Here is a 110,717-nt window from a genome sequence, read left to right on the forward strand (position 1 = left end):
ATCAGTGGCGGCGAGTTGCGCATCGGCGAGCGCGTGGTCAACGACGTGGCGCCCAAGGACCGCGACATCGCCATGGTGTTCCAGAGCTATGCGCTGTACCCGCACATGACCGTGGCCGAGAACCTGGCGTTCGGGCTCAAGCTGCGCGGCGAGAGCAAGGAGGTCATCCGCCAGCGGGTGGCCGCCGCCGCCGACACCCTGGGCCTGACCCCGATGCTGGACAAGCTGCCGCGCGCCATGTCCGGCGGCCAGCGCCAGCGCGTGGCGCTGGGCCGCGCGCTGGTGCGCGAGCCGGCGGTGTTCCTGCTCGACGAGCCGCTGTCCAACCTGGACGCCAAGCTGCGCCACTCGGTGCGCACCGAGATCGCGCAGCTGCACCGCAAGCTCGGCACCACCATGATCTACGTCACCCACGACCAGGTCGAGGCGATGACCCTGGGCCAGCGCATCGTCGTGCTCAAGGACGGGCTGATCCAGCAGATCGACACGCCGATGGCGCTGTACGACCGCCCGGCCAACCTGTTCGTGGCCGGTTTCCTCGGCAGCCCGGCGATGAACGTGCTGCGCGGGCGGCTGGTGGAGGAGGGTGGCCTGCACCTGCACCTGCAGTTGCAGGACGGCGGGCGGGTGCCGCTGCCGGGTGCGCAGATCGCGCCGCAGTGGCTGGGCCGGGAGCTGGCGATCGGCGTGCGGCCGGAGCACCTGCAGCCGAGCGAGGAGGCGCAGGGCGGCTTCGAGGCCACCATCGAGGTGATCGAGCCGGTCGGCAACGAGATCTTCGTCAATCTCAGCCACGGCGCGCAGCCGCTGGTGATGCGGGTGGCGCCGCGTGCGCTGCCGGGCCTGGGCGAGCGCCTGCGGGTGGTGGTGCGCGGCGACGCGCTGCACTTCTTCGACGCCGAGAGCGGCGTGCGCCTGGAGAGCCGGGATTCGGGAATCGGGAATCGGGAATCGCAGTAGCAACAGCGCGAAGCGCCGGCGCGCTCAGCGCGCCAGGCCGTCGACCAGTGGCTGCCAGTGCGCCGGATGGCCGTCGACCTCCAGCCCGGTTGGTGGCGCGTCCTCCAGCGGTAGTACCGCCAGCGCCAGGGCGCCGGCGACGCTGACCACGCTGCCGAACGGCTGGCCGTCGCGCAGCACCGGCGCGTCGATCGCAACCGTTGCATCCAGCTCCAGCAGCTGCGCGGCGCGCTTGGCCTTGCCCAGGAAGTGGGTGCGGGCGACGATTTCCTGGCCGGGGTAGCAGCCCTTCTTGACGCTGAAGGCGTGCAGCCGGTCTAGGCCCAGTTGCTGCGGCGTCCACTGTTCGCGCTGGCTCGGTGCCAGCCGGACCAGGCCCAGGCGCAGGTCGGCCGCGCGCCAGGCCTCCGCCAGCGGCGGGTCGGCCGACTGCGCCTCCGCCACCGGCGTCGGCACCAGGCGCAGCGTGCGCGGCAGGCCGTCGCCGCCCATGTCCAGCTCGATCACGCCGGCCTTATCGCGCGCCGACGTCGCGCCCCGGGCCTGGTCCGGTAGGCTCAGGCGACCAATACCATGCAACGTGCCCTCGACGGTAATGCGCAGCTTGCGCCGGAACACGAAGCGGCCCAGCGCCGCCGCCAGGTCCTCGGCGCCGCCGTCGGGCAGCAGCATCAGCAAGGCGTCGTCGGCCTGGCGCAGCAGCGCGAACACCGCGATCACCCGGCCCTTGGCGGTGAGCCAGGCGTTCCACTGCCACTGGCCCGCCGTCAGCGCCTGCACGTCGTTGGCGAACTGGGCATGGGCGAAGGCCACCGCATCCGGACCGCGTAATGCGACGTATTGCAGGTGTGGCAGGGCGGAAAAACCGCCGGAATCGAGATTCAGGTTGTCAGGCACGAGAGGGGAGGACTAAAATTGACGAGTTGTGAGACCCGCATGATAGGCCAACCAACCCCCACACCCGAGTCCGATCCCGAAACGCAGCGGCCCGCCGAGGACACCCCTCCGCAGACTCCGCCTGCGCCGCGGGAGATCGGCGGACGCGGCGGCCTCGAGCCGACGCGCTACGGCGACTGGGAGAAAAACGGACGCTGCATCGATTTTTGAGCAGCTTTGAGCCAACGCGGCCTTAAGCACGCCGCCCAGCCGAGACAACGAGCCAAGCGCATGGCGACCCGCGAACGTCCTCTTTCCCCCCATCTGCAGGTCTATCGCTGGCAGATCCAGATGGTCACGTCGATCCTGCACCGTGCCACCGGCATCGTGCTGTCGCTCGGCGCGCTGATCATCGCCGCCGCACTGCTGGTGCTGATGCTCGGCCCGGCGTCTTGGAACTGCTTCCGCGGCATGGCCGGCGCCTGGTACGGGCAGGTGTTCCTGTTCGCCTGGAGCTGGGCCTTCGCCTACCACCTGTGCAACGGCCTGCGCCACATCGTGCAGGACTTCGGCCACGGCTTCAGCATCCCCGCGTTCGTGCGCAGCAGCTGGATGTCGGTGATCGCCAGCCTGGTGATCGTGGCGCTGATCTGGGCCTATGTCCTCAACGGAGCCGCCGCATGAGCCGCTACCGCACCCCTCTGAAGAACGTCCGCGGCCTGGGCGCGGCCAAGTCCGGCACCGAACATTTCGTGCTGCAGCGGCTCACCGCCACCGCGCTGGTCGGCCTGGCCGTGTGGTTCCTGGTGTTCGTGCTGAGCCTGCTCGGCGCCGACTACGTCACCGCCACCGAGGCCGTGGCCAAGCCGTGGAACGCGGTGCTCCTGGTCGGCTTCCTGATCGCGATGTTCTGGCACGCGCAGATCGGCCTGCAGGTCATCCTCGAAGATTACGTGCACAACTCGCTGCTGGCCCTGGCGCTGCAGACCACGGTGAAGTTCGTCGCCGTGCTCGGCGCGATCGTCGGTGTATTCGCGGTCGCCCGCATCGCCCTGGGCAGCGCCTGATCGGCGCCCGGAACAGGAATTCAAAGTAGATGTCCGCTTACAAGATCACCGAACACAAGTACGACATGGTCGTGGTCGGCGCCGGCGGCGCCGGCCTGCGCGCGACCTTCGGCCTGGCCGCCAAGGGCCTGCAGACGGTCTGCCTGACCAAGGTCTTCCCGACCCGTTCGCACACCGTGGCCGCGCAGGGCGGCATCTCCGCCGCGCTCGGCAACATGGGCGAGGACGACTGGCGCTACCACTTCTACGACACCATCAAGGGCTCGGACTGGCTGGGCGACCAGGACGCCATCGAGTACATGTGCCGCGAGGCGATTCCGGCGATCATCGAGCTGGAGCACTACGGCGTGCCGTTCAGCCGCACCGAGGACGGCAAGATCTACCAGCGTCCGTTCGGCGGCATGACCACCAAGTACGGCGAAGGCCCGTCCGCGCAGCGCACCTGCGCCGCCGCCGACCGTACCGGTCACGCCATGCTGCACACGCTGTACCAGCAGTCGCTGGCGCACAACGCGCGCTTCATGATCGAGTACTTCGCGCTCGACCTGATCTTCGACGAAGAGGGCGTGTGCCGCGGCGTGCTCGCTCTGGACATGGCCGAAGGCTCGCTGCACCTGTTCCGCGCCCACGGCGTGGTGCTGGCCACCGGCGGCTACGGCCGCGCCTACTTCAGCGCCACCTCGGCGCATACCTGCACCGGCGACGGCGGCGGCCTGGTGATGCGCGCCGGCCTGCCGATGCAGGACATGGAGTTCGTGCAGTTCCACCCGACCGGCATCTACGGCGCTGGCTGCCTGATCACCGAAGGCGTGCGCGGCGAAGGCGGCATCCTGCGCAACAGCGGCGGCGAGCGCTTCATGGAGCGCTACGCGCCGCACTACAAGGACCTGGCCTCGCGCGACGTGGTGTCGCGTTCGATGACCATCGAGATCCGCGAAGGCCGCGGCGTCGGTGAGCACAAGGACCACATCCTGCTCGACCTGACCCACCTCGGCCCGGGCGTGATCGACGAGAAGCTGCCCGGCATCGCCGAGAGCGCGCGCATCTTCGCCGGCGTCGACGTGCACAAGCAGCCGATCCCGGTGATCCCGACCGTGCACTACAACATGGGCGGCATCCCCACCAACTACCACGGCGAAGTGGTGCGCAAGGATGGCGACAACCCGGATTCGGTGGTGCCAGGCCTGTACGCCATCGGCGAGGCCGCCTGCGTGTCGGTGCACGGCGCCAACCGCCTGGGCTCCAACTCGCTGCTCGACCTGGTGGTGTTCGGCCGCGCGGTGGCCAACCGCTGTGCCGAGACGATCAAGACCGGCGCGCCGCACAAGGGCCTGCCGGGCGATGCCTGCGACAAGGCGCTGGGCCTGCTGGACAAGCTGCGCAACGCCAACGGCGGCACCCCGACCTCGGTGATCCGCGACAAGATGCAGCGCACCATGCAGTCCGACGCGGCGGTGTTCCGCACCAGCAAGACGCTGAAGGAAGGCGTGGACAAGATGGCCGACATCTTCGCCAGCTTCGAGGACGTGAAGGTCTCCGACCGCTCGCTGGTGTGGAATTCCGACCTGATCGAGACCTACGAGCTGAACAACCTGCTGCTCAACGCGGTGGCGACGATCAACTCGGCCGAACAGCGCAAGGAAAGCCGCGGCGCGCACGCCCACGAGGATTTCCCCGACCGCGACGACGTCAACTGGCAGAAGCACACGCTGGTCACCGTCGACGACAAGGGCCAGTGCAGCTTCGACTATCGCCCGGTGCACATGTACACGCTCAGCAGCGACGTGGACGTGGTGCCGCCGAAGCCGCGCGTTTACTGACCAAAGCCGGGATTGGGGAGTGGTGATTCGGGATTCGAAACATGCTTCGTTTCCTGCTCTCGCCCGAATCTCCAATCCCTAATCCCCAATCCCGGATTTAAAAGCCATGGCAGAGTTCACCCTCCCCAAGAATTCCAAGATCGGCAAGGGCAAGCACTTTCCCGCCAAGGGCGCGAAGAATGTGCGGACCTTCAAGGTCTACCGGTGGAATCCGGACGACGACAGCAACCCGCGGACCGACACCTACGAGGTGGATCTGGACGCGTGCGGCCCGATGGTTCTGGACGCGCTGATCAAGATCAAGAACGAGATCGACCCGACCCTGACCTTCCGCCGCTCGTGCCGCGAAGGCATCTGCGGGTCGTGCGCGATGAACATCGACGGCACCAACACGCTGGCCTGCACCAAGGCGATCGCCGACTGCGGCAAGAAGGAAGTGCCGATCTACCCGCTGCCGCACATGAGCGTGGTCAAGGATCTGGTGCCGGACCTGACCCACTTCTACGCGCAGTACGCCTCGATCAAGCCCTGGATCCGCACCCAGACCCCGCCGCCGCCGGATCGCGAGCGGCTGCAGTCGCCGGAGGACCGCAAGAAGCTCGACGGCCTGTACGAGTGCATCCTGTGCGCCTGCTGCTCGACCAGCTGCCCGAGCTACTGGTGGAACGGCGAGCGTTACCTCGGCCCGGCGATCCTGCTGCAGGCCTACCGCTGGATCATCGATTCGCGCGACGAGGACACCGGTGCGCGCCTGGACGATCTGGAAGATCCGTTCAAGCTGTACCGCTGCCACACCATCATGAACTGCGCGCGGACCTGCCCGAAGGGGCTGAACCCGGCGTTGGCGATCGCCGAGATCAAGAAGCTGATGATGGCGCGCCGCGCCTGATCGCAGCGGCGGACGTTCCAAGCGGCGGGCCTGCCCGCCGACCGCGCGGCACCGGCTTTCGGGTTCGGTGCCGCGTTCGTTTTCGGCGGCTGCCGTGCGGCGCCGCCCCCAGGCAAGGGCGCATGCGATGGACGAGACCACCGAACTGAAGAAGCTGCGCTGGCGCTGCCGGCGCGGCATGCGCGAATTGGACCAGCTGTTCGGCCGCTACCTGGACCGGCGCTGGGGGGAGGCGTCCGAGGACGAGCGCGGGGTTTTCCTATACCTGCTCGATTGCGAGGACGATAAGTTGTGGCGCTGGTTCATGGGCTACGAGGCCTGTCCCGATGCACGCGCCGCCGACCTCATCGCTTCCATCCGCGCCATGCCGGCTTGACTGGCGCCCCTCGCGCTGGCTGCTGGCCGCGCTGAGCCTGCTCGGCGCGCTGGCGCCGCTGTCGCTGCTCTGCTCGGACCTGCCGCCGCGCCTGGCCTGGCCGGCGGCCGCGCTGGCGTTGCTGTACGCAGCTTGGCTGCTGCGCCGCGAGGCCCGGCGCGCGCCGCGTACGCTGCTGCTGCCCACCGGCGCCGGTGCGCCCAGCGTCGACGGCGTGGCGGTGACCGAGCTGCAGGTCGCCTGGCGCGGACCGCTGGCATTCGTGCGCTGGCGTGACGCGCAGGGGCGCACGCAGCGCCTGGCGTGGTGGCCGGACACGCTGCCGGCGGCGGCACGACGTGAACTGCGTCTGGCCGCTTCGGCCCTTGCCGCTTCGTCTGCGCCGCCGCAAATGGCACCATAGCGCTCCCTGGATGGTGGCTGCGCATGTTCAAACCCTTACCCGTGGCCATCGGCCTGCGCTATCTGCGCGCCAAGCGCCGCAACAACTTCATCTCCTTCATCTCCATGGCCTCGATCCTCGGCATCGCCCTGGGCGTGACCGTGCTGATCACCACCCTGGCGGTGATGAGCGGCTTCCAGAAGGAGATCCGCGATCGCCTGCTGCAGATGGCCGCGCACGCCACGGTCAGCGCGCAGGGCGCGCCGATGGAGGACTGGCAGCACGCGGTGGACGTGGCCATGCGCGACAAGCGCGTCGCCGGCGCCGCGCCCTACGTCGAGGAAGAGGCATTGCTCACCGGCCAGCGCAACCAGCCGGCGATCGTCCGCGGCATCCTGCCCAAGGAAGAGGCCAAGGTCTCGGTGCTGGCGCAGAAGATGAAGCAGGGCTCGGTCGACAGCCTGACCCCCGGTTCCTACAACATCCTGCTCGGCCAGGAGCTGGCGCTGTGGCTGGGCGTGGGCGTCGGCGACAAGGTCGTGGTGATGCTCGGCGAGCCGCAGGCCAGCCCGATGGGCATGGTGCCGCGCTACAAGCGCTTCACCGTCAGCGGCATCTTCGAGGCCGGCTACAACGAAATCGACCGCGGCCTGGCGGTGACCAGCATGCCCGACCTGCAGCGCGTGCTGCGCATGGGCGACGGCGTCACCGGCGTGCGCCTGCGGCTGTACGACATGGACCAGGCCTGGAACGTGGCGCGCGACCTGGCGCTGAACCTGCACGGCCCGTACATGGTCAGCGACTGGACCCGCGAGAACGCCAACCTGTACCAGTCGCTGAAGATGGAAAAGACGGTGATGGGCATCCTGCTGTCGCTGATCATCGCGATGGGCGCGTTCAACCTGGTGTCCTCGCAGGTGATGCTGGTGACCGACAAGCAGGCCGACATCGCCATCCTGCGCACGCTGGGGCTGAGCCCGGGCGGGGTGATGCAGGTGTTCATGGTGCAGGGCACGCTGATCGGCGTGATCGGCACCGTCGCCGGCGTGATCGGCGGCATCGTGCTGACGCTCAACCTGGAGCGGATCCTGGCCGGCATCGAGGCGGTGTTCAACATCAAGCTGCTGCCGGAGGACGTCTATTACATCACCGGCCTGCCGACCGACATGCAGCCGCACGACGTCATGGTGATCACCATCGTGGCCTTGCTGATGAGCTTCCTGGCCACGCTGTACCCGGCCTGGCGCGCGGCGCGCACGCAGCCGGCGGAGGCGCTGCGCTATGAATGAGGGCCGGGAATCGGGAATGGGAAATCGGGAATCGGGAATGCAGAAGCCACAAGCGGACGCGGCGATCCGTGCCGAAGGCCTGGCCAAGACCTACGCCGAAGGCAAGATGCGCACGCCGGTGTTCGACGGCCTGGAGTTGAGCGTGGCGGCGGGCGAGACCGTGGCCATCGTCGGCGCTTCCGGTGCCGGCAAGAGCACCTTGCTGCACCTGCTTGGCGGTCTGGACGTGCCGACCTCGGGTGAGGTCTATGTGGCGGGCCAGCGTATGTCGGCGCTGACCGATGCGGCGCGCGGGCAGTTGCGCAACCGCTCGCTGGGCTTCGTCTACCAGTTCCATCACCTGCTGCCGGAGTTCACCGCGCTGGAGAACGTGATGATGCCGGTGCTGCTGGGCGGCGCGCCAATACAGGACGCCGATGCGCGCGCACGCGCGCTGCTGGAATCGGTGGGCCTGGGCCACCGCCTGGAGCACAAGCCGGGCGAACTGTCCGGCGGCGAGCGTCAGCGCGCCGCGGTGGCGCGCGCGCTGGTCAATCGCCCGGCCTGCGTGCTCGGCGACGAGCCGACCGGCAACCTGGACGACAAGACCGCGGCCAACGTGTTCGCGCTGATGCTCGAACTCAACCGCGCGCAAGGTACCAGCCTGGTCCTGGTCACCCACGACCGCAGCCTGGCACGCAAGCTGGACCGCGTGCTGGAGCTGCACCAGGGCAAGCTGCGCGAACTGGCGCCTGCGGACGTTTGAGGGCGCGGTGGCGGCCGCATGTGCCGCCGCGTCGAGCATTGTCGGGCCACGATCGCGGCCTGAGGGTCGTGAGCCGCTGAAGCCCGTTGCATGCGGGGCCAGGCGTGACAGCCTGGTTTGCTGTGCGCCAGCGGTCACGACAAGAGCAGTGTCCCGCTACCCGATGCAGTGCGCGTCGGGACTGAAGTCCCTCCCACAGTGCATATCGCCGCTTCGCCGAGCAGTGGAGCGACGTCAGGCGCGACGAACGAGGCAGCAAGTCGCAGCGGCTTCAGTGCATCTGCCGACGCCGAAGATCCTCGGGCAGGCGAAGCACTTCTAGCGCAAGCGGCCCTCAGGAGCGGCTTCAGCCGCGAAGGAGCATCACCGGTAGAGCCCGTCGCGGCTGAAAGCCGCTCCTATACGTGGTCCCATGTAGGAGCGGCTTCAGCCGCGACGAACGAAGCCGGGTAGGTAGCCGGCCTTGGTTGCTGTCGGCGCCGAAAAACTTCGCACAGCATGCCCAGCAAACGCGTCGCCACGGCAATGCGGCGCATGTCCATACAACGCCATACAACGGCGATCGTCCTGGAGCACATCGCGTGCCCCATAACCGGCAACCTTTGGATTGCCGTTTCCCGCTGCTTCGGCGCTCCTGATCAGACTGCGCCCCTCAGGGAATCACCCGCTGCGCACGCAGGCGCGTGAACAGTTCCAGGAACGAGGCGCGGCTGTCGTAGTAGCCGAAGAAGCCCAGGTCGCGGCTCTTGGTCATGTCGTTGACGCACTCGATTTCGCGGCCAAGATCGGCATCGGTGTGCCACCACGACGCGAGCTGGTTCACGTCCGTCTGGACCAACCCATGTTGTTCGGCGATCTCGCGCCACAGTGCCGGTGCGGTGTCCTGCAGGCGCGGCTGCAGCGGCATCGGCGTGTTGGGATACGGAGCAGGTTCCAGGCCGAAGAACGCGGCGATTTCGCCCCACATCCAGCGCCAGCGGAACACGTCGCCGTTGACCGTGTTGAAGGCCTGGTTGCGTGCGGCCGGGCTGGTCGCGGCCCAGGCCAGCTGGCGGCCGAGCAGGCCGGCGTCGGTGAGGTCGGTGAGGCTGTCCCACTGCGCGCGCGAGCCGGGGAACACGAACGGCTGGCCAGTGTGCTTGCACAGCGTCGCATACACCGCCAGGGTCACGCCCATGTTCATCGCATTGCTGCCGTTGGCCTGGCCGATCATGGTGTGCGAGCGATGCACGCTCCAGCCGAAGCCATGGCGCGCGGCGGCGTCGAACAGCAGGTCTTCCAGCGTGTAATAGAAATTCTCGCCCGGCTGCCGCGGTTCGCTCTCGCGGAACGGCGTCTCCGCCTTGCCGCTGCCGTAGTGCTCGAACGAGCCCAGGTAGTGCTTGGTGCCGGTGACCAGCGCCATGTGCTGCAGTGTGGCGCCGTCCAGGCCCTCGCACAGATGCCGCAGCATCGCGCCGTTGGCGGCGACGTTCTCCTTCTCGGTGTCGCGCCGCGTCCAGGTGCAGAAGAACACGTGGGTGATCGGCAACCCGCGCAGCGCGGCGATGGTGGCCTCGCGATCGAGCAGGTCGGCCGCCACCGGGATCACGCCTTCCTGCGGCACCGGGCGGCGTGCCAGCCCATAGACGGTCCAGCCATCGGCAACCAGCACGTTGGCGAGGTTGTAGCCGGAGATGCCAGTGACTCCGACGATCAGTGCGATGCCCTTGCGCATGCGCGAACTCCTTACGACGTGGGGTATCGCACCATAGGCGCGGGGCGATGAAGCTGCGGCGAACTGCGCCAGGACTGTGACGCGGCGCGCGCCTGCGTGTTAGGCAAATTCTGACGAGGTGTCCCGGGGTAGACCGATGGTCCGCGGCGAGAGGCGATGCGACGCTGGCGTTGCGATCGCGATGGTGTCGCGCGATGCGCATCTCGTGCGGCGGCATGTCGCTGCTTTCGATCCGTCGAGGCCAAGGAGGGCAAGCACATGCAAGCGTCTGCAGACAGCGTGCTGCGCCAGGACGCCGCTGTTCCCGACTCGCGCTGGCCGGTAATGGCGCCGTTCGGTCCTGCGGTCGCCGCCAGCCTTGCCGCAGGCGTGCTGGCCGCGCTGTGGCTGCCGCGCCTGCTTCCCTGGCCGCTGGCCTTGGCGATCTTGCTCGCCGGGGCGTCGCTGTACGTCGCGGCGCCGCGCTGGCGCTGGCTGGGAGCGTTCGCGATCGGCGCCGGCTGGTTGGCGCTGGTCGCCGGCATGGTGCTGGCGCGGCAGTTGCCAGCCGACTGGGAAAAGCGCGTAGTCGACGTCCGCGGCCAAGTGGTGGAACTGCCGCAGGCCGAAACCCGCCGTACCCGCTTCCTGTTCCGCGTCGACGCCGATGCGGCGCAGCCGGCGCCGTTGCGTGGGCGCCTGTTGCAACTGGCGTGGTACGACGACTTCGGCACGCATCAGGCCGGACCGCGCAGCGCCTTGCGCGCCGGCGCGCGCTGGCAGTTGCAGGTGCGCCTGCGTGCACCGCGCGGCTTGAGCAATCCCGGCGGTTTCGACGCAGAAGCCTATGCGCTGGCGCAGCGGATCAGCGCCAGCGGCTACGTGGTGGCGCCGCACGCGGCAGCGCCACTGGCGCCGGGGCAGGGCATCGATGCCTGGCGTGCGGACATGTCCGCACGCATCGCCGCCGCCGTGCCGCAGGCCTCGGCGCGCTACGTGCAGGCGCTGGCGCTGGGCGACACGCGGCGGCTGGACGATCGCGACTGGCGCATCCTGCGCGCCGCCGGGCTGACCCATCTCATCGCCATTTCCGGCTTCCATGTCGGCCTGGTCGCCGGCGCCTTCGCCTTGCTCGGCGGCGGCGTGTGGCGTCTGTGGCCGCGACTGGGCCGCTATTGGCCGCGACGCCAGGCCGCGGCCGCGCTGGCGCTGCTCGGTGCCGGTGGTTACACACTGGTGTCTGGCATGGCCCTGCCGACCGTGCGCACTGCGTTGATGATCGCGGTGGTGGTGGCGGCACGGCTGTGGCGGCGGCCAGTGCGGGTCGCCGACGCGCTGGCGCTGGCGGCGATCGCCATGCTGCTCTGCGACCCGCTGGCGGTGCTCTCGGCCGGCTTCTGGCTGAGCTTCCTCGGCGTCGCCTGGCTGGCCTGGTGCATGCCCGACGCCGGGCGCGGCTGGCGCGAGACGCTGCGCAGCTTCCTCACCGCGCAGGGTGTGGCCACGGTCGGCCTGCTGCCGGTGAGCACGATGCTGTTCGGGCAGGCCTCGCTGGTCGGGCCACTGGCGAATTTACTGGCGATTCCGTGGTGGAGCCTGGTGGTGGTGCCGCTGGCGCTGCTCGGGACCGCGCTGGAGGCGCTGCATGCCGGCGCTGGGGCCTGGCTGTGGCGCCTGGCCGCGGCCTGCTTCGACCTGACCTGGCCGCTGTTCGTGGCCCTGGGCGAGAGCCGCTTCGCACTGCGCTGGCTGCCGGAGGCGCGCGACTGGGCGCTGCCGCTGGCCCTGCTGGGCGCGTTCTGGCTGCTGTTGCCGCGCGGGGTGCCGGGCAAGCCGCTGGCGGCGCTGCTGTGGTTGCCCTTGCTGTATCCGCCGCTGGAGCGGCCGCGGCCGGGCGAGGTCGATCTGGTGATGTTCGACGTGGGGCAGGGGCTGTCGTTGCTGGTGCGCACGGCGAACCACCAATTGCTGTACGACACCGGGCCGGCGGTGGAGGACGGCTACGACGCCGGCGAGCGCGTGGTGGTGCCGGCGCTGCATGCGCTCGGCGTGGCGCGGCTGGAGCGTGCGGTGATCAGCCATGCCGACAACGATCATGCCGGCGGTCTGGCGGCGGTGCGTGCGGCGCTGCCGATCGGCCTGGTCCAGGCACCGGCCGGCGCGCCGTTGCCGGTGGACCGGGCCTGCGTGGCCGGGAGCGCCTGGGAATGGGATGGGGTGCGTTTCCGGTTCCTGCATCCGGCGCCGCACTTTCCCTATCTGCGCAACGAGGCCAGCTGCGTACTGCGCGTGGAAACCGCGCACGGTGCGCTGTTGCTGGCCGGCGACATCGGCGACGTGATCGAGCGCAAGCTGCTGCGCGAGGCGCCGCAGGCATTGCGCGCCGACGTGGTGGTGGCGCCGCATCATGGCAGCGCGCATTCCTCGCAGCCGGCCTTCGTCGCCGCCACCGGTGCGCGGCTGGTGCTGGTCTCGGCGGCCTACGGCAACCGCTTCGGCCATCCGCATCCCGGCGTGGTGGCGCGCTGGCAGGCGGCCGGCGCCGAGGTCGCCGGCACGCCGCAGAGTGGTGCGCTGCGCGTGTGGCTGGGGCGTGCCGGCCTGCAACTGCGCGAACGGCGGCCCTGGCGGGCGCGGTTGTGGGATGCGGCGGAGCGGGTGCGGGCGGCTGCTATCCTATCGGCCAGTGAACGAACGGCCGAGCGTGCCGGAGGGTTGCGACGTGTGGGAACTGGTCAAGGCCGGTGGCTGGCCGATGGTGCCATTGCTGCTGTTGGGCGTGGTCGCGCTGGCGATCGTCCTGGAGCGGTTCTGGAGCCTGCGCCGTAGCGAGGTGCTGCCACCGGGACTCGGCCAGGAAGTGCGCAACTGGGCCACGCGCAGCAAGCTCGACCCCACCCACATCGAATCGTTGCGGCGCAATTCGCCGCTGGGCGCGCTGCTCGCCGCCGGCCTGGACGTGCGCAACCGCCCGCGCGAGATCGTGCGCGAGCGCATCGAGGACACCGGCCGGCACGTCGTGCACCGCATGGAGCGTTACCTGAACGCGTTGGGCACGGTCGCATCGGCCGGGCCGCTGCTGGGCCTGCTCGGCACCGTGGTCGGCATGATCCAGATGTTCCTGGGCATCCTCGACCACGGCCTGGGCGACGTGAACCAGCTCGCCGGCGGCATCGGCAAGGCGCTGGTGTGCACCGCCACCGGCATGATCATCGCGGTGCCGGCGCTGATCTTCCATCGCCATTTCAAGAGCCGCATCGCCGGCTACGTGATCGAGATGGAGCAGGAAGCCACCGCGCTGACCGATGCGCTGGACGGCCACGGCCGTGCCGCTGCGCCGGCCGCACCGGCACGCGGCGCCGCGTCGAACGCCGCGGCGGCCAAGGGCTGAGCCGGTGCGGATCCGCGACGACCGTGGCCAGGACGAGCCGCAGATCGACCTGGTGCCGTTGATCGACGTCATCCTGGTGCTGATCATCTTCTTCGTGGTGACCACCACCTTCGATGCGCGTTCCACGCTGCAACTGCAACTGCCCAATGCCAGCGACCGCAACGCGCCGCCCCCGGCGCGCGCGCTGAGCGTGCTGATCAACGCCGACGGGCATTACTTCATCAACGACCAGGAAGTGCTGCGCACCGACGTGGAGTCGGTCAAACGCAGCATCGCCCAGGTCGCCGGCGACGACCGCGAGCAGCCGGTGCTGCTGCGCGCCGACGCGCGCACGCCCTACCAGGCGGTCGTCACCGCACAGGATGCGCTGGGCCAGCTCGGGTTCCGCCGCATCGCCATCGCCACTGCTCCCGAAGTCAACAGGGACGGAAGCTCCAAGTGAATCTACCCTCCGACGTGCCCGTCCAGGATTCCCCCTGGCGGACCTATCGCCGCCTGTTGTCCTATGCCGGCGGCTACCGTGGACTGCTGCTGATCGCCGCGGTCGGCGCGCTGCTGGAGGCGCTGGCCGGCTCCGGCTTCCTGGCGCTGATGAAGCCGATCACCGACGAGACCTTCATCGCGCGCAACCGCGACGTGGCGATGTGGCTGCCGCTGCAGATCGTCGGCCTGTTCGTGCTGCGCGGCATTGCCGGCTATGTCACCGACATGTCGATGGGGCGTGCGGCGCGGAGCATCTCCCGCGATTTCCGGGTCAACGTGCTGGACAAGTACCTGCGCCTGCCGGGCAGCCGTTTCGACGCCGAGCCGGTGGCCTCGATGCTGGTGCGGCTGGGCTCGGACAGCGAGCAGGTCGCGCAGGCCGCGGTCGACGCGATGAAGGTGATGGTGCAGCAGACCCTGCAGATCGTCGGCGCGCTGGCGGTGATGCTGTGGTACAGCTGGACCGTGACCGTGACCATCCTGCTGGTGGCGCCGCCACTGGCGTGGGTGATGGACCGCGTGGCCAAGCGCTACCGGCGGGTGAGCCACCGCATCCAGGAAAGCAACGCTGAACTGATGCAGGCCGCCGAGCAGGCGCTGTCCGGCAACCAGGAGGTCAAGGTCTACGGTGCGCGTCCCAGCGAGATGGAGCGCTACCAGCAACTGGCCAACACCAACCTGCATCTGGCGATGAAGGTCGAATCCACCCGCGGCATTTCCTCGGCCGCGGTGCAACTGCTGGGCGCGATCGGTCTGGCCGCGCTGTTGCTGATCGCCGGCCACGAAGCGCTGGCCGGGCGCCTGACCGCCGGCGAGTTCGTCTCGCTGATGACCGCGATGATGGCGATCATCCCGGCGCTGAAAAACCTCACCAACGTGCAGAACATGCTGCAGCGGGGCGTCGCCTCGGCGCAGCGATTGTTCGTGGTGCTGGACGCGCCCGAGGAACAGGACAGCGGCACCCGCCACATCGAGCGCGCGCAGGGACGGATCGAATTCCGTGAGGTCACCGCCGCCTATCCGGGGCAGGCGCGGCCGGCGCTGGCCGAGGTCAGCTTCGTCGCCGAACCCGGCACCGTCACCGCCATCGTCGGCCGCTCCGGCAGCGGCAAGTCGAGCCTGGTCAAGCTGATCCCGCGTTTCTACGACCCGCAGTCCGGGCAGATCCTGCTAGACGGCCATCCGCTGCAGGACTATCGGCTGGAGGACCTGCGCCGGCAGATCGCCCTGGTCGGCCAGCAGGTGATGCTGTTCGACGGCAGCATCGCCGACAACGTCGCCTACGGCGAGATGCGCGAGGCAGGCCCGGCGCAGCTGCGCCAGGCGGTCGCCGACGCCAATGCCATGGAGTTCGTCGACCACCTGCCGGAAGGCCTGCAGGCGCAGGTCGGGGCCAAGGGCGGGCGTCTGTCCGGCGGCCAGCGGCAGCGCCTGGCGATCGCGCGGGCGATGCTCAAGGATGCGCCGATCCTGATCCTCGACGAGGCCACCGCGGCACTGGACAACGAATCCGAGCGGCTGGTGCAGGACGCCTTGCACCGGCTGATGCCCGACCGCACCACGCTGGTCATCGCGCACCGGCTGTCGACCATCGAGCACGCCGACCAGGTGCTGGTGATGGACCATGGCCGCATCGTCGAGCGCGGTACCCACCATGAGTTGCTGGCGCTGGGCGGGGTCTACGCGCACCTGCACAGCATGCAGTTCCGCGAAAGGCAGTACGGATGAGCGAGCGCGGGCCACACACACCGGCCTACTGGTACGGCAAGGGCGCGCCGCCGCTGCACGCGCGGTTGCTGACCCCGCTGTACGCGGCGGCGATCGCGCTGCGCCGCGCGCTGTACCGGCGCGGCTGGCGCAAGCGCCACAGCATCGCCGCACCGGTGGTGGTGGTCGGCAATCTCACCGCCGGCGGCACCGGCAAGACGCCGCTGACCATCGCCCTGGTGCAGCGCCTGCGCGACGCCGGCTGGAGCCCGGGCGTGGCCAGCCGCGGCTACGGCCGCAGCCAGCCGCAGGAGCCGCGCTGGATCGAGCCGGGTACCTCGGCCGAGCAGGGCGGCGACGAGCCGGTGCTGATCGCACGCAAGACCGGGGTGCCGGTGCGGGTGGACCGCGACCGCGTCGCCGCGGCGCGGGCGTTGCTGCAGGCCGGCTGCGACATCGTGGTCTGCGACGACGGCCTGCAGCACTACCGGCTGCAGCGCGACATCGAGATCGAGGTGGTGGATGGCCAGCGCCGCTACGGCAACGGCCGCCTGCTGCCGGCCGGGCCGCTGCGCGAGCCGGTCGCGCGCGGCAACGAATGCGATTTCCGCGTCATCAACCTGGGCCAGGCCAGCGACAGCGGCGAGTTCGAAGCGGGCTTCGGCGAATGGGCGATGCGCCTGCGCATCGACAGCGCGCAGCCGCTGCGCGGCGGCCGTGCGCGGCCGCTGCGCAGCTTCGCCGGCCAGCGCGTGCACGCCGTCGCCGGCATCGCCCATCCGCAGCGCTTCTTCGACATGCTGCGCGCGCAGGGCATCGGCGTGGTCCCGCATGCCTTTCCCGATCACCACCAGTACCGCGCCACGGACCTGGCCTTCGGCAGCGAACTGCCGGTGCTGATGACCGAGAAGGACGCGGTCAAATGCGCCGCCTTCGTCAACGATTGGTGCTTCAGCGTGCCGCTGGCCGCCGAACTGCCGGCGGCGTTCTGGATCGGCCTGCTCGACCGGCTGGACAAGCTGCGTGGCCGCGCGGGCGGGACAGGCGACTAGGGCGTCTGCCCATCCCCGCGCGCGGCGCTGTGGTCTGCGGGTACGCCACCGACGTGCGTGGCGCAGCGCGGCCTTGGCCGTGTCCAACCGCGAGAGGCGTCCGCGGCGCATGCGCCAGCCAGCCAAAGGGCGCAGCGTTGTGCGCGCGCGGAGTCTCGCTAGGCATGGCGCCCACGTCCTCGCGCTTCTTTGCCACGGGCACGCGCCAACACGGTGCGTGTGCGGGATGCGCGCGAAGTGAGTGCACGACCCACCATGCCGAGGCGTTTCGCACCACGTGGCAGGCACCCGCGCGGTCGCTGGCCGTCGCCACGACCCGCTCACCGGCGATGCCGGCCCGGTCGATACAATGGCCCTTCGGGCCGTTGCTGCGCGCGGCCACCACCGGGCCGCTGTCCGGCGCCCACCCGGCCGTTTCCGGCCAGCCATGCGGAGAGCTTTCGATGACCGTCTTCTCGCGATATCCCCGGCGCCCGCGCGCCGCTGCCGGCGCCGCCCGCGCATGAGCGCCGCCGCGCCGCCGTTCGTCGTCGCCATTCCGGCCCGCTATGCCGCATCGCGGCTGCCGGGCAAGCCCTTGCGCGCGCTCGGCGGCGAGCCGTTGATCCGCCACGTGGCGCGGCGTGCGCTCGCCGCCGGTGCCACGCAGGTGTGGGTGGCCGCCGACGATGCGCGCATTGCCGCCGCGGTGGCCGACCTGGACGGCGTGCACGTGGCTAATACGTCGGCCGACCACGCCTCCGGCACCGACCGCCTCGCCGAGTGCGCCGACATCGCCGGCTGGGACGATGCGACTTTGGTGGTCAACCTGCAGGGCGACGAACCGTTCGCGCCGGTCGCCGGCATCGTCGCGGTGGCCCGGACCCTGGCCGGCAGCGGCGCCGAGATGGCAACGCTGGGCACGCCGGTGGACGCGGCCGAGCAACTGTTCGATCCCAACGTGGTCAAGCTGGTGCGCAGCGCGACTGGCGATGCGCTGTACTTCAGCCGCGCGCCGATCCCGTGGCACCGCGACGCCTTTGCCGCCTCGCAGGCGCAGTTGCCGCTGCCCGGCCCGTGGCTGCGGCATATCGGCATCTACGCCTATCGCGCCGGCTTCCTGCGCCGGTTCGCGGCGATGCCGCCGGGCACGCTGGAGCGGATCGAGTCGCTGGAGCAACTGCGGGTGTTGGAAGCCGGCTTCCGCATCGCGGTGGCGCTGTCGCCGGCACCATTCCCGCCCGGTGTGGACACGCCCGAGGATCTGGCGCGCGCCGAGGCCTACCTGCAGGGGCAGGCATGAAGCTGCTGCTGGTGTGCCTGGGCAATATCTGCCGTTCGCCGATGGCCGAGGGCGCGCTGCGCCACCACCTGCAGCGCTCGCCGCTCGCCGGGCTAGTGGAGGTCGACTCGGCCGGCACCGGCGACTGGCACCGCGGCGAGCCGCCGGACCGGCGCGCGGTCGCCTGCGCGGCCGCGCATGACGTGGACATCGCCGGCCTGCGCGCGCGGCAACTGCGCGATCGCGACTTTGCCGACTTCGACTGGATCCTGTGCGCCGATGCGGCCAATCTGCGCGACGTGCTTCAGCGCGCCCCGGCGGCGGCGCGCGAGCGCGTGGCGCTGTGGCTGCCGTGGGCCGGGGTGCACAGCCGCAGCGAGATCCCGGATCCGTACACCGGTGGCAGCGCGCAGTTCGAGCAGGTCTGGAAACTGGTAGACGAAGCCGCCGCCGGCAGCGTGGCACGACTGTCCGTCGACCTCGGCTCCGGCATAATCGGCCGATGAATTCCATCGCCGCCCTGGAACTTCCCGCGTCCGGCGCCTGGCTCAACGCGGCGCCGCTCCGCCTGCGCGACCTGCAGGGGCGGGCGCTGGTGCTGGCCTTCGTCAACGCCGCCTCGGTGTGGTGCGCGCAGCGCCTGGCCGAACTCGGCCAGTGGCAGGCGCGCAATCCCGGGAGGCTGCAGCTGATCGTGGTACAGGTGCCGCGCTTCGACAGCGAGCGCGAGCCGCAACGGGCATTGAAGCTGTTGCGCAGCCAGGGCGTGTCCGCGCCGATCCTGCTCGATGCCGATTGGGCCGCCTGGCAGCGCTTCGACATCCAGGCCTGGCCGACCCTGGTCCTGATCGATGCCGGCGGGGTCGAGCGCGAGCGCCTGGTCGGCATCGGCGGCGCCGAACTGGACAAGGCGCTGCACGCGTTGTGCGCCGGGCAGCCGCTGCCGCTGGACGAGGACCTGCGCGACGCGCGCGAGACCCAGCCGGAACCGCGCCTGCCGCTGCGCTTCCCGACTGGGCTGGCCGTGGCCGAGGACCGCCTGTACATCGCCGACAGCGGCCATCACCGCATCCTCGAATGCAGCACCAGCGGCCGGGTATTGCGCCAGTTCGGTATCGGCACCGCCGACTTCATCGACGGCGCGATCGGCGAGGCGGCGTTCCACCGCCCACGCGGGCTGGCCCTGGAGCGCGGCGTGCTGTACGTGGCCGACACCGGCAACCACGCGCTGCGCCGGATCAACCTGCTCACCGGCCAGGTCGACACGCTGTGCGGCAACGGCCGCGCCGGCGAGCCGGTGGAAGGCCCGGTGGAGCAACCGCTGCTGGCACCACTGAATCATCCGCAGGGTCTGGTGATCGCCGACAACCAGGTGCACCTGGCGATGGCCGGCGACAACCGCATCTGGAGCTACGACCTGGGCAGCCGCAGCCTGCGCTGGCGGGCTGGCGCGGGCGCGCTGGAACTGCGCGACGGCAGCGGGCATCTGGCCGCATTCGCGCAGCCGTGCAGCCTGGCCGCGGTGCAGCAGGTGCTGTACGTATGCGATGCGCTGGGTTCGGCGGTGCGCTCGATGCAGTTGCGCGGCGATCTGGTGCAGACCTTGCTCGGCGGCCAGGGGCCGTGGGATTTCGGCAACGAGGACGGACCACGCAGCCGCGCCCGCCTGCAGTTCCCGCAGGCGATCGCGCTGAGCCCGGACGCGCCGTTGCTGTGGATCGCCGACAGCGGCAACGGCAGCCTGCGCAGTCTGCGCCTGGGCGGCGGCGAACTGTCCACCGCGGCCTTGCCGCGGCGCCTGCACGGCCCGGGCGGGCTGGCGGTGAGCGCCGGCACGGTGTGGATCGCCGAGTCCGACGCGCATGCGGTGCTGCGCTACGACATCGCCAGCGGCGAACTGCACGACGTCGCGATCGGCGAATGAGCACCCCCGCATTGCCCCCGTTCGACGGCAAGGCCTTTGCCGCCAACCTCAGTACCGCGCCCGGCGTCTACCGCATGTATGCCGCGGACGATACCTTGCTCTACGTCGGCAAGGCCGGCGCGCTGCGCAAGCGCGTGTCCAGCTATTTCAGCGGCTCGCCGAAGAACGCGCGGACCATGGCCATGCTGGCGCAGGTGGCGCGCATGGATGTCACCGTCACCCGCAGCGAGGGCGAGGCGCTGCTGCTGGAAAACCAGCTGATCAAGTCGCTGTCGCCGCGCTACAACGTGTCGCTGCGCGACGACAAGAGCTATCCCTATGTGCTGCTGACCCGCGAGGAGTGGCCGCGGATCACCCTGCATCGCGGCCCGCGCGCAGTGCCAGGTCGCTATTTCGGTCCGTATCCCGGCGTCACCGCGGTGCGCGAGACGCTGAACCTGATGCACAAGCTGTTCAAGCTGCGCAGCTGCGAGGACAGCGTGTTCCGCAACCGTTCGCGGCCGTGCCTGCAGTACCAGATCGGCCGCTGCAGCGCGCCGTGCGTGGCGCTGGTGGCGGCCGACGAGTACGCCGAGGCGGTGCGTCGCTCCACGCTGTTCCTGGAAGGGCGCAGCGACCAGCTCGGCGAGGAGCTGGTGCAAGCCATGCAAGACGCCAGCGAGCGCCTGGAGTTCGAGCGCGCCGCGCGCCTGCGCGACCTGCTCGGCTCGCTGCGCAGCATGCAGAGCCGGCAGTACGTGGACGGCCGCGCCGCCGATCTGGACGTGCTGGCCTGCGCCACCCAGGGCGCCAACGCCTGCGTGCTGCTGCTGGCGTTCCGCGACGGCCGCAACCTCGGCACCCGTGCGTTCTTCCCCAAGACCAACGGCGAGGACAGCGCCGCCGAGGTGCTGGGCGCGTTCGTGTCGCAGTACTACGTCGAGCACGCGCCGCCGCGCGAGGTGCTGCTGGACCGCGAGATTCCCGACGCCGAGCTGATCGAGGCGGCGCTGAGTTCGGCCGCCGAGCGCAAGGTGCAGTTGAAGTGGAACGTGCGTGGCGAGCGCGCCGGCTACCTGGAACTGGCCAGCCGCAACGCCCAGGCCACCCTGGTCACCGAACTGACCAGCCGCAACGCCCAGCACGCGCGCAGCGAGGCGCTGCGCGAGATGCTCGGCCTGGCCGAGCCGGTCAAGCGGGTGGAGTGCTTCGACATCAGCCACACCATGGGCGAGGCCACGGTGGCCTCGTGCGTGGTGTTCGACGCCAGCGGCCCGGTGCGCAGCCAGTACCGGCGCTACAACATCAGCGGCATCGAGCCGGGCGACGACTACGCAGCGATGCGCCAGGCGATCGAGCGCCGCTTCCGCCGTGCCGCCGAAGGCGAGGGCAAGGGCGATGCGATCCTGCCGGACGTGCTGCTGATCGACGGCGGTGCCGGCCAGTTGGCGCAGGCCAATGGCGCGCTGGCCGACCTGGGCGTGGACGGGGTGCTGCTGATCGGCGTGGCCAAGGGCGCCGAGCGCCGCGCCGGCCACGAGACCCTGGTGATGCCGGACGGGCGCGAACTGCGACCGGGTGCGGCGTCGCCGGCGCTGCAGTTCATCCAGCAGGTGCGCGACGAGGCGCACCGCTTCGCCATCACCGGCCACCGCGGGCGCCGCCAGAAGGCGCGCATGACCAGCAAGCTGGAGGACATCCCCGGCATCGGCCCGCGGCGCCGCGCCAGCCTGCTCAAGCATTTCGGCGGGCTGGCCGGGCTCAAGGCCGCCGGCGAGGCCGAGATCGCGCGAGTGGAGGGCATCAATGACGCACTGGCCGCACGAATCTACGCTAACCTGCACGGACTGCCGGTGCCCGATCCGGCAGGCGAGTAGAGCAGCGCAATGAAGTTGACCATCCCCACCTGGCTCACGCTGCTGCGGATCCTGATGATCCCCGTGCTGGTGCTGGTGTTCTATCTGCCGTACACCTGGACCAACTTCGCCTCGGCGGCGATCTTCGGCCTGGCCGCGTTCACCGACTGGCTGGACGGCTGGGTGGCGCGGCGCTACCACCAGTACTCCGCGTTCGGCGCGTTCCTGGACCCGGTGGCCGACAAGCTGATGGTGGCGGTGGCGCTGTTCCTGATCGTGCAGGGCCATCCGACGCCGTGGATGGCGTTCTGGGCGGCGGTGATCGTCGGCCGCGAGATCGCGGTGTCGGCGCTGCGCGAATGGATGGCCGAGATCGGCCAGCGCGCCAAGGTGCGGGTGGCGATGATCGGCAAGATCAAGACCACTGCGCAGATGGTGGCGCTGCTGTGCCTGCTGTACTCGGTGATGCCCGACGGCTCCCCGCCGGAGAGCGTGTGGATGGGCTTGTTCATCTTCCACGTCGGCGACTGGACCCTAGCCATCGCGTCGATCCTGACCCTGTTGTCGGGCATCCAGTATCTGCATGCGGCCTGGCCGAGCCTGCGCGACGACGAGCGCGCGGCGATGGCGGAAAAGAACGCGAAAAAAATCGAAGGCAATGGTTGACAGCCTGCGCGTACCCGGTAGAATTCGCGGCCTCAAGCGGGAATAGCTCAGTTGGTAGAGCGCAACCTTGCCAAGGTTGAGGTCGCGAGTTCGAGTCTCGTTTCCCGCTCCAGATCATGAAAACAGGACCTTCGGGTCCTGTTTTCGTTTGGGCGGCTGCACTGCGTGGCAGACGCGCCACACCCCGCTAAGCCATCGCGCAATTCCGCCTCGCTTCATGCGGCCGCCAGCAGCGCAATGGCCAACACGCACGGCGCCAGTTTGGCCGCCGCCATCGCATTGCGCAGCCATCCGGGCTGGGTTGATCCACGCCGCGAGCGCTGCATCGGAACGCGGGCAGCGCGATCGCGCACCGACCATGTCGCGCGCCAGCAGCGATCGCGTCGTCCAGACGCGATCGCGATGCGGCAGATGACGCCTCTCCGTTTCGCGCAGGCTCAGGGCGCGGGGGTGGCCGCACGGAAGCCGGCATGCCCGCAGGCGGCGTCGTAGGCGTAGTCGCCGGCGGCGAGCAAGTGGCGGCCGCTGTTGATGTGCGCTGGCGGCGCTTTCAGCGGCCCGCGCCACTGCACGCTGTCCGGCGTCGCCGCCTTGCCGTCGCCGACCGCAAAGCCGTAGCCGAACACCGGTTGTCCCTTCGCGTCGACGACGTCGAGCCGCAACTGGGTGGCGTCCGGCACCACCCGCGTGGGATGCCCGGCCATCTCCACGGTCTGTTGCAGGCTGTCGGGCGTGGCGGGCGACACCACCGGGTTGAGCATCATGTAGGACACGCCGGTATCGGGCAGCAGCTTGCCGCAGACGCGGTAGTCGCTGCCGCTGCCGGGGAAGCTGGCGCAGGCGGTGGGCGCTTGCCAGTCGCTCGGCGCATCGGCGGTGGCGGCGCCGCGCTGCAGCGGGACCAGGGCGAACCCCTGCAGCGCCGCCTTGCTGACGCCCAGGGTGATGCCCTTGGCGCTGACGATGTAGCCGGGGCTCATGCGCTGCGCGCGCATCTGCGCCAGGTTGAGGAACGGGTTGCGCGCGGCGTCGACGCCGCGGTCGTAGCCCACGCCCATCATGCCGAACTTGGGGGAGATGGTGCTGCAGTTGCGCAACACCTGCGTGCTGCTGCTCAACGCCGGGCTGCCGTCGTAGCCGGCGCAGGTGGCCGGCACCTGCGCCAGCGGCTTGGGCTGCTGGGCCACGCTGGCCACATCGCAGGTGCACTGCGCGGCCAGCACGGTGATGCGGTCCACGCGCGCCGCAGCGCGCTTGCCGTCGGCGGAGACGCCGAGCTGCATCGGCACGTCCACGTACTTGCCGGGGTGATATTTGCTGTCGCTCGAATAGAAGATGTGGCCGGGCGTGTTGGAGGCGTCCCAGGCGCTGCGCAACGCGTCGCTCAACGGCACCACCACGCCGGTGGAGCCGGTATCCACTTCCAGCACCTGGCTGCCGCTGCTGCGACCATCCGCGTCGCTGCCCAGCTGCACCCGCACTTGGTAGGCGAACGTCGGCGTGGCCTTGGAGGCCAGCGGCAGATTCACGGTCTGCGACTGCAGCGCGCAGGTCTGCGCGGCGGCGGTGGCGCTCGCGGCCAGGCACAGCGCGGTCCCGCTCCAGCGTGTCCATCGGTTCATGGCGATCTCTCGTTCGGGTGTGGCGCCATGCTAGAGCGCGGCGGCGTGCCGATCGTGCGCCGATCCGTGCGAGGCCGCGCTTGTCTACTGCCACCGGCGTGGCGCTGTGGTCGGCATTCCAGTCGGGCGGCGATGCCGCGCGCGAGTTGCAGTGCCCGCAGCACGTCTCCGCAAATCCCGCGCACGCGCGGCGCAGGGTTGCCAAGCCGGGGAGCTTGGTACACAATGCAGTCCGTTGTGCGCCGGGTTGATTCAAAAACATCTTTTGAATCAATACGTTGGAAGAGAGCCGCGAGGCATCGTCCAGTTCCCGCCGCAAGGGCCCCGGCAGCGGGGCTTTGTTTTTGTCGGACGTCACAGGCGTTGCGGCAAGACGTCAGTCCACCGGCCTGGTGGCAGAGTGGTTATGCAGCGGACTGCAAATCCGCGTACGCCGGTTCAATTCCGACCCAGGCCTCCATTTCGTTTCAACGCATTGGGCCGCTTTCTGCGGCCCTTTTGCGTTGCGTAATCTCAAGCTATTTCCCATGCGCTGCTCCATACCGACGAAGCGCCAAACGAGGGTGTGTCGATCGTCAGGCTCTTGGTCGATCGGCTTTACTTGCGCGGTACATCATCGCGAAGCTTGGCCGCCTGTAGCGGTTTCTCTGCAATGCCGGCAGACGCCAATTTGCGATGATGCCGGCCTCGACATTCGATCCTGACGTCATGACTTCATCGCGACCTGTCCTGCAGTGCACACGCGTGTTCAGTGCGGCCCTAGCCGTGGCGCTCGGTCTGTGCGCTGGTGTGCAGGCTGCGCCGCCCACGGACACCGTCACGCGCTGCGGCTGGTTCGACAATCCCTCGCCAGGCAACGCCACGCTCGTGGACAAGGACGGCGAATGGACGGTCGGCCAACAGGGCGGGCACCAGGCCGAGGGCAACTGGCCGACGTTTCCCCGCGCGCGCTGGGTGGCGACCGGGACGGGCAGTGCCGGCTATGGCTGCGCCTGCCTGAAGGTGCGCGCGCGTGCCAACACCCAGGAGGTGACCACCATCGTGGCGGCCACGGTGCAGCCCTTGAAGATCTGCCGGCAGGACAAGGCGCTGCAGGGCAAGGAGCCGGAGAATCCGCTGAAGTAGCGCCTTCGCTCCGCAGCGCGTTGCCGCAGCGGTGCCATCGGAGGAAGCGCTGCTGCCGAGGATGTGGATCGAAGTAGGTTGGCCGGCGGTTTCACTGCAGCCTGGATCGGCTTGCTGTCGGCGAGGGGAAAGCGCCGCTCCACCTCCTGGCGGCGGCGTTGCGATTCGCCGAGGCGGCGTCGCTCGGCCGAACGAGTCCATCGGACGATGGCGCCGCTTTGATGCCCGGTGCCGACACCGCCTGGCCATCGTTCTGCGCGTTCAGGATTGGAACGGCCGAGGTGGCGTGCAGCGTGGTCTGCCGGCCGCCCGATCCGGCGCGAACGGGATCGCGGTCCATGCGAATCCGACGCCCGTAGCACCGCGAACGGGAAAGTGCCGAATCGCACCATGACACCACGCCGCCCGGCGGCGGACATGTTTTTGCAACGAAGGGCTAGCGCGCCTCCTGTGAGGCGTGTAGAATGCACGGCTCCCAAGCGGGAATAGCTCAGTTGGTAGAGCGCAACCTTGCCAAGGTTGAGGTCGCGAGTTCGAGTCTCGTTTCCCGCTCCAAATTGCGTCACTTGCCATTTGTTGCGCGAGTGAACCCCTGAAAAAGGAGCTTCGGCTCCTTTTTTCGTTTCCGCGATTCGTTCTTGTCCCGGAGGCGCCAGCCACGGCCTCGGCGCCGATGCGGGGCACTACGATTTCGTCGGCATCACGGACATGCCCAACGTTCGCTTACGGAAGTGGGCCGGTGAGTAGCGCCTGCCTGGTCGCATCGTCGGCAGGATAGAAGCATTCCAGCGTCAGCTCCGCCAGGGTCACGTCGGTCGCGGTGCCGAAGACGGTCGTGGTGGAGAGAAACGACAGGATGCCGCCGCTGGTTCCGCTGCGGATCGAGAGCGGCACCGCGATGCGCTCGGTAGCCCCGGGCGGGCGATCGCTGGCCGGGCAGGGCAAGCCCTTGAGTTCGGCATGCAGCGCTTCGAGTTCGGGATCGGCCGACTGGTCGATCTCGAGGCGAAGCCGGGCCAGCAGATGATGCCGCCACTCGACCAGGTTGACGATGCGTGGCGCCAGGCCATTGGGATGGAGGGTCGCGCGCAGCACATTGACGGGCGCCGCCAGAAGCGCCGGATCGATACCGACCAGCAGTGCGGCCGCTGCATCGTTGGCGCGCACCAAGTTCCAATGACGGTCGACCGCGAGTGCAGGAAACGGGGCGTGCGCGCGCAGGACCATGTCGACGGCCGACAGCGCCGCCGCCATGTCCGGCGTGTCCAGTGCACGCTCGCCATGCACGGGCGCATAGCCCGCCGCGCGCAGTAGCCGGTTCTGCTCCCTGAGCGGCATCGCCAGCGGTTCGGCCAGGCGCAGCAGCAGGTCGCGGCTGGGAGCCGCTCGCCCGCTCTCGACGAAGCTCAGATGGCGCGTCGACACCTCCGCCGCGCCGGCGAGATCGAGCTGGCTCAGCCGGCGCCTGGCCCGCCAGTCGCGCAGTACGTCGCCAACGGTGATCGGTCGTGTCGCCATGCCTTCATCCTACCGGCCCGCTGCGGCGATGCCATTACCTGCGAGGTAATCGCATTGCCCGATTGCCATCGGCATGCTCGGCCCATCGACGACGAGGAGATGGCGATGAACGACCCGAACACGCTGGCACGTGCCTATCTGGCGCTCTGGAACGATGCCGATGCCGCATCGCGCGCGCGTCGCCTGGCGGACGGCTGGACCCCTGATGCCCGCTACGCCGATCCGATGATGGCGGGCGAAGGTCGTGACGGCATCGCCGCGATGATCGCGGCCGCACGCGCTCAGGTCCCCGGCCACCTCTTTGCGCTGCGCGGCACGCCCGATGCGCATGGTCCCTTCGTGCGCTTCTCCTGGACGTTGGCGCCCGAACACGGCGCGCCGATTGCCGGCGGAACCGATATCGCCCGGATCGCCCCGGACGGGCGCATCGCCGAGATCATCGGCTTCCTCGACAAGGACATCGCATGACGCCGGCATTCATCCCGCGTGGCCCCGGTCATGCGCTGTTCGTTCGCGATTGGGGCGAGGGACCGCCTGTGGTCCTGCTGGCGGGCTGGGCGATGGATGGCCGGATCTGGGGCGACACCATGCTCCATCTCAATGCCGCCGGCCTGCGCGCCATCGCGTGCGATCGCAATGGCCACGGACGATCGACCGACCGAGCCGACTATGGCTACGACGCGCTCGCCGACGACCTGGCCGCCGTGCTGGAAACGCTCGACCTGGAGGGCGTCACCCTGGTGGCGCATTCGGGCGCTGGCGGCGAGGCGATCCGTTACCTCGCGCGGCACGGTCGGCGGCGGATCGCACGACTGATGCTCGTGGGTGCGACAGGCCCGCGGGTCATCGGCGACACCGGCGTGACCCCTGCGATGCTGGATGCGCTGTGCGCGCAGCTTGCCTGCGATCTGCCGGGGTGGATCGACGCCAACATCGCTCCTTTTGCGCCCGGTGCGTCGGGCCGCGTCAACGCGTGGATGGCCACCATGGTGCTCGACTGCTCGCGCCGCGCCGTGGTCGCATTCCAGCGCACGATCGCGCTGAGCGATCTTTCGGCGGAAGCCGCCGCGCTCCAGCTGCCGGTCACGATCATTCATGGCGACCGCGACGCGTCCGCGCCACTCGATGTCAGTGGGCGTGTCTATGCCGCGACCATCCCCGGCGCCGAACTGCTCGTCTATGAAGGTGCGGCCCACGGCGTGATGGTGACGCATGCCGCGCGGCTTGCCGGCGACATCGTCAGCCGAGCGGCGTCATGAGCTGGCTGGCCATTGCACAGGCAGGCAGCGCAGACCGGCCGCCGGGCGCAGTTGTCGCGCGCTCGCTGGGAATGGTCGTCGATCCGGTGGTGGCGCCCGCATGAGCTCGACGACACGCCCGGAGACCTACGTCATCACCTTCCACGTCAAAGCGGATCAGGTGGAACGCTTTCGCGCGCTGCTCGACCCGGTGCTCGATGCGATGCGTCACGAGCGGACCTTCGTGCGTGCGGCGTTGCACGTCGATCCCGAGCGACCGACGGTCTTCCAGCTTCACGAGACCTGGACCGATCGCGACGATGTCCTCAACGTTCAACTGCATCGGCGCTATCGTCACGAGTGGAATGCCGCGCTGGACGACATCCTGGTTGCGCCGAGGCATATCGCGATCTGGACAGTGATGCGAACCGATTGAGGTCGGACCGCAAGGATGCCAGCCTCCATCGCTGGCACCGCCGTTGGTTTGCTAGCGCACCGCCGACCGGATCGCAGGAGGCGCGGGGCAGGTGGTATGCGCCTCTGTCATAAGCTTCAACAACGCCGCCCGCGCAACGGCGCGCGCGGCCTTGTGGTCGAGCCGGGAAAGCTCGGTGATCTGCAGGCCCGTTGCCTGCGCAAGGCGCAAGCCGAGGTAGTAGCCAAAGCGATCCGGCAGCCCATCCGGCGGATGGCCCCCCATCTGCAAGGCGCTGGCGGTCGCCGCGCCGTCGCCATCGTCGAAATGGGCTGCCACGAAGCACAGGGCAGCCGACCAGCGCCGATCGGTCGGTGCGCGAATGGGAGCGGGGATGTCGAGCAGCAGTTGATGATCCGATGCATGCGGCACCATCGTGGCGGTCGCCTGGACCGCCAGTCCCTCCTGCCACAGCGTGCACCACAGCGGGTCGCAATCGGCGAAATGGTGGGCATGTTGCAGATGGAAGATCTCGTGGATCAGGAACGGTTCGAGCGAATCGTCGGCATGGTACTTCGCGATCATGTCGGCACCGAAGAGCATGACGTGCCGGTTGCCCGGTTGCAGGTAATCCGAACCGCCATCGCGCTGCCCGAGCGAGTGATAGAGATAGATCGGCAGCGGGGACGAAAAGCCAGGGAAGACGGCCTGGAATCGCGCGATCGCATTGTTCAGCGCGATCGGAAAATCGGCGACCACCCGATCGTAGTCGTCATGGCCAACGGAAAACCGATGCAGGGCGTCGCCGATCCGTTTGTCTGTGCCGGCACCTTCTGGATACAGGCCAGGCAGCATCGCATCGATCCGGGAACGGATCGTCGCAATGCGGGTATCTTCCGGCTGGCCCGCGGTCTCGATCGCGGCCTTTTCGAACGGCGTGGCGAGATCGACATAGCGCGCCGCCGGCGCCGTGCTCGCCGAAAGATCGCTGGTCGAAAGGCCAATCGCTAGGCAAACGGCGAGCAGCACTCGCCCATTCCTGACCTGCCTCATGTTTGCTCCTGTCCAAATTCGGCCAAGCCGCATACCGAGCCGTGGCAACAGCGCCACTTCGATGGTGTTCGAAACGCGATGGATGTCGCGCCCTCCACGTCGCGCGTTGCTCCAACTCCTGCGCTTCGGTCTTGCGGCGCGCATGCTGCAGAGCGTAAGCCGGGAGGCATCCGATGTTGTGAAAGAGCCCCGTACCTGCCTGCGCCGATTCACGCCGCCAGCCACCACCACGCCAGCAGCGCCACCAGCAAGATAGCGCCCCCGCCCAGCAAGCGCGGCCGTCGCCACCAGCGCCGCGGTTGGCGGTCGATGGCATTGGCGCCGGCCCGACGCAGCAGGCCGCGCGCGAACGCATGCTGATCCATGCTGCGGTCGCAGGCATCGACGCAGGCACCGCAGGCGGTGCAGGCGTAGTGCGCGCCGTTGCGCGGATTGATGCCGGCGGGGCAGGCCTGCACACAGGCATCGCAGGCCATGCAGTCGCCGAGCTGCTCGGCGCTGAACTTGGGTAGGGTGCCGGCATACGCGGCCAGCGCCTCGCCGCGGCTGCCGCCTTGGCCGGCGAGTTGCGCGATGCTGGCGCGCAAGGCGTAGTCGCGTGCGGTGACGGGATCCAGCAAGCGCCGCCCGCGCTGCGCGACGCTGCCTTGGCCGCATGCGCGGGCGCCGCGCGGTTCGCCGCGCATCGCGTCGTAGCCGATCAGCGGCGTGTCGCGGTCGCACAGCAGCGGTTGCAGGCGCGCGTACGGACACAGGTAGCGGCAGGCCTGGCTGCGCAGGAAGCCCGCATTGCCCCAGGTGGCCAGTGCGTAGAACAGCACCCAGAACGTCTCCCAGCCGCTCCAGGCGAATGGATGCAGGCGCACGACCAGATCGGCGATCGGCACGAAGTAACCGACGAAGCTGACCCCGGTCCACAGCGCCACGGTCGCCCACAGCAGGTGCCGCGCCGCGGCCGGCCAGTCGGCGAAGCGGCGTTCGATCCAGGCGAAGGCGTGGCTCCACACCGTCTGCGGACAGGCGAAGCCGCACCATAGGCGCCCGGTCAGCGTAGTGAGCACTGCCAGCGACGCCGCGGCGGCGCCCAGCGCCAGCAGCAGCCAGCCGACGTCGTGCGGCCACAGGGTCCAGCCGAACAGATCGAAGCGCCGCGCTGGCAGGTCCAGCAGCAGGGCCTGCCGGCCCTGCCAGCGCAGCCACGGCAGCAGGTAGAACCCCGCCAACAGCAGCCACAGCACCACGCGCCGCAGTTGCGTGTACCGATGTGGCGGCGCGGGCCCCGCCGCGGCGGCGGGCGACGTGACGACATGCAAGGGAATCGTGCGCGCCATCGGCAGCCCGCTCACGACAGCGGCGCGGCGGCGTCGCCGTGCGGCGCCGGACGCAACAGGAAACCGGTGAGCAGGCTCGAGGCCAGCGTCGCCAGCCAGAACATGAAGAAACCCACCGTATAGCCGAGTTCCCGGCTGATCTGGCGGCCGGGGAAGGTGATGTCGCGCAGCGCCAACGGATCGACCAGGGCGAAGAACAGCACGCTCATGGCGCCTGCGACCAGGAAGCTCGGCCACAGGATCACCCCCAGCCGCTGCACCAGCGGGCGCGGCGCGCCGGGATCGAGCGGATCGAGCAGCGGATCGTCGGGAGAGACCATGACGGTGGATTCCATCGCGAAAGAAGGATGCGGCATGCGCCAAGGCAGCGGCGCCACACGTCGCCGCGCCTGCCAGCCGCCTGGCCGCCGATCCCCCGTCGACACCGGCGTCGGCGCATGCCGCAGCTGCAGACTAGGCAGCGCGGGCCGGCCCGACATTGATCCTGATCAAGGCCGCTGCCGCCGCGACGTGGAGACTGATGAGATCGCACGCTGTGGAGCCGACCATGCAGGACGAGATCGAAGGCATGCCCTTGCCGGGGCCGGACCTGTGCAGCGAGACGGACGTGCAAGCGCTGGTGGGAGCGTTCTACCGCCGTGTGCGCGCCGACGCCGACCTGTCGACGGTGTTCGCCGCGCACATCGAGGACTGGGAGGCGCATGAGCAGCAGCTGTGCGATTTCTGGTCGGCGATGCTGCGCGGCACCCGCCGCTTCCGCGGTGCGCCGATGCCCCGGCACATGGCCATGCGCGAACTCAGCGAACTGCTGTTCCAGCGCTGGCTGGGCCTGTTCCGCGCCAGCACCGCCGAGCTGCACAACGCGCCGATGCGGTTGTTGGCCGACGACGTTGCCCAGCGCATCGCCGAGACCTTCTGGCGCCGGCACCAGATGAGCTGGCGTCCATTCGAGCCGGTGTCGCCGCTGCCGCCGGCCGCGTGCGCGGATTGATCCAGGTCAAGGCGGCCGCGCCCGGTGCCGCGCATGCTCGGTCCATGGACATCCTCACCGCGCCCGATCCTTCCGCCGCCTGGACCTTCGACGCCGACCTGCTGCGCCGCTACGACCGTCCCGGCCCGCGCTACACCTCGTACCCGACCGCGCCGCATTTCCAGACCGGCTTCGGCCCGGCGCAGTTGTTCGCCGCGGTCCAGGCCAGCGATCCGCGCCGGCCGCTGTCGCTGTACGTGCACGTGCCGTTCTGCCGCAGCCCGTGCTTCTACTGCGGTTGCCATCGGGTCATCACCCGCGACCCGGAGCGCGGCCGCGCGTATGTGCAGCGGTTGCTGCGCGAGGCGGCGATGATGGCCGCGTGTTTAGAGGGCGAGCGCGAGGTGGTGCAGCTGCACCTGGGCGGCGGCACCCCGAACTTCCTCGCGCCGGAGCTGCTCGGCGAACTGGTGCAGGGCCTGCGCGGCCTGTTCCGCTTCAGCCAGGCGCCGGACCGCGAGATGTCCATCGAACTGGATCCGCGCACGGTGACGCCGCAGGACATCGCCGCGCTGGCCGAGCTGGGCTTCAACCGCGCCAGCCTGGGCATCCAGGATTTCGACCCGCTGGTGCAGCAGGCGATCAATCGCCGCCAGGGCGTGCACGAAACCCTGGACATCCTGCGCGCCTGCCGCGTGCACGGCATGCGCTCGGTCAACGTGGACCTGATCTACGGCCTGCCGCGGCAGACCCTGGCCGGGTTCGAGCAGACCCTGGAGACGGTGATCGCGGCGCGTCCGGACCGCCTGGCGGTCTACGGCTACGCGCACCTGCCGCAACTGTTCAAGGCGCAGCGGCGCATCGCCGATGCCGACCTGCCCGACGCCGAACAGAAGCTGGCGCTGCTCGGCCTGGCGGTAAGTCGGCTCTCGGCGGCCGGCTACCAATACATCGGCATGGACCACTTCGCGCTGCCGCAGGAAGACCTGGCGCGCGCGCAGCGGCAGGGCAGCCTGCACCGCAACTTCATGGGCTACACCACCCATGCCGACACCGACCTGCTGGGCCTGGGCGTCAGCGCGATCAGCCGCATCGGCGCCAGCTACAGCCAGAACCAGCGCGACCTGCCTGCCTGGGAAGCGGCGGTGGACGCCGGCGACAGCCCGGTGCTGCGCGGCCTGCAGCTCAGCGCCGACGACGCCCTGCGCGCCGAGCTGATCCAGCAGTTGATGTGCCAGGGGCGGGTGGACGCCGCGGCGGTGGCACAGCGTCACGGCATCGACTTCGCCAGCTATTTCCGCGAGGAACTGCGCGCGCTGGCGCCGCTGTGCGCGGACGGCCTGGCCGATTACCGCGACGGCGTGGTCCAGGCCACCGCCCGCGGACGCCCGCTGCTGCGCCTGATCGCCATGTGCTTCGACCGCTACCTGCGCCAGCCCGATCAACCGGCGCGCTATTCGCGCGCCATCTGAGCGCGCCGCGCTTCTCGCTTGCCGTTGGCATCCCCGGTGCCGCCGTGGCGGCGGCGCCGGGGCTTTTCGGTGGTGGTACTCAAGCCTGCCGATGCCGGTATGTGGTGTCTCTGTTCGGCGCGTTTGGCGGATCGGCAGCGCCCTGTGGTTCACAAGCGCCGCGCGATCAGGCACGCTACGCGCCACCAGGCCCGGATGGCGAAACTGGTAGACGCATCGGACTTAAAATCCGCCGGGGGCGACCCCATGCCGGTTCGATTCCGGCTCCGGGCACCATGGGTGCGTAAGCGTCTCAGCGCTCAGGCGGCTCCGATCGACTTCGCCGCTGTGCAGTTCTTGTGCAGCCAGCTAATTCGCTAGCGCCTCGTGAGGTGCTGTGGTGTCAAGTGGCGCGGGCTTGTCGGGCGACGTCATCTGCACCGTGACCGAACCGGTATATGACACCGCCACGGGCCGGCACCTGCTCATCCCGCAGGGCTCGCGCATCTTTGACCGGTACAACAGCCAGGTCAGCTACGGGCAGAGCCGCCTTCAGGTGGTCTGGCATTGGATCATCCTGCGCGACACGTCCTCGCTCACGCTCGACAACCTCGTGGGCACCGATCCGGCCGGCTACGCAGGCCTGGAGGATGTTGTGGACCGGCACTGGAACCGCCTGCTGGTCGGCGCGGCGCTCACCACGCTCTTTCGGCGTGGGAGCCGAACTGGCCGCGCCGGAGAACCACCAGGACGGCAACCGCATCGTCATCGCTGGCCGGAATGGGCTGCGGGACTCTGTGAGCTATGAGTCGGTCGCGACAACGAGGGAAAAGAAAGTCACCCGTGTGGGCGGCTTTCTCGTTCCACGCTCTAACGCCAAGAGGCTACAAAGCAGAGGGATCAAGTTAAGGGCGCTATATCGCCAATCCTAGTGCCAAGATGGCCCCTACCGCAGGAGGGATTGGGCAACCCATTTCGCTTGCACATGCTCCGGTCCCCGCAAATATGTGAGCAAAAAGCGCGATCTACGAACGTGCCGAACTGAGATGCCATTGTCAGGTCATTGCCAGATGCGCCCGGCCCCGCGGCCCCGTCGTTCTTCTTAACACTTCGCAGTAGGGATGTGGCTAGAGTCGGCGGCGCTCGCTTGCCGCTCGTGCGGCAGTGACCGACGCCGGAAGGATGCCGCGTTGCCGCATTCGACCGCCCGCAGGACAAACGGGATACGACAGGATGAGTCGATTTGCATGGATGTGGGGGATGCTCTGCTGCGTGGCGCTCGTACCGGCCAGGGCTGAGGTGCCATCGGAGTGCGCGGCGTTGTATCAGGATGCCGGCGCGGTTCCAGGCACACAGAATTGCCGTAGCGACGCAGGCAATGCCGACTTCGGTCTCGGCACGTACTACTGCAACAATCCCGACATCATCGCCGAGTATTGCGGCGGCGCGGCGACAAAGCCCTGGGATGTAGGGAAGAACAACCAATGCAGCGTGACCACCGGGTCCATCCAGGTGGGCAATCCGATCAACGCGGCGCTCGGTATCAAGCTCCAGACCGAAATCGATGTGCGCGATGCTTCTGGTCATCTGTCGCTGCAGCGCCACTACAGCAGCGTAGCCATCGATGCCAATCCGGGAAGCGTCTTGGGGCCGCGCTGGAGGCACAGCTTCCAGATTGCGCTGACGTCCGCTGACGAGGGCAGCACGCCGGTGCGCCGTCTCAACCTGCCCAGCGGCGACAGCTATCGCTTCGTCAGCCAGGGGCAGGACGTGTGGCTGCCGGATGCGGACGTGCAGGAACGCCTGCTGCCGGTGATGCAAGGCGGGGCGCAGACCGGCTGGGACGTCGTGGGTGCCGACGAAACCCGCTACCGCTTCGATATGAATGGAAAGCTGGTGCGCATCGCTTACCTCGATGGCGACATCCTGACGCTTCGCTACACCAGCAGCGGCGTGCTGCAGGACGTCACCGATGTGCGTGGCCGCCGGCTGCAGTTCACCTATTCCAGTGGAAGGTTGGCCTCGGTCAAGCGGCCGGATGGACGGCTGGTGAAGTACGCCTATGTCCAGCAGAACCTGAGCAAAGTCCAGTACCAGACCACGGATGCCACCACGCCGGCTTTCTCCACCCTGAGCTACGTCTATGGCGACAGCAACGATCCGCTTCTGCTGACCGGCATCGTGGATGAATCCGGCCAGGCCTATGCAAACTGGGAGTACGACAGCCAGGGGCGCGCCGTGGCAAGTCGCCACGGCGGTGCGGACAGCGACATCGACCATGTGGCGATCAGCTTCGGTTCCCAGCAATCGCAGGTCACCGACGCGCTGGGCAATGTCGTCACCTATTCGTACGAGTTCGCCCTGGGCCGTGCCAAGCAGACGGCGGTGGACCAACTGTGCAGCCAATGCGGAGCTTCGCAGGTCAGCCAGCGCAGCTACGACGCCAACGGATACCCGGATCTGCTCACTGATTTCAAGGGTGTCACGACCGATGATGACTACGACAGCCGCGGCCTGCTGACCCAGAGGATCAGCGCGGCCAATGATACGGATGGGCAAAAACGCACGGAGCAGACCGACTGGCATACCGACTTCAGGATGCCGTCCGAGCGCCGCATCTACGATGCCTCGAATGCATTGGTGTCGCGGTGGAACTGGACTTACAACACGCGCGGTCAGGCGCTCACGGCTTCGCGTACTGACCCCACCACTGGTACGACCCGTACCTCTACGACGACGTACTGCGAGCAGGCCGACGTCGATGCAGGCCGCTGCCCATTGGTGGGCCTGGTGACTTCGGTGGATGGTCCGCGAAGTGATGTTACCGACAAGGTGACGTACGCCTACTACGCCACCGACGACAGCACTTGTGCCACGTCCCCGACCACCTGCCCGCACCGCAAGGGCGACCTGTGGAAGGTGACCAATGCGGTCGGCCAGGTCACCGAGTACCTGGCCTACGACGGAGCCGGCCGCGTGCTGTCGGCGAAGGACGCCAACGGCGTGGTCACCGATTTCACCTACCACCCGCGCGGCTGGCTGACCGCCAGCAAGGTGCGCGGGTCCGACGACAGCAGCGAGAGCGACGATCGCATCACCACGATCGACTACTGGCCGACCGGCCTGGTCAAGCAGGTGACCCAGCCCGACGGTGCGTTCACCCGCTTCACTTACGACGCTGCACATCGGCTGACCGATGTCGCTGACAACGCCGGCAACACCATTCACTACACCCTGGACAATGCCGGTAATCGTTCCAAGGAAGACACCAAGGATGCTTCCGGCACGCTCAAGCGGACGCTCTCTCGGGTCTACAACCAACTCGGTCAGCTGGCCACCCAGGCCACCGCGCAGGGCGACCCGACCGACTTCGGCTACGACGCCAACGGCAACACCAAGACCGTCACCGACGCGCTCGGTCACGTGACCCAGAACGATTACGACCCGCTCAACCGCCTGGCGAGCATGCTGGAAGATGTGGGGGGCATCGCCGCCGAGACCAAATTCGGCTACGACGCCCTGGACAACGTGACCAAAGTGACCGATCCCAAGGGCCTGAACACGACCTACGCCTACAACGGCCTGGGCGACCTGACCAAGCTCACCAGCCCGGACACCGGCAGCACGACCTACACCTACGACAGTGCCGGCAACCGCGCTACGCAAACCGATGCCCGCAACGTCAAGGCCACCTATACCTATGACGCGCAGAACCGGCTGACCAAGGTGGTGTATCCGACCAGCAGCCTCAACGTCAGCTACACCTACGACGTCAGCCAGAGCACCTGCGCCAGCGGCGAGACCTATGGTGTTGGTCGCCTGACCCGGATGCAGGACGGCAGCGGCAGCACCGACTATTGCTATGACCGCTTCGGCGATCTGGTGCGCAAGGTACAGACCACCAACGGCAAGGTGTTCGTGGTCCGCTACGCGTACACCAAGACCGGGCAGCTGAGCCGCCTGACCTACCCGGATGGGGCGGTGGTGGACTACGTGCGCAACGCCCAGGGGCAGACCACCGAAGTCGGGGTAACCCCGGTCGGCGGCACCCGCCAGGTGCTGCTGAACCAGGCCACCTACTATCCGTTCGGCCCGGTCGCCGGCTGGACCTATGGCAACGGCCGTCCAATGCAGCGCGTGCTGGATCAGGACTATCGCCCGCTGGCGGTCAATGACACGCGCAGCGATGGGTTGGCGGTGGGCTTCGCGTTTGATCCGGTCGGCAATCTCAGTGCACTGACCGCACCGGGCAACACCGCGCCGGTAATCAAACTGGACTACGATCCGCTCGGCAGGCTGACTGCGTTCCGGGATGGGCCGACCGATACGGTGATCGACGGCTATACCTACGATGCCACAGGCAACCGCCTGAGCGCCAAGGTCAACACCGCCACGCAGACCTACACCTATCCGACCACCAGCCACCGCCTGAGCAGCGTGGCCGGTACCGCACGCAGCTATGACGCGGCCGGCAACACCACCGCGATCGGCGGCACGGCTGTTCAATACGTGTACGGAGCCCATGGCCGAATGGCGCAGGTCAAGCGCAGCGGCACGGTGGTGGCGAACTATGCCTACAACGGCCGTGGCGAGCAGGTGCGGCGCGTGGGCAGTACAAATACCTATACGCTGTACGACGAGATCGGCCAATGGCTGGGCGATTACGACGCCAATGGCGCGGTGGTGCAGCAGGCGATCTGGCTGGACGACTTGCCGGTGGGTGTGCTGGACAAGACCACGCTGCGCTACGTGCAGCCGGATCACCTGGGCACGCCGCGCGCCGTGATCGACCCGATCCGCGACGTGGCGATCTGGCGCTGGGACCTGAAGGGCGAAGCCTTCGGTACCACCGCACCTGACCAGGATCCGGACAAGGACGGTACCGCTTTCGTGTTCGATATGCGCTTTCCGGGGCAGCGGTACGATGCGCTGAGCGGGCTCAATCAGAATTACTTCCGCGATTACGAGCCGAGTAAGGGAAGGTATGTGCAGAGTGATCCGATTGGGTTGAGCGGCGGCATTGCTTCTTACGTGTATGTGTCGAGTAGTCCGCTTTCCACTCCTGATCCGAGTGGTCTCGCTCCTATGGTTCTGCCGCGTCTCAATCCGGTATTGCCCAGGCTGATTCCGAGAACTGCGCCACTTCCTGTTGATCCGGTAATGCCGGTTCCCTCGGAGTCTTTGCCCTACAGTGAGAGCAGGGGGCTGCCCCGCACGGATAAATGCAATGCGGCGGAAATGGATATCTGCAGAGCGCGCTGTCCTACGCGAGTGGAGGGCTGCTATGTTTCCATCGATTGGAAGATAAAGGGAATTAGAGGTGGAAATCCGATAAAATCATCGCAGCGAAAGGTCAACTGCAATTGCGCGGATGAAGAATTCTTCGCTTGCCAATAGGTGGATCAATGAAGGAAGTTGATGAAATTTATTATAGGGTCACGTATCTTGATCCGAAGATGCGCTTCCCAGAGATAACCGCTTACGTCTTCCTCGGGGTGAATCTTTCTGACGAAGATGTGGATGGTGATACCTGGTATTTTCAGGACGTCTATAGCTATTACGAAACTGGCTCAGCATTGACAGCAACGGAACCGGGTACTCCTGTGGAGTGCCTCACTACGGAGCAGTTGAAAGGCGATATGTTTGATGTCGATCAACTCCGTACATCTCTGATTGATGTCAAGGCTAGGTACGGATAAATCTACTTCTATTCCGATATTGCTGGGACGGCAGGGCACTGCAGGCCAGCCAGGTGCAGAACCTCGTGCAGGCGATGGCGTCGTTATCACCGCCGGCCGCGGGGCAGACGCAGTTGCCGGCGGACTACCAGAGCAAGCCGGAGAAGACCCTCGCCGCCGACTGGAAGTGAGTGAAATGCGCGGCGTCTTCGATTCTTCAGGTCGGGGCGCCGTGCTCACTATGTCTGGCCCGAAACCAGTAAGCGCCGCGCTTTGTCCATTCTTGTAGAGGCAGCCGCAAAGCTCGTGATTGCCCTACAATCCGGATGCTGACAAAGAGATTAATTTGGGCCCTAACTATCCTACCCTACGGTATTGAAATGAATGCGATTGTTAGGTGTGATTTTAGAATTTCGTTGGATTTTTTAAGAAATTCTTTTTTTGCAATACATGCCATTGCTATTCATACTGGCGAGGTCATTAAAGTCTATGAGGTCTCGAGTCTCAATGATTTTAGTGCTGCGGACGCCGTTCATGCGATTGCGGGTTTTGGATTGAATGTCCAAGATGTAGAGGTGTCTGAGAATTTATTCTTCTTGTTCGTTAAGCAGTTGGAGCAATATAAAAATAATGTTTATGGCATCAATTTGAATTCCGCAAATTTCTCAAAAAGCAGTGATTTCTTGATATTCTTTGAATGGTACGTTCGAAAATTTTCTTTTGAATTTATTTGCTTTTTTTCAAGAATTACATCTCAACAACGCGATCACTTGGTTGAGAGTTTTTCCCAGAGCATCGCTATCATTGATGAAAATTATTCCGAATCGCTTGAGCTAAAGCAATTCTTTGATGTTTGGACGGAATTTCAAGATATTTCCTAAAATGTCTATATTATTTATTGAGCGGTGGATGTCCGTCAGTTTCAAAGTTGCAGCTGTGTTCATCCGGATTTTTCGATCAGTTTCGCGTGATACGAGGCTACGCGCGCGGAACTGCGCAGCTTCGGCTTCGAGGAAATGGTGCGCACCGGCATGGTACTGACCGGCGGGGCCATCGAAGATGGAAAGCGTGGTCGAACTGGCCGAGAAAATGGTGAACATGCCACTCCCACCGGCCGCCGGGTCGGGGGGCGCTAACAGACGCATGCGTCGCGGGCCAGCCTGGTACCTTGCCGCATGCAAGGCTGTTGCTACAACGTTTTTCTGGAAAAGGTGTAAGGAGCGTCTTCTGCAAGACGTGGACGGCATCGCCGCCGAAACCAAGTGCGGCTACGATGCGCTGTGCAACCTGACCAAGGTCACCGATCCCAAGGGCCTGGACACCGTGCAGCAAGCGATCTGGCTGGACGGCCTATCGGTCGGCGTGCTGGCAAAGAGCGCACTGCGGTACGTACAGCCCGACCACCTGGGCACCCGCGCGCGGTGATCGACCCGGTCCGCGACGTGGCGATCTGGCGCTGGGACCTGAAGGGCGAAGCCTTCGGCACCACCGCACCGGACCAGGACCCGGACAAGGACGGCACCGCCTTCGTATTCGATATGCGGTTCCCGGGCCAGCGCTACGACGCGCTGAGTGGGCTCAACCAGAACTACTTCCGCGACTACGAGTCGGGCGTGGGGCGATATGTGCAGAGTGATCCAGTCGGGTTACTGGCAGGAGTGAACACCTCCTATAGCTACGTTGGCGCCGAGCCTCTGAATTGGTCTGACTCCATCGGACTGGCGAAGGATAGGGTCGTAGAGCGTTGGCCTTCTTGTACAGCGAGTGATATGAAAGCTTGCGAAGGCCAATGCTCGCCTCGGCCAGTTGAAAGTTGCCGGCGACGCTGCATCGTTGGTACCTCTATTGTCGGAGGCGTACCTGTTCAGGGCTGGATTCCTAAAGACTTGAGTTGTAGTTGCCAAGAGAAATTTTTCCAAAAAAACCCAAACGCTTGTACCGCGGGAAAAGTAGTGGGGGCGACTATATTGGTATGCGGGGTTGTTGTGTATACGATAGGCGGTGCCCTGGGGCTGAATCCAGTCGCCGACTAAATCAAAGGAGCTGAATGTGGTCAGTCTTGAGAAAGGCTCTTTTTATTACATGGTAAATTTTTTTGATTTTGATCTGAAAATTCCGCTGGTTCAGACGTTGAGATATATCGGCGAAGAGATCGACAGGCGTGGCGTGGCTGTAATATATTTTGATGAAATTCATCCCATGGGTGATGAAAAAAAGATCTTTGTCGAAAAGATTGGGGCGGATGCTGTGATTCATGATATTCAAGGGCTTGTCCATATCTTGGATCTCGCATCCACGGGCCGTCTTGCTAAGGACGGCTGGGTTAGAAAATCAGGGAATTGAAAATTCAAAGTAGGCCGCCAGCGAATCGTTGGCGGTCTATTGGCTTTTGAAATGGAGAAGCATTGAAATGAAGCGTCTAGTCATATTTATATTGGCGATTTCCATGCCTTTTTCGGCATTGGCTATCTCTCCCGGGGGAGACTTCAGATGCTTGGCTAAGGAGGCTGATAATGTCGTTGTCGTTCGCGATGGGAAGACCGAAAAATTCATCATGCGTGATTACTTCGGGCCTCTGTTTCTGACTCGGCTGGAAATTAAAAAGCAGTTCAAAGGCGTCATGGTTGTTGCTAGAGAACACGTCAGAAATTTCGATATCATCGTGCGAAGGGATGACATCCACTCAGCGGGATTTCGTTTGGCGCAGGGGACGCGCAGCCTGGTCTTCATTAGAAACACAGACCAGGGTCCGGCGCTTCTCGGCGGATCTTCTGGCGTGCTTCCTTACAACGACGGTATCAGCCTCTATGGTGTCGAGCTGGACGATGCTGCAATCAGGACGTTCTTCGGCGAGGAAAATTTGGCTAAGGTGAAATGCGCGTATCTGGGTGATGCCGGAAGCGTGGTTCCTTGAGCTAACTCCGTCTTCGGAGCTTGACACACTGGCTCTCTTTCGGCGAGTGAGCGAGATGTTGTTCCCTCGCATTCAACCTGAAACTCGCTGCCTTAGAAAGCTATTCGGCGCGCTTGGCTGGGCGTCCTATGCCCCATTAAATACATGGAGCAATTGAAATGAGCAAGAAACTGGATGTCAATGTATTTATTTATATAAATGGAAGTATTGAGCCTTTTCTTCTTCAAATATCGGAGCCGACTCCTTCAGGAGAAGATGATTTCTACTGTGTCGTGCATATGCCGGGAGTGCTGAAGAAGGAGGCGAGAATTATCGGGATAGACGAGGCTCAAGCGAGCGAGTTGGCGGTTGATTTTGCCAAGTCCATGTTGGGCGACGAGAAGATTTTTGATGCGAACGGAATCGCCATCAAGTGGTGATGATTGACGATTTTCTTGTTAATATAGATTAGTATGGCTATATCGTTGGTTGTGGCGCTAGCGAGTGGCCGAGGGCGTGCGTGATCTATGTCTCGCGGATAAATCCTAATTGGGAGCGAGCCTTCCCGGTGAAGACTTAGACGAAAATGCCTAGTGCTTTCAAGGCGCCTTTACTCTGAATCTGGTTTAGCTCTGAAAACTGGTGACAACCTGAGCGGATCGCCGCAACTGTGCCCACGAAGATTCTTTGCATGCCAATGAGGTGGCTGCATGAAATTTGATGAAGTCTATTACAGGCTTACCTACTTGGACCCGGCGATGCGCTTGCCCGTCATAAGGGCTTACGTTTGCCTGGGGGTAAATCTTTCCGATGAAGACGTGGATGGAAAAACTTGGTACTTTCAAGACGTCTTTAGTTACTATGAATATGGTTCAGCTCTGACCGCAACAGAGCCCGACATTCCTGTGGTATGCCTGACAGAGCATGAGTTGAAGGGCGACATGCTGGATGCAGATCGGCTCCATGACTTGTTGAAAGAGATAAAAGTAAAGCGCTATTGAGGTGATGGTTGCATCTACAGCCTTACGAAGTCGCCAATAACTCCTAGGCGGCTTCTTATTTTCGGTGGGTGCTTTCGCGATAGACAGGCTCTGGCAATGAGTGGGCATGTGTGGCTCAAAAGTAGAGACGTCAGCGGCTGGCAGGGGCTGACCGAAGCACTGCCCGCCGGATTTCAACCAAGCGCATCTCAATGCCCCGTTACCGCCACGTTGGATGCCCGAGGACCTGCAGGAAACCCCCGCGTGCGGGCCGACCAGGCCACAAGCCAACCGACCAGCAGCAACGCCAGGACAGCCCAGGGCAGAGAGGCAACCCCCTGGGTTTCCAGCAGGACGCCACCCAACAGGCCGCCGCCGGCAATCGCGCCGTTCCAGGCCACCACGTTCATCGACAGGGCCACATCGGCGCCATCGCCTGCGGTATCGGCCAGGGCTGTTTGCAGGAACGTGGCGGCACCACCGAAGGTCAGCCCCCAGACCGCAACGCCTGCGTAGACGACCAGGGGCGACGCCATCCACAAGCCGAGCGCCAGCGCCGTCAGGGCGAACGCGGCAAGGCTGACCAGGACACTCGAGCGCAGACGACGATCGACCCATCGCCCGGCGATCCAGATGCTCACCAGCGCAGCGAGCCCGAATAGCAGCAGGACCCGGTCCACCTTGGCCGTCAGACCGGCGGGAGCCACGAACGGTGCCACGTAGGTGTAGAGGATGTTGTGGGCCAGCATCCACGCGATCACCACGCCCAGCACCGGGCGCACGCCCGGGGTCGTGAATACCCGGCGCAGCGGCATCGGTTCGCGGCCCGACTGGCCCGGATAGTCGGGCACCTTCACCTGCACCCAGACGATCAGCGCCAACGTCAGCAGCGACATGATGCCGAAGGCGGTACGCCATCCGGCGAGCGCACCGAGCCAGGTTCCCAGCGGCACTCCCAGCGAGAGCGCAACGGGCGTTCCCACCATGGCGATGGCCATGGCGCGCCCTTGCTGGTGCGGCTCGACCATCCGCCGCGCATAGCCCGCCAGCAGGCTCCAGGCCAATCCTGCCGCCGTGCCGGCGAAAAAGCGCGACACCAGCGTCAGCCAGTAGTGCGAGGACAGGGCGGTGACCGAGTTGAAGACCAGAAACCCCACGATGGTCAGCAGCAGCACGTTGCGGCGCCGCCAGCCACGCGTCGCGATGGTCAGGGGAATGGCCGCCAGCAGCGACCCCAGGGCATACGCCGTGACCATCTGCCCCGCATACGACGCGGACACGCCCAGGCCTTCGCCGATCTGCGGCAACAGGCCCGCTGGCAAGGTCTCGGTCACGATGCAGATGAAGCCGGTCATGGCCAGGGCCAGCAGTGCCGCGATCGGCAGTCGTCCGGCATCGGCAGCAGGGGGCACGCCCTTGCGGGGCGGCAGGATCGTTTCAGTCATCGGATCACGTCCAAGGGAGAGTTGGGGAGGGGGCACCGACGGCTGGTAGAGCCACCGCCGCTTGAAGGTCTAACATCAGTATCGATTGGTACAAATGTAGTGATGCCTGGCGCCCCTCGTCAACGACTTTTGTATCGACTAGTATTTATCTAGCTTCCGCAGGAGTCTTCCATGGCGCAGATGGGCCGCCCCCGCAGCTTCGACCGTGACGAGGCCATCCGTCAGGCCATGCACATCTTCTGGGAGCATGGCTACGAATCCACCTCGCTCGCTCAACTCAAGGCCGGCATGGGCGGTGGCATCACGGCGCCCAGCTTCTATGCGGCGTTCGGTTCCAAGGAGGCGCTGTTCAAGGAGGTCGTGGCGCACTACCTGGCCACGCACGGGCGCGTGGAGGAAAGTCTCTGGGACGCGAGCGTTCCGGCACGCCAGGCCATCGAACTGACCTTGCGCCGCTCGGCGAAGATGCAAAGCGAACGCGGCCATCCCAAGGGCTGCCTGATGGTGCTGTCAGCTGCCGTCTGTTCGCCTGAGCATGCCCACGTGCAAAAACTGCTGGCCAAGGCGCGTGCACGCACGCGCGAGGGCATTGCAGCCTGCGTCGAGCGCGCGGTGGCGTCGGGTGAGCTGCCGGCCGGTACCGACGTACGCGCGCTGGCGATGGTGTTCGGGAGCTTTCTGGTGGGCTTGTCCACCCTGGCCCGGGACGGCCTGACGCCGGCGGCCCTGGACAACGCGGTGACCGAGGTCATGCAGGTCTGGGACGCCGCCGCGCACCGCGCCAAGCCCTGATGGCGAAGTGCATCAACCCCTGAGCGTGATCCGCTGGATCGCGTCGTAGATCTCGTTCTCTGCATCCACGGGGTGCACCTCCCCTGCCAGCGCCGCGAAGGACACCGCTTCGGCCGCCCCCAGCAAGGCATGCATGGCCACCGGCTTCAAAGGCTTCTTCGCAAAAGGCGCGAGCGCGTGACGGCACTTGTCCAGGAAAAGGGCTTCATGTTCCTTCTTCAGGGCTTCCAGCTCCGGTGAACCGGTCAGTGCCGCGCTCACTCCCGGCATTTCCCGCCCCATGGTCATGACGCAGTCGACGTAGCTCGCGGCGATGACCTTGGCGACCGCGGGAAGTGTCCTGGCACAGGCTGCGAGGGCTTCGTCCAGCAGTGCGTGCTGCCTGCGGTCGTACTCCTCGTAGAGCGCCGCGAGCAAACCGTTGCGCGCCCCGAAATGGTCATAGACGACGGGCTTCGTCACGCCTGCGCGCTCGGCCAGGTAGCCCAGCGTGAGCGCATCGCTGCCTTCGCTGCGAACGATGGACCAGGCGACATCCAGCAGTTGGCGCTGCCGGGCCTGCTTGGGAAGGCGCCGCTTGATCGCACGGTCCGCGTCTGGCCTCGTCGGGTGGTTGGGCATCGATAACCTACCAAAAGTAATTTAAAGGGACTAATATACCAATGGTAGTTTATGCCCATCCCCAAGGATTTCCCATGCATGCCCTCATCGTCGTCAGTCACCCCGATCCGCAGTCGTTGACCCACGCAGTCGCGCACGCGTTTGCCGAGGGCGTTGCAGCGCTTGGCCAGCACACCACGGAGCTGGCAGACATCGCGGCAGAGGGATTCCAGCCCGCATTCAATCCGGCAGACCGGGCCACGTTCCTGTTGCAGGCATCCGCGCCGCCCGACGTCCTACGCGAGCAGGAGCGTATCGACCGCTCCGATGCGCTGGTGCTTGTCTACCCTGTCTACTGGTGGTCGTTTCCAGGGCAGCTCAAGGGGTGGATCGACCGCGTTTTCTGCAATGGGTGGGCGTACTCGGAAACCCCGGAAGGTGCCATCGAGAAACGGCTCGGCCGTCTTCCCGTCCACCTGCTCGGCATCGGCGCTGCCGACGAGAGAACATATGCGCGGCACGGTTACGACACGGCGCTGCGCGCACAGATCGATCACGGGATCTTCGATTACTGCGGCGCCAAGGTGGTCACCTCGAGGATCCTATGCGGCATCGACAGTGCAAGCGCCGCATCCCACATCACCATCGCGCGTGAAATGGGTCGCAACGCGTTCGCGCAGCACGGTACAGGCGATGTCGAGCACAGGACTTCGGACACGTCCATGCCCGCTCACGGTCTGCGCGCAACCCACCCCTTGAACGTGAACGCGCAGTAGAAAAGCTCGATGTCCACGAATCCGGCCTCCCGCAGCAGATCCACGTCCTGCTGCGGCGAGAGTGCCGGCAGCTTCTCCTTGATGGCGGCGATGCTCGCTTCGGCCTGTAGCGCAGGCGCGCCGGAAGCCGCCGCGAAGGCGGCATTGCGCTGGAGCCAGCGGGTCCTGGCCGGCTCCTCCCCCGGAAAGCTGTGGTGCGCGACGACCAGAGGCGACCCGGACGCGAGCCTTGCGAACACCTGCTTCAGCGTCTGCAGGCGTTCGGCCGCCGGCAGGAAATGCAACGTCAGCAAACAGGTCACCCCATCGAAAGGCCCCATCGGCGCATGGTCGATATACCCGTGGTGCAGGCGCGTGCGGGCAGCCAGGTTCCCCAGCGTCGTGCGCGCGAGGTCGAGCATCTGCGCGGAGGGATCGACACCATCGAATTGCCAATCCGGCTGCATCTCGGCGAAGGCTTTCAGCTCCAGCCCGCCGCCAGCGCCGAGCACGAGAATCCGCGCATCGGCAGCCGCGCGCTCGCGCAACAGCAGGCCGGCCATGCGGTGCAGGTCGCGCAGCCCGGGCACCATCCGGGCGGCCCGCTCCGCATAACCTTCCACCGCTGCCGGGTCGGAGAACAGGGTCACCGAATGCGCTCTCGCTCGCTCACGACGGTGCGAGCGTTTCGGGCCAGACCAGCGAACGGTGCACCTGGGCGCCCGCCATGGCCCCGCTGCCCACGGCCAGCGAGACGGAATGCGGCACGCGCGCCACGTCGCCACAGGCGAACACCCCGGCGACCGACGTCTTGCTCTCCGCATCGGTGCGGATCTGGATGCCCATGGGCGTCTCTTCCAACGCACAACCGATGCCCTCGGCCAAGGCATTCGATGGAGACGTGCGCGTTGCCGCGAACAGGCCCGCGAAGGGCAGCTGCCGCCCGTCGGCCAGCACCACATCGGCAGGGCCTTCGATGCGGTCGATGGGCGTGGACTCGATCGCCACTCCCCGGTGCTCCAATTTTTCGCGGGTCTCGGGGGTCAGCTCCACGGCGCCGTTGACGAGCAGTGTCACGGCGCCCCACTCGGTGAGCAGTTCGGCCTGGTGGAGCGACAGCGGGCTGCTGCCGACGATGCCGATGCGCCCCTTGTGCAGTTCATAGCCGTGGCAGTACGGGCAATGGAAGACGGACTGCCCCCAGCGCTCGGCCAGGCCCGGCACGGCGGGAAGTTGGTCGGCTACCCCGTTGGCGAACAGGATGCGGCGCGCATGGTGCGAGACGCCATCGGCCGTGGTGACCTCGAACCCGTCCACCCGTCCCGTGACCGACCCGGCCCGCTCCTCACGCCAGGTCAGGGTGGGATAGATCTCCAGCTGGCGGCGCGCCTGTGCCGCGATCTCGCCTGGCGGCACGCCGTCCTGGCCGAGAAACCCATGCGCGTGGCTGGCGAACCGGTTGCGCCGTTCGCCCGCGTCGATCACCAGCACGTTGCGCCGCGCGCGGACCAATTGCAGCGCCGCGGCCATGCCCGAATAACTTCCACCGATGATGATGGCGTCGTGCTGCATGCTCAGCTCCTTTTGCGTCGAACAGCCGCATGCCGGCGCGCGAAGTCGGCGGCAAGATCGGCCAGGGTGATCTCGGAGAAACGCTGCAGCAGCAACGCCTCGGCCTCGGCAAACGTGCTTTCGAGCGCGGCGTTCACCGATTGCTCGACCAGGCACTCCGGCGTCTCGTGGCGGTTGCCGATGGCGAACATCGCAGGCTCGCCCAGCGCCTCGTGCAACTGGCGGAGGGTGACGGCACGCAGGTCGGCCTGGATGCGCCATCCACCCGCATGGCCTCTCTCGGACTGGACGATGCCGGCGTCCCGCAGAAATCCCATGGTGCGCCGGACGACGACGGGATTGGTTCCGAGGCACTGGGCCAGGGCGTCCGAGGTCATCGGGCCCTCCTGCTCGGCCATGTGCAGCAAGGCATGAAGGACCGAGGAAAGGCGGCCGTCGCGTTTCATGTAACTAATGATGTTTCATGATGCGCGAAAGATCAACCTTCATCAACATCAGGCGGCTCTGGAACGACCGATGGAGGCCGACACCCAATGCGGCCTCAGTCGGGTGGCCTATCGAGATCGCGGGATGTGAGATGCAGCCTAGAGGGGAGGGCGCTGCGCTTGAGTCCGGCCGCCGTGATCCTGGCGCACAGCCATCCCAGGAGTCGGCGAGGAATCCGCTGCTTTCAACAATCGACTTTGAAGACTTCAGTGTCGCAGTCATCCAATACTGCAACGCCATCATTTCCTGAAGACCGCCGCCTTCGGCGCACTGGTCGCGAGGTCAGGTGTTGCACTCCCACCTTCGCGCGCCGCGGATAGGCCAATGCCGGCACAAGCCTGCTGCCGTAACGGCCGCGTGGGTTGTCTCGACCCTGGTTCCGGCATGGCGGCAGACCAAGCAGGGAGGTGGTGGATGCGCGCGGCGGATATCGGTAAATGCGGACGGGCATGTGCTCGCGGCGGCCCCGGGCGATCCCGCCGTCTGGCAGGACAGCGACCCGGATCGTGATGGACTTGGGCTGTGCAATGCATCACTCCCTGACGGGAGCGCGACGCGCGGGTAGGCGTTACCACGCGCAATGTGAACGCTCCGCTTTCTTTCACCTCGCCGAAAGGAGTGCGAAAGACAGCGTGCCTAGGCTCTGCCCCCATCAGCCGGAGAGCCACCTTGCGCGCCCAATGGAACATCCTTTGCGATTTTGACGGTACCGTGTCCCTGCAGGACGTGACCGACAGCCTGCTCGAACACCTCGGGAGCCCCGGTTGGCGGGAGCTGGAGGACGACTGGGTCGCCGGTCGGATCGGGGCCCGCGAGTGCATGAGCAAGCAGGTCGCGCTGCTCGACGGCGACGTCGATGCGCTGCACCGGGTGCTGGATGCGGTGCGGATCGATCCGGCCTTCGTGCGCTTCGTCGCGCTGGCCGAGCGCCTGGGCATCCCGCTGAGCATCGTCAGCGACGGCCTGGACTACGGCATCGCCCGGATCCTGGCCCGCCACGGCCTGCACCATCTGCCGATCATCGCCAACCGCCTGCTGCGTACCGACGCCGGGCAGTGGCGCATGGCCTCGCCGCATGCGCAGCCGGACTGCCCCAGCGGCACCTGCAAGTGCGCGGTGATGGCGCAACAGCCGCCCGAGCGCGCCACCTTGCTGATCGGCGACGGCCGCTCCGATTTCTGCCTGGCTGGCAAGGCCGACCTGGTGTTCGCCAAGGACGGTCTGCTGCGCCATTGCCGCGCCAACGGGATCGCCCATTGCGCGATCACCGGTTTCGACGACGCCATCGCCCTGCTGCCCGAGTTGGCCGAGCCGGCGACGGCCGCCGTGTCCTTCCCGCTTCCTCTCACCCAACGAGCCTGATCCCGATGAACCGGAATGTCCCGCTTTCCTCGCTCGCACCGCTGCATGGCGATGCCGCGCCCGATCCGGAGGCGCTGCTGCGCACCGGCGCAGACCACCATCGCGCGCTGAGCGATGCGCAGATGCTGGCCGACGAGTCCCAGTACTGCTCCTACGGCGACACCGTGCACTACAGCGAGCCGCCGCGCATCTTCGGCCGCTGCGACGGCAGCTACCTGTACGACACCGAAGAAGTGCCGTACCTGGACCTGCAGATGTGGTACTCGGCGGTCAACTTCGGCTACGCCAATCCGCGCCTGAACCAGGCACTGACCCGCCAGATCGAGACGCTGCCGCAGGTCGCCAGCCAGTACCTGCACCCGACCAAGATCGAATTGGCCAAGACCATCGCGGTCGACGCCGAGCGCAAGTGGGGCCGCAAGGGCCGCGTGCACTTCAACGTCGGTGGCGCGCAGTCGGTGGAAGACTCGCTGAAGATCGTGCGCAACGCCAGCGCCGGCAAGAGCCTGGTGTTCGCCTTCGAAGGCGGCTACCACGGCCGCACCCTCGGCGCCTCGGCGATCACCTCGTCGTACCGCTACCGCCGCCGCTTCGGTCATTTCGACCGCGCCCAGTTCATCGAATTCCCGTACCACTTCCGCGGCCCCAAGGGCATGTCCAAGGAAGAGTACGGCGAGCAGTGCGTGGCCAAGTTCGAGCGTCTGTTCGAGACCGAGTACAACGGCGTGTGGGATCCCAAGGCCGGGCAGTGCGAGTACGCGGCGTTCTACGTCGAGCCGATCCAGGGCACCGGCGGCTACGTGATCCCGCCGCCGAACTTCTTCACCGGCCTGAAGCGGGTGCTGGACAAGTACGGCATCCTGATGGTGGTCGACGAAATCCAGATGGGCTTCTTCCGCACCGGCAAGCTGTGGGCGATCGAGCATTTCGGCGTGACCCCGGACGTGCTGGTGTTCGGCAAGGCGCTGACCAACGGCCTCAATCCGCTGGCCGGCATCTGGGCGCGCGAGGAGCTGATCAACCCGACCGTGTTCCCGCCGGGCTCGACCCACTCCACCTTCGCCTCCAACCCGCTGGGCACCGCGGTCGGCCTGGAAACCATGCGCATGCTGGCCGAGACCGACTACGAGTCGATGGTGATGGCCAAGGGCGCGCACTTCCTGGACGGCCTGCGCGACCTGCAGAAGCGTCACCCGGAAATCGGCGACGTCGATGGCCTGGGCCTGGCCCTGCGCGCGGAAATCTGCCAGGCGGACGGCTTCACGCCGAACCGCAAGCTGCTCGACACCATGGTCGACATGGGCCTGGAAGGCGAACTGCGCCACAACGGCAAGCGCATCGGCCTGATCCTGGACGTGGGCGGTTACTACAAGAACGTGATCACGCTGGCGCCGTCGCTGCACATCAGCCACGAAGAGATCGATCTGGGCCTGTCCTTGCTGGACCAGTTGCTGACCCGCGCCAAGCAGGTCGCATGAGCCGGGCGGGAGACGACGCGCGCGGTTCGCGTTGCCTCCCGCCGTTCGCCGCGGCGGCGGGCGCTTCAGCCCACCGCGCGCAGCGCGATCACCGCATTGAGTCCGCCGAAGGCGAAGGAATTGCTCAGCACCGCCTGCACGTGGCGGGCGCGCGCCTGGTTCGGCACGTAGTCCAGGTCGCATTCCGGATCGGCGTCGAGGAAGTTGGCCGTGGGCGGGACCACCTGCTCGCGCAGCGCGCCGATCGCCGCCACCAGTTCCAGCGCGCCGGCCGCACCGAGTGCATGGCCGTGCACCGCCTTGGTCGAACTGACCGCCAGCGCCTCGGCGTGCGCACCGAACACCTGACGCAACGCCTTGGTCTCGCAGCGGTCGTTGGCCTGCGTGCCGGTGCCGTGGGCGTTGATGTAGTCGATCTGTTCCGGGGCCAGGCCGGCATCCTGCAGCGCCAGGCGCATCGCCGTGGCGGCGCCGTCGATGCTGGGCGCGACGATGTCGCCGGCATCCGAACTCATCCCGAATCCCGCCAGTTCCGCCAGCGGTACGGCGCCACGGGCGGCGGCGTGCTCGGCGGTTTCCAGCACGAACATCCCGGCGCCTTCGCCCAGCACCAGGCCGCTGCGCTGTGCGCAGAATGGCCGGCAGGTGTCGTCGCTGACCACCCGCATCGCTTCCCAGGCGCGGATCAGTGGCAGGCTCAGGCAGGCTTCGCTGCCGCCGGCGATGGCCACGTCGGCCAGGCCGTGACGGAGCATCAGCACGGCCTGGGCGAGGGCGTGGTTGGCCGAGGCGCAGGCGCTGGACACGGCGAAGGCCGGGCCGCGCAGGCCAAAGGCGATGCTGATCTGGCTGGCCGGGGCGTTGGCCATGCTGCGCACGATGGTCAGCGGATGCAGGCGTTCGGCCTGGTCGCGGTACAGCCGGCGCGATTGCTCGTCGCGGCTGAGTTCGGCGCCGACACCGGTACCGACCACCACCGCACAGCGCGCGCCGAGCGCGGCATCGTCGCGTGGCAGGCCGGCCTGGACGATCGCTTCCTGGGCGGCGACCAGGGCGACCTGGGTCATGCGGTCGAGCTGGCCCGGGGCGATGCCGCCGGTCTGCGTGGCGTCCGGCGCGAACCCTTGCAGGGTCGCGGCCACGCGCATCTTCAGGGTGCTGAGCGGATCGGGCGAGGGCAGGGCGGCGATGCCGCTGCGGCCCTCGCGCATCGCGCTCCACAGCGCCTCGGCGCCGAGGCCGAGCGCGCTGACCGCGCCCGTGCCGGTGACGACCACGCGCCGCACGTGCGGGGAGGCGCCCATGGTGCGTCAGTGCGCCGGTTGCGCCGCGCCGGCCGCCGCCTTGGCCGCCAGCGCGTCCTCGACCGCCTGCACCAGCTTGCCGAGCGAGCCGTCGTCCAGGTTCGGGTCGCGCTGCGGGAAGGTGATGTCGAAGTGCTCTTCGATGTCGAACAGGATTTCGATGGCCTCGAGCGAATCCACGCCCAGGTCCTGCAGCTTGGCATCGGGGGTCAGGCGCGCCGGGTCGATCTCGCCATGCTTGGTGACGATGCTGTGGATTTGCGACTCGATGGACGGGGTCATGGCAGTGCTCCGCGAAATGAAGGGCCACCGTGCGGCACCCGCCGCCGGTGGATCGCACGCTGCGGCCTGGGCCGCAGCATCCATTCTCCACGCTAGACGATCAATCTTGCAGATGCCTTTCGTCAACCAACTCGAGCCGCAGGCCTTGCAGCGGCAGTTCCTGCAGCACCCGCCGTCCGGTTTCCTGATCCAGCCCCTGGAGCACGGGGTGCCGGCCTTCGAGGCCGATTTCGACCTGCTGACCACGGCCGAGCCGGCGCTGCGCGACCGCGTGGCGCGGCTACCGTTGCAGCGCCTGTGGCAACGCCTGCTGCGGCCGCGCACCAGCTTCGTCGGCAGCACCGTCAGCGAATACGCCTGGCTGCCGCGCGCGGCCGACCCGGCGCAGTTGCCGCGGCAGTGGCGCAGGCAACTGGGCCGGCGCCGCGCGCTGATGATCGTCAAGGACGTGCCGCAGCGCTCGCCGCTGCTGGATGAGGCCGACAACGCCTGGGCGCAGATCTTCCTGGACGCCTGCGAGCGCAATGGCTACGTGCTGCTGCGCGGGCAGGCGCTGGCCTGGGTGCCGATCGATTTCGCCTCCACCGACGAGTACCTGGCGCGGCTCTCGCGCGGGCGCCGGCGTAACATCCGCCGCAAGCTGCGCTCGCGCGCCGACCTGGAGATCGAGGTGCTGCCGACCGGCCCGGCCTTCGCCGACTCGGCGCTGCGCGCGCACTGCTATGCGCTGTACCAGGAGGTGTATGCGCAAAGCGAGATCCATTTCGACCTGCTCACCGAGCCGTTCTTCGATGCGCTGCTGACCGACGCCGCGTCCGGTGGGCAGGTGTTCGTGTACCGGCACCAGGGCCGCATCATCGGCTGGAACCTGTGCTATGTGCACCAGGGCCGGCTGCTGGACAAGTACATCGGCCTGCATTACCCGGATGCGCGCGACCACAACCTGTACGCGCTGAGCTGGATCGAGAATCTCGATTACGCCTGCCGCCACGGCCTGACCGCCTACGTCGCCGGCTGGACCGATCCGGAAGTGAAGGCCCAGCTCGGCGCCAGCTTCACCTACACCTGGCATGCGGTGTACCTGCGCAATCCGCTGCTGCGCGCCGTGCTGCGCCGGCTGCGGCCGCTGTTCGAATCCGACGACGTCGGGCCGGCGGCCGATGCCGCCGAGGAGGACTGAGATGCGCACCCCGGTCCTGCTCGATCTCGACGATTCGCTGGGCGCAGTGCCCGACGCGGTGCGTCTGCCGCTGCGTGACTGGTGCGACGGCCTGCGCTTCGCCTGCTCGATGGCGCGGCTGCGTCGCTTCGGCGCGGCGCTGGAGCAGGCACTGCCGGCGCAGTACGGCACCGTGCTGCTGGGCAGCGGCGATTTCCATCACTTGAGCCTGCCGCTGATCGTGCGCCTGGCGCAGCGCGCGCAGGCACCGTTGCGGGTGGTGGTGTTCGACAACCATCCGGACAACATGCGCTTCCCGTTCGGGGTGCATTGCGGCTCGTGGGTGCGGCGCATCGCCGCGCTGCCGCAGGTGGCGCAGGTCGAGGTGGCCGGCATCACCTCCGGCGACGTCGGCCCCGGCCATGCCTGGGAGAACCATCTGCTGCCGCTGTACCGCGGCAAGCTGCGCTACTGGTGCAGCGGCGTGGACGTGGGCTGGGCGCGGCGGCTGGGCCTGGGCCAGGCGGTGCGCGGCTTCGCCAGCGTGAGCGAACTGAGCGATGCGTTCGTCGAGCACCTGCGGCGCACGCCGATGCCGACCTATCTGTCGCTGGACAAGGACGTGCTGGATCCGCAGGACGTGCGCACCAACTGGGACCAGGGCCAACTGCGCGTGCCGCAGTTGCTGCAGGCGATCGACGCGCTGCGCGGGCAGGTGTGCGGCAGCGACATCACTGGCGAGGTCTCGCTGGCCCACTATCCGCAATGGTGGAAGCGCACGTTGGCATCGCTGGATGCGCAGCCGGAACCGTCGCCGGCCGATCTGTCGGCCTGGCAGGCGCAGCAGCATGCGTTGAACCTGCGGCTGCTGGCGGCGCTGGACGCGGCCAGCGTCGGTTAACGCGGGCCCTGTCCGTCTGTAGGAGCGGCTTCAGCCGCGAGAGGCATTACCGGTAACGCCCTCGCGGCTGAAGCCGCTCCTACACGATTCTTCCCGTCGTTACGCGAGGCGCATTTTCATCGCGACGCTGGCGAAGCCGCCCGTCGCCCAGTCAGGCGCTCGGCGCAGCGGCGTGCACCAGATCGACATCCAGCGGCGCCGGCCCGACCGCGCCGGCGCAGGCAGCCTGCAGCGTGGCCACGATGGTCTCGAAGCGCGCCTCGTCCAGCCAGGGGCTGTTGCTGATGCTCAGGCAGCGTGCGGCGAAGTCGCTGGCGTTGGGCATCGGCGTGCGCTCGACGATGCCGTGCAGGTAGTCGTAGCCGGGCAGGGCATGCACGAACGGCACCGCCACGCCGAGCCCGCGCGGCCACAGCGTAGCCAGCACCGATTCGCGTGCGGCCGCGTCGGGCAGCAGCACCATCAGGATCGGCCAGCTGCCCTGAGCACCCGGGGTATCGGCGATCACGCTCAGGCCGGGGATGCTGGCCAGGCGTGCGCTGCGGCGTCGGCCCTGCTCGCGAATCTGCGCAAGGAATGCAGGCCAGCGCGCGCTGGCGCGTACGCCCACCGCTTCGCGCCAGGCGCCGACCGCGTGTTGGGCGATGGCCGTGCCGAAGCGGTCGCCGGCCGCGCCGATGCGGTCGCCGCGGCGCAGCGCGCGGCGTACCGGCGCGCCATAGGCCCAGCGCAGCGGCTGCGGCCGGTACAGCGCGGCGTAGCCGAGCAGTTCCAGGCTGCGGCGCAGTTCCCAGCGCCAGTCGCGCTGGCCCAGGCGGGCGGCGGTGTCGGCCAGGCTGCGCTGCAGCGGCGCATGCCGCGACATCAACAGCCCGCCTTCGTAGAGGGTCAGGCCCTTGCCGGCGGCCAGGCTGCAGAAGCCGATGTCGCCGCCCAGGCCGGCCGGGCGGCCGTCGGGGTGCACGCCGCCCAGCGCCTGCGCGGCGTCCTCGATCAGCAGCGCGCCGCAGCTTTCGGCGGCACGGCGCAGCGGCGCCAGGTCGGTCAGGCGCCCGCCAAGATGGGTGGCGATGATCGCCAGGGTGTCGCTGCCGCAGCGTTGCGCCAGCTGCACCGGGTCCAGTTCCAGCGAGCCGGGCAGCAGATCGCACAGCACCAGTTGCAGGCCGCAGTGCGCCACCGCCAGCGCCACCAGCGGGCAGGTATAGGCCGACACCAGCACCTGCCGGCGCCGGTTGGCCGCGGTCAGGGTGCGCAGGGCCACGATCAGCGCCGCAGTGCCGGAGCAGGTCAGCAGCGCCTGCGGCAGGCCGACCGCGCTGGCCAGGCGGGTGCGCGCACGGCCAGGCCACAGGTCGCGCCACTGCAGCGGCAGGCCGGCAGTCGGCGGGATCTCAATGCGCATCGGCAGGATCCGCGCGTTCGCCCATCGCCAGGCAGACGATGCCGCCGACGATCAGCGCCGCGCCCAGCGCCTGCAGGACGCCGATGTGTTCGTTGAACCACCAGGCCGACAGCAGCATCACGCTGACCACCTCCAGGTGCGAGGCGGCGAAGGCCGGGCCGATCGGCGCGTGCTCGAGCAGCTTCATCCAGGTGAAGAACGCGCCGATGTAGCCGAGCAGCGCGGCGTACAGCCATGGGCTGCCGAGCAAACGCAGTACCCACGCCAGTTCGGCCTGCGGCGGGAAGGCATGGGTGCCGGCCAGCTTGAAGCCGATCTGGGCCAGCGTGTCGAAGCTCAGCAGCAGGGCGAAGCCCACCGCGTAGCGATGCAGCGGCGGCCGGCTCATGAGCCCAACCCCACCACGGCCACGCCGGCGCTGACCAGGCAGATGCCGGCCACCTGCATGCGCCCCAGGCGTTCGCCGAACAGCCAGCGCCCGGCCAGCATGATCGCCACGATGTTGATCGAGCCCAGCAGCACGCCGCGGCCCAGCGGCACCAGCGACAGGAACGCGGTCCAGGCGAGGAATTCGAGCACGTAGCAGGCCACGCCGAACCACAAATATGGCTGCCGGGCCATGTTCTGCCAGCGCGTCACCCCGGTACCTTGCGGTCGGCTGGCGACGTACTTGAAGGCCAACTGGCCGGCGGTGTCGAGGACCACCGTCGTCAACCAGATCGCCACCACCGAGCCGCTCATCGCCATCAGGCGGCCGCCTGCTGCGGGGTGGTCAGGGCCGCGAAGAACTGCGCCAGGCGCGCGCCGAGCACGCGCCGTTCGCGGTCCAGGGTGATCATGTGGTAGCTGTCGTGCAGCAGCAGCAGCTCGGTCGGCCCGGAGACGTTGGCGATCACCAGCCGCGCGTTGCGCAGGTCGGCGATGTCGTCCTCGGCCGCGTGCGCGACCAGGCATGGCGCGACGACCTTGGGCAGGTTGCGGCGCACGTCGCGCGAGAGCAGGTACATCTCGGCCAGGGCGTGCCAGGGGTTGCCGGGCAGGCCGGCGGCGCTGCTGTCGCCGCCGAGCATGGCGCTGCTGACCTGGGCGCGGATGCGCTCGTCGCGCAGGCCGTACGGCGGCTCCTCCAGGAACATGCGGCGCTTGCCGATGCCCAGGCGCTTGAACCACGGCAGCAGGAACGCCAGCCGCGCGCGCTTGGGGATGTTCCAGCCGTCGTAGCGGAAGGTGGCGCCGAGCACGCCGACCCCGTCCACCCACTGCGGACGCTCCTGCGCCAGGCGCAGCGCCAGCAGCGCGCCCATCGACAGCCCGGCCACGAACAGCCGGTCGACCTGCGGACGCATGCGCTCGGCGGCGGCCTCGACGCTGGCGTACCAGTCGCGCCAACTGGTGGCCAGCAGGTCGTCCTCGTCGCCGCAATGGCCGGCCAGCTGCACGCCGTGCACGCTGAAGCCTTCGCGGTTCAGGCTCTTGCCGAGCAGGCGCATCTCGCTGGGCGTGCCGGTCAGGCCATGGATCAGCAGCACGCCGTTGCGGCCGCCTTCGAAGTGGAACTCGGCAGATTCGATCATGTAAATAGGCGCGGCTGCGCAGTCTCGGCAATCCGTGCAGGGTCGCCGCCGCGCGTTTCAGCAGCCTTTCGCCGCGGTGGCGGCGTGCAGCTCAGCGCTTGGCTGCGGCCGGGTTGCGGAAGCGCACCAGCACGCGCTGGCCCAGGCGCAGGGTCGAGGGCTGGGTGAAGGCTAGCACGCAGGCCACGCTGCGGTCGTTGCCGGCGGGCGTGGCGTCGTCGTGCAGCTGGGTGGGGCCGTAGGCCGGCGCCAGCCAGCGCACCACCGCCTCGCCGAGCACGGTCTGGCGGCCGTCGTCGCTGATCACCTCGGCGGCCATGCCCGGGGTGACGCTGCCGGCATAGCTTTCGTTCAATTCGGCGCGGACCAGGCGCGGTGCGTCCGGCAGCAGGGTCAGCAGCGGCGTGTTGGCCTCGCTGCGCGCGCCGACCGCGGCCGACAGCTGCAGCACGCGACCGGCGACCGGCGCCTGCAGACGATACTGCGCGCGCTGCAACTCGGTCGCGCGCACCTGCGCCTCGGCCAGGGCCGCGTCGCTGCGCGCGGTGTCCAGCGCGTCGACCAGGCTCTGCACCGCGTCGCTGGCGTCGTCGGCGGTCTGCCCGTCGCCGGCGCCCAGGCGCGCGGCCTCGGCCAGCCGCCGCTGCTTCTGCTGCGCGCTTTGCAGGCGTTGCTGCAACTGCTTCAGGTGGGCGGCGGCGGCCTGCGCGCGGGTGCGGGCGATGTCCAGGTCGACCGCGGCGGCGCGATCGTCGCCGGCGACCAGCAAGGCGCCTTTCTGCACCGCGTCGCCCTCGTGCACCGGCACCTCGCGCAGGGTCGCGGCGACCGGCAGGCCGAGCTTGAGTACGCCGCCTTCCACGTCGATGCGGCCGCGCGCCACTGCCAGGTAGGCCGGGGTGGCGGCCGGCGCCGGGGCCGGCGTACGGTCCGATGGCGCGCATGCGGCCAGCAGCAGGCTCAGCAGGGGCGCGGCGGCGAACGCTTTCATGGTGCGGGATTCCGTGAGGGCAGGGGCGAGGGTGGCGCGATGACGCGGCGGTCGTCGTGGATGCGGCCGTCCTCCATCGACAGTACGCGGTCGGCGTGGCGGATCAGGCGCGGGTCGTGGCTCACGCACAGCACCATGGTGTTGTGGCGGCGCGCGATGCGATGCAACAGGTCGATCACGATCTGGCCGTTGCCGGCGTCCAGCGCGCTGGTCGGTTCGTCGGCGAACAGCAGCGCGGGGTGCTTGGCCAGCGCGCGGGCGATCGCCACGCGCTGCTTCTCGCCGCCGGACAGTTCGGACGGGCGCAGGTGCTGGCGGTGGGCGATGCCGACCTCGGCCAGCGCCTCTTCGGCGCGGCTGCGCACCTCGGCCGGGGCCAGGCCCATGTACTGCAGCGGCAGCCGCACCTGGTCCAGCGCGCACAGCGCCGGGAACAGGTTGAAGCCTTGGAAGATGAAGCCGGTGTGGCGCAGGCGGAACTGCTCCAGCGCGGTGGCGCCGAGCGCGCCCAGCTCCTCGCCCAGCGCCAGCACGCGACCCGCGTCGGCGCGCTGCAGGCCGCTAAGGATCGACAGCAGGGTGCTCTTGCCGCAGCCGGACGGGCCGGAGATCAGGGTCAGCTCGCCCGGCCACACCTGCAGTTCCACGTCGCGCAGCACCGGCGTGCGCAGGCTGCCGGAGACGAAGCTCTTGCACAGCCCGCTGCCGCTGAGGGTGGCGGCGGCCGGGTGCAGCGCGGCGGGGGCAACAATGCGGCTCATCGCAGCAGCAACGCCGGATCGGCGCGACGCAGCCCGCGCAGCGCGGCCAGGGCCGAGACCACGGTCAGCAGCATCACCGCGCACACGCACAGGCCCCAGCCGCTGGCGTTGAACGCCACCGGCACGTCGTGCGCGCGGGCCAGCGCGACCAGCGCCGCGCCCAGGGCGCTGGCGCCGATCAGGCCCAGCGCGCCGACCCAGGCGGCCTGTTCCAGCACCACCCAGCGCAGGTTGCGCATGCTCACGCCCAGCGCGTTGAGCGTGGCGTACTCGCGCGCGGCGCCGAGCACCGTGCCGAGCAATGTCTGGCTGGTGATGGCCACGCCGACCAGCAGCACGATGCCGCCGAGGAACAGCACGCCGGAGCCGGCGCCGGTGTCGAACATCCAGAACAGGATGCTGCGCCGGGCGAAATCGTCGGCGCTCCAGGCTTCCACGCGCGGCCGCGTGACCGCGCTGTCGATCGCCTGCGCCACCGCCTGCGGGTCGGTGCCGGGACGCAGCTTGGCCACCATGTAGGTCGGCCAATCCGGGTGTGCGGTGTCGCTGTTGAGCGCGCGCGCGGTGTCCAGCGACGCCAGCACGTTGACCCCGCCCAGCGCGCGCAGGCCGCGGCCGACTCCGATCACCCGCACGCGGTGGCCGTTGATGCGCGCGCTGCTGCCGACGCCGACGCCGAGCTTGTCCAGTTCCGCGCGGTCCACCACCACGGTGTCCGGTTCGCGCAGGCCCGCACGCAGGGCGGGGCTGAGCAGGCGGGAGAACATCAGTCCGCCGTCGCGGGTGTCGATGCCGGAGATGTAGACCGACACCGCACCGGTGTCGCCGGGGCCGCGCCAGTCGCCGTCGAACCAGATGAATGGCTCGACCTGCGCCACCCGCGGATCCAGGTACAGCGGCGCGGCGGCGTCCGGATCGATGGCGCGGCCCTGGTCCACGCTCTGCGTGCCGGGATAGCCCAGCCACAGGTCGGCGTCGGAGCCGGAGACATAGACGCTGGCGCTGCCGAAGATGCCCAGCACCAGCGCGGTCTGCAGCAGCAGCAACAGGCTGGCGAAGCCCACCGACACCACCACCGGCAGGAAGCGGCGCCACTCGTAGCGCAGGGTCTGGCGGGCCAGCGCGACCATCAGGGCTGCGCGCCTTGGTGTTCGTTGCCGGTATCGGGAATCGGCGCGGTGGCGCTGCCCAGCGCGGTGTGCAGGGCGACGTAGGCCAGGTCGCGCTGGCGCTGCGCTTCCAGCAGCTCCAGCGCGGCCTGGTCGCGTGCGGCCTGCTGCGTGGCCACGTCCAGGTCGCTGCCCAGGCCCAGCCGCCGGCGCTGCTGGGCGACGTCGCTGGCCTGCTGCTGTGCCTGCAGCACCTGCTGCTGGGTCTCGGTGTTGCGCCGCTGCTGTTCCAGCGTGGTCAGGGCGTTCTCGACCTCGTTGACCGCGTCCAGCACGCTCTGCCGGTAGGCCAGGGTGGCCGCTTCCAGCAGGTCGCCGCGCGCCTTCGCCTTGGCCTGGCGGATGCCCCAGTCGAACAGGGGGATGTCGATCACCGGGCCGAACGAGGCGATGCCATGGGTGGCGGTGCGGCGATGGGTCAGCAGGCTGGTCGACCAGCGGATCGCGCCGCCCAGGCCGATGCTGCCGTAGCGGTCGGCGCGGGCGATGCCCAGCGCGCCGGCGGCGCTGATCACCTCGGCCTCGTGCGCGGCGATGTCCGGGCGCCGGCGCAGCAGGTCGGCCGGCACGCTGTCGACCGCGGCGATCTGCAATTGCCCCGGCGCGGTGGCGGCCGCGGCCGTGCTCCACGCCGGGTCGGGCGTGTCGCGGCCCAGCAGCACCGCCAGGCGCCGCGCGGCCGCGGCCGCGGCGTCGCGCGGTTCGTTCGCCGCGGCCTGCGCCTGCAGCGCCGCGGCCTGCCCCTGCGCGGCGGTGGCCGGTGCGGCCAGGTGCAGATCGACCAGGGTCTGCTGCAGGCCGGCCTGGCGCTGGCGCGCGCTGGCGATGTCCTGCAGCAGGCGTTCGGCCTGCTGCGCGTGGCGCAGGTCGATCCAGTTGTGCGCCACGTCGGAGATGGTCGCCGCGCGCACCTGCGCCAGGTTGGCCTGGGCGCTCTGCAGGTCGCCGCGTGCCACGCGGTTGGTGGCTTCGCCGCGGCCGAACAGCGGCAGCTCCCATTCCGAATCGACGCCGACCACCAGGAACGAGGCGCTGGCGTCGGGGTCGATCGGGTCCTCGGTGCGCGCGCGCAGCTGCGGCCTCAGGGTCGCGTCGGCGACCGCATCCAGCCGCCGCGCCGCGCGCAGCCGCGCCAGCGCCTGGCCCACCTCGAGATCATCGCGCAACGCCTGCGCGACCAGCGCGTCGAGTTGCGGATCGTGGAAGTCCTGCCACCAGGCGTTGCCCGGCGGGCGTGGCGCGGCCGCCTGCGGCGTCGCGCTGCTCCACTGTGCGGGCATCGACGGCTGGCGCAGGTCGGGGATGGGCTTGCTGGCACAGCCGCCTAGCGAGAGCGCGGCGGCCAGCGTCAGCATCGTGAGCGGGCGGATAAGGATCCGGCTCATGCCTGCGGCTCCGCGGCGGCCGGCAAGTCCAGTTCCGCGCGCAGCCCGCCCAGCGCCGAACGCCGGTAGCGCAGCGTGGCGTGGTGGCGCGCAGCGATGTTGGCGACGATCGCCAGGCCCAGGCCGGTGCCGCCTTCGGGCGCGTCCGGGGCACGGAAGAAACGCTCGCCCAGGCGCGGCAGCAGGGCCTCGTCGATGCCGTTGCCGGCGTCGTCCACGGCCAGGCGGACAGACTGTGGATCGCGGCGCAGGCTGACCGTGACCACGCGGCCGGCGGCATGGCGGAAGGCGTTGTCCAGCAGGTTGTCGAGCAGCTCGCGCAGCGCATAGACGTCGGCGGCCACCCAGGCGGGCGCGTCGTCGTCGGCGCCGTCGTAGCCCAGGTCCACGCCGGCGTGCAACGCGTCGGGGATGCGCTCGGACAGCGCTTGCGGCAGCCATTGCGCCAGGTCCAGCGGCAGCAGTTCGCGGATGCTCTCGCGCGGCGCCTGGGTGCGGGTCATCGCCAGCAACTGGGTGGAGGTGCGGGTGGCGCGGTCGGTCAGCTGGCGGATGTGCTGCAGCGCCTGCGCGGTGTCTTCCGGGCGCTGGCTGGACTGGGCGCGCTGCACGTGCATGCTCAGCCCGGCCAGCGGCGTGCGCAACTGGTGCGCGGCGTCGGCGAGGAAGCGCTCCTGCAGCGCCATCATGTGCTTGAGGCGGCCGAGCAGGCCGTCGATGGCCTGGGTCAGCGGCAGGATCTCCACCGGGATGTCCGGGCCGGATACCGGGCTGAGGTCGCGCTGGCTGTCGTCGAGCCGGCGCACCGCCGGCTCCAGCATGCGCAGGCCGACCCGCACGCCGTGCCAGACCAGCACCAGCAGGGAACAGGTGAGCAGCAGTTCGGTCGGCAACATCAGCACCAGGATCTCGCGAGCGCGGCGGTGGCGGTCGTCCAGGGTCTCGGCCACCGACACGGTGAGCCAATCGCCCGGCTCCAGCGCCGAGGGCAGCAACAGGCTGGCCACGCGCACCGGCACGCCGTTGTCCATGTGGTCGTCGTACAGCATCACCCGGCCGATCTCGGCTGGATCCGGGTGTGCGGGAATCGGCAGGGTGCTGCCGCTGATCACCCCGTGGCGGCGGCTGTCCAGCTTGAAGAACACCCGGCCGTCGCTGCTGTACTCCAGCAGCTGCCGCGCCTGCAGGGTCAGCGGCATGCGCTCGCCGGGGTCGTTGACCGCATTGGCCAGGCCCTGCGTGTCCTCCTTCAGGTCCATGTCGTGGACGTGATTGGTGTACTTGAGCATCAGCAGGTAGAACAGCGCCGACACCACCAGCATCAGCAGCACGGTGGGGATCAGCAGGAACGCCAGCAGTCGCTGGCGCAGGCTGGGGTGGCGGTATGCCGGCGACTGCGCGGCCGCGGTCGCGCTCACTGCGGGATCTGTGCGTGGTCGGCGGCCGGTGAGGCGGCGCGCGACTCCTCCAGCAGGTAGCCCAGGCCGCGGATGGTCCGGATGCCGACGCCAGCGCCGTGCAGCTTGCGCCGCAGGCGGTGCATGGAGATGTCCAGGCCGTTGTCGGTGATTTCGTGTTGCCAATCGCACAGCGCTTCGGTCAGCTGGCTGCGGCTGACCACGCGCCCGCTGCGCAGCAAGAGCGTCTCCAACAGCGCGAACTCGCGCGCGGTCAGGTCCAGCGGCTGGTCCTGCAGCCACACCCGGCGCCCGGCCAGGTTGATGCGCAGTTGCCCCAGCACCAGTTCGGGCACGCCGCCGCTGCTGCTGCGGCGCAGGAGCGCGCGGGTGCGGGCGAGGAACTCGGACAGTTCGAAGGGCTTGATCAGGTAGTCGTCGGCGCCCTGGTCGAGCGCGCGGATGCGGTCTTCCACCGCGTCGCGCGCGGTCACCACCAGCACCGGGATCTCGTCGCGGCGGGCGCGCAGGCGCTGCAGCACCTGCAGCCCGTCGCGGCGCGGCAGGCCCAGATCCAGGACCAGTAATTGATAGCTTTCGCTACCGAGTGCGCGTTCGGCGGCGGCACCGTCGCTGACATGGTCCACCACATGACCGCACTCGGCGAGCGAATCGCGTAACGCAACAGCAATGGACGTATCGTCTTCGGCAACCAGGATGCGCATGACGCGAATGCTTGCAACGGGGATGTGGGAAAACCGTCGTAATCGGCGGCGGCGAAGTCGCTACGTTCACATACGTCGATGTAGTTTCGGTGGAGTCTGTATCCAGATTCTGCGATGCGGTGATGACGATTGTCATCCATGACATCGTTTGCGCGGTGTTGGTCCTGACTCCGCCGGGTAGGGAAAACCCTATAGCCTGCCGCGGCATCCGCCGATCCTCACGCCCCCCCGGGCGGCGGCATCATGAACGCGCCGGCAACGTCACCGCTCCCGCGCCAGGGAGACGGCTCGCACGGAATCGAACGGATCTCGATTTGCCGGCCACTTTTCGCTCCCGCAGGCGCCGATGGACTGGCGTAGCCGCACTGCGATAGGAATCACAGGGAAGGAAACGCACGAGGCCCCGGCATGCCGGGGCCTCGTGCGTTCTGCCATCTGTCGCTCGGCCGGTTGGCTATCGTCCTGTCATCCAGCGCCGGGTCATCGGAGGTGGCCGGCGCGCAATCGGCGCCAGCGCGGTCTCCCTGGCGTGGAGGGCGCTGCGCCCGAGCGGCGCGACAAGGGAAAGGCGTTCACCGCCGGGCCTTCACACGCGCGGGTGGACGCAGACCCGCCATCGCCGCCGCTGCGCCAATCCGTGTCCAGCCGTCACGCCAGGGCAGGGAGCCGAGCGCGGGGGCGTCCGAAACAGCATGCGCCATCACCCGGCACGCACCGCCCCAGCCGCGACCCGCCTGCTTTTGCGAATCCCCAATCCCGATTCCCGACTCTCCGCCCTTCAGAGGGTCCAGTCCAGCCGCAACCCAGCCACCAAGGCATTGGGCAGGTCGCGGGTGCGCGCCGGCTCGTTGAACTGGTCCGGGTGCACGATGTACTGCAGGTTCGGCGCGATGCGCAGTTGCGGGGTCACCTCGATGCCGTAGCTCAGTTCCATCATGGTCTGGGAACGGTGCGGGGTGCCGCTGCCGCCGGCCGCGGCGCGGGCCAGGCGCAGGTCTTCCAGGGCGTCGTCGCTGTAGTGCTGCTGGGTGACGACGAAGGCGATGTTGTCCTGCGGGCGGCTGGCGAAGGTGCCGCGCTGGACCAGGCCCAGCTCCAGGAAGTGGTCTTCGATCAATTGCCCGGAGGTGCCCTTGAGCGCCGAGCCGAACACTACCAGGCCGCGGTTGCTGTCCGGGTCGGGGCGGGTGACCTGCTGCTCGAAGCGCACGAACGCCCCGGAGCGACCGTTGCGATTGGCGTAGTCCAGCCCGCTCAGCCGCGCCGGGTTGCCGTTGCGGTCGTTGAGCGGGTCACGGTAATCGGAGTTGTCCTGCCACCCGCCGATCTCGTACATCGCCGGCAGGCGCGCGCCGCTGGTCTGGGTGCTGTAGCCGATCGCGTACGGCACGATCACCCCGGTGCGGTCGTTGGTGCTCCAGTTCAGGCCGTGCTGGCCGCGCTCGGCCTGGATCGGGTTGACCTCATAGGCGCCGACGTGGACGTAGACGTTCGGCGTCACCCAGGCCTTGGCGTGCGCGGCCCAGCTGGACACCGGCCAGTAGGTGAAGTTGCTGGTGCGGAACACGAAGGTCGGGTTGCCGCAGGCCGAGTTGCCCTGGAAGTAGCCGCACAGCTCCGAGCCCAGGAAGTGGATGTTGGCCACGCTGCGGCCGGCTTCCAGTTCCAGGCGGTCGTTGAACAGCTTCTGGTCGATGGTGAAGTTGGCCAGGCGGGTGCCCTGGCCGCCGTAGATTTCCTGAACCGAGGTGCTGTTGCCGATGTTGCCGTTGGCCAGGTTGGTGCCGTGGCGGTTGATGCCGTAGACCTTCAGGGTGGCGCCGTTCCAGCCCAACAGCCGTTGCAGGTCCACGTCGGTGCCGAACATCAGTTGGCCGGCGTAGGCGCTGCCCTCATGCTTGCCGCCGTCCAGCGAGACCGCGGCCTCGCCGGTGTAGGCGAGCTTGAGCTTGAACGCGTCGCTGGCGTCCTGGGCGTGGGCCAGCGGCGCGGCGAGGGCCAGCGCCAGGGTGGCCAGGGGCAGGTGCGAGACGAGGGGACGGGACATGGCGGAACTCCTCAGCAGGGAAAGGCCGGCGCGCCGCCAGCGGCGACGGGGGGAGGGGCATCGCATGGCGACGCGCCGGCGCATGGAAGGGACTAGGCGACGACGACCGGCTTCTTCAGCACCCGCAACGCCACGGCAGTGACCACGGTGCCGGCGAGCAGCGCCACCAGGTACATGCCCAGGTGGCTGACCGCATTGGGGATCGGCAGCACGAACACGCCGCCGTGCGGCACCTTCAGCTCGGCGCCGGCGGCCATCGAGATGGCGCCGGCCAGCGCCGAGCCGAGCATCAGCGCGGGGATGGTGCGCAGCGGGTCGCGCGCGGCGTAGGGGATCGCGCCTTCGGTGACGAAGGCCAGGCCGAGCACGCCGGTGGCGGCGCTGCTGCCGCGCTCGTCCTGGGTGAAGCGGTTGCGGAACACCCAGGTGGCCAGGGCGATGCCCAGCGGCGGGGTCATGCCGGCGACCATCGCCGCGGCCATCGGCGTGTACACCTGGCTGGCGATCAGGCCGGTGGAGAAGGCGTAGGCGGCCTTGTTGACCGGCCCGCCCATGTCGAAGGCCATCATCGCGCCCAGCAGCAGGCCCAGCAGCACCGCGCTGCTGCCCTGCATGCCGCGCAGCCATTCGGTGAGCCAGGCCAGCAGCTCGGCCACCGGCTGGCCGACCACGTACAGCAGGGCCAGACCGACCAGCAGAGTGCCCAGCACCGGCAGGATCAGCACCGGTTTCAGGCCTTCCAGGGTGCGCGGCAGCTTGATCGCCCGGTTCAGCGCGGCCACGCCGTAGCCGGCGATGAAGCCGGCGAAGATGCCGCCGATGAAGCCGGCGCCGAGATTGGCTGCGACCATGCCGCCGATCATGCCCGGGGCGATGCCGGGGCGGTCGGCGATGGAGTAGGCGATGTAGCCGGCCAGGGCGGGCACCATCAGGGTGAAGCCGGCCTTGGCGCCGATCTGGAACAGCGACCAGGCCAGGGTGCCCTTGTGCGCGTCGTCGAAGGCGTAGATGCCGCCGAGCGCGAACGCCAGCGCGATCAGCAGGCCGCCGGCGGTGACGAAGGGCAGCATGAACGACACGCCGGTCATCAGGTGCTTGTACGGACCGGCGGAGCGGCCGCCCTGGGCCTGGGCCTGGGCGCTGCCGCCAGTGCCGGCCATGTGCACGCTGGCCTCGGCCAGGGCCTTGCGGATCAGCGCCGGGCCGTCGTTGATCGCCGGCTTGGTGCCGCTCTTGAACAGGCGCTTGCCGCCGAAGCGGCCCAGGTCGACCTCGCGGTCGGCGGCGATCAGCACCAGGTCGGCCGCGGCGATCTCCTCGGCGCTGAGCGCGTCCTGTGCGCCCACCGAGCCCTGGGTTTCCACCCGAAGTTGGTGGCCCAGCACCTTGGCCGCCTGCTGCAGGCCTTCGGCGGCCATGAAGGTGTGGGCGATGCCGGTGGGGCAGGAGGTGATGGCGACGATGCGCTTGCCGGCGCCCTCGGCGCTGCCGGCAGCGGCGGGAACGGCGGCGTTGGTCGTGGCGTTCGCCAGCAGCGGCGCCAGCACGGCGCCGGCATCGGCCAGCACCGCATCCAGGCTGCTGCGGTGCAGGCTGCGGCCAGCGAAGCGGGCGGTGTCGGCCTCGCCGTCGCCGATCAGCAGCAGTGGCGCGGCCGCGGATGCCGCGGCCAGGTCCAGCGGCGCGATCACGCCCTGCGGCGTGCGCACCTCGGCCTGCAGGACTGCGCCCCGCAGCGTGGCGGCATGGCGCAGCGCCTCGGCGGCGAGGACGGCTTCGGTACTGCGATCGCCGGCGGCGATCACCACGAGGATCGGATTCATGCGGGCTCCCGATGAGCGCAAGAGGACGCGGCGCACGGTAGCGACGCGGCGGAAGTCATGACAGGGTCTCGAGGCGGACCGCGGCCGCCAGCGCCGGCAGGCGCTCGCGCGGCAGGCGGCGGGCGACGCCGCTGCCCAGCGTGGCCACGGCGAAGGCGGTGGCCTGGCGCGCGCAGGTCGCCAGGTCGGCGTCGGCGCGCAATGCCGCGACCAGGCCGGCGACCATCGCATCGCCGGCGCCGACGCTGCTGCCGCCGGTGACCTGCGGCGGCTGCGCCAGCAGCGCCTGCTCGCCGCGCACGAACAGCGCGCCCTCGGTGCCCAGCGACACCGCGATCAGACCGATGCCGCGCGCCAGCAGCGCGCGTGCGGCGCCGAGCAGGTCGGCGGTGGTGGCCAGCGGCGCGCCGGCCCATTCCTCCAGTTCGTGGCGGTTGGGCTTGATCGCGAAGGGCAGTTGCGCACGCGGCGCGTCGAGGGCGGCATGCAGCGGCGCGCCGCTGGTGTCCAGCAGCACCCGCGCGCCGGCGGCGGCGGCCTGCGCCTGCAGCTGCCGCCAGGTGTCTTCGGCCAGGCCAGCCGGCAGGCTGCCGCTGAGCACCACCGGCAGGCCGGGGCGCAGCACGTCGGCCAGGCGCGCGCCGATGGTGTCGAGCTGGGCCTGCTCCAGGGCCAGGCCGGGCAGGTTGATGTCGGTGGTGGCGCCGCTGTCGGCGGCGACCAGCTTGAGATTGCTGCGGGTGTCGCCGGGCACGCGCAGGCAGCGATCGTCGATGCCGCGTTCGGCGAACAGCGCCTCGAACACCGGCGCATTGCCGGCGCCGAGCACGCCGAGCGCGGCGCAGCGCAGGCCGGCGTCGGCCAGGCAGGCGGCGACGTTGATCCCCTTGCCACCGGCGATGGCGTGGGCGCTGCGCGCGCGATGCACCTGGCCGGGCTGCAGCCGGTCGATCGCCACGGTCAGGTCGATCGCCGGATTCAGGGTGACGGTGACGGCATCGACGCTCATGCGCCGGCCCCGCCGTCGAGCGCCCGCACCTCGGCCGCGCTTTCGCAGTCCAGCGCGCGCTGCGCCAGCGCCTGCAGCGCGTCCAGGCGGCTGCCGCGCAGGCGCGCCTTCACCGCCGGGATGTCGTTGGGCGTCATCGACAGCTCGTGCACGCCCAGGCCGGCCAGCAGCGCGGCGCCGAACGCATCGCCGGCCAGGCCGCCGCACACGCCGACCCAGCGCCCGTGGCGCGCCGCGCCCTCGACGGTGGTGCGGATCAGGCGCAGCACCGCCGGATGCAGGCTGTCGGCTTCGGCAGCCAGGTCCGGGTTCTGCCGGTCGATGGCCAGGGTGTACTGGGTCAGGTCGTTGGTGCCGATCGAGAAGAAATCCGCGTGTTTGGCCAGCGCATCGGCCTGGATCGCCGCGGCCGGCACTTCGATCATGATGCCCAGCGGCACCTCCGGCGCCTGCAGTTCCGCGCGCAGGCGCTCGCATTCGGCGCGCAGCGTCAGCAGTTCCGCCGCCGAGGTGATCATCGGGAACATGATCGCCAGGCGCGCGCCGTCCTTGGCCGCGCGGTACAGCGCGCGCAACTGCGGTTGCAGCAGGTCGGCGCGGCGCAGCAGCAGGCGCGCGCCGCGCACGCCCAGGAACGGGTTGTCCTCGCGCGGCAGGTTCAGGTGCGCGACCTGCTTGTCGCCGCCGATGTCCAGCGCGCGCACGATCAGCGCGCGGCCGTCCAGCGCCTGCGCCATCGCGGTGTAGGTGGCGTACTGCTCGTCCTCGCTGGGCGTGCTGCCACGCTCCAGGAACAGGAATTCGGTGCGCATCAGGCCCACGCTCTCGGCACCCTGCGCCAGCGCCGCGGCGACCTGCTCGGGCAGGTTGACGTTGGCGCCGATCTCCAGGCGATGGCCGTCCTCGGTCTGCGCCGGCTGGTTGCGCTGTTCGGCTTCGCGCGCACGCAGTTGCTGCTGTTCGTCGATGTAGGCGCGGGCCGAGGCCAGGTCCCCGTCCGACGGCGCCACGTACAGGCGGCCGCTCGTGCCGTCGACGATCACCGTGGCGCCATCCTCCAGGTCCAGCAGGTCGGCGCCGCCGGCGACCAGCGCCGGCAGGCCCAGGGTGCGCGAGAGGATCGCGGTGTGCGAAGTCGGGCCACCCACCGCGGTGGCCAGGCCGAGCACGCGGCGAGTGTCCAGGTTGGCGGTGTCCGAAGGCGACAGGTCGTGCGCGAGCAGGATGCATGGCGCGGCCGGCAACTGCTCCAGGCTGCCGCCGGCCAGGCCCGGATCCAGTTGCGCCAGCACCCGGCGGCCGACGTCGCGCAGGTCGCTGGCGCGTCCGGCCAGCACCGCGTTGCCCAGCGCCGAGAGCTTGTTGGCCAGGCGCTCCACCGACTGCTGCCAGGACCAGGCGACGCCGTGGCCTTCGACCATCAACTGGCAGGCCAGGGTGATCAGGTCGGTGTCGTTGAGCAGTTCGGCCTGGGCGCGGAAGATCGCCGCATCGCCGGCGCCGAGCCGGCGCCGGGTGTCCTCTTCGATGGCCTGCAGTTGCGTGCGGGTGCGCTGCAGGGCGTCGTGCAGCAGGGCGCCGCCGTCGCTCAGCGGTACCGGCGTGTCCGCCACCGCCACGTCATGGCCGGCCAGCTTGTGCACCACGCCGATCGCCAGGCCGGGGCTGGCGCCGATGCCGACGATGGCCGGCTGCGCCTGCGGCGGGGTCCAGCCGGTGACCGGCGCGGCACGGCGCTGTGCGGCGGCCTCGGCGTCGGCCTGCTCCTGCGCAGTCAGGCCGTCGATCACGCTGCGCAGCCGCGCCAGCGCTGCGGCGGCGTCCTGGCCCTCGGCCGAAATGGTCACGGTGTCGCCGGCGTGCAGGCCCAGTTGCAGCAGCGACACCAGGTTCTTGGCATCGCCGACCTGGTCGCCGGCGCGCACCTGGATACGGGCGGCGAAGCCGCGCGCGGTTTCCACCCAGCGCGTGGCCGGGCGCGCGTGCAGGCCGGTGGGATAGCGCACGGTCCACTCGAAGCGTTCCGCCAGGTCGCTGGCCGCGGCGGTGGGCGCGGCGACGGCCGCGTCCTCGCTCAGGGCGGCGACGATCGCCTGCGGGTCGTCGCTGGCGAACAGCGCCTCCAGCCGTGGCGGGTCCTGGATCAGCCGGGTCAGGCGCCGCAACACGGTGATGTGGGTGTCGGACTGGGCGGCGATGGCGACCACCAGGTGTGTGGTCTGGCCCGGGTTCCACTCCACGCCGTCGCGCAGCTGCAGCACCGCGATGCCGTCGCGGCGCACCAGGTGGCGGTCTTCGCCGGTGCAGTGCGGGATCGCCACGCCGTGGCCCAGGAAGGTGTTGGCCAGCGCTTCACGGCGCAGCATGCTGGCCTCGTAGGCCGGCGGCACGCAGCCGGCGGCGACCAGCAACTGCGCCGCCTGGGCGATCGCGTCGGCCTTGTCGCGGGCCTGGACATCGACCCGGACCAGGTCGCTGGAAACCAGGGGAGAGGAGGGCGTCTGGGACACGCGGGTTCCTTGGGGTGGGCGGCGAGTGGGCGCAGTGTGGGAACGTTCCCAGTCTATAGTCAATGTGCGGTGCACAAATCCTTCGGAAAAAGCCGGTGCTACTATCAAGAAACGCCAGGCGACAGGGAGTGGAAATGAAAAATATGCGGGAACGTTGCCAGTGAGCGTCAGCATCCATGACGTGGCCCGGGTCGCCGGCGTCTCGACCTCGACGGTGTCGCGCGCCCTGGGCCAGGGCCCGGTCAGCGAAGAGGTGCGGGCACGGGTGGAGGCGGCGGTACGCGAGACCGGCTATCGCCCCAACCTGATGGCGCGGCGGCTACGCTCGCAGCACTCCGGGGTGGTGGGCCTGATTGTCGCCGACATCCGCAATCCGTTCTTCACCGCGGCCATCCGCGCGGTCGAGGACGTCGCCTACCGCGCCGGCATGCGGGTGATCCTGTGCAATACCGACGAGGATCCGCAGCGCGAGGCGCTGTATCTGCAACTGATGCAGGAAGAGCGGGTCAGCGGGCTGATCTTCGCCCCCACCCGCACCACCCAGGGCCAACTGGGCAAGTTGACCTTCGACCATCCGGTGGTGCTGCTGGACCGCGCCGGCAAGGGCGGCACGCACGACAGCGTGGTCCTGGACAATGCCGCGGCGATGGCCGCCCTGGTCGATCATCTGGTCGGCCGCGGCGTGCGCCGCATCGGCGGCCTGTTCGGCAAGACCAGCAGCACCGCCGCCGAGCGCCGCGATGGCTATCTGGACGCGATGCGCGGGCACGGCCTGGCGCCGGACTACCGTGAGGTGGCGCCGAGCGCGGAGGCGGCGATTGCCGAGGTCCAGGCCTGGCTGGCACAGACGCCGCGGCCGGATGCGCTGGTGGCCAGCAACAGCTTGCTGCTGATGGGCGCAATGAAGGCCGTGCGGGCCGCCGGCCTGCGCATTCCGCAGGACCTGGCATTGGCCGGCTTCGACAACGAAAGCTGGACCGACCTGGTCCAACCCGGCATCACCGTGATCGAACAGCCGGTCGAAGAGATGGGCCGTACCGCCATGTCGTTGCTGCTGGAGCGGATGAACGCGCCGGCGCAGCCGACCCGCAAGGTGGTGCTCAGCGGCCGCTGCATCGTGCGTGGGTCGAGCCTGCGCTGACTGCCGCAGGTCGGTGGTGTTGCGGGAGGGGTGCCGCTGCGGCGATGACCGTGGTCGGCCGCAGCGGGAGGGGTAACATGCTTACCTACTTGCTGCCGTCCGGGCGCGGATAGTCGTGTTCCGGGTCGGCGTGGTCGTGCTTGGGATCGCTGTCGGGTTGATCGCGCGCTTTCCACTGCGCGTCGTCGTTGTGCATCTTGTCGGAGGTCTGGCTGCGTTGCTGGGAATCGTGGGCGTTGTCGCGGTTGGCGGGCAGGGACATGTGTGGACCTTCTGGATCAGGCGGGGGTGTGCGCCGGATCTGGGTGGTGGTCGCGCTGCTCGGATCCGTCGAGGCGTGCCCAGCAGGCAACGACCAGGGTTTCGGCATCGCTCCAGGCGATGCGCGGCCAGGGGTGCTCGCCGTCGTAGCGCTGACGCAGGCGCTGCAGCCGCACGTCGTTGGATTCGCGCGGCAGTTGCAGGAACACGTCGCACGCCATCTTGATCAGGCGCGCATGTTCGCTGAACGACTGCGACCCCAGTTTGCCCGCCGCGTGCAGCGCTTTCCAATGCGCCAATTCGGCTTCGACATCCACGAGCAGGCTCGGAGCGTGACTCACGCGAGTTCTCCTTGAGTGAGAGGAAAGGGGGATGCGGAGGCGCCCCCTGACGCGTCCACTTCCCCAGACTAGGCCGCCCCGCGTAAAGGCGGAGTGGTGCTTATGTCGTCTGCGCGGCAAGACGCGGTGGCGCGGACGCAAAGCGTGACGCCAGGCAGCGACCTTCACACACCATGTTGTGAAGGCGCCGCACGTCGCGCGCGTGAAGACGCACACATGCCTGCAACACTGGCGTTGCGCGGACCGGCTTGGTCGGCGTCAGCGGTGCGGCTTACCATGGGCGGCGTCCGCCCGCGGACTCCCATGCTTTTCACCCCCCTTGCACCGACGGCTGCCGCCGGTGCCGCAAAGGATTGGTATGTCCGTCGCCCCCGTGTTCGATTCCGCGCCGCCGCGCATCGCCGTGATCGGCCTCGGCTACGTCGGCCTGCCGCTGGCGGTGGCGTTCGGCGCCCGCCACGACACGCTCGGCTACGACATCGATGGAGAGCGCGTGGCGCAACTGCGCGCCGGGCACGACCAGACCCTGGAACTGGAGGCCGAGGAACTGCGCGCCGGCGTGCACCTGCGCTACAGCGACGACGCGGCCGAGCTGCGCGACCGCAACGTGTACATCGTCACCGTGCCGACCCCGATCGATGCGCACGAGCAACCCGACCTGCAGCCGCTGCGCCAGGCCAGCGAACTGCTGGCCGGCGTGCTCAAGCGCGGCGACCTGGTGATCTACGAATCCACCGTCTATCCCGGCACCACCGAGGAGGTCTGCGTGCCGCTGCTGGAGCAGGGCTCGGGATTGCGCTGCGACGTCGATTTCCATTGCGGCTACAGCCCCGAGCGGGTCAACCCCGGCGACCGGCAGCGGCGCCTGGCCGACATCCGCAAGATCACCTCCGGCTCGAACCCGGCCGCCGCCGACGCCGTGGACGCGCTGTATGCCGGCATCATCGTCGCCGGCACCTGGCGCGCGCCGTCGATCCGCGTGGCCGAGGCGGCCAAGGTGGTGGAGAACATCCAGCGCGACGTCAACATCGCCCTGGTCAACGAACTGGCACTGATCTTCGACCGGCTCGGCATCGACACCCAGGACGTACTGGACGCCGCCGGCACCAAGTGGAACTTCCTGCCGTTCCGGCCCGGCCTGGTCGGCGGCCACTGCATCGGCGTGGATCCGTACTACCTGCTGCACAAGTCCGAGAGCATGGGCTACCACCCGGACCTGATCCACACCGCGCGCCAGGTCAACAACCGGGTCGGCGCGCACGTGGCCGCACGGGTGCAGGCGCTGCTGGCCGGCAAGGGCGTGGCGATGGCCGAAGCGTCCGTGCTGGTGCTCGGCGTCACCTTCAAGGAGAACTGCCCGGACCTGCGCAACAGCCGCGCGCTGGAACTGGTGCAGGCGCTGGCCGCGGCCGGCGCCCGCGTCGACGCCTGCGATCCCTGGGCCGATCCGCAGGCGGCGCAGGCGCACGGCGTCGACCTGCTGCCGGAACCGGTGCCCGGCCGCTACGACGCGGTGGTGCTGGCGGTGGCGCACGCCGCCTACCGCGACCTGGACGCGGCGCAGATCCGCGCACTCGGCACGCCCGACCTGGTGGTCTACGACGTCAAGTCGGTGTGGCCGCGCGCGGCGGTGGACGACCGGCTGTAGGCGCCTCCCCAGGGGGGCTCGCCATGCCGCGCCACCGGCGCGGCGGGCATGCGCAAGCTGTACCTGCGCGGAGCGGACCCGGCGGCCGTGGCAACGCCACGCCCGCGACACCCTCTACACTCGCCGGCTTCCGACTCCTGCGAGGACCGCGATGCACCGCTACCTAGCCTATATCGCCAGCTGCCTGCTGCTGGCGCTGTCCATTGCCCTGTGCGCGATCTGGCCGCTGTGGGGCTGGGGCGTGGTGGCCTTCGCCGTGCTGGCGCTGCTGGGCACCGTGGACCTGCTGCAGACCCGCAGCACCCTGCGCCGCAACTATCCGATCCTGGCGCATTTCCGCTACGGCCTGGAATCGGTCGGCCCGGAGATGCGCCAGTACTTCCTGCAGAGCGACATCGAGGAGGCGCCGTTCTCGCGGCAGCAGCGCGCCCTGGTCTACCAGCGCGCCAAGAACGTGATGGACGTGGTGCCGTTCGGCACCCAGCGCAGCACCTATGCGCCGGACTACGAGTGGATCAACCATTCGCTGGCCACCAGCGAGATCGCCGACCACGACTTCCGCGTCACCATCGGCGCCGACTGTGCGCAACCGTACGCGGCCAGCGTGTTCAACATCTCGGCGATGAGCTTCGGCGCGCTGTCGGCCAACGCCATCCGCGCGCTCAACGCCGGCGCGCGCCAGGGCGGCTTCTACCACGACACCGGCGAGGGCTCGATCTCGCCCTATCACCGCGAGTGCGGCGGCGACCTGGTGTGGGAAATCGGCTCGGGCTACTTCGGCTGCCGCGACGAGGAAGGGCGCTTCGACCCGCAGCGCTTCGTCGCCAACGCGACGCTGGAGCAGGTCAAGATGATCGAGATCAAGCTCTCGCAGGGGGCAAAGCCCGGCCACGGCGGGGTGCTGCCGGCGGCCAAGGTCAGCGCCGAGATCGCCGCCACCCGCGGCGTCGCCATGGGCCAGGATTGCGTCTCGCCGTCGCGGCATTCGGCGTTCACCACGCCGCTGGAACTGCTGCAGTTCGTCGCGCGGCTGCGCGAGCTGTCCGGCGGCAAGCCCACCGGCTTCAAGCTGGCGATCGGCCACCCCTGGGAGTGGTTCGCCATCGCCAAGGCGATGCAGGAAAGCGAGCTGTATCCGGACTTCATCGTCGTCGACGGTGCCGAGGGCGGCACCGGCGCGGCGCCGGCGGAATTCATCGACCACGTCGGCGTGCCGATGCACGAAGCCCTGCTGCTGGTGCACAACACCCTGGTCGGGCTGGACATCCGCGAACGGATCAAGCTCGGCGCCGCCGGCAAGATCACCAGCGCCTTCGACATCGCGCGCACCCTGGCGCTGGGCGCGGACTGGTGCAATGCCGGGCGCGGTTTCATGTTCGCGCTGGGCTGCATCCAGTCGCTGAGCTGCCACAGCGATCGCTGCCCGACCGGCATCGCCACCCAGGACCGGCGCCGCTGGCAGCATCTGGATCCCACCGACAAGGCCACCCGCGTCGCGCATTACCACGCCAACACGCTCAAGGCGTTGCGCGAATTGCTGAGCGCCGCCGGGCTGGCGCATCCCTCGCAGCTGGGGCCGGAACACATCCTGCGCCGCATCTCGCAGGTGGAGATCCGCTCGCTGGCCTCGCTGTACCGCTACCTGGAGCCGGGCGAACTGCTGCGCACGGTGCCCGACCACGCGGTCTTCCACGACTACTGGGGCGATGCGCGCAGCGATTCGTTCCAGCCGCCGGAACGCATCCGCCGCCTGCGCGACAGCAAGTCGCAATGAGCGAAGCGGCGTCGGCGCGATTGCGGCAGGCAGTGCCCGAGGACATCCCGGCGCTGTGGGCGCTGCGCACCCGCTGCGTGCGCGAGGTCTGCAGCAGCCACTATCCGCCGGAGGTGATCGCGCGCTGGTCCGCAGCGCCGGCACCGGCCTCCCACTGCCAGCTGGTCGCCGCGGGCGCGGCCATCGTCGCCGAGGACGCCGATGGACGCGTGCTCGGCTTCGGCGTCGTCGACGTGGCCGGCGCGGAAATCGACGGCCTGTTCGTGGACCCTGCGCTGCGTGGCAGCGGCCTCGGCCGGCGCCTGCTGCAGGCGCTGGAGCAGCGCTTGGCGCCGTGCCCGCGCATTCACCTGGCCGCGGCGCTCAATGCGGTGGCGTTCTACCGCGCCCAGGGCTACGCGGTGCTGCGCGAGGGAGGCTATCCGCATCCCAGCGGGATTGTCCTCGCGTGCGTGTTCATGGAGAAGCGCGGCGTCGCTGAGTAATCGTTGCCGGCGGGGCGTGGCCCGGGTGGCGCGGGCGCAGGGCGTGGAACGTCGTGGGAATGGCAGGGGCGGAGCACGGAGGTGGCGGTCGCGGTCGCCATGCTGTTTTGCGCCGTGGCATTCGCGGTGGGCTCGCCATCGTTGCGGCCGCCCGTTATCGTGCGGGAACCTTCCTTGGTGCCGCGCATGAACCGACCCTCGGTCCCCGACCCGGCCCCCGTGCCGTTGCCTGCCGACGAAGCGGGGCGCCTGCGTGCGCTGGCCGAGCTGGGAATGCTGGATACCCCGCAGGAGCCGGCGTTCGACGACCTGATCTGGCTGACCAGCCAGCTGTGCGAGGCGCCGATCGCGCTGGTCTCGCTGATCGACGAACGCCGGCAATGGCTCAAGGCCAGTTGCGGCCTGCCCGCCGGCACCACCGGCTATCCCCGCGAGCTGGCCTTTTGCACCTATGCCTTGCTGTCGCCGCAATTGCTGGAGATCCCCGACACCACGCTGGACCCGCGCTTCGCCGGCAATCCGCTGGTGGGCGGGGCGCCGCACCTGCGCTTCTATGCCGGCATGCCGCTGGTCGGCGACCAAGGCCACAGCTATGGCACCCTGTGCGTGATCGACATCCGTCCGCGGCAACTGGACGCGCGCCAGCGCGAAGGGCTGCAGCGGCTGGCCAGGCAGGTCACCGCGCAACTGGAGGCGCGCCGCGACGCGCGCATCGCCCACGAGCAGGCCAGGACCCTGAGCATGCTGCTGGAGACCATGCCCGATGGCGTGGTGTCGTGCCTGGCCGATGGCACCCTGGGCGAGTTCAACCAGGTGGCGCGTCACTGGCACGGGGCCGATCCGCGCGCCTTGCCGCCCGAGCAGTGGTCGCAGTATTTCGATCTGTTCGACGCCAGCGGCAAGCGCCCACTGTCCCGCGAGGAGGTGCCGCTGTTCCGCGCCTGGCGCGGCGAATCGGTGCGCGATGCGGAAATCGTGATCGCCGCCAAGGGGCAGGCGCCACGTAGCGTGCTGTGCAATGCGGAACGGCTGGAAGGCGGCGGTGTCCGCAGCCTGGGCGCGGTCTGCGTGATACGCGATGTCAGCGCCGAACGGGCGGCGACGCAGGCCGCGCTGCTGGCCGGGCAGCGGTTCTCCGGCGCGTTCTCGGCGGCCGCGCATGGCATGGCGCTGGTATCGTTGGAAGGGCGCTGGCTGGATGTCAACGACGCCTTGTGCGCGATGCTTGGCTACAGCCGTGCGGAGTTGCTGGAATTACGTTTCCAGGATCTGACCCATCCGGACGATCTCGCCGAGGACATGCAACGGGCGGTGGCGTTGCGCAGCGGGCAGTGCAGCGACTTCCGCGTCGAAAAGCGCTACCGCCACCGCGACGGCCATACCGTACGTGCACGCCTGGCGGTCTCGCTGGTGCGCGACGAGCAGGGCCGTCCGTTGCATCTGGTCACCCATGTCCAGGACATCACCGAGCAGCACCTGGCCGAGCACCGCCTGCGCGACAGCGAGGCGCAACTGCGCACCATCGCCGACAACGCGCCGGCGCTGATCGCCTACCTCGACCGCGACTTGCGTTACCAGTTCGTCAACCGGCCGTATGCGGAGTGGTTCGCGCTGGCGCCGGAGCACATCGTCGGCCGTCCCCTGCACGAGGTGCTGGACCCGCAGCAACTGGCCTTGCTGCAACCGCATCTGCCGGCGGCGCTGCAGGGCGAGCCGGCGCAGTTCGATGCCGAACTGTGCGATGCCGCCGATGCCCTGCGGATCATGCATTTCAGCCTGATCCCGGACGTGGCGCTGGCGCCGCAGCGGGTCGGCCTGCACCTGATGATCAGCGACATCACCGGGCAGACCCGGCTGGCGCGTTTGCTGGAAGAGCGTGCGCTGCGCGACGAACTGACCGGACTGCCGAACCGGATGGCCTGGAACCAGACCCTGCGGCGGCGCATGAACGAGCACCGCAGCCAGGGCCAGGTGGCGGTGATGTTCCTGGATCTGAACGACTTCAAGAGCGTCAACGACCGTTTCGGTCACCACGTCGGCGACGCGCTGCTGGTGCACTTCGCGCGGCTGCTGCAGCGCTGCCTGCGCGGGCAGGACAGCATCGCCCGGCTGGGCGGCGACGAGTTCGTGGTCCTGCTGGAAGGGCTGGCCGACGCCAAACACGAAGTGCTGGCTGCCGCGGCGCGAATCATGGAGGCGTGCGCGGGTGGCTGCGTGGTCAGCGGCCGGCATCTGCCGCTGCAGCCGAGCATCGGCATCGCCGTGCAGGCCGGGCCCGGCTTCGACCCGGTCCTGCTCACTCAGCGCGCCGACGAGGCCATGTACGTGGCCAAGCGCGATCCGCAGGCGCGGGTGCAGATCGCGGTGCTCTGAGCGTCGCGTGCCGCGCGTACCGGACGTCAGTGCGCGGCGTGGCGCTGCAGCCAGGTCACCGCGCCGCGCCCGGCGCGCACGCCGCTGGCGAAGCACGCGGTGAGCAGGTAGCCGCCGGTCGGCGCTTCCCAGTCGAGCATTTCGCCGGCGCAGAAGGTGCCCGGCAGGGCCCGTAGCATCAGCTGCGCATCCAGCGCCTCCAGGCGCACGCCGCCGGCGCTGCTGATCGCCTCGGCCAGCGGGCGCGGACGCTGCAGGGTCAGCGGCAGGCGCTTGAGCGTGGCCGCGGCCAGCGCTGGATCCTGGCCGGCCTGCCTGCCGAGGATCTCGAACAGCAGGGCTGCCTTGACCCCGTCGATACCGGCCTGGCGGCGCAGATGCTCGCCGAAGCTGCGGCCGCCGCGCGGCTTGCCCAGTTCGGCTTGCAGCCGCGGCAGGTCGCGGCCGGGTGCCAGGTCCAGCCACAGCGTGGTCGGGCCGTGTGCGGCGATGGCCTCGCGCAGATCCGCGGCCAGCGCATAGATCAGGCTGCCCTCGATGCCGTGTTCGCCGACCACGCATTCGCCCTGCAGCGACTGCGCCTGGCCCTGCGCATCGTGCCAGTGCGCGACCACCGGCTTCAGCGGCGCGCCGGCGTGGCGTTCGCGGAAATGCGTGCTCCAGTCCACGTCGAAACCGCAGTTGGCCGGCTGCAGCGGCGCCACTTCCACGCCGCGCGCGCGCAGCGTGTCCTGCCAGGCGCCGTCGGATCCGAGTTGCGGCCAGCTGCCGCCACCCAGCGCCAGCACACAGGCCTCGGCCTGGACGCGCTGCTCGCCGTCGGCGCCAGCGAAGCGCAGCGCGCCGTCCGCGTCCCAGCCCAGCCAGCGCTGCTGCACGTGGAAGCGCACGCCGGCATCCTTCAGCCGCCGCACCCAGCCGCGCAGCAGCGGCGCCGCCTTGCGGTCCAGCGGGAACACCCGCCCGGAGCTGCCGACATAGGTCTCCACGCCCTGCGCCTGCGCCCAGGCGCGCAGCGCGTCGGCATCGAACTCGGCCAGCCAGTCGCCGACCGCCGTCGCACGTTCGCGATAGCGCGCGACGAAGCGCTCGAACGGATCGGAGTGGGTCAGGTTGAGGCCGCCCTTGCCGGCGATCAGGAACTTGCGTCCCACCGAGCCCTTGGCCTCGTACACATCGACCTCGGCGCCGGCGGCGCGCGCGGTCTCGGCGGCGATCAGCCCGGCCGGGCCGCCGCCGACGATGACGAGTCGGCCGCGCACCGGCGCGGCGTGTTTGGCAGCGGACATGCGCGGGTGCGGCTCAACGCGGCTGGACATCGAGCAGTTCGACTTCGAACACCAGCGAGGCGCCCGGCGGGATCACCCCGCCGGCACCGTTGGCGCCGTAGCCGTAGTCCGACGGCAGCATCAGCAGGCGCTTGCCGCCCACGCGCATGCCGGCCACGCCCTCGTCCCAGCCGCGGATCACCTGGCCGGCGCCGAGCACGAAGCTGAAGGGCTGGCCGTGGTCGGCGGAGGCATCGAATTTCTCGCCGCGCTTGTCCTTGGCGTGCTCGTCGTACAGCCAGCCGGTGTAGTGCACGGTGACCCGGCTGCCGGGACGCGCTTCGGCGCCGTCGCCGACGCGCTCGTCGGTGGCCTGGAAGGCGGCGATGCTGCCACCGGGCGGCGGACCCGGCGGCGTGCAGCCGCTCAGCAGCCACGCCGGCAACGACAGGCTCAACAGCAGCAGGATTCGGCGCATGCGGGACGTCCACGGCGGGCAGGGCGTGCAAGGGTAGCGCATCGCCGCAGCGGCTATCATGCGGCGCATGGCCAAACTGCTGCTCAATCTGCGTCACGTGCCCGACGACGAACGCGCCGAGGTCTGCGCGCTGCTCGACGACGCCGGCATCGGCTACTACGAAACCCGCGCCGGTACCTTCGGCATTTCCGCCGGCGGCATCTGGCTGCGCGAGGACGCCGAGCAGCCGCGGGCCAAGGCGCTGCTGGTCGACTACCAGGCCCGACGCGGCGAACGTGCCCGTGCCGAGCGCGCCGCCGCGCTGCGCGATGGCAGTGCGGAGACCTTCGCCAGCCTGCTGCGGCAGCGCCCGCTGTTCGTGCTGGCGACGCTGTTGGGCATGCTGTTGATCGCCTCGCTGGTGCTGCTGCCGTTCCTGCTGTTGCGCGGCTAGCGGCGGCGCTGTGGGGCGACGCATCGGCGCGCTTCGCCGACGCGCAACAGTGGCGGAGCTGTCACTGCAGCGGTCGCGCGTCGCAGGCCCTAAAATGCGCCGATGATCGCCAACACCGCTGCCTATCACTTCGTCGCCATTGCCGACCCCGACGCGCTCGCCGCGCAATTGCACGCCTGGGCGCAGGACGGCGACCTGCGCGGCACGATCCTGGTGGCGGGCGAGGGCATCAACCTGTTCCTGGCCGGCGCGGCAGAGGCGATCGACGCCTTTTACGCGCAACTGCGCGCCGACCCGCGCTTCGCCGATCTGCGGATCAAGACCAGCCCCAGCGCCCAGCAGCCGTTCGCGCGGCTGAAGGTCAAGGTCAAGCCGGAGATCATCAGCTTTCGCCGCGCCGCCGCCTCGCCACTGGACGCGGCGCGCGCGCCGGCGGTGGCGCCGGCCACGCTGCAGCGCTGGCTGCGCCAGGGTCACGACGACGCCGGCCGGCGCGTGGTGCTGCTGGACACGCGCAACACGCAGGAAGTGGTCTACGGCACCTTCGCCGGTGCGCTGACCTTGCCGATCGTCAAGTTCACCGACCTGCCGGAAGCGCTGGCCCCGCATCGTGCGGCGTTGACCGACGCCACCGTGGTCAGCTTCTGCACCGGCGGCATTCGCTGCGAAAAAGCGGCGCTGTGGATGCGCGCCGATGGCATGGACAACGTACTGCAACTGGACGGCGGCATCCTCGGCTACTTCGAGGAGGTGGGCGGCGAAGGCTACGATGGCCGCTGCTTCGTCTTCGACGAGCGCGTGGCGCTGGATCCGCAGTTGCGGCCGCTGGTGGGCGGCTGATCGTCGCGGGATTGGGGAGTCGGGAGTGGGGATTGGCAAACGCCGGGATGCCTCGCGACTGACCGAAAGTCACCCACGTGTGAGTTGGGTTTCGGCTCGCTGCGTGCCGCCGCTCTCCTCGAAGCCTCATAAGGAATCCGCTCCAGCGAATCCCCAATCCCGACTCCCCAATCCCAGCGCTTTAGCGACTCCCCAATCCCCACGCCGTCAGGCGTACTGCATCTTCCGCGTCATCCCACCATCGACCACGAACTCCTGGCCGGTGATGAAGCCGGCCTGTGCCGACAGCAGATAGACCGCCAGCGCGCCGATGTCCGGCGGCGTGCCCACCCGCCCGGCCGGGTGTTGCGCATGATCCTGCCGCGACAGTTTGGGCGTGCGTCGCGCGTTCGGCTTGCGCCAGGCGTCGGTGGCGATCCAGCCGGGGCTGATGCAGTTGACCCGTACTGCCGGCCCGGCGCTGATCGCCAGTGCGTGGGTGAAGGCCACCAGTCCGCCCTTGGACGCGGCGTAGGCCTCGGTGTCCGGTTCGGACTGCTGCGCGCGGGTGGAGGCGATGTTGACGATGGCGCCGCCGTCGCGGCTGTCGCGCAGCGCCGGCAGGGCGTGCTTGCTGCACAGGAACGCGCCGCCCAGGCTCGCCCCGAGCCGTCGGTTCCATTCGCGCAGCGACAGCCGCTCCAGCGGTCCGGTGTGCGGATCGGCGATGCCGGCGTTGTTGACCAGCCCGTCGATGCGACCGAACCGGGCCAACGCGGCATCGATGAAGCGGCGCACGCTGGCTTCGGCGGCCACGTCTACGCGGCGGAACAGCAGGCGTTCGCCGGCGTCTAGCTCGGCCACGCAGGCGCGCCCGGCATCGGCGTCGAGATCGCAGAACGCGACCTTGCCGCCAGCGGCCAGCACTGCCTGCACCACGCCGCGGCCGATGCCCTGGGCGCCGCCGGTGACCAGCACCACACGGTCGCGCAAGGGCAAAGCGGGGACAGGGGCGGGCGGCGGAATCAGCGACATGGCGGTGACCAGGCGAGGGCGGGGTCGCCAGCGTAGCCAGCGCGCCGTGCAACCCGTGTGGTAGCGCGGTAATGCAAGCAGCCAACGCCCCTCTCCCGCCGGGAGAGGGGCTGGGGTGAGGGTACGGAGCGCGGAGCGTCCGAGCGGATCTGACAATGCGAGGCTTCGCCCGTACCCTCATCCGCCCCTGCGGGGCACCTTCCCCCGAAAAGGGGGCCATGGTCCCGAGGGGAGAAGGGAGAAGCCAAAGCCCCTCTCCCCTCGGGAGAGGGGTTGGGGGTGAGGGTACGGCCGCCAGCCAAGCATCCTTCCCCATCCACACCCACACCCAGCGCAAATCAGCGTTCCGGTCGCGACCGCTGCAATCGGCGGCCGGCGTCCCCACTTCGATCGCATCGCCTGCAGGAAAACGCCTCACCATGATGCCGATCTCCATCCTCGACCTGGCCCCGGTCTGCGAAGGCAGCGACACCGCCGGCGCCTTCGCCAACATGCTAGACCTGGCCCAGCACGCCGAACGCTGGGGCTACCACCGGTACTGGCTGGCCGAGCATCACAACATGCCCGGCATCGCCAGCGCCGCCACCGCGGTGCTGATCGGACATGTGGCCGGCGGCACCAAGCGTATCCGCGTCGGCGCCGGCGGCATCATGCTGCCGAACCACGCGCCGCTGCAGGTGGCCGAACAGTTCGGCACCCTGGCCTCGCTGTATCCCGGCCGCATCGACCTGGGCCTGGGCCGCGCGCCCGGCACCGACCAGGCAACCGCGCGCGCGTTGCGCCGTTACTTCGACAGCGCCGACCAGTTTCCGCATGACGTGGCCGAACTGCTGCGCTACTTCGAGCCGGCGGTGGACGGGCAACTGGTGCGCGCCGTGCCGGGCGCCGGCATTGAGGTGCCGGTGTGGCTGCTCGGCTCCAGCCTGTTCAGCGCGCGCCTGGCCGCCGCGATGGGGCTGCCGTTTGCCTTCGCCTCGCATTTCGCCCCGGACGCGATGGACGAGGCGCTGGCGGTGTATCGCCGCGAGTTCCGTGCCTCGGCGCGGCTGCAGGCACCGTATGCGGTGCTGGCCTTGAACGTGGTGGCCGCCGCGTCCACGGCCGAGGCGCGGCGCCTGTTCACCACCCAGCAGCAGAGCTTCGTCAACCTGCGCCGTGGCCGCCCCGGATTGATTCCGCCGCCGATCGACGACATCGAGGCGTTCTGGGCACCGCACGAGAAGGCGGGCGTGGAACGCGCGCTGGCCTGCACCGTGCTCGGCGATGCCGATACGGTCGCGCAGGGCCTGTCCGACTTCGTCGCGCGGCACCGTCCGGACGAGTTGCTGTTGACCGCGAACATCCACGATCACGCCGCGCGCTTGCGCTCGTTCCAGTTGGCGGCGGACGCCTGGACGCAGGTCGCTGCGGCCGCCTGATGCGCGCGTCTGCGCGCGTGTCTACGAGCGCAGACGCACTCCCGCGAGGAGTGCTGGATTTGCATTGATATGCATCACATCATGTGCGGGTTTCACGAGCTCTTGATTTTCCCCGGTATGTCATCGCTCCACGTCGCGCATCAGCGTGGCGCTCGGCCCGAAAACATGGCCGGACAACGACGTAGAACAGGGGGCAGTAATGAACGCACAGCATCCGAAGGCGCCGGTGCATGAGTGCGGGCTGGAAGCAGCCTTGCAACAGATGAGCAAGTATCTGGAGCGCGCGCGCAGCCGCGCGACCGAGCGTACGACGCAGGCCACATCGCCGCGTCCGTCGCATATGCGCAACGTGTTCGCCAGCGATGCAGAACTGTCGCTGGTGAGGTGAGGCAGGCAAGCGGACCAGCGCCGCTGCCGTCGCGCGATCAGCGCAGCTTCTGCATCCACTCCCGGCCCAGGTCGACCACCTGGTCCGAGGCCAATCCCAGACTCAGCGCCACGGCGATGCTGCCCAGCCACGACAGCAGCATCAACCCACCGTCGCGCTCCAGCAACGCCAGCGCGAACAGCAGCAGCATCGCGCCGAAGGCGTAGTTGGTGAACGGGATCGGCAGCGACAGCAGGATTCCCAGCACGATCAGCAACAGTCCGCTGAAGGCGCGCGCCGGCAGCGTGTCGACCAGCACCGACAGGCGTGGCTTGAGCAGCCGGTCCAGGCGTCGCAGCCACGGCGCGATGCGGCCCACGAAGCGCTGCATGGTGCGGCGGCGCGGCCCGCGCTCGCCGATGAAGCGCGGCAGCCACGGCTTGCGCAGCCCGATCAACATCTGAAGGCCGATCAGCGTCACCAGCGGCCCGCTGATGCCGCCGGCCAGGCCCGGCACCGGCAGGAACGCCGGCAGGATCGCCACGAACAGGAACACGCCGAACGCGCTCTGCTGCAGATCGGCGAGGATCAGCCGCAGCCGCAGGTGCTCCTCGGGATCTCCGAGGACGAAGGTGTCGAGCAGGGTGCGGATGCCCTCGGCGCTGTAGCCGTGGTCGCGCTCGTGCGGCTCACCGCCGGGTGCGTCACCCGGTGATGTCATCACTGTTCTCGTCCTGCAGCTTGCGCAGCAGCAGCTTGTCCACGCGCGCGCCGTCCAGGTCGACGATCTCGATGCGCCAGCCGGCCCAGTCGAAGAACTCGCCGGCGTGCGGGATGCGCCCGAAGTAGTAGATGCACAGGCCGGCCAGGGTGTTGTAGTCGCCTTCCTCGGCGCTGGGCAGTTCGGCGCCGCCCAGCAGTTCGCGCAGGTCCTCGATGGCCAGCGAGCCGTCGATCAGCAGCGAGCCGTCGGCGCGGGTCACCACCAGCGCGTCCTCGTCGGCGTTGTCGGCCGACTGCAGGCGGCCGACCACCGCGCCCATCAGGTCGCTGATCGTCACCAGGCCCTGGATCTCGCCGTATTCGTCCACCACCAGCGCCATCGACTGCTGCTCCTCGCGGAAGATCTCCAGCAGCTTCATCGCATGGGTGGACTCGGACACGAACAAGGTGTCGCGCAGGCTCTGGAACAGCTGGGTAGCGTCGCCGTCCATGCGCGTGACCAGGGATTTCACCTCCAGCACGCCGGCGATGTCCTGGTCGCTGCCGCGGTACACCGGGTAGCGCGAGAACTCGTGCTCGCGCATGGTCTGGAAGTTGCGCTGCGGCTCGGCGTTGGCGTCGAGCCAGGCGATGCGGTTGCGCGGGGTCATCAGGCTGTCGGCGGTACGGTCGCCCAGGCGCATGACCCGGTTCATCATGTCGCGCTCGTGTGCGTCGATCACGCCGGCCTCGTGGCTCTCGGCCACCATCATGCGGATCTCCTCTTCGGTCACCGAGGCCGATTGCTCCTTGCCCAGGCCGAACAGGCGCAGCACCAGCCGGGTCGAGCGCGACAGCACCCACACGAACGGCGCGGCAATCCAGGCCAGCCAGCCCATGGGCACCGCGACGAAGCTGGCGATGGTTTCCGAACGGGTCAGCGCCAGGCGTTTGGGTACCAGTTCGCCGAAGATCAGCGTCATGAAGGTGATCAGCACGATCGCCAGGGTCTTGCCGATCAGCGCCGACCAGGGCTGCGGATCGCCGAACAGGGTGAAGTTGGCTGCCAGCGCCGGGAACAGCGCCTGCAACTTGGTCGCGATCGCCACGCCGATGGCCTCGCCGCCGAACACACCGGTCAGGATGCCGATCGCGGTGATGCCGATCTGCACGGTGGACAGGAAGTGCTCGGGGTTCTCGGCCAGCGCCAGCGCCTTGGCCGCACGCGTGCTGGACTGGGCCATCTGCTTCAGCCGGCTCTTGCGCGAGGTCATCAGCGACATCTCGGACATCGCGAAGAAACCGTTCAGCAGCACCAGGGCTGCCACGATCAATAGTTCAAGCATGCGCGCGCTCCTTGGCGCCAAGGAAAGCGGGGACATGGGCGCCGTTGCGGCGCGGGGGAGGGGGGCTAGGGTGGTCGTCCATAGGGTGCACCCACGAAGGGCGCGGCTGGGATGGTAACAAACCCCGCAGGGCGCCGCTTCCACGCCGCGCCCACGCCCGCAGCCCCTGTAACCGGCCGCGACTACCCGCAGGTGTCAGCAAACAGTCATAATTCCGCCCCAGTGCCGTCCTTCCCGCGACGGCGGGAAGCGCGTTGCATGTTTTCGTTGCAGACCATCTTCGGTTCCGGCAAGCAGTTCTACACCCTGCTCGACGAGGCGGCGCAGGCCGCCTACGACAGCACCAAGGCCCTGCACGCGATGATGCGCGAGTCCGACCGGCAGCCGGCGCTGGACGGCTTCAAGCTGGCGCGCCTGCGCGAGCGTGCGGCCTCCGACAAGATCGGCCAGGCGCTGGTGGACAGCTTCATGACCCCGATCGAGCGCGAGGACATCGAGGCGCTGGGCTCGGCGCTGTACAAGATTCCCAAGCAGGTGGAGAAGTTCGCCGATCGCTACTCGCTGGCGATCCAGCACCTGGAGCACATCGACTTCGCACCGCGTGCGGCGATGCTGGAGCAGGCCGCGGCGGTGGTGGTGGACATGGTCCACGACCTGCGCAACATGAATCTTGACCGGATGAGCGCGCTCAACGACAAGCTGCGCTCGCTGGAGAACGAGGCCGACCGGCTGATGCTGGAGCTGTACCGCGACATCTACTCCGGGCGCCTGGACAACCTGCAGATGTTCCTGCTCAAGGAGTTCTTCGAAATCCTGGAGAAGGCCATCGACCGCTGCCGCGAGGCCGGCGTGGTGGTCTACCAGATCGTGCTGAAGAACTCCTGATGGACGCGTTGCGGAGTTGCTGCCTGCGCGGCCGCGGCGCCCTGCGCGCGCCGGCTGTCGCCGTCCCAGGCGGGGAGGATCGCCGATGCTGACCCTGGTCCTGATCGTGATCCTGGCGGCGCTGGTGTTCGAGTTCATCAACGGCTTCCACGACACCGCCAACTCGATCGCCACGGTGGTCGCCACCAAGGTCCTCAGCCCCGGCTGGGCGGTGATGCTGGCCGCGGCGATGAACCTGGTCGGCGCGCTGACCGGCACCGCGGTGGCGATGACCATCGCCTCCGGCCTGCTCAACACCGACGTGGTCGCGGTGACTCCGCAGGTGGTGCTGTGCGCGCTGCTCGGCGGCATCGTCTGGAACCTGATCACCTGGTGGAAAGGCCTGCCGTCCTCGTCCTCGCACGCGCTGATCGGCGGGCTGTGCGGCGCCGGCCTGGCTGCCGCGCACAACAACTGGGGCGCGCTGATCTGGTCGCAGAACGTCGGCGACTGGGCCAAGAACAAGGGCCTGCTGTGGAAGGTGTTCGTGCCGATGGTGACCTCGCCGATCGCCGGCTTCCTGCTCGGCATCGCGGTGATGCTGTTGCTGTGGGCGGCGATCGCCGGCCTGGCGAAGCTGGGCGGCCGACTCGGGCGGCTGGCGCGGCCGCGCTGGGTCAACGCCTTTTTCGGCAAGGCGCAGATCGCCTCGGCCGCATACATGGGCTACGCGCACGGCCACAACGACGCGCAGAAGACCATGGGCATCATCGCCATGACCCTGGTCGGCGCGCAGAGCACCGGCGCCCTGGACGAGCTGCCGTCGTGGCTGGGGTTCCTGCATCCGAGCGCCAGTCAGGGGCAGGGCATCGCCACCTGGATCGTGCTGACCTGCGCGGTGGTGATGGCCGCCGGCACTGCCTCCGGCGGCTGGAAGATCATCAAGACCCTGGGCCACAAGATGGTCAAGCTGCACCCGATCCACGGTTTCGCCGCGGAGACCAGCTCGGCCACGATCCTGACCCTGGCCGCGCACTTCGGCATGCCGGTGTCCACCACCCACAGCATCTCCACCGCGATCATGGGCGTGGGCTTCGCCAAGAACCCGCGCTCGCTGCGCTTCGGCGTCATCGAGCGCATCGTCTGGGCCTGGATCCTGACCATTCCGGCCGCTGCCGGCGTGGCGTACCTGATTTTCCGCGGGTTTGCGCTGTTCGGTTGGACGTGAGGGATTGGGGAGTCGGGATTAGGGATTCGTAGAAGCAGGTCCGGCGCGCGCCGGAAGCCCGCTCTTGCCAATCCCGAATCCCCAATGCCGAATCCCCGCTAGTTGGCTCGATACATCGCCATCACGTCCTGGCGCAGCGCGCGCTGGCTGTCGGCGCGGTTGTAGAACATGTGGCCGCCGGGGTAGTTCTTGACCTGCACGCGGGTCGGGTCGTTGCCCATCACCGGCATCTGGTCCACGGTCAGCACCGAGCCCATGAACGGGCACGACAGGTCGTTCCAGCCGTGCACGATCAGCACCCGCAGTTTCGGGTCGATCGCCACCGACTGGCGCAGTTCGGTCACCGAGCCCTTGCGCAGTTCGTCGTCCCAGTCCCACAGCCGGTTCACGTCGTAGTTCAGCGCCTGGTAGCGGGCGTCGACCTTCCAGCCGACCACGCGGGTCACGAAATCGACCATCGCGGTGGTGGTGGGGGCGATGATGCTGTCCAGCAGCGGGTCGTTGGCGCGCTGCTCGGGGGCGTTGGGGAACGGATCGAAGGCGGTGACGTTGGAGTCGTAGCGGCTGCCCAGTTCGCCCTTGTCGCGGAACACTTCGCGCAGATAGGCCTGGGTCTCCAGGCGGCCGCCGGCGCGGCGCACGAAGGCCGGATCCAGGCCGGTCATCGCGGTCACCTGCTGGATCATGCGGGTGGTGCCAGCCGGGTCGGAACGCCCGCGCAGCAGCGCGGTGACGTAATCGCCGCGGGTGTAGTCGATCACCTGGCGCATCGCCTCCGGGGTCAGCTTGCCCTCGCGCTCCAGGCGCGCGGCCGCGATCGAGGGCAGGGTCAGCATCCACGGCAGCGGCGAGACGTCGCCGTTGTCGTCCAGGGTCGGGTTCAGATACGGCGAGACCAGCACCACGCCGTTCATCGCCACGCCCAGCTTGGTCTGCAGGTAGTGGGTGATGCGCGGGCCGCGGAAGCCGCCGTAGCTTTCGCCGACCAGATACTTGCGCGATTGCAGGCGCTGGTTCTTCAGCAGCCAGTCGTAGATGGTGCGCGAGAGGTATTCGATGTCGGCCTGCGGATTGTAGAACTGCTTCTTGGCCTGCTCGTCGGGCACGCGCGAGCGGCTGAAGCCGGTCCCGACCGGATCGATGAACACCAGGTCGGTGAAGTCCAGCCAGGTGCCGGGGTTGTCGCGCAGTTGCGCCGGCGCCGAGGCGCTGTCGCCCTCGCTGCCGAACGCCACCACCTTCGGCCCGATCGCGCCCAGGTTGAGGTACACCGAGGCCGCGCCAGGGCCGCCGTTGAGCGCAAACGTGACCGGGCGGTCCTTGCCGTCCATGGTGTAGGCCGTATAGACCACGTCGGCGACGACCTTGCCCTGCTTGTCCTTCACCGGCAGCGTGCCGACCTTGACCGTGTAGCGCAGCGTGCGGCCGTCGAGCTGGATGGATTGGCTGGTCTGCGCGTCGGCCGGCAGCGGCGCCGGTTCGGTGGCGGCGGGCTTGTCGGCCTTGTCGGCGTTCGCCGCATCGGCATCGGCGGCCAGCGCCGCGGTCATCGGCGTCGCGGCCAGCAGCACGGCCAGCAGCACGGAGGGGAAGGTCGGCACGGGCGGTCGCTCGCAGGAGGGAGCCGGCATGCTAGGCCGCGGCGCGGCGTGCGCGGATGTGCACAAAGGCATGGTCGCCGGCGGCGCGGACGCGCCATGCCGGTTCATCGGCGCTGGCTACAATCGCCGGTTCGTCCCGTGTCCGGTCCGCTGCGCATGCCTGTCCTTCGTTCACGCCTGCCGCTGTGCCTGTTCCTGGCGGCGTTGCTGGCCGGCTGCGCCAGCGTGCCATCGCCGCCGCCCGTGGCCGATTCGCCAGCGGCGCACGATCCGCATGCCCACGATCGCCAGCGCCTGTGGCGGCTGCTGAGCACGCGCTGCCTGCCGCAGGCGCGCGCCGGCGCCGATCCGGCGCCATGCAGCGAGGTGCATGCCGACCCCGGTCAGCGCTACGCCCTGATGAAGGATCTGCACGGCGCCTACCAGTACCTGCTGATTCCGACCGTGCCGGTCAGCGGGATCGAGGATCCGCGCGCGCGTTCCGCCGATGCGCCGAACTGGCTGGGCCTGGCCTGGCAGGCGCGGAGTCGGGTCGCCGATGCGCTGGGCCGGCCGCTGCCGCGCGACCTGGCCAGCCTGACGATCAATCCGCCGTCGGCGCGCTCGCAGGACCAGTTGCACATCCACATCGACTGCCTGGCGCCGCAGGTGCGCAATCAGCTGCAGGCAATGCGGGCCTCGATCGGCCCGGCGTGGGCGCCGCTGCCGCGGCCGCTGCACGGCCACGCCTATCGCGCGATGCGCGTGGAGGGCGAGGAACTGGATGCGAATCCGCTGACGCTGCTGGCGCGTAGCCTGCCGCCGCAGCAGCGCATGGCGCAGCAGACCCTGGCGGTGGTCGGGGCGGATTTCGATGGCCGCCCCGGCTTTGTGCTGCTCGCGGCCACTGCACGTCCCGGCGACGGGGTCGGTGCGGAGCAGTTGCAGGATCACGACTGCACGGGCGTGGTGCCGGCGGTGCCTGCGCACGGTTGAGCCCCCGGTGGCGGTCGATCGCCGGTTGCCTGACTAACAGGCGTGCTGGTGCGAAAGCTTCGCTGCCGCCGCCTGTCGTAGGAGCGGCTTCAGCCGCGACCCGGCGTTGTCGGGAAAGCCCTGTCGCGGCTGAAGCCGCTCCTACGACGGAGGCGAGCGGTGGCGCCTGCAGCCGTGGCGCCTGCAGCCGCTCAGACCTCCAGCGACGCCAGGTCGCCCTTGGTCTCCAGCCACTGCTTGCGGTCGCCGGCGCGCTTCTTGGCCAGCAGCATGTCCATCAGCGAGCTGGTCTGGTCGCCGTCGTCCACGGTCAGTTGCACCAGACGCCGGGTGTCCGGGTGGATGGTGGATTCGCGCAGCTGCTGCGGATTCATCTCGCCCAGGCCCTTGAAGCGGGTCACGCTGACCTGGCCCTTGATCTTCTCGCGCTGGATCTTGTCCAGCAGCGAGCGCTTCTCTTCCTCGTCCAGCGCATAGAACACCTGCTTGCCCACGTCCACGCGGAACAGTGGCGGCATCGCCACGAACACGTGGCCGGCGCGCACCAGGGCGGGGAAGTGGCGCAGGAACAGCGCGGTCAGCAGGGTCGCGATGTGCAGGCCGTCGGAGTCGGCGTCGGCCAGGATCACCACCTTGCCGTAGCGCAGGCCGTCGATCTCCTCCTTGCCTGGGTCGCAGCCGATCGCGATCGCCAGGTTGTGCACTTCCTCCGAGGCCAGCACGCTGCCGGAGGCCACTTCCCAGGTATTGAGGATCTTGCCGCGCAGCGGCAGGATCGCCTGGAAATCCTTGTCGCGGGCCTGCTTGGCGCTGCCGCCTGCCGAGTCGCCCTCGACCAGGAACAGCTCGGTGCGCGACAGGTCCTGGCTGATGCAGTCGGCCAGCTTGCCCGGCAGCGCCGGCCCCTGGGTGACCTTCTTGCGCACGATCTGCTTCTCGGTCTTCAGCCGCGCGCTGGCGCGGTCGATGGCGATCTGCGCGATGCGCGTGCCGGTTTCCACGTTCTGGTTCAGCCACAGGCTGAAGGCATCGTGCGCAGCGCCTTCGATGAAACCGGCGGCCTGGCGCGAGGACAGGCGTTCCTTGGTCTGGCCGCTGAACTGCGGGTCGGTCATCTTCAGCGACAGCACGAACGCGACGCGGTCCCACACGTCTTCCGGCGCCAGCTTCACGCCGCGCGGCAGCAGATTGCGGAAATCGCAGAACTCGCGCAGCGCGTCGGTGAGGCCGCTGCGCAGGCCGTTGACGTGGGTGCCGTGCTGCGCGGTGGGGATCAGGTTAACGTAGCTTTCCTGCACCAGCTCGCCTTCCACCACCCAGGCCACCGCCCAGTCGACGATCTCGCGGTCCTTCTTCAGGCTGCCGACGAACAGCTCGGCCGGCAGCAGTTCGCGCTCGGCGAGTTCGCCGCGCAGGTAGTCGCGCAGGCCGTCCTCGAAGTACCAGGTGTCCTGCTCGCCGGTGGCTTCGTCGTGCAGCTTGACCGTCAGGCCGGGACACAGCACCGCCTTGGCGCGCAGCAGGTGGCGCAGCGCGCGCACCGCGAACTTCGGCGTGTCGAAATACTTCGGGTCCGGCCAGAAGCGCAGCCGGGTGCCGGTGTTCTTCTTGCCGACGCTGCCGACGATCTCCAGCTTGGAGGCCGGGTGGCCGTCGGCGAAGGCCATGCGGTACTCGTTGCCTTCGCGCTTGATGAACAGTTCCACCCGATTGGACAGCGCATTGACCACGCTGACGCCGACGCCGTGCAGGCCGCCGCTGAAGGTGTAGTTGCGGTCGCTGAACTTGCCGCCGGCGTGCAGCCGGGTGAGGATCAGTTCGACGCCGGAGATCTTTTCTTCCGGGTGGATGTCCACCGGCATGCCGCGGCCGTCGTCGGACACCTCGCAACTGCCATCCTTGTACAGCGTCACCTCGATGTGCCGGGCGTGGCCGGCCAGTGCCTCGTCCACGGCGTTGTCGATGACTTCCTGCGCCAGATGGTTTGGCCGTGCGGTGTCGGTGTACATGCCCGGCCGGCGCTTGACCGGGTCCAGGCCAGAGAGAACTTCGATGTCGGCGGCGTTGTAGCGGGTATTCATGCGTCTCAGCAGGTGGCGCGAAGCAGATCCGGAAGTGTGCGGTCTGCGGCGGTTTTTTGCACGTCGCCGGTGTTCAGGGCAGGTGCGGCGGCGCCGCGCTACGCTGGCCCTGGAAAAACCGCGACGTCGCCCACATCTTCGTCGCATGTCCCAAAGGAGTCCGCCATGAACGTTCGCAAGCTGTTGACCCTGGCCGCCCTGGTCGCCGCCGCGGTGGCCGTGCCGGTCGCGATGGCCCAGGCGCAGAGTGCCGACCCGGCCGCCTCCGGTGCTGCCGCCTACGAGGCGCAGGTCGCCAAGGAAAAGGCCGAGGCCGACGCCAAGGCCAAGCGCCGCGCCGCCGCGGCCGCCGAGCACAAGGCCGGCAAGGATGCGGCCGCGCCGAAGAAGGAAGAGGAAGAGGAAGCGCGCAAGCCCTGAGCCTGCGGACGGTTTCCTGCACACGACGCCCCGGTCGCCCGGGGCGTCGCTTTTTTGTGGGGCGGCTGTTGCGCGAAAGCGCTTGGGCAAATCCGCTTCACCCGTTAAACTATGGCTTTCCGGGAGGCCTTTGAGCCATGACCCCCCTGATCTTCGTTACCGGCGGCGTAGTGTCCTCGCTTGGCAAGGGCATCGCGGCCGCTTCGCTTGCGTCCATTCTCGAAGCACGTGGCCTGTCGGTCACGATGATGAAGCTGGACCCCTACATCAACGTCGACCCGGGCACGATGAGCCCGTTCCAGCACGGCGAGGTGTACGTCACCGACGACGGCGCCGAAACCGACCTGGACCTGGGGCATTACGAGCGCTTCGTGCGCACGCGGTTGTCGCGCAAGAATTCGGTCACCACCGGGCGCATCTACGAGAACGTGATCCGCAAGGAGCGCCGCGGCGACTACCTCGGCGCCACCGTGCAGGTGATTCCGCACATCACCGACGAGATCCGTCGCTGTGTGGATGAAGCCACCGCCGGCTACGACGTGGCCCTGGTCGAGATCGGCGGCACCGTCGGCGATATCGAGTCGCTGCCGTTCCTGGAGGCGATCCGCCAGGTGCGTACCGAGCGCGGCGCCGAGAAGGCCATGTTCATGCATCTGACCCTGGTGCCGTACATCGCCGCGGCCGGCGAGCTGAAGACCAAGCCGACCCAGCATTCGGTCAAGGAACTGCGCTCGATCGGCATCCAGCCGGACGTGCTGCTGTGCCGCTCGGAGCAGGCGATCCCGGATTCGGAGCGGCGCAAGATCGCGCTGTTCACCAACGTCTCCGAGCGCGCGGTGATCAGCGCCGCCGACATCGACGTGCTCTACGGCATGCCGCTGGAGCTGCATCGGCAGGGTCTGGACGAGATCGTCATCGAGCAGTTCAAGCTGCGCGACAAGGTCGGCGCGGCCAACCTGTCGGAGTGGGAGGCGGTGGTCGACGCGATCAAGCATCCGCTCGACGAGGTCACCATCGCCGTGGTCGGCAAATACGTCGACCACCAGGACGCGTACAAGTCGGTCGGCGAGGCGCTCAAGCATGGCGGCCTGCGCCAGCGCACCAAGGTCAACCTGAAGTGGCTGGAAGCGCAGGACCTGGAAGGCAGCGACATGGCGGCCCTGGCCGACGTGGACGGCATCCTGGTGCCGGGCGGCTTCGGCGACCGCGGCTTCGAAGGCAAGGTGCTGACCTCGCGCTATGCGCGCCAGCACGGCGTGCCGTACTTCGGCATCTGTTATGGCATGCAGGCGGCGGTGGTCGACTATGCGCGGCATGTCGCCGGGCTGGACGCGGCCAACAGCACCGAGAACGACCGGCAGTCGCCGTACCCGGTGATCGGCCTGATCACCGAATGGCGCACCGCCAGCGGCGATGTCGAGAAGCGCGACGAGAAGTCCGATCTCGGCGGCACCATGCGCCTGGGCCTGCAGGAGCAGCGGCTCAAGCCGGGCACGCTGGCGCGCGAGCTGTACGGCAAGGACGTGGTGGCCGAGCGCCATCGCCATCGCTACGAGTTCAACAACCGCTACCGCACCCAGCTGGAGGACGCCGGCCTGGTGATCGCCGCCAAGTCGATGGACGACACCCTGGTGGAGATGGTGGAGCTGCCGCGCGAGACGCACCCGTGGTTCCTGGCCTGCCAGGCGCACCCGGAGTTCCTTTCCACGCCGCGCGATGGCCACCCGCTGTTCATCGGCTTCGTGCGGGCTGCGCGCGAGCGCAAGGCTGGCGGCAAGCTGCTGAAGGAAGCGCGCGCGTAACTTCCTTCTCCCTTCGGGAGAAGGTGGCGCGCAGCGCCGGATGAGGGTGCGGGGCGAAGCCTCGCGAAGTTGATTCCCAGGCTTCGCCGGACCCTCACCCCAACCCCTCTCCCGGTGGGAGAGGGGCTTTGATTCCACGAGGTGTCGCCCGGACTCTCACCCCGACCCCCGCCGATGGCAGAGGGGAGTAATCTCGCCCCAATCTCGCGCCCGACTGGGCGTCGCTCAACCGATAGGTGATCCAATGAAACTGTGTGGCTTCGACGTTGGCCTGGACCAGCCGCTGTTCCTGATCGCCGGCCCGTGCGTGATCGAGTCGATGCAGCTGCAGCTCGACGTCGCCGGCAGGCTCAAGGAGATCACCGGCCGGCTGGGCATCAACTTCATCTTCAAGTCCAGCTTCGACAAGGCCAACCGCACCTCCGGCACCAGCTTCCGCGGCCCCGGCCTGGAAGAAGGGCTGAAGGTGCTGGAGGCGGTGAAGACGCAGATCGGCGTGCCGGTGCTGACCGACGTGCACGAGTACACGCCGATGCACGAGGTGGCGGCGGTGGTGGACGTGCTGCAGACCCCGGCGTTCCTGGTGCGACAGACCGATTTCATCAAGAACGTGTGCGCCGCCGGCAAGCCGGTCAACATCAAGAAGGGCCAGTTCCTGTCGCCTTGGGACATGAAGCCGGTGGTGGACAAGGCCAAGTCCACCGGCAACGAGCAGATCATGGTCTGCGAGCGCGGCGCCAGCTTCGGCTACAACAACCTGGTCAGCGACATGCGCTCGCTGAGCGTGATGCGCGAGACCGGCTGCCCGGTGGTGTTCGACGCTACCCATTCGGTGCAGTTGCCGGGCGGGCAGGGCGGCACTTCCGGTGGCCAGCGCGAGTTCGTGCCGGTGCTGGCGCGCGCGGCGGTGGCCGTGGGCGTGGCCGGCCTGTTCGCCGAGACCCACCCTGATCCGTCCAAGGCGCTGTCCGATGGCCCCAACGCGTGGCCGCTGGACCAGATGGAAGCGTTGCTGGAAACGCTGATGGAATTGGACGCGGTCACCAAGAAGCACGGGTTCTCGCGCTTCGCGTGAGACCCCGGTTGCAGCCGCGGCATCCGTGCGACGCCTGGCGGGAAGTGTCCTGCCGGACGCGTCCTGGCGCAGTGGGATGCAGGTGAACCCGCGCGGCCAGATCCGCTCCCGCTCCTGGGGGCTGTGTGCTTTGCTGCTGTCGCTGCTGGCCTGGGCGGCGTTGGGCGTGGTGCTGTTCGCGTTCAGGCGCGCGATCGGTGCGCCCGGCGACGGCGATCACGGCATCCTGGCCATGCAGCCCTGGATCGTCGGCGGCCTGCTGGTGCTGGCGGTCGCCGCGCTCGGCACCCTGATCGCCGCCGCACTGGGCTGGGCGCTGCGGCGCGGTCGCGTCCTGGCCGGCATCGCCGCCGGCCTGCTGCTGGCGATGCTGGTCCTGATCCTGTTGTTCCTCGGCGGGATCCCGCTGGGCGCGGTGCGCCTTGGCTGATGCGGCATTTGGCAAGCAACGGGCGGCCGGGGATAATCAGTCGGCATTCGTTTCCGCCCCCCTCTTCCTACAGGTAACCGGCCCGCCATGAGTACGATCCGCAGCATCCACGCCCGTGAAATCCTCGACAGCCGCGGCAATCCCACGCTGGAAGCCGATGTCATCCTGGAGGACGGTTCGTTCGGTCGTGCCGCGGTGCCCTCGGGCGCGTCCACCGGCACCAAGGAAGCGGTCGAGCTGCGCGACGGCGACAAGACCCGTTACCTGGGCAAGGGCGTGCGCAAGGCGGTGGAGAACGTCAACACCACCATCGCCGGCGCGCTGAAAGGCTTCGACGCCGCCGACCAGCAGGGCCTGGACCGCCGCCTGATCGACCTGGACGGCACCGAGAACAAGGGCCGCCTCGGCGCCAACGCGCTGCTCGGCGTCTCGCTGGCCAATGCACACGCGCTCGCCGCCTCGCGCAAGCAGCCGCTGTGGCAGTCGCTGGCCGCGGGCAACACCGCCAACCTGGCGCTGCCGGTGCCGATGATGAACATCATCAACGGCGGTGCGCATGCCGACAACAACGTCGATTTCCAGGAATTCATGGTGCTGCCGGTCGGCGCCGCCTCGTTCTCCGAGGCGCTGCGCGCCGGCACCGAGATCTTCCACGCGCTGAAGTCGGTGCTGAAGGGCCACGGCCTGTCCACTGCGGTCGGCGACGAAGGCGGCTTCGCCCCGGACTTCCGCAGCAACGTCGAAGCGCTGGATACCATCCTGGAAGCGATCGGCAAGGCCGGCTACACCGCCGGTGAGGACGTGCTGCTGGGCCTGGACGTGGCCTCCAGCGAGTTCTACGACAACGGCAAGTACCACCTGGTGGGCGAGGGCAAGCGCCTGACCAGCGAGCAGTTCGTCGACTTCCTCGCCGACTGGGCCGCGCAGTACCCGATCGTCAGCATCGAGGACGGCCTGGCCGAGGACGACTGGGCCGGCTGGAAGCTGCTCACCGACCGGATCGGCAGCAAGGTGCAACTGGTCGGCGACGACCTGTTCGTGACCAACCCGAAGATCTTCAAGCAGGGCATCGAGTCCGGCACCGCCAACGCGATCCTGATCAAGGTCAACCAGATCGGCACCCTGACCGAGACCCTGGAAGCCATCGCCATGGCCGACAAGGCCGGCTACGCGGCCATCGTCTCGCATCGTTCCGGCGAGACCGAGGACACCACCATCGCCGACATCGCCGTGGCCACCACCGCCACCCAGATCAAGACCGGCTCGCTGTGCCGCAGCGATCGCGTGGCCAAGTACAACCAGCTGCTGCGCATCGAGGAAGCGCTCGGCAGCGCCGCGCGCTACGCGGGGCGTGACGCGTTCGTCTCGCTCAAGCGATAAGCCGTGCGCAACTGGCGCTGGCTGCTGCTGGTGCTGGCGGGACTGCTGGCGTGGCTGCAGTACCGCTTCTGGCTCGGTCCGGGGAATTCCGGCGAAGTGCTGGTGCTCGAAAGTCAGGTCGAGCACCAGAAGCGCGACAACGAAGGACTGCAGCAACGCAACGCCGCGCTCGCCGCCGAGGTCAAGGATCTCAAGGACGGCGAGGCGGCGATCGAGGAGCGCGCGCGTAGCGAACTGGGCATGATCAAACCGGGCGAAAAGTTCTACCGCGTGGTCGAAAACGCGCCGGTGCCTCCGGCCTCGGCCGGCACCGTGCCGGGCGAGCAGGCGACGCCCCCCGCGCCGAGCGAGCAACCCTGATGGCCACGGTCTGGGCCGTGGTCCCAGCGGCTGGCCGCGGCACCCGTTTCGGCGGCGCGATGCCCAAGCAGTATTTGCAGGCGGGCGGGCGCACGTTGCTGGCGCATGCATTGGAAGCGCTGCTCGCGCATCCGGCGGTGGCCGGGGCGATGGTCGCGCTGAGCGTGGACGATGCGCAGTGGCCGGGCTGGACCGAACTGGCCGGCAAGCCGGTGCTGACCTGCCTGGGCGCCGGCAGCCGTGCCGGCTCGGTGCTGGCTGCGCTGCACGCCTTGCCGGAGTCGGTGAAGGCGGACGATTTCGTGCTGGTGCACGATGCGGCGCGGCCGAATCTGGCGCTGTCCGACCTGGACCGGCTGCTGGAGGCGGGGCGCGGCGATCCGGTCGGCGCGATCCTGGCCGCGCCGGTACGCGACACGCTCAAGCGCGCCGGCGACGACGGCGGCATCGACCGCACCGAACCACGCGAGCGCCTGTGGCGCGCGCTGACCCCGCAACTGTTCCGGCGCATGCAGCTGAGTCGCGCGTTGGAGCAGGCTGCCGCGGCCGGCGTCGAGGTCACCGACGACGCGATGGCGATGGAGTTGCTGGGACTGCGCCCGCTGCTGGTCGAGGGCGCCGAGGACAATTTCAAGGTCACCACGCCGGCCGACCTGGCGCGGTTCGAGTTCGAACTGTTCCAGCGGCAGAGCGGCTGATGCGGTTCGAAGATGCGGTGGGACAGACCTGGCTGCAGCAGGCCGCGGACGTTGCGATCGCGATCGATGGCGACGACATCCAGCACGAGGCCCAGGCCAACCTGTGGGCGTTCTCGCCACGCGACGCTCGATCCGCGGGGATCGACGTGGCGAGCGTGGCGCGGTTCGTGGATGCGGTCGCCGAGCATCGCCAGGCCACGCTGCGCGCGCAGGGTGCGCCGGCGATGACGTTCTATTGCTGGCACGACGGGCAGGCGCGGCAGCTGCGCTTCAGCCTGGTGTCGTCGGCGCACGGCCGCCTGCCGTTCCGTGCGCCGATCCGGCAGACGCCGTTGCCTGCGATCGCCGAGCGCATCGTCCAGGCCGACTGGCTCAACCCGCGGTGGGGCGCAGCGGACGCGGAAGACGACGCGCTGCCGGCGTCCGAGGCCCTGCCGGTTTACCTGCGCACGCTGCACCCCGGCGTCTGACCGCCAGACAGCGTCGACGCTCCACGAACAGGATTCCCATGTCACACGATTCCCTTTCCGCTCCTCCCTTCCGCATCGGCCAGGGCTACGACGTCCATGCCTTCGGCGAGGGCGACCACATCATGCTCGGCGGCGTCCGTGTGGCGCATGAGCGCGGCGTGCTCGCCCACAGCGATGGCGACGTGGTGATCCACGCCCTCTGCGATGCCTTGCTCGGCGCGCTGGCGTTGGGCGACATCGGCCAGCATTTCCCGCCGTCCGATCCGCGCTGGAAGGGCGCCGACAGCGCGCAGTTCCTCGATCACTGCGTGGGCCTGCTGCATGCGCGCGGCTGGCGCCTGGGCAATGCCGACGTCACCGTGATCTGCGAACGGCCCAAGGTCGGCCCGCACGCGCAGGCGATGCGCGAACGCCTGGCGGCGTTGCTGCAGGTCGAGCTGGACTGCGTCAGCGTCAAGGCAACGACCAGCGAGAGGCTCGGCTTCACCGGCCGCGGCGAAGGCATCGCGGCGCAGGCCGTGGCCCTGTTGGTGGCACTGTGAGCGAGTTGCCGCGCGCGTTCGGCGCCGCGCCGTTGCAGGCGCGCATGCGCGGCAGTGCTGAGGATTTCCAGGTCGACGAGCTGCCCGCGTTCGCGCCCAGCGGCGAGGGCGAGCACCTGTTGCTGACGGTGCGCAAGCGCGGCATGAACACCGCCTTCGCCGCGCGCCGCCTGGCGCAGTGGGCCGGAGTCGCGGAACTGGCGATCGGCTATGCCGGCATGAAGGACCGCCATGCGGTCACTACCCAGCGCTTCTCGGTGCATCTGCCCAAGCGCGTGGCGCCAGCACTGGAGAGCCTGCAGGACGCGGATCTGCAGGTGCTGGAGTCGCACTGGCACAACCGCAAGCTGCCGCGTGGCGCACTGGCCGGCAACGGCTTCGTGCTGGTGCTGCGCGAGGTGCGCGGCGAGCGCGAGGCGATCGATGCGCGACTGGCGCAGATCGCCGCACGCGGGATTCCAAACTGGTTCGGTGAGCAGCGCTTCGGCCGCGACGGCGGCAACGTCGGCGCCGCGCTGGCGATGTTCGGTGGCCGCCGGGTGCGCCGCGAGCAACGCTCGCTGCTGTTGTCCGCGGCCCGTTCGGAGCTGTTCAATCGGGTGCTGGCCGCGCGCGTGGCTGCCGGCAACTGGGACAGCGCGCTGGACGGCGAAGTGTGGATGCTCGATGGCAGCCGCAGCGTGTTCGGTCCGGAGCCGTGGTCGGAGGCGCTGGCCGAACGTCTGCAGCGCTTCGACATCCATCCGTCCGCGCCGCTGTGGGGCGCCGGCGAACTGCGCAGCGCCGAGGCGGCGCGTGCACTGGAACTGGCAGCGCTGGACGAGGCGGTCGCGCTACGCCTGCGTGACGGTCTGGAGCGCGAAGGGCTGAAACAGGAGCGGCGGGCGACGCGCCTGCGTGTGGCGGACCTGCAGTGGCGCTGGCTCGACGGGCAGGGCGACGCGCTGGAGCTGCGCTTCGCGTTGCCGCCGGGCAGCTACGCCACGGCGCTGCTGCACGAACTCGGCCAGGTCGAGGAGGCGCCGCAGGCGTCCACCGAGGCCTGAGCGCGGCACGCAAGTCCTGCGATGCGTGCTAGAACCGGTAGGCGCCGCTCAGGAGCAGGCTGCGGCCATCCGCTAGCGGCACGAAGGTCTCGTCGAACTCGTCGGCATACAGTCGCCGGTCGAAGACGTTGCGCATGCCCACGGTCACGCCCCAGGTCTCGGTGTGGTAGGACACGTTCGCGTCCACGCTGGCCTGCCCTGGGATCTTGAAGTAGCCGCCGGCCAGGCGTCGGCCGAGGGTGTGATCGCGCGCCAGGATGCCGCCGGCCACGCCCCAGCCGCTCCAGCGGCTGTCCTGGAACTGATAACTGCTCCATAGGGTGAAGCGCGTGCGCGGAACGCCGGTGGTGGGCGTGCCGTCGCGCCGGCCGATGCGGGCTAGCGCCAGGCTGCTGCTCAATTCCAGGCCGGGGGCGAGCGCGCCGACGAAATCCAGGTCGAGCCCGTGGTTGCTTTGGCTGTCGATCGGCTTGGCGAAATACGACGGATGCGCAAGCACCAGATCGAAGCTGCGGTCGACGGTGATCTGGTAATACGCGACGTTGAGCCGGGCGCGGTGGTCGAACAGATCGACCTTCGCCCCCACCTCCACCTGTCGCGACAACGCGGGCGGCAGCGGCCGGCCGTTCCTGCCGAGCACCGCGCTCGGCGCGAAGCCGTTCATGGTGCTGGCGTACAGCGACGCCTCCGGGCTCAGCTTGTAGACCACGCCGACGTTGGGCACCCAGCGGCGCCGGCGCAACTGGCGCAGCTTGCCCTTGGCGTCGTAGTTGGAAATCTCGTACGCGGAGCGGCGCAGTGCCAGCAACACGTCCCAGCGTTCGCCCGCGCTGATCTGGTCCTGCAGCAGCAGGCCGCTGCGGCTCGACCAGGGGCTGCCGGGGTAATGCAGGATCCCGCGTTGCGAATGCGGCCAGTGCACCGGCCCTAGCCGCTCGTTGCCGAAGACGTCGTAGCGGTTGCGGTGCATCCGGATGAAGTAATCGCTGCTGCCCAGGCGTGCGCGCGTGTAGTCCACGCCCAGGGTCACGGTCTGCCGCAGCGGCCCGTCGCCGAAGCTGCCGACCAGGTCGTTCTGCACGGTGTAATACGCCGTTTCGTTGCGATAGGCCTCGGCATAGGCACGGACCAGGCCGGTCGGCGAAGGCGACAACATGCCCCAGTTGCGCGCGTCGACCGCCTGGTGCACGTACTGCCCGCGGCTGCGCAGTTGCCAGCGGTCGCTGAGCCGCTGGTCGAACAGGTAGTAGGCGCGCTGGGTACGGTAGGCGGTGTGGTCCTGCGGATTGCCGAGACGCAAGGTCCGGGGCGTCATCGCCGAGACGCGGTTGCGCAGCAGCAGTGCGTGATCGGCGGCCGGCTCGCGGTCGGTCACGCGCTGCATGCCGAGCACCAGACGGTTGTCGTCGCCCTGCCAGGCGATGGACGGCGCCAGGTAGGCGGCGTTGCGTGGGCCGTAGCCCTGCGCCGTGGCATCGGCGTGCTGGCCGGAGACGACGAGCCGGTAGCTCAGCGGCGTGGCGCCGATCGGCCCGGTCGCATCGAGTCCGGCCTGCACGTCGCCGCGGTCGCCGAGGACATAGCTCAGTTCGCGCTGCGGCCTGCGCAGCGGCTGCTTGGTGACGACGTTGATCAGTCCGCTCATGTCGCCGCCGTTGCTGTCGCCGAGGATCGATTCCGGGCCCTTGAGCACCTCGACCCGCTCCACGCCGATCATCGGCGGATAGCCGCCGATCCCGACGAAGCTGTTCGGCATCCCGTCGGTCATGCCGTTGCCGGTGTAGATGCCGCGGATCTTGAACAGCGGCGCGCGCAACGGGTTTTCGATCTGCTGCACGCTGGCCACGTTGCGCAGGGCGTCGGCGACGGTGCGCACCTGTTGCGAGGCCAACAGATGCGGGGCGACCACGTTCACCGACTGCGGCACGGCGATGGAGTCGGCGGCATAGCGCAGCGCGTCGCTGGCGTACGCGGGCACGTCGCCCATGGCGCGCTCGCTCAGCGCCGCGGCATCGACCTGTTCCAGCAGCTTGGGCGGCGTGCCGGCGCGATGCGCATCGGCGGCATCGGCAGGGTCGGCCGGCGCCGGCGCGGCGGGCGTGATGGCCACGGTGTTCGCATCGAGCACGCGGTAGGCGAGGCCGCTCGACTGCAGCAGGTGCTGCAGCGCCGCGTCCGGGGTGAAGACGCCTTGCAGCCCGTCGCTGCGCAGCCCGGCCAGGGTCGGGCTGGCGGTGAGCACCTGCACGTTGGCCTGCTTGCCGTACGCGATCAGCGCCGTGGACAGCGCCTGCGGCGGGATCGAGAAGGCGATCTGCCGTGCCTCGGACGCCGGGGCGGCGAGGGCACGGTTCCAGGGTACGAGCTGCAGTGCCAGGCTGCCGCAGATGATCAGTCGCCTCAGCCCACGCACTGCCCGTCGCCCCCCAGCGGAAGCGCGAATTATGCCATGCGCGGCATCGCCGACACGGTGCAGGGCCGGCGCGGCCACCGCCTCGGCGGGTCCGGGGGAGGGACCCGCATCGCCTAACGGCGGCTCAGCACGATCTCGTCCTTGCCTTGATGCACCTGCAGCGGAAAGACCTGCGGCAAGGCCTCGATCCACTGCGCGGTCGCCCGGGTGTCGACGGTGCCGGTGAAGTTCAGCCGCGCAAGCGCCGGGTCGGCCAGGCGCAGCGGCCGGTCGCTGTAGCGGTTGATTCTGGCGATCACCGTGTCCAGCGGCGTATCGACGAATTCCAGCCGGTGATCGCGCCAGGCGGTGGCCTGCTCCACGTCGATCCGGCTGACCTGCAGGGCCGGCTTGGCCGGATCGTAGGACACCCGCTGCCCGGCCACCGCTTCCAGTCCGCCGCGGCCGTCGGCCGGCACCTGGCCGGCGCCGTAGATGCGGACCCGGCCTTCGGTGACCGTGACCTCGACGCGTTCGCCGTCGCGGCTGACATCGAAGGCGGTGCCCACGTCCAGGATCGACACGCCGCCGGCGTCGACCACGAACGGACGCCCGGCGTGATGCGCCACCTCGAAGAAGGCCTCGCCGGCGATCAGGTCCACGTGGCGCTGCGCGTCGCTGAACCGGGTGCTCAGCCGCGACGCGCCGCCGAGCGCGATCTTCGAGCCGTCTGCCAGCACGATGTCCCGGTGGCGGTTGTTCGCGCTGCTGTAGACCTGGGTGACCGGCGGCGTGCTCAGCTGCCGCCAGGCCAGGGCACCGCCGAGCGCGAGCACGCCCACGCAGGCCGCCACCTGCAGCGGCCGCCAGCGCGAGCGCGGCGGCGCGAACTGGCGTCCCACCTGGTCCCGCGCGGCTGCGTCCAGCGTTGCCAGGTCGCCGCCCAGCGCGTTGATCCGTTCGAACGCCTGCAGATGCCGCGGGTCGGCCGCGGTCCAGTCCAGCCAGCGCGCGATAGTGTCCTCGTTGCCGTCGGGTTCGCGCAGCAGGGTCCACCAGCGGGCGGCGTCCTCGAGGATATGTTGCTCGATGCCGCTGTCCATTACGGAATCTCCGCTTCGTCGAAGCGTTTGCGGCAATGCGCGAGCGCGTTGGCCACATGGTAGCGGACCATCCGTTCGCTCACGTTCATCGCCTTGGCGATCACGCCGAAGTCCTTGCCTTCGATCACGTGCAGCACGAAGGCGCGGCTGGTCTTGGCGGGAAGTTCCTTCAGTGCCCGGGTCAGCTCGCGCAACTGCTCGCTGGCCGTGGCGTGCCGCTCCGGAATCGGCGGTAGCGGCAGGTCGTGCTCCGGCAGCTCCACGGCCGCATGCTCGCGAACCTTGCGCATGCGCAGCCGGTCCACCGCCAGGTTGGAGGCGACATGGAACAGGTAGGCGCGCGGCGATGCCAGCGTGTCCGGGCGCTCAAGCGTCACGATGCGCATGTACGCCTCCTGCGCCACGTCCTGCGCGTCCGCCATCGAGCCGAGCTTGCAGTGCAGGAAGGCGAGCAGGGCGCGGTGATGTTCCTTGAACAACGCGTCGACGTGGTGCGCAGGCGCCTGCTCCGGCGACGGCGCGCCCTCGGTGTGCTCGGCCCGGCTCACGACTGCTGGTGTTCCTGGAAGGAAGCGGCCGCGGCAGTATAGCCAGCCTCACTGGCCGTCACGCGACGCCGCACCGCAGGCGGCCGGCAGCGCCGCGGCCAGCAGACCTTCCGCATGCGCCCGCAACGCCTCGCGGCGGCGAAACGCCGAGCGGTGCTGGCTGGGCACGTCCGCCACGCTCTTGCGTGGTGGTGTCGGCGGCAGTTCGAACCAGCCGTCGGCGCCGGGTGCGGCGCCCTGTTCGGTCCAGAACGCGTCGTAGTCGGCCAGGAACACCTGCCGCTTGCGCTGCAGTGGATGCGCCGCATTGCCGATGGCGCGGATACCGCGCGCACCGATGCGCTCGGCGAAGGCATAGGCCAGCGCCAGCATCAGTTGCTTGGGGCGCAGCCCATGCATCTGCTTGGTGAGTGTCCGCACCACGTCCCGGGCATCGCCGCCGCTGGGGCCTTGCAGGCAGCCGATCAGCACAGTCGGATGGGCGTCGTCACTGGTCACGGTCAGCACCAGGCGATACAGCGGGCGCCGCGCCGTGTCGCTGAGCTGCAGCCACAGTTCGCCCTCGCAACTCATCGGCGCCGGCGGCAGCAGGGACAACGTCAGCGCGCTGCCATCTTGCAATGGCAGCGTCCCCAGGTCCGCTTGGCCTTGCCGGTAGATGGCATCGAACAACGCGGCGGGCAGGCGATCGAGCATCAGTCGATAGTGCTGCCGGAGGTGGCGCAACCGCTCCGCGCTGCTCCAGCGGGTGTTGACGAAACGGTGCAGGTGGCGCTCGAGCAGGCGCGGATCGCGCTCGGCGTAGCCGCGCATCCGCGGGTCGCGGCGCAGTGCGTCGAGGAAACGGCCGTGCTCGGTCGGCATGCTCAATGCACGCAGCAGGTACTTGGCCGCCTTGATCCCGCGCTGCAGGCGGTTGCCGTGCCAGTCGGTCCGCCCCTGAAACGACGCCAGGAACAGCGGCCACCAGCGGGGCGGTGCGGTCGTGCCGCTCGACCGGGACGGCGACGGCGCCGGCCGGGCCAGGGGAGCCGACATCGTTTCGAACGCGGCGGCGCCCGCCGAAACGTCCATCAGATCAGTGGGTTGCAGGAAGAAGTCGGTGGTTGCTTCGGTCACGTTCGGCTCGCAGAGGGGCGGTACTCTCTGACAAGACGTTTCAGCGCGCGAAAATTGAAATGCACCCGTATGGGAAGTGGTCGGTCGTGCAACCGGCGTCCTGGCCCGACCGGGCCGGGGTCGGGCGGGGCGTTGGTGCGCGTGACATCACGTGCATGCGCTGACGTAGGAGCGGCTTCAGCCGCGACGGGGCTTTCCCGTTCACGCCGGTCGCGGCTGAAGCCGCTCCTACACGGGCCTTACAGGTCGGTGCGCGGTGCAGGATTCGCGTAGAGACGATCCGGCGCCCGCGATCTTGGCCGGTGCGTAGTTTGCTTCCCCGGGCCGAGCGCCTTTATGCCCGGGACTGCGTGCCGCTCAGCGCCGCGCCAGCAGCACCAGCATCGCGCCGGTGCCGCCTTGCGCGGTCGGCGCCGAATGGAAGGCCAGCACGTCGTTGCGCTGGCGCAGCAGGCGGTCCACCAGGTTCTTCAGCAGCGGCACGCCCCCCGATTGCAGGCCCTTGCCGTGCACGATCCGCACGCAGCCGAACTCGTGCGCGTGCGCCTCGGCCAGGAACTGGCGCAGCAGCGCCTCGGCCTGCGCCGCAGTGGCGCCGTGCAGGTCCAGTTCGTCCTGGGCCGAGAACTGGCCCTTGCGCAGGCGCTGGAACACCCGTGCCGGCAGGTGCTCGCGCCGGTAGCTGGCGACATCGCCGGCTTCCAGCGGTGCGGCATCGCGCAGCAGGCGCTGGAATTCGCCCTGCGCCTCGGCGTCGTCGCGCTCGGCCATGCGCGCGCGCGGCTTGGGGCGCGGCTTGGCATTGGCTGGCGGCGTCGCGTTGAGCGGGGCCACCTTGCCGATGGCCGCGCGGAACAGCGCGGCGGGGTCTTCGTCGTCGGAATGCGCCATGCGCACAGCTTAGAACGTGCCGCACGGTTTGAGGTGAGTGCGGCGTCGTCGCCAGCACCTGCACGTCGGGTGCCGCAGCCTTGCCTGCGCGCAGTAGTCGCGTCGGGATCGCCAAGCGCTACGCCTACAGCGTCCCGCGCGAAGGTCAACGCCGCGAGCGCCGGCCCGCCGTCAGCGACCTGACCGGACGCATCCGGTATCATGCACCGGTTTTCGAGGAGCACCATGCGCGTATTAGTGAGCAACGACGACGGCGTCGACGCCCCCGGCATTCGCATGCTGGCCGAGCAGTTGCGCGGCGCCGGCCACGAAGTGACCGTGGTCGCACCCGACCGCGACCGGTCCGGCGCCAGCAATTCGCTGACCCTGGATCTGCCGATCCGGCTCAAGCGCATCGACCATTACACCTGCAGCGTCGCCGGTACCCCGACCGATTGCGTGCATCTGGCGCTCACCGGCATGCTGGAGTTCGATCCGGACATCGTGGTCTCCGGCATCAACAATTCCGCCAATCTCGGCGACGACGTGATCTACTCCGGCACCGTCTCGGCGGCGATGGAAGGCCGCTTCCTCGGCCTGCCCGCGGTGGCGGTGTCGCTGGTCACCCACAACCACGAACCCAAGCATTTCCAGACCGCCGCGCGCGCGGCGGTGGAGATCGTGGCGCAGCTCAAGGCCGATCCGCTGCCCGCCGACACCATCCTCAACGTCAACGTGCCCGACCTGCCGTGGCAGGAGATCAAGGGCTTCGAGGTCACCCGGCTCGGCAATCGCCACCGCTCCGAACCCTGCCTGCCGCAGACCGACCCGCGCGGCGGCACCGTGTACTGGATCGGCCCGGCCGGGCGCGAGCAGGACGCCGGTCCCGGCACCGACTTCCACGCGGTGCGCACCGGCTTCATCTCGATCACCCCGATCCAGGTCGATCTGACCCGCTACCAGGCATTGGAAAAGGTCGCCAGTTGGGTCGGCGGCCTGACCGCCGCGCTGGACCGCCCGGCATGACCCCGCGGTTGCGCCTGCAGCCGGAGGCCATCGGCATCGGCATGACCTCGCAGCGCGTGCGCGACCGCCTGGTCGAGCGCCTGCGCGAGGCCGGCATTCGCGACGAGAGCGTGCTCAACGCCGTGCGCACCGTGCCGCGGCATCTGTTCATCGACGAGGCGCTTGCCTCGCGCGCCTACGAGGACACCGCGCTGCCGATCGGCCATGGCCAGACCATCTCGCAACCGTGGGTGGTGGCGCGCATGACCGAAACGGTGCTGGAAGCGGCGCCGAAAAAGGTGCTGGAAGTCGGCACCGGCTCCGGCTACCAGGCGGCGATCCTGGCCGCGCTGGGCCTGGAGGTGCATACCGTCGAGCGCATCGGCGACCTGCTGCGGCAGGCGCGCAAGCGCTTCCGCCAGCTCGGCATGAACGTGCGCAGCAAGCACGACGACGGCCGCATCGGCTGGCCCGAGCACGGCCCCTTCGATGCGATCGTGGTCACCGCCGCGGCACCGGCGCTGGTCGATGCCCTGGTCGAGCAGCTGGCCCCGGGTGGCTGCCTGGTGGCGCCGGTCGGCGGCCCGTCCGCGCAATCGCTGATCCGCCTGCGCCGCGCGGCCGACGGCCAGATCGAACAAGACGTCCTGGCGCCGGTGACCTTCGTCCCGTTGCTGTCGGGCATGCTGGATTGACCTTTCGGAGCCGCACTGGATGAAGATTTTCGGGCCGTTGTACGAACGCGCCATCAGTTGGTCGCGGCATCGCCGCGCGCCGGCCCTGCTGACCGGGCTCAGTTTCGCCGAGGCCATCGTGTTCCCGGTGCCGCCGGAGGTGATGCTGGCGCCGATGTCGCTGGCGCAGCCGCGCCGCGCGCTGTGGTTCGCCACACTGAGCCTGGCCGGCTCGCTGGCCGGCGCGGTGATCGGCTACCTGCTCGGTCATTTCGCCTTCGCCGCGGTGCAGCCGCTGATCGAATGGCTGGGCTGGACGCAGAAGATCGATGCGCAGGTGAACCACCTGCGCGAGGTCATCGCCGAGTCGCCGTGGCGCGCCTTCTGGCTGCTGGTGCTGGCCGGTTTCACCCCGATCCCGCTGAAGATATTCACCTGGGCCTCAGGCATCGTGGGAGTGCCGCTGCTACCGTTCCTGGCGAGCATGCTGGTGGGGCGCGGCAAGCGCGTGTACCTGGTG

General features: G+C 68.8%; 106 protein-coding genes, 4 tRNA genes and 3 pseudogenes (2 of these 113 only partly in view). 71 read left to right on the forward strand and 42 right to left on the reverse strand.

Annotated elements, in window-relative coordinates; all coding sequences use genetic code 11:
- On the forward strand, positions 1-960 hold the 3' portion of the coding sequence (locus tag FHR66_RS06605) for an ABC transporter ATP-binding protein (protein WP_160965093.1). It extends 165 nt beyond the left edge of the window; only the last 960 of its 1,125 coding nucleotides appear in the window; the start codon falls outside the window, past its left edge; its stop codon occupies positions 958-960.
- A gap of 24 nt (positions 961-984) precedes the next feature.
- Here FHR66_RS06605 and ygfZ read toward each other — a convergent pair whose 3' ends face one another.
- Positions 985-1,857 (reverse strand): CAF17-like 4Fe-4S cluster assembly/insertion protein YgfZ, encoded by an 873-nt coding sequence (gene ygfZ, locus FHR66_RS06610; protein ID WP_343160659.1) that lies wholly within the window; start codon positions 1,855-1,857, stop codon positions 985-987.
- A 39-nt stretch (positions 1,858-1,896) separates the two neighbouring features.
- Between ygfZ and FHR66_RS06615 the strand changes: the two genes are divergently transcribed.
- The 9 genes from FHR66_RS06615 (at position 1,897) to lolD (ending at position 8,404) form a co-directional block, all read left to right on the forward strand.
- Complete coding sequence (locus tag FHR66_RS06615) at positions 1,897-2,067, forward strand: DUF1674 domain-containing protein (protein ID WP_160965091.1); 171 nt, start codon at positions 1,897-1,899, stop codon at positions 2,065-2,067.
- 60 nt (positions 2,068-2,127) lie between these two features.
- Positions 2,128-2,520 carry a succinate dehydrogenase, cytochrome b556 subunit gene (sdhC, locus tag FHR66_RS06620; RefSeq protein WP_160965089.1) on the forward strand — a complete coding sequence of 131 codons (393 nt, stop codon included), beginning with the start codon at positions 2,128-2,130 and terminating at the stop codon, positions 2,518-2,520.
- Entirely contained in the window at positions 2,517-2,903 is a 387-nt protein-coding gene (sdhD, locus tag FHR66_RS06625; protein ID WP_160965087.1) for a succinate dehydrogenase, hydrophobic membrane anchor protein, read from the forward strand. Before sdhC ends, sdhD begins: the two co-directional genes overlap by 4 nt.
- Before the next feature lie 29 nt (positions 2,904-2,932).
- Positions 2,933-4,723 carry a succinate dehydrogenase flavoprotein subunit gene (gene sdhA, locus FHR66_RS06630; protein ID WP_160965085.1) on the forward strand — a complete coding sequence of 597 codons (1,791 nt, stop codon included), beginning with the start codon at positions 2,933-2,935 and terminating at the stop codon, positions 4,721-4,723.
- Between the two features lie 106 nt (positions 4,724-4,829).
- Positions 4,830-5,612, forward strand: coding sequence for a succinate dehydrogenase iron-sulfur subunit (locus FHR66_RS06635; RefSeq protein WP_010342653.1), 783 nt, complete (start codon positions 4,830-4,832; stop codon positions 5,610-5,612).
- A 127-nt stretch (positions 5,613-5,739) separates the two neighbouring features.
- Complete coding sequence (locus FHR66_RS06640) at positions 5,740-5,988, forward strand: FAD assembly factor SdhE (RefSeq protein WP_017908443.1); 249 nt, start codon at positions 5,740-5,742, stop codon at positions 5,986-5,988.
- Positions 5,939-6,391, forward strand: coding sequence for a hypothetical protein (locus tag FHR66_RS06645; RefSeq protein WP_160965083.1), 453 nt, complete (start codon positions 5,939-5,941; stop codon positions 6,389-6,391). Before FHR66_RS06640 ends, FHR66_RS06645 begins: the two co-directional genes overlap by 50 nt.
- 23 nt (positions 6,392-6,414) lie before the next feature.
- Complete coding sequence (locus tag FHR66_RS06650; RefSeq protein WP_160965081.1) at positions 6,415-7,659, forward strand: lipoprotein-releasing ABC transporter permease subunit; 1,245 nt, start codon at positions 6,415-6,417, stop codon at positions 7,657-7,659.
- A 37-nt stretch (positions 7,660-7,696) separates the two neighbouring features.
- Positions 7,697-8,404, forward strand: coding sequence for a lipoprotein-releasing ABC transporter ATP-binding protein LolD (gene lolD / locus FHR66_RS06655; protein WP_160965079.1), 708 nt, complete (start codon positions 7,697-7,699; stop codon positions 8,402-8,404).
- Positions 8,405-9,056: 652 nt separating this feature from the next.
- Here lolD and FHR66_RS06660 read toward each other — a convergent pair.
- A complete protein-coding gene (locus tag FHR66_RS06660) occupies positions 9,057-10,121 on the reverse strand; it encodes an SDR family oxidoreductase (RefSeq protein ID WP_160965077.1) in 1,065 nt (354 codons plus the stop codon).
- Positions 10,122-10,445: 324 nt separating this feature from the next.
- Between FHR66_RS06660 and FHR66_RS06665 the strand changes: the two genes are divergently transcribed.
- From FHR66_RS06665 to FHR66_RS06715, 11 genes are all read left to right on the forward strand, one after another.
- Positions 10,446-12,929: a DNA internalization-related competence protein ComEC/Rec2 gene (locus FHR66_RS06665; RefSeq protein WP_160965221.1), complete on the forward strand. Its 2,484-nt coding sequence runs from the start codon at positions 10,446-10,448 to the stop codon at positions 12,927-12,929.
- The gene (locus tag FHR66_RS06670; RefSeq protein WP_160965075.1) at positions 12,823-13,491 is read left to right on the forward strand and encodes a MotA/TolQ/ExbB proton channel family protein; all 669 of its coding nucleotides are present in this window, start codon (positions 12,823-12,825) and stop codon (positions 13,489-13,491) included. Before FHR66_RS06665 ends, FHR66_RS06670 begins: the two co-directional genes overlap by 107 nt.
- A gap of 4 nt (positions 13,492-13,495) precedes the next feature.
- Positions 13,496-13,933, forward strand: coding sequence for an ExbD/TolR family protein (locus FHR66_RS06675; protein ID WP_019800228.1), 438 nt, complete (start codon positions 13,496-13,498; stop codon positions 13,931-13,933).
- Positions 13,930-15,702 (forward strand): lipid A export permease/ATP-binding protein MsbA, encoded by a 1,773-nt coding sequence (gene msbA / locus FHR66_RS06680; protein WP_167087598.1) that lies wholly within the window; start codon positions 13,930-13,932, stop codon positions 15,700-15,702. Before FHR66_RS06675 ends, msbA begins: the two co-directional genes overlap by 4 nt.
- The gene (lpxK, locus tag FHR66_RS06685) at positions 15,699-16,733 is read left to right on the forward strand and encodes a tetraacyldisaccharide 4'-kinase (RefSeq protein ID WP_167087599.1); all 1,035 of its coding nucleotides are present in this window, start codon (positions 15,699-15,701) and stop codon (positions 16,731-16,733) included. The genes msbA and lpxK overlap by 4 nt, the downstream gene beginning before the upstream one ends.
- Positions 16,734-17,235: 502 nt before the next feature.
- Positions 17,236-18,015 carry a 3-deoxy-manno-octulosonate cytidylyltransferase gene (kdsB, locus tag FHR66_RS06690; protein WP_167087601.1) on the forward strand — a complete coding sequence of 260 codons (780 nt, stop codon included), beginning with the start codon at positions 17,236-17,238 and terminating at the stop codon, positions 18,013-18,015.
- On the forward strand, positions 18,012-18,500 hold the full coding sequence (locus FHR66_RS06695; RefSeq protein ID WP_160965069.1) for a low molecular weight protein-tyrosine-phosphatase: 489 nt from the start codon (positions 18,012-18,014) through the stop codon (positions 18,498-18,500). The genes kdsB and FHR66_RS06695 overlap by 4 nt, the downstream gene beginning before the upstream one ends.
- Positions 18,497-19,918, forward strand: coding sequence for a hypothetical protein (locus FHR66_RS06700; protein ID WP_160965067.1), 1,422 nt, complete (start codon positions 18,497-18,499; stop codon positions 19,916-19,918). The genes FHR66_RS06695 and FHR66_RS06700 overlap by 4 nt, the downstream gene beginning before the upstream one ends.
- Positions 19,915-21,774 (forward strand): excinuclease ABC subunit UvrC, encoded by a 1,860-nt coding sequence (gene uvrC / locus FHR66_RS06705; RefSeq protein ID WP_160965065.1) that lies wholly within the window; start codon positions 19,915-19,917, stop codon positions 21,772-21,774. Before FHR66_RS06700 ends, uvrC begins: the two co-directional genes overlap by 4 nt.
- Before the next feature lie 9 nt (positions 21,775-21,783).
- Positions 21,784-22,419 carry a CDP-diacylglycerol--glycerol-3-phosphate 3-phosphatidyltransferase gene (gene pgsA / locus FHR66_RS06710; protein ID WP_160965063.1) on the forward strand — a complete coding sequence of 212 codons (636 nt, stop codon included), beginning with the start codon at positions 21,784-21,786 and terminating at the stop codon, positions 22,417-22,419.
- 36 nt (positions 22,420-22,455) lie between these two features.
- Positions 22,456-22,531, forward strand: a tRNA-Gly gene (locus FHR66_RS06715).
- 325 nt (positions 22,532-22,856) lie between these two features.
- Here FHR66_RS06715 and FHR66_RS06720 read toward each other — a convergent pair.
- Positions 22,857-24,041 (reverse strand): hypothetical protein, encoded by a 1,185-nt coding sequence (locus FHR66_RS06720; RefSeq protein ID WP_160965061.1) that lies wholly within the window; start codon positions 24,039-24,041, stop codon positions 22,857-22,859.
- 386 nt (positions 24,042-24,427) lie between these two features.
- On the opposite strand from FHR66_RS06720, the gene FHR66_RS06725 reads away from it, so the two are divergent.
- The 3 genes from FHR66_RS06725 to FHR66_RS06735 all read left to right on the forward strand — a co-directional run bounded on the left by FHR66_RS06725 (position 24,428) and on the right by FHR66_RS06735 (position 25,721).
- Positions 24,428-24,501: transfer RNA gene (locus tag FHR66_RS06725), tRNA-Cys, on the forward strand.
- Positions 24,502-24,806: 305 nt separating this feature from the next.
- On the forward strand, positions 24,807-25,166 hold the full coding sequence (locus tag FHR66_RS06730) for a DUF4087 domain-containing protein (protein WP_343160658.1): 360 nt from the start codon (positions 24,807-24,809) through the stop codon (positions 25,164-25,166).
- Positions 25,167-25,645: 479 nt separating this feature from the next.
- A tRNA-Gly gene (locus FHR66_RS06735) sits at positions 25,646-25,721 on the forward strand.
- 168 nt (positions 25,722-25,889) lie between these two features.
- On the opposite strand, the gene FHR66_RS06740 is transcribed toward FHR66_RS06735, so the two are convergent.
- Complete coding sequence (locus FHR66_RS06740) at positions 25,890-26,684, reverse strand: helix-turn-helix domain-containing protein (protein WP_160965057.1); 795 nt, start codon at positions 26,682-26,684, stop codon at positions 25,890-25,892.
- A gap of 105 nt (positions 26,685-26,789) precedes the next feature.
- Here FHR66_RS06740 and FHR66_RS06745 point away from each other — a divergent pair, with 105 nt between their 5' ends.
- From FHR66_RS06745 to FHR66_RS06755, 3 genes are all read left to right on the forward strand, one after another.
- Entirely contained in the window at positions 26,790-27,152 is a 363-nt protein-coding gene (locus FHR66_RS06745; protein ID WP_160965055.1) for a nuclear transport factor 2 family protein, read from the forward strand.
- Complete coding sequence (locus tag FHR66_RS06750) at positions 27,149-27,943, forward strand: alpha/beta fold hydrolase (protein ID WP_160965053.1); 795 nt, start codon at positions 27,149-27,151, stop codon at positions 27,941-27,943. Before FHR66_RS06745 ends, FHR66_RS06750 begins: the two co-directional genes overlap by 4 nt.
- Before the next feature lie 100 nt (positions 27,944-28,043).
- Positions 28,044-28,358: a putative quinol monooxygenase gene (locus FHR66_RS06755; protein ID WP_160965051.1), complete on the forward strand. Its 315-nt coding sequence runs from the start codon at positions 28,044-28,046 to the stop codon at positions 28,356-28,358.
- A 51-nt stretch (positions 28,359-28,409) separates the two neighbouring features.
- On the opposite strand, the gene FHR66_RS06760 is transcribed toward FHR66_RS06755, so the two are convergent.
- From FHR66_RS06760 to FHR66_RS06770, 3 genes are all read right to left on the reverse strand, one after another.
- Entirely contained in the window at positions 28,410-29,366 is a 957-nt protein-coding gene (locus FHR66_RS06760) for a hypothetical protein (protein WP_160965049.1), read from the reverse strand.
- 233 nt (positions 29,367-29,599) lie between these two features.
- Entirely contained in the window at positions 29,600-30,631 is a 1,032-nt protein-coding gene (locus FHR66_RS06765) for a 4Fe-4S dicluster domain-containing protein (RefSeq protein WP_160965215.1), read from the reverse strand.
- A gap of 101 nt (positions 30,632-30,732) precedes the next feature.
- Complete coding sequence (locus FHR66_RS06770) at positions 30,733-31,056, reverse strand: hypothetical protein (RefSeq protein WP_160965047.1); 324 nt, start codon at positions 31,054-31,056, stop codon at positions 30,733-30,735.
- Between the two features lie 185 nt (positions 31,057-31,241).
- On the opposite strand from FHR66_RS06770, the gene FHR66_RS06775 reads away from it, so the two are divergent.
- From FHR66_RS06775 to FHR66_RS06835, 13 genes and pseudogenes are all read left to right on the forward strand, one after another.
- Positions 31,242-31,712: a group III truncated hemoglobin gene (locus FHR66_RS06775; RefSeq protein ID WP_160965045.1), complete on the forward strand. Its 471-nt coding sequence runs from the start codon at positions 31,242-31,244 to the stop codon at positions 31,710-31,712.
- Positions 31,713-31,756: 44 nt separating this feature from the next.
- Positions 31,757-33,163: an oxygen-independent coproporphyrinogen III oxidase gene (gene hemN / locus FHR66_RS06780; RefSeq protein WP_167087603.1), complete on the forward strand. Its 1,407-nt coding sequence runs from the start codon at positions 31,757-31,759 to the stop codon at positions 33,161-33,163.
- A 189-nt stretch (positions 33,164-33,352) separates the two neighbouring features.
- Positions 33,353-33,439: transfer RNA gene (locus tag FHR66_RS06785), tRNA-Leu, on the forward strand.
- A 94-nt stretch (positions 33,440-33,533) separates the two neighbouring features.
- Positions 33,534-33,969 (forward strand): annotated as a pseudogene (locus FHR66_RS06790) (TrbI/VirB10 family protein); the annotation flags it as partial.
- Positions 33,970-34,393: 424 nt separating this feature from the next.
- Positions 34,394-38,539 carry an RHS repeat-associated core domain-containing protein gene (locus FHR66_RS21030; RefSeq protein WP_456361732.1) on the forward strand — a complete coding sequence of 1,382 codons (4,146 nt, stop codon included), beginning with the start codon at positions 34,394-34,396 and terminating at the stop codon, positions 38,537-38,539.
- 8 nt (positions 38,540-38,547) lie between these two features.
- Positions 38,548-38,841 carry a hypothetical protein gene (locus FHR66_RS06800; RefSeq protein WP_160965043.1) on the forward strand — a complete coding sequence of 98 codons (294 nt, stop codon included), beginning with the start codon at positions 38,548-38,550 and terminating at the stop codon, positions 38,839-38,841.
- A gap of 359 nt (positions 38,842-39,200) precedes the next feature.
- Entirely contained in the window at positions 39,201-39,701 is a 501-nt protein-coding gene (locus FHR66_RS06805) for a hypothetical protein (protein ID WP_160965041.1), read from the forward strand.
- A 90-nt stretch (positions 39,702-39,791) separates the two neighbouring features.
- Positions 39,792-39,927 (forward strand): annotated as a pseudogene (locus FHR66_RS21035) (cell division protein FtsA); the annotation flags it as partial.
- Between the two features lie 219 nt (positions 39,928-40,146).
- A pseudogene (locus tag FHR66_RS06815) lies at positions 40,147-40,541 on the forward strand (RHS repeat-associated core domain-containing protein); the annotation flags it as partial.
- A gap of 328 nt (positions 40,542-40,869) precedes the next feature.
- Positions 40,870-41,163: a hypothetical protein gene (locus tag FHR66_RS06820; RefSeq protein ID WP_160965037.1), complete on the forward strand. Its 294-nt coding sequence runs from the start codon at positions 40,870-40,872 to the stop codon at positions 41,161-41,163.
- Between the two features lie 67 nt (positions 41,164-41,230).
- Entirely contained in the window at positions 41,231-41,734 is a 504-nt protein-coding gene (locus tag FHR66_RS06825) for a hypothetical protein (protein WP_160965035.1), read from the forward strand.
- Between the two features lie 158 nt (positions 41,735-41,892).
- Positions 41,893-42,153: a hypothetical protein gene (locus FHR66_RS06830; protein WP_160965033.1), complete on the forward strand. Its 261-nt coding sequence runs from the start codon at positions 41,893-41,895 to the stop codon at positions 42,151-42,153.
- Positions 42,154-42,423: 270 nt separating this feature from the next.
- Positions 42,424-42,714: a hypothetical protein gene (locus FHR66_RS06835; RefSeq protein WP_160965031.1), complete on the forward strand. Its 291-nt coding sequence runs from the start codon at positions 42,424-42,426 to the stop codon at positions 42,712-42,714.
- 188 nt (positions 42,715-42,902) lie between these two features.
- Here FHR66_RS06835 and FHR66_RS06840 read toward each other — a convergent pair whose 3' ends face one another.
- Positions 42,903-44,138: an MFS transporter gene (locus FHR66_RS06840; protein ID WP_160965029.1), complete on the reverse strand. Its 1,236-nt coding sequence runs from the start codon at positions 44,136-44,138 to the stop codon at positions 42,903-42,905.
- A gap of 171 nt (positions 44,139-44,309) precedes the next feature.
- Between FHR66_RS06840 and FHR66_RS06845 the strand changes: the two genes are divergently transcribed.
- Entirely contained in the window at positions 44,310-44,930 is a 621-nt protein-coding gene (locus FHR66_RS06845) for a TetR/AcrR family transcriptional regulator (RefSeq protein ID WP_160965027.1), read from the forward strand.
- Between the two features lie 12 nt (positions 44,931-44,942).
- On the opposite strand, the gene FHR66_RS06850 is transcribed toward FHR66_RS06845, so the two are convergent.
- Positions 44,943-45,551, reverse strand: a complete 609-nt coding sequence (locus tag FHR66_RS06850; RefSeq protein ID WP_160965025.1) for a TetR/AcrR family transcriptional regulator — start codon at positions 45,549-45,551, stop codon at positions 44,943-44,945.
- A gap of 74 nt (positions 45,552-45,625) precedes the next feature.
- Here FHR66_RS06850 and FHR66_RS06855 point away from each other — a divergent pair, with 74 nt between their 5' ends.
- Positions 45,626-46,306 (forward strand): NAD(P)H-dependent oxidoreductase, encoded by a 681-nt coding sequence (locus FHR66_RS06855; RefSeq protein ID WP_160965023.1) that lies wholly within the window; start codon positions 45,626-45,628, stop codon positions 46,304-46,306.
- Here the strand turns inward: FHR66_RS06855 and FHR66_RS06860 are convergent.
- The 3 genes from FHR66_RS06860 to FHR66_RS06870 are packed head-to-tail and all read right to left on the reverse strand — an operon-like array spanning position 46,261 to position 48,303.
- Entirely contained in the window at positions 46,261-46,935 is a 675-nt protein-coding gene (locus FHR66_RS06860) for a class I SAM-dependent methyltransferase (protein ID WP_160965021.1), read from the reverse strand. The two genes, FHR66_RS06855 and FHR66_RS06860, sit on opposite strands and share 46 nt — an antisense overlap.
- A 19-nt stretch (positions 46,936-46,954) precedes the next feature.
- Entirely contained in the window at positions 46,955-47,857 is a 903-nt protein-coding gene (locus FHR66_RS06865) for an NAD(P)/FAD-dependent oxidoreductase (protein WP_160965019.1), read from the reverse strand.
- A 2-nt stretch (positions 47,858-47,859) separates the two neighbouring features.
- Entirely contained in the window at positions 47,860-48,303 is a 444-nt protein-coding gene (locus tag FHR66_RS06870; RefSeq protein WP_160965017.1) for an RrF2 family transcriptional regulator, read from the reverse strand.
- Positions 48,304-49,012: 709 nt separating this feature from the next.
- Between FHR66_RS06870 and FHR66_RS06875 the strand changes: the two genes are divergently transcribed.
- The gene (locus tag FHR66_RS06875; RefSeq protein WP_160965015.1) at positions 49,013-49,705 is read left to right on the forward strand and encodes an MtnX-like HAD-IB family phosphatase; all 693 of its coding nucleotides are present in this window, start codon (positions 49,013-49,015) and stop codon (positions 49,703-49,705) included.
- A gap of 122 nt (positions 49,706-49,827) precedes the next feature.
- Complete coding sequence (locus FHR66_RS06880; protein WP_184448744.1) at positions 49,828-51,183, forward strand: aspartate aminotransferase family protein; 1,356 nt, start codon at positions 49,828-49,830, stop codon at positions 51,181-51,183.
- A 65-nt stretch (positions 51,184-51,248) separates the two neighbouring features.
- On the opposite strand, the gene FHR66_RS06885 is transcribed toward FHR66_RS06880, so the two are convergent.
- Together FHR66_RS06885 and FHR66_RS06890 are read right to left on the reverse strand one after the other, a co-directional pair.
- Complete coding sequence (locus FHR66_RS06885) at positions 51,249-52,487, reverse strand: beta-ketoacyl-[acyl-carrier-protein] synthase family protein (RefSeq protein WP_160965011.1); 1,239 nt, start codon at positions 52,485-52,487, stop codon at positions 51,249-51,251.
- A 6-nt stretch (positions 52,488-52,493) separates the two neighbouring features.
- Positions 52,494-52,769, reverse strand: a complete 276-nt coding sequence (locus tag FHR66_RS06890; protein ID WP_160965009.1) for an acyl carrier protein — start codon at positions 52,767-52,769, stop codon at positions 52,494-52,496.
- Between the two features lie 112 nt (positions 52,770-52,881).
- Between FHR66_RS06890 and FHR66_RS06895 the strand changes: the two genes are divergently transcribed.
- Both FHR66_RS06895 and FHR66_RS06900 read left to right on the forward strand, forming a co-directional pair.
- Positions 52,882-53,949, forward strand: a complete 1,068-nt coding sequence (locus tag FHR66_RS06895) for a GNAT family N-acetyltransferase (RefSeq protein WP_160965007.1) — start codon at positions 52,882-52,884, stop codon at positions 53,947-53,949.
- A 1-nt stretch (position 53,950) separates the two neighbouring features.
- Positions 53,951-54,829 (forward strand): arginase family protein, encoded by an 879-nt coding sequence (locus FHR66_RS06900; protein ID WP_160965005.1) that lies wholly within the window; start codon positions 53,951-53,953, stop codon positions 54,827-54,829.
- A 151-nt stretch (positions 54,830-54,980) separates the two neighbouring features.
- Here the strand turns inward: FHR66_RS06900 and FHR66_RS06905 are convergent, their stop codons facing one another.
- The 14 genes from FHR66_RS06905 to ptsP all read right to left on the reverse strand — a co-directional run bounded on the left by FHR66_RS06905 (position 54,981) and on the right by ptsP (position 71,625).
- The gene (locus FHR66_RS06905; RefSeq protein ID WP_160965003.1) at positions 54,981-56,234 is read right to left on the reverse strand and encodes a DegT/DnrJ/EryC1/StrS family aminotransferase; all 1,254 of its coding nucleotides are present in this window, start codon (positions 56,232-56,234) and stop codon (positions 54,981-54,983) included.
- Positions 56,224-56,622 (reverse strand): DMT family transporter, encoded by a 399-nt coding sequence (locus FHR66_RS06910; protein ID WP_019802414.1) that lies wholly within the window; start codon positions 56,620-56,622, stop codon positions 56,224-56,226. Before FHR66_RS06910 ends, FHR66_RS06905 begins: the two co-directional genes overlap by 11 nt.
- Positions 56,619-56,981 carry an EamA family transporter gene (locus FHR66_RS06915; protein ID WP_160965001.1) on the reverse strand — a complete coding sequence of 121 codons (363 nt, stop codon included), beginning with the start codon at positions 56,979-56,981 and terminating at the stop codon, positions 56,619-56,621. The genes FHR66_RS06910 and FHR66_RS06915 overlap by 4 nt, the downstream gene beginning before the upstream one ends.
- Positions 56,981-57,808, reverse strand: a complete 828-nt coding sequence (locus tag FHR66_RS06920) for an alpha/beta hydrolase (RefSeq protein WP_160964999.1) — start codon at positions 57,806-57,808, stop codon at positions 56,981-56,983. The genes FHR66_RS06915 and FHR66_RS06920 overlap by 1 nt, the downstream gene beginning before the upstream one ends.
- A 91-nt stretch (positions 57,809-57,899) precedes the next feature.
- Entirely contained in the window at positions 57,900-58,799 is a 900-nt protein-coding gene (locus tag FHR66_RS06925) for an HlyD family secretion protein (protein WP_160964997.1), read from the reverse strand.
- A complete protein-coding gene (locus tag FHR66_RS06930) occupies positions 58,796-59,560 on the reverse strand; it encodes an ABC transporter ATP-binding protein (RefSeq protein WP_160964995.1) in 765 nt (254 codons plus the stop codon). The genes FHR66_RS06925 and FHR66_RS06930 overlap by 4 nt, the downstream gene beginning before the upstream one ends.
- Positions 59,557-60,690 (reverse strand): ABC transporter permease, encoded by a 1,134-nt coding sequence (locus FHR66_RS06935; protein ID WP_160964993.1) that lies wholly within the window; start codon positions 60,688-60,690, stop codon positions 59,557-59,559. The genes FHR66_RS06930 and FHR66_RS06935 overlap by 4 nt, the downstream gene beginning before the upstream one ends.
- The gene (locus FHR66_RS06940) at positions 60,690-62,114 is read right to left on the reverse strand and encodes an efflux transporter outer membrane subunit (protein ID WP_160964991.1); all 1,425 of its coding nucleotides are present in this window, start codon (positions 62,112-62,114) and stop codon (positions 60,690-60,692) included. The genes FHR66_RS06935 and FHR66_RS06940 overlap by 1 nt, the downstream gene beginning before the upstream one ends.
- Positions 62,111-63,532 (reverse strand): sensor histidine kinase, encoded by a 1,422-nt coding sequence (locus FHR66_RS06945; protein ID WP_160964989.1) that lies wholly within the window; start codon positions 63,530-63,532, stop codon positions 62,111-62,113. Before FHR66_RS06945 ends, FHR66_RS06940 begins: the two co-directional genes overlap by 4 nt.
- Complete coding sequence (locus FHR66_RS06950; protein ID WP_160947424.1) at positions 63,529-64,236, reverse strand: response regulator; 708 nt, start codon at positions 64,234-64,236, stop codon at positions 63,529-63,531. The genes FHR66_RS06945 and FHR66_RS06950 overlap by 4 nt, the downstream gene beginning before the upstream one ends.
- Positions 64,237-65,014: 778 nt before the next feature.
- Positions 65,015-66,283: a carbohydrate porin gene (locus tag FHR66_RS06955; protein WP_160964987.1), complete on the reverse strand. Its 1,269-nt coding sequence runs from the start codon at positions 66,281-66,283 to the stop codon at positions 65,015-65,017.
- 92 nt (positions 66,284-66,375) lie between these two features.
- Positions 66,376-68,106 carry a fructose-specific PTS transporter subunit EIIC gene (locus FHR66_RS06960; protein WP_167087607.1) on the reverse strand — a complete coding sequence of 577 codons (1,731 nt, stop codon included), beginning with the start codon at positions 68,104-68,106 and terminating at the stop codon, positions 66,376-66,378.
- A gap of 55 nt (positions 68,107-68,161) precedes the next feature.
- Positions 68,162-69,115 carry a 1-phosphofructokinase gene (pfkB, locus tag FHR66_RS06965; protein WP_160964983.1) on the reverse strand — a complete coding sequence of 318 codons (954 nt, stop codon included), beginning with the start codon at positions 69,113-69,115 and terminating at the stop codon, positions 68,162-68,164.
- The gene (ptsP, locus tag FHR66_RS06970) at positions 69,112-71,625 is read right to left on the reverse strand and encodes a phosphoenolpyruvate--protein phosphotransferase (RefSeq protein ID WP_160964981.1); all 2,514 of its coding nucleotides are present in this window, start codon (positions 71,623-71,625) and stop codon (positions 69,112-69,114) included. The genes pfkB and ptsP overlap by 4 nt, the downstream gene beginning before the upstream one ends.
- A gap of 160 nt (positions 71,626-71,785) precedes the next feature.
- On the opposite strand from ptsP, the gene FHR66_RS06975 reads away from it, so the two are divergent.
- Entirely contained in the window at positions 71,786-72,766 is a 981-nt protein-coding gene (locus FHR66_RS06975; RefSeq protein WP_160964979.1) for a substrate-binding domain-containing protein, read from the forward strand.
- A gap of 85 nt (positions 72,767-72,851) precedes the next feature.
- Here FHR66_RS06975 and FHR66_RS06980 read toward each other — a convergent pair whose 3' ends face one another.
- Positions 72,852-73,028: a hypothetical protein gene (locus FHR66_RS06980; RefSeq protein ID WP_167087609.1), complete on the reverse strand. Its 177-nt coding sequence runs from the start codon at positions 73,026-73,028 to the stop codon at positions 72,852-72,854.
- Positions 73,029-73,044: 16 nt separating this feature from the next.
- A complete protein-coding gene (locus FHR66_RS06985) occupies positions 73,045-73,368 on the reverse strand; it encodes a transposase (RefSeq protein ID WP_160964977.1) in 324 nt (107 codons plus the stop codon).
- 358 nt (positions 73,369-73,726) lie between these two features.
- On the opposite strand from FHR66_RS06985, the gene FHR66_RS06990 reads away from it, so the two are divergent.
- The 4 genes from FHR66_RS06990 to FHR66_RS07005 all read left to right on the forward strand — a co-directional run bounded on the left by FHR66_RS06990 (position 73,727) and on the right by FHR66_RS07005 (position 79,648).
- Positions 73,727-75,016, forward strand: coding sequence for a nucleotide sugar dehydrogenase (locus FHR66_RS06990; protein WP_160964975.1), 1,290 nt, complete (start codon positions 73,727-73,729; stop codon positions 75,014-75,016).
- A gap of 151 nt (positions 75,017-75,167) precedes the next feature.
- Positions 75,168-76,790: an FMN-binding glutamate synthase family protein gene (locus FHR66_RS06995; RefSeq protein ID WP_160964973.1), complete on the forward strand. Its 1,623-nt coding sequence runs from the start codon at positions 75,168-75,170 to the stop codon at positions 76,788-76,790.
- Positions 76,787-77,275: a GNAT family N-acetyltransferase gene (locus tag FHR66_RS07000; RefSeq protein ID WP_160964971.1), complete on the forward strand. Its 489-nt coding sequence runs from the start codon at positions 76,787-76,789 to the stop codon at positions 77,273-77,275. The genes FHR66_RS06995 and FHR66_RS07000 overlap by 4 nt, the downstream gene beginning before the upstream one ends.
- A 186-nt stretch (positions 77,276-77,461) precedes the next feature.
- Entirely contained in the window at positions 77,462-79,648 is a 2,187-nt protein-coding gene (locus tag FHR66_RS07005; protein ID WP_160964969.1) for a diguanylate cyclase domain-containing protein, read from the forward strand.
- A gap of 26 nt (positions 79,649-79,674) precedes the next feature.
- Here the strand turns inward: FHR66_RS07005 and FHR66_RS07010 are convergent, their stop codons facing one another.
- On the reverse strand, positions 79,675-80,937 hold the full coding sequence (locus FHR66_RS07010; RefSeq protein WP_160964967.1) for a TIGR03862 family flavoprotein: 1,263 nt from the start codon (positions 80,935-80,937) through the stop codon (positions 79,675-79,677).
- Between the two features lie 13 nt (positions 80,938-80,950).
- A complete protein-coding gene (locus tag FHR66_RS07015) occupies positions 80,951-81,394 on the reverse strand; it encodes an FKBP-type peptidyl-prolyl cis-trans isomerase (RefSeq protein WP_160964965.1) in 444 nt (147 codons plus the stop codon).
- 67 nt (positions 81,395-81,461) lie between these two features.
- Here FHR66_RS07015 and FHR66_RS07020 point away from each other — a divergent pair, with 67 nt between their 5' ends.
- Together FHR66_RS07020 and FHR66_RS07025 are read left to right on the forward strand one after the other, a co-directional pair.
- Positions 81,462-81,827, forward strand: coding sequence for a DUF6164 family protein (locus tag FHR66_RS07020; RefSeq protein WP_160964963.1), 366 nt, complete (start codon positions 81,462-81,464; stop codon positions 81,825-81,827).
- A gap of 102 nt (positions 81,828-81,929) precedes the next feature.
- The gene (locus FHR66_RS07025; protein ID WP_160964961.1) at positions 81,930-82,667 is read left to right on the forward strand and encodes a sulfurtransferase; all 738 of its coding nucleotides are present in this window, start codon (positions 81,930-81,932) and stop codon (positions 82,665-82,667) included.
- Between the two features lie 207 nt (positions 82,668-82,874).
- Here FHR66_RS07025 and FHR66_RS07030 read toward each other — a convergent pair whose 3' ends face one another.
- Positions 82,875-83,681 (reverse strand): SDR family oxidoreductase, encoded by an 807-nt coding sequence (locus FHR66_RS07030; RefSeq protein ID WP_160964959.1) that lies wholly within the window; start codon positions 83,679-83,681, stop codon positions 82,875-82,877.
- 419 nt (positions 83,682-84,100) lie between these two features.
- Between FHR66_RS07030 and FHR66_RS07035 the strand changes: the two genes are divergently transcribed.
- Both FHR66_RS07035 and FHR66_RS07040 read left to right on the forward strand, forming a co-directional pair.
- Positions 84,101-85,099 (forward strand): LLM class flavin-dependent oxidoreductase, encoded by a 999-nt coding sequence (locus tag FHR66_RS07035; RefSeq protein WP_160964957.1) that lies wholly within the window; start codon positions 84,101-84,103, stop codon positions 85,097-85,099.
- 199 nt (positions 85,100-85,298) lie between these two features.
- Positions 85,299-85,487 carry a hypothetical protein gene (locus FHR66_RS07040; RefSeq protein WP_160964955.1) on the forward strand — a complete coding sequence of 63 codons (189 nt, stop codon included), beginning with the start codon at positions 85,299-85,301 and terminating at the stop codon, positions 85,485-85,487.
- Between the two features lie 37 nt (positions 85,488-85,524).
- Here FHR66_RS07040 and FHR66_RS07045 read toward each other — a convergent pair whose 3' ends face one another.
- Entirely contained in the window at positions 85,525-86,187 is a 663-nt protein-coding gene (locus FHR66_RS07045) for an exopolysaccharide biosynthesis protein (protein ID WP_160964953.1), read from the reverse strand.
- On the reverse strand, positions 86,171-87,514 hold the full coding sequence (locus FHR66_RS07050) for a hemolysin family protein (RefSeq protein WP_160964951.1): 1,344 nt from the start codon (positions 87,512-87,514) through the stop codon (positions 86,171-86,173). The genes FHR66_RS07045 and FHR66_RS07050 overlap by 17 nt, the downstream gene beginning before the upstream one ends.
- A gap of 258 nt (positions 87,515-87,772) precedes the next feature.
- On the opposite strand from FHR66_RS07050, the gene FHR66_RS07055 reads away from it, so the two are divergent.
- Together FHR66_RS07055 and FHR66_RS07060 are read left to right on the forward strand one after the other, a co-directional pair.
- Positions 87,773-88,399, forward strand: a complete 627-nt coding sequence (locus FHR66_RS07055) for a DUF47 domain-containing protein (RefSeq protein ID WP_160964949.1) — start codon at positions 87,773-87,775, stop codon at positions 88,397-88,399.
- Between the two features lie 85 nt (positions 88,400-88,484).
- On the forward strand, positions 88,485-89,606 hold the full coding sequence (locus tag FHR66_RS07060; RefSeq protein ID WP_160964947.1) for an inorganic phosphate transporter: 1,122 nt from the start codon (positions 88,485-88,487) through the stop codon (positions 89,604-89,606).
- Between the two features lie 98 nt (positions 89,607-89,704).
- Here the strand turns inward: FHR66_RS07060 and FHR66_RS07065 are convergent, their stop codons facing one another.
- The gene (locus FHR66_RS07065) at positions 89,705-91,156 is read right to left on the reverse strand and encodes a S10 family peptidase (RefSeq protein ID WP_456361745.1); all 1,452 of its coding nucleotides are present in this window, start codon (positions 91,154-91,156) and stop codon (positions 89,705-89,707) included.
- 207 nt (positions 91,157-91,363) lie between these two features.
- Here FHR66_RS07065 and FHR66_RS07070 point away from each other — a divergent pair, with 207 nt between their 5' ends.
- Positions 91,364-92,182, forward strand: a complete 819-nt coding sequence (locus FHR66_RS07070; RefSeq protein WP_237475227.1) for a CDP-diacylglycerol diphosphatase — start codon at positions 91,364-91,366, stop codon at positions 92,180-92,182.
- A 191-nt stretch (positions 92,183-92,373) separates the two neighbouring features.
- On the opposite strand, the gene parE is transcribed toward FHR66_RS07070, so the two are convergent.
- Entirely contained in the window at positions 92,374-94,263 is a 1,890-nt protein-coding gene (gene parE, locus FHR66_RS07075; RefSeq protein ID WP_160964943.1) for a DNA topoisomerase IV subunit B, read from the reverse strand.
- A 165-nt stretch (positions 94,264-94,428) separates the two neighbouring features.
- Between parE and FHR66_RS07080 the strand changes: the two genes are divergently transcribed.
- The 10 genes from FHR66_RS07080 to truD all read left to right on the forward strand — a co-directional run bounded on the left by FHR66_RS07080 (position 94,429) and on the right by truD (position 102,486).
- Positions 94,429-94,683, forward strand: coding sequence for a hypothetical protein (locus FHR66_RS07080; protein ID WP_010343426.1), 255 nt, complete (start codon positions 94,429-94,431; stop codon positions 94,681-94,683).
- A 137-nt stretch (positions 94,684-94,820) separates the two neighbouring features.
- Positions 94,821-96,485: a CTP synthase gene (locus tag FHR66_RS07085; protein WP_019799956.1), complete on the forward strand. Its 1,665-nt coding sequence runs from the start codon at positions 94,821-94,823 to the stop codon at positions 96,483-96,485.
- 244 nt (positions 96,486-96,729) lie between these two features.
- Entirely contained in the window at positions 96,730-97,560 is an 831-nt protein-coding gene (kdsA, locus tag FHR66_RS07090) for a 3-deoxy-8-phosphooctulonate synthase (protein WP_160964941.1), read from the forward strand.
- A gap of 76 nt (positions 97,561-97,636) precedes the next feature.
- Complete coding sequence (locus tag FHR66_RS07095; RefSeq protein WP_237475226.1) at positions 97,637-97,990, forward strand: hypothetical protein; 354 nt, start codon at positions 97,637-97,639, stop codon at positions 97,988-97,990.
- 87 nt (positions 97,991-98,077) lie between these two features.
- Positions 98,078-99,370, forward strand: coding sequence for a phosphopyruvate hydratase (eno, locus tag FHR66_RS07100; protein ID WP_160964939.1), 1,293 nt, complete (start codon positions 98,078-98,080; stop codon positions 99,368-99,370).
- Between the two features lie 3 nt (positions 99,371-99,373).
- Positions 99,374-99,730, forward strand: a complete 357-nt coding sequence (gene ftsB / locus FHR66_RS07105) for a cell division protein FtsB (protein WP_160964937.1) — start codon at positions 99,374-99,376, stop codon at positions 99,728-99,730.
- A complete protein-coding gene (ispD, locus tag FHR66_RS07110) occupies positions 99,730-100,428 on the forward strand; it encodes a 2-C-methyl-D-erythritol 4-phosphate cytidylyltransferase (RefSeq protein WP_160964935.1) in 699 nt (232 codons plus the stop codon). The genes ftsB and ispD overlap by 1 nt, the downstream gene beginning before the upstream one ends.
- Positions 100,428-100,898 (forward strand): hypothetical protein, encoded by a 471-nt coding sequence (locus FHR66_RS07115; protein WP_202394545.1) that lies wholly within the window; start codon positions 100,428-100,430, stop codon positions 100,896-100,898. Before ispD ends, FHR66_RS07115 begins: the two co-directional genes overlap by 1 nt.
- A 38-nt stretch (positions 100,899-100,936) precedes the next feature.
- Positions 100,937-101,440, forward strand: coding sequence for a 2-C-methyl-D-erythritol 2,4-cyclodiphosphate synthase (ispF, locus tag FHR66_RS07120; RefSeq protein ID WP_160964933.1), 504 nt, complete (start codon positions 100,937-100,939; stop codon positions 101,438-101,440).
- Positions 101,437-102,486, forward strand: coding sequence for a tRNA pseudouridine(13) synthase TruD (truD, locus tag FHR66_RS07125; RefSeq protein ID WP_160964931.1), 1,050 nt, complete (start codon positions 101,437-101,439; stop codon positions 102,484-102,486). Before ispF ends, truD begins: the two co-directional genes overlap by 4 nt.
- A 28-nt stretch (positions 102,487-102,514) precedes the next feature.
- Here truD and FHR66_RS07130 read toward each other — a convergent pair whose 3' ends face one another.
- From FHR66_RS07130 to FHR66_RS07150, 5 genes are all read right to left on the reverse strand, one after another.
- A complete protein-coding gene (locus FHR66_RS07130) occupies positions 102,515-104,899 on the reverse strand; it encodes a TonB-dependent siderophore receptor (RefSeq protein ID WP_343160657.1) in 2,385 nt (794 codons plus the stop codon).
- Positions 104,900-105,012: 113 nt separating this feature from the next.
- Positions 105,013-105,981 (reverse strand): FecR family protein, encoded by a 969-nt coding sequence (locus FHR66_RS07135; RefSeq protein ID WP_160964929.1) that lies wholly within the window; start codon positions 105,979-105,981, stop codon positions 105,013-105,015.
- Complete coding sequence (locus tag FHR66_RS07140; RefSeq protein WP_160964927.1) at positions 105,981-106,529, reverse strand: sigma-70 family RNA polymerase sigma factor; 549 nt, start codon at positions 106,527-106,529, stop codon at positions 105,981-105,983. The genes FHR66_RS07135 and FHR66_RS07140 overlap by 1 nt, the downstream gene beginning before the upstream one ends.
- Positions 106,530-106,577: 48 nt before the next feature.
- Positions 106,578-107,648 (reverse strand): DUF535 family protein, encoded by a 1,071-nt coding sequence (locus FHR66_RS07145; RefSeq protein WP_160964925.1) that lies wholly within the window; start codon positions 107,646-107,648, stop codon positions 106,578-106,580.
- 357 nt (positions 107,649-108,005) lie between these two features.
- Positions 108,006-108,539, reverse strand: coding sequence for a Smr/MutS family protein (locus FHR66_RS07150; protein WP_160964923.1), 534 nt, complete (start codon positions 108,537-108,539; stop codon positions 108,006-108,008).
- A gap of 225 nt (positions 108,540-108,764) precedes the next feature.
- Between FHR66_RS07150 and surE the strand changes: the two genes are divergently transcribed.
- The 3 genes in view from surE to FHR66_RS07165 are tightly spaced (at most 19 nt apart) and all read left to right on the forward strand, a layout consistent with a single transcriptional unit that may run on beyond the window.
- Positions 108,765-109,544 carry a 5'/3'-nucleotidase SurE gene (surE, locus tag FHR66_RS07155; RefSeq protein ID WP_160964921.1) on the forward strand — a complete coding sequence of 260 codons (780 nt, stop codon included), beginning with the start codon at positions 108,765-108,767 and terminating at the stop codon, positions 109,542-109,544.
- Positions 109,541-110,218 carry a protein-L-isoaspartate(D-aspartate) O-methyltransferase gene (locus tag FHR66_RS07160; RefSeq protein WP_010341528.1) on the forward strand — a complete coding sequence of 226 codons (678 nt, stop codon included), beginning with the start codon at positions 109,541-109,543 and terminating at the stop codon, positions 110,216-110,218. The genes surE and FHR66_RS07160 overlap by 4 nt, the downstream gene beginning before the upstream one ends.
- Before the next feature lie 19 nt (positions 110,219-110,237).
- Positions 110,238-110,717, forward strand: partial view of a YqaA family protein gene (locus FHR66_RS07165; protein WP_160964919.1) — the 5' portion only. It continues 135 nt past the right edge of the window; the window shows 480 of its 615 coding nt (coding positions 1-480); it begins with the start codon at positions 110,238-110,240; its stop codon lies beyond the right edge, outside the window.

The sequence above is a fragment of the Xanthomonas sp. F4 genome (assembly GCF_011761895.1).

Excerpts from the sequence above, each read along its gene's own strand:
- FHR66_RS06920 (WP_160964999.1), bottom strand. The coding sequence starts at position 57,808 with ATGATCGAATCTGCCGAGTTCCACTTCGAAGGCGGCCGCAACGGCGTG.
- FHR66_RS06745 (WP_160965055.1), top strand. The coding sequence starts at position 26,790 with ATGAACGACCCGAACACGCTGGCACGTGCCTATCTGGCGCTCTGGAAC.
- FHR66_RS06915 (WP_160965001.1), bottom strand. The coding sequence starts at position 56,981 with ATGGCGATGAGCGGCTCGGTGGTGGCGATCTGGTTGACGACGGTGGTC.
- FHR66_RS06865 (WP_160965019.1), bottom strand. The coding sequence starts at position 47,857 with ATGCAGCACGACGCCATCATCATCGGTGGAAGTTATTCGGGCATGGCC.
- FHR66_RS06960 (WP_167087607.1), bottom strand. The coding sequence starts at position 68,106 with ATGAATCCGATCCTCGTGGTGATCGCCGCCGGCGATCGCAGTACCGAA.
- FHR66_RS07095 (WP_237475226.1), top strand. The coding sequence starts at position 97,637 with ATGCAGGTGAACCCGCGCGGCCAGATCCGCTCCCGCTCCTGGGGGCTG.
- kdsB (WP_167087601.1), top strand. The coding sequence starts at position 17,236 with ATGAGCGCCGCCGCGCCGCCGTTCGTCGTCGCCATTCCGGCCCGCTAT.
- FHR66_RS07115 (WP_202394545.1), top strand. The coding sequence starts at position 100,428 with ATGCGGTTCGAAGATGCGGTGGGACAGACCTGGCTGCAGCAGGCCGCG.
- FHR66_RS06805 (WP_160965041.1), top strand. The coding sequence starts at position 39,201 with ATGAATGCGATTGTTAGGTGTGATTTTAGAATTTCGTTGGATTTTTTA.
- FHR66_RS06990 (WP_160964975.1), top strand. The coding sequence starts at position 73,727 with ATGTCCGTCGCCCCCGTGTTCGATTCCGCGCCGCCGCGCATCGCCGTG.
- FHR66_RS06830 (WP_160965033.1), top strand. The coding sequence starts at position 41,893 with ATGAGCAAGAAACTGGATGTCAATGTATTTATTTATATAAATGGAAGT.
- FHR66_RS06835 (WP_160965031.1), top strand. The coding sequence starts at position 42,424 with ATGAAATTTGATGAAGTCTATTACAGGCTTACCTACTTGGACCCGGCG.
- FHR66_RS06850 (WP_160965025.1), bottom strand. The coding sequence starts at position 45,551 with ATGCCCAACCACCCGACGAGGCCAGACGCGGACCGTGCGATCAAGCGG.
- FHR66_RS07135 (WP_160964929.1), bottom strand. The coding sequence starts at position 105,981 with ATGGACAGCGGCATCGAGCAACATATCCTCGAGGACGCCGCCCGCTGG.
- FHR66_RS06615 (WP_160965091.1), top strand. The coding sequence starts at position 1,897 with ATGATAGGCCAACCAACCCCCACACCCGAGTCCGATCCCGAAACGCAG.
- FHR66_RS06980 (WP_167087609.1), bottom strand. The coding sequence starts at position 73,028 with ATGTCCCTGCCCGCCAACCGCGACAACGCCCACGATTCCCAGCAACGC.
- FHR66_RS06645 (WP_160965083.1), top strand. The coding sequence starts at position 5,939 with ATGCACGCGCCGCCGACCTCATCGCTTCCATCCGCGCCATGCCGGCTT.
- FHR66_RS07055 (WP_160964949.1), top strand. The coding sequence starts at position 87,773 with ATGTTTTCGTTGCAGACCATCTTCGGTTCCGGCAAGCAGTTCTACACC.
- FHR66_RS06635 (WP_010342653.1), top strand. The coding sequence starts at position 4,830 with ATGGCAGAGTTCACCCTCCCCAAGAATTCCAAGATCGGCAAGGGCAAG.
- FHR66_RS07020 (WP_160964963.1), top strand. The coding sequence starts at position 81,462 with ATGGCCAAACTGCTGCTCAATCTGCGTCACGTGCCCGACGACGAACGC.
- lpxK (WP_167087599.1), top strand. The coding sequence starts at position 15,699 with ATGAGCGAGCGCGGGCCACACACACCGGCCTACTGGTACGGCAAGGGC.
- FHR66_RS06770 (WP_160965047.1), bottom strand. The coding sequence starts at position 31,056 with ATGGAATCCACCGTCATGGTCTCTCCCGACGATCCGCTGCTCGATCCG.
- FHR66_RS07050 (WP_160964951.1), bottom strand. The coding sequence starts at position 87,514 with ATGCTTGAACTATTGATCGTGGCAGCCCTGGTGCTGCTGAACGGTTTC.
- FHR66_RS06995 (WP_160964973.1), top strand. The coding sequence starts at position 75,168 with ATGCACCGCTACCTAGCCTATATCGCCAGCTGCCTGCTGCTGGCGCTG.
- FHR66_RS06750 (WP_160965053.1), top strand. The coding sequence starts at position 27,149 with ATGACGCCGGCATTCATCCCGCGTGGCCCCGGTCATGCGCTGTTCGTT.
- hemN (WP_167087603.1), top strand. The coding sequence starts at position 31,757 with ATGGACATCCTCACCGCGCCCGATCCTTCCGCCGCCTGGACCTTCGAC.
- FHR66_RS06905 (WP_160965003.1), bottom strand. The coding sequence starts at position 56,234 with ATGCGCATTGAGATCCCGCCGACTGCCGGCCTGCCGCTGCAGTGGCGC.
- parE (WP_160964943.1), bottom strand. The coding sequence starts at position 94,263 with ATGAATACCCGCTACAACGCCGCCGACATCGAAGTTCTCTCTGGCCTG.
- sdhC (WP_160965089.1), top strand. The coding sequence starts at position 2,128 with ATGGCGACCCGCGAACGTCCTCTTTCCCCCCATCTGCAGGTCTATCGC.
- FHR66_RS07160 (WP_010341528.1), top strand. The coding sequence starts at position 109,541 with ATGACCCCGCGGTTGCGCCTGCAGCCGGAGGCCATCGGCATCGGCATG.
- lolD (WP_160965079.1), top strand. The coding sequence starts at position 7,697 with ATGCAGAAGCCACAAGCGGACGCGGCGATCCGTGCCGAAGGCCTGGCC.
- FHR66_RS07010 (WP_160964967.1), bottom strand. The coding sequence starts at position 80,937 with ATGTCCGCTGCCAAACACGCCGCGCCGGTGCGCGGCCGACTCGTCATC.
- FHR66_RS06700 (WP_160965067.1), top strand. The coding sequence starts at position 18,497 with ATGAATTCCATCGCCGCCCTGGAACTTCCCGCGTCCGGCGCCTGGCTC.
- FHR66_RS06930 (WP_160964995.1), bottom strand. The coding sequence starts at position 59,560 with ATGAGCCGCATTGTTGCCCCCGCCGCGCTGCACCCGGCCGCCGCCACC.
- FHR66_RS06855 (WP_160965023.1), top strand. The coding sequence starts at position 45,626 with ATGCATGCCCTCATCGTCGTCAGTCACCCCGATCCGCAGTCGTTGACC.
- FHR66_RS06660 (WP_160965077.1), bottom strand. The coding sequence starts at position 10,121 with ATGCGCAAGGGCATCGCACTGATCGTCGGAGTCACTGGCATCTCCGGC.
- eno (WP_160964939.1), top strand. The coding sequence starts at position 98,078 with ATGAGTACGATCCGCAGCATCCACGCCCGTGAAATCCTCGACAGCCGC.
- sdhA (WP_160965085.1), top strand. The coding sequence starts at position 2,933 with ATGTCCGCTTACAAGATCACCGAACACAAGTACGACATGGTCGTGGTC.
- FHR66_RS07065 (WP_456361745.1), bottom strand. The coding sequence starts at position 91,156 with ATGACCGCGGCGCTGGCCGCCGATGCCGATGCGGCGAACGCCGACAAG.
- FHR66_RS06895 (WP_160965007.1), top strand. The coding sequence starts at position 52,882 with ATGCCTTTCGTCAACCAACTCGAGCCGCAGGCCTTGCAGCGGCAGTTC.
- FHR66_RS06650 (WP_160965081.1), top strand. The coding sequence starts at position 6,415 with ATGTTCAAACCCTTACCCGTGGCCATCGGCCTGCGCTATCTGCGCGCC.
- FHR66_RS06755 (WP_160965051.1), top strand. The coding sequence starts at position 28,044 with ATGAGCTCGACGACACGCCCGGAGACCTACGTCATCACCTTCCACGTC.
- FHR66_RS06825 (WP_160965035.1), top strand. The coding sequence starts at position 41,231 with ATGAAGCGTCTAGTCATATTTATATTGGCGATTTCCATGCCTTTTTCG.
- FHR66_RS06935 (WP_160964993.1), bottom strand. The coding sequence starts at position 60,690 with ATGGTCGCGCTGGCCCGCCAGACCCTGCGCTACGAGTGGCGCCGCTTC.
- FHR66_RS07045 (WP_160964953.1), bottom strand. The coding sequence starts at position 86,187 with ATGACATCACCGGGTGACGCACCCGGCGGTGAGCCGCACGAGCGCGAC.
- surE (WP_160964921.1), top strand. The coding sequence starts at position 108,765 with ATGCGCGTATTAGTGAGCAACGACGACGGCGTCGACGCCCCCGGCATT.
- FHR66_RS06740 (WP_160965057.1), bottom strand. The coding sequence starts at position 26,684 with ATGGCGACACGACCGATCACCGTTGGCGACGTACTGCGCGACTGGCGG.
- kdsA (WP_160964941.1), top strand. The coding sequence starts at position 96,730 with ATGAAACTGTGTGGCTTCGACGTTGGCCTGGACCAGCCGCTGTTCCTG.
- FHR66_RS06840 (WP_160965029.1), bottom strand. The coding sequence starts at position 44,138 with ATGACTGAAACGATCCTGCCGCCCCGCAAGGGCGTGCCCCCTGCTGCC.
- FHR66_RS06665 (WP_160965221.1), top strand. The coding sequence starts at position 10,446 with ATGGCGCCGTTCGGTCCTGCGGTCGCCGCCAGCCTTGCCGCAGGCGTG.
- FHR66_RS06950 (WP_160947424.1), bottom strand. The coding sequence starts at position 64,236 with ATGCGCATCCTGGTTGCCGAAGACGATACGTCCATTGCTGTTGCGTTA.
- FHR66_RS07085 (WP_019799956.1), top strand. The coding sequence starts at position 94,821 with ATGACCCCCCTGATCTTCGTTACCGGCGGCGTAGTGTCCTCGCTTGGC.
- FHR66_RS21030 (WP_456361732.1), top strand. The coding sequence starts at position 34,394 with ATGTGGGGGATGCTCTGCTGCGTGGCGCTCGTACCGGCCAGGGCTGAG.
- FHR66_RS06925 (WP_160964997.1), bottom strand. The coding sequence starts at position 58,799 with ATGAAAGCGTTCGCCGCCGCGCCCCTGCTGAGCCTGCTGCTGGCCGCA.
- FHR66_RS07070 (WP_237475227.1), top strand. The coding sequence starts at position 91,364 with ATGCCTGTCCTTCGTTCACGCCTGCCGCTGTGCCTGTTCCTGGCGGCG.
- FHR66_RS06775 (WP_160965045.1), top strand. The coding sequence starts at position 31,242 with ATGAGATCGCACGCTGTGGAGCCGACCATGCAGGACGAGATCGAAGGC.
- FHR66_RS07035 (WP_160964957.1), top strand. The coding sequence starts at position 84,101 with ATGATGCCGATCTCCATCCTCGACCTGGCCCCGGTCTGCGAAGGCAGC.
- FHR66_RS07000 (WP_160964971.1), top strand. The coding sequence starts at position 76,787 with ATGAGCGAAGCGGCGTCGGCGCGATTGCGGCAGGCAGTGCCCGAGGAC.
- FHR66_RS06870 (WP_160965017.1), bottom strand. The coding sequence starts at position 48,303 with ATGAAACGCGACGGCCGCCTTTCCTCGGTCCTTCATGCCTTGCTGCAC.
- FHR66_RS06800 (WP_160965043.1), top strand. The coding sequence starts at position 38,548 with ATGAAGGAAGTTGATGAAATTTATTATAGGGTCACGTATCTTGATCCG.
- FHR66_RS06940 (WP_160964991.1), bottom strand. The coding sequence starts at position 62,114 with ATGAGCCGGATCCTTATCCGCCCGCTCACGATGCTGACGCTGGCCGCC.
- FHR66_RS06640 (WP_017908443.1), top strand. The coding sequence starts at position 5,740 with ATGGACGAGACCACCGAACTGAAGAAGCTGCGCTGGCGCTGCCGGCGC.
- FHR66_RS06880 (WP_184448744.1), top strand. The coding sequence starts at position 49,828 with ATGCTGGCCGACGAGTCCCAGTACTGCTCCTACGGCGACACCGTGCAC.
- FHR66_RS06910 (WP_019802414.1), bottom strand. The coding sequence starts at position 56,622 with ATGAGCCGGCCGCCGCTGCATCGCTACGCGGTGGGCTTCGCCCTGCTG.
- FHR66_RS07005 (WP_160964969.1), top strand. The coding sequence starts at position 77,462 with ATGAACCGACCCTCGGTCCCCGACCCGGCCCCCGTGCCGTTGCCTGCC.
- pgsA (WP_160965063.1), top strand. The coding sequence starts at position 21,784 with ATGAAGTTGACCATCCCCACCTGGCTCACGCTGCTGCGGATCCTGATG.
- sdhD (WP_160965087.1), top strand. The coding sequence starts at position 2,517 with ATGAGCCGCTACCGCACCCCTCTGAAGAACGTCCGCGGCCTGGGCGCG.
- FHR66_RS06900 (WP_160965005.1), top strand. The coding sequence starts at position 53,951 with ATGCGCACCCCGGTCCTGCTCGATCTCGACGATTCGCTGGGCGCAGTG.
- FHR66_RS06955 (WP_160964987.1), bottom strand. The coding sequence starts at position 66,283 with ATGTCCCGTCCCCTCGTCTCGCACCTGCCCCTGGCCACCCTGGCGCTG.
- FHR66_RS07060 (WP_160964947.1), top strand. The coding sequence starts at position 88,485 with ATGCTGACCCTGGTCCTGATCGTGATCCTGGCGGCGCTGGTGTTCGAG.
- FHR66_RS07030 (WP_160964959.1), bottom strand. The coding sequence starts at position 83,681 with ATGTCGCTGATTCCGCCGCCCGCCCCTGTCCCCGCTTTGCCCTTGCGC.
- FHR66_RS06885 (WP_160965011.1), bottom strand. The coding sequence starts at position 52,487 with ATGGGCGCCTCCCCGCACGTGCGGCGCGTGGTCGTCACCGGCACGGGC.
- FHR66_RS07080 (WP_010343426.1), top strand. The coding sequence starts at position 94,429 with ATGAACGTTCGCAAGCTGTTGACCCTGGCCGCCCTGGTCGCCGCCGCG.
- pfkB (WP_160964983.1), bottom strand. The coding sequence starts at position 69,115 with ATGAGCGTCGATGCCGTCACCGTCACCCTGAATCCGGCGATCGACCTG.
- FHR66_RS07025 (WP_160964961.1), top strand. The coding sequence starts at position 81,930 with ATGATCGCCAACACCGCTGCCTATCACTTCGTCGCCATTGCCGACCCC.
- FHR66_RS07015 (WP_160964965.1), bottom strand. The coding sequence starts at position 81,394 with ATGCGCCGAATCCTGCTGCTGTTGAGCCTGTCGTTGCCGGCGTGGCTG.
- FHR66_RS07150 (WP_160964923.1), bottom strand. The coding sequence starts at position 108,539 with ATGGCGCATTCCGACGACGAAGACCCCGCCGCGCTGTTCCGCGCGGCC.
- FHR66_RS06890 (WP_160965009.1), bottom strand. The coding sequence starts at position 52,769 with ATGACCCCGTCCATCGAGTCGCAAATCCACAGCATCGTCACCAAGCAT.
- FHR66_RS06695 (WP_160965069.1), top strand. The coding sequence starts at position 18,012 with ATGAAGCTGCTGCTGGTGTGCCTGGGCAATATCTGCCGTTCGCCGATG.
- ispF (WP_160964933.1), top strand. The coding sequence starts at position 100,937 with ATGTCACACGATTCCCTTTCCGCTCCTCCCTTCCGCATCGGCCAGGGC.
- uvrC (WP_160965065.1), top strand. The coding sequence starts at position 19,915 with ATGAGCACCCCCGCATTGCCCCCGTTCGACGGCAAGGCCTTTGCCGCC.
- ispD (WP_160964935.1), top strand. The coding sequence starts at position 99,730 with ATGGCCACGGTCTGGGCCGTGGTCCCAGCGGCTGGCCGCGGCACCCGT.
- FHR66_RS06845 (WP_160965027.1), top strand. The coding sequence starts at position 44,310 with ATGGCGCAGATGGGCCGCCCCCGCAGCTTCGACCGTGACGAGGCCATC.
- FHR66_RS06720 (WP_160965061.1), bottom strand. The coding sequence starts at position 24,041 with ATGAACCGATGGACACGCTGGAGCGGGACCGCGCTGTGCCTGGCCGCG.
- FHR66_RS07040 (WP_160964955.1), top strand. The coding sequence starts at position 85,299 with ATGAACGCACAGCATCCGAAGGCGCCGGTGCATGAGTGCGGGCTGGAA.